Source organism: Plantactinospora sonchi (assembly GCF_036422035.1).
In the GTDB taxonomy this organism is placed as follows: Bacteria; Actinomycetota; Actinomycetes; order Mycobacteriales; family Micromonosporaceae; genus Plantactinospora; species Plantactinospora sonchi.
The window spans coordinates 1-90699 of sequence record NZ_JAZGQK010000041.1 but is presented as its reverse complement, the minus strand read 5'-3'; the positions used below and the strand labels follow the sequence as shown (position 1 = coordinate 90699).

The window sequence follows — 90699 nt, the reverse complement described above, 5'->3', positions numbered from 1 at the left end:
CCGCCCTCCCGGGCAGGTCCGTGCTGTCCGGGGTCAGCTACGCCGGAAGGCGTAGCGGCGGGCCGAACCCGCCCCCTGGCCGCGTCCGACCCCGGAGAAGCCCGCGCCGCCGCGGGGAACCGGTCCGGTGGTCGGCGCGACCGGCCGGCCGGCGGTGGGCCTCGCCACGGCCGGCAGCTCCGACCCGTCAACGGTCGGACTGTCGGCCGTCACCGTGCCCTCGTCGGAGCCGGTCAGTTCCTTGCCGGCCAGTTCCCTGCCGGACGGCTTGCTGCCGGCGGCGGATTTCCGCCCACTCCTGGTCTTTCGCTTGGCAGCCATACGGCGCCTCCTCGTTGGTCAGGACCACCCTGCGGCGGTGCAACGACGGGAAAGGGGCCCCGGGAAGGTCCTGTGTCCAGAGGATGCCGAAACGGCAGGAATGCGGACGCCCGGAGCGCACAGACCACGCGCGGAGGCGCGGGTCCGGCTGGATGAAGGGGCGTCAGTTACGCATGCCACGACAGTAACCGGTCGGACCGGCCGGCGCAGCATATTTTCTCCGCGAACCGACCGGCTGTCTCCAGTCCGCCGACGACCGGGTCAGATCCGGGACGGCTCCGGGGCGACCGGGTTCGGCAGCGCGCCACCGAATCGACGGTCGCGCTGCGCGTACAACTCGCAGGCGTACCAGAGGTGCCGACGGTCGAAGTCGGGCCAGAGCGTGTCGAGGAAGATCAGCTCGGCGTACGCGCTCTGCCAGAGCATGAAGTTGGAGGTCCGCTGCTCGCCCGAGGGACGCAGGAACAGGTCGACCTCCGGCACCTCGGGGTGGTAGAGGTACCGGGCGATCATCTTCTCGTTCACCTTGCCCGGATCGACCCGGCCGGCGGCGACGTCCCGGGCGATCGCGGCGGCGGCGTCGGCGATCTCGGCCTGACCGCCGTAGTTCACGCAGAACTGGAGGGTCAGCGTCGAGTTGCCCTGGGACATCTCCTCAGCCGTCTGCAGCTCCGAGATCACGCTCTTCCAGAGCCGACCGGCCCGGCCGGACCAGACCACCCGTACCCCGAGGTCGACCAACTGGTCCCGGCGACGCCGGATGACGTCCCGGTTGAAGCCCATCAGGAAGCGGACCTCCTCTGGCGAGCGCCGCCAGTTCTCCGTGGAGAACGCGTACGCCGTCAGATAGGGGATGCCGAGTTCGATGGCGCCCTCGATGGTGTCGAAGAGCGAGTATTCACCCTGCTCGTGCCCCTTGGTCCGGGGCAGACCCCGCTCCTTGGCCCACCGGCCGTTGCCGTCCATCACGATGGCCACGTGTCGGGGCAGCGCCTCGGACGGCAGCGCGGGCGGGCGGGCACCGGACGGATGCGGAGTCGGTGGACTGGGTTGCCGACGTAATCCCCGGCTCATCGCTCGGTTCACTGTGCTTCCTTCGTTCCGTCCCGTGCACCGCTCGACCCTCTGTCGACCAGCGGCAAAGAGCGTAACCCCCGCTCCAGGTGCCACTGCAGGTGCGCCGCCACCAGACCACTGCACTCCCGGCGGTGCGCCGGCTCGGCGACGTCGGCGATCCGCCAGTCGCCGGACGTGAGCGCGGTCATCAGCTCGATCGTGGCGGGTGCCGGATGGGCGGCGCCGGGCGGTCGGCAGTCCGGGCAGACACACCCCCCGGCCGGTACGGAGAACGCGCCGTGCCGCCCCGGTGTGCCGCAGACGGCACAGGCGACCAGGGCCGGTGCCCAACCGGCCAGCGCCATCCCCCGCAACAGGTACGCGTCGAGCACCAGGGTGCTGGCGTGCTCCCCGTCGGCGAGTGCCCGCAGGCCGCCCAGGGTCAGCTGGAACAGCCGCAACGACGGCTCCCGCTCCACCGGGGTGAGGCGTTCGGCCGTCTCCACGATCGCGCTGGCCGCCGTGTAGCGCGGATAGTCGTCGACAAGACGCTTGCCGTACAGCTGGATGCCCTCGACCTGGCTGATGCTGTGCAGGGAACTGCCCTGCTCGCCCTTCGGGTCGCCGGCCAACTGCAGGTCGACGTGACCGAACGGCTCCAGCCTGGCGCCGAACCGCGACATGGTCCGCCGTACGCCCCGGGCGACCGCCCGGAGCCGGCCGTGCCGGCGGGTCAGCAGGGTGATGATCCGGTCCGACTCGCCGAGCTTCTGCGCGCGGAGCACCACCGCGTCGTCGCGGTAGAGCTGGCGGCGGTACCCGGGCATCCGACCATTGTTCCCTGCCCGCCCGACCGACTGTTCCCTACCCGGCCCGAGGTGCTGTTCGCTACCCGGCCCGACCGGCTGTTCCCTGCCCGGCCCGACCGTCGCGGCCGGTCACGGCCCGGTCGCGTTATCCGGGCCGGTGTCGGCCCACCCCGAGGCCGGATCAGGGTGCTACCCCGATCCGGATGGTGGGGCTTCCCGGATGTTTTCCAGGCCGGACCGGACATAGGTTGCTGGCATGCGACTTCTTCGGCCCCTCACCGGCGCCGCCGCGATTGTCCTGCTGGCAGGTCTGGTCGGATGTGAGCCGCTCGCCGAGCGACAGCTGGAGTTCAGCGACACCGAACGTGTCAAGATCACCGAGATCCGGGTCGCCCCGGGCTCCGGTGACCTGGTGGTCCGGACCGGCCCGGTCGCCGACGTCGAGGTCCGACGGGTGATCCGGTACCGCAGCGGAAACCCTGAGCAGCACACCTACCGGATCGAGGGCAGCACGCTGTTCATCGACATCGAGTGTGGTCGCGCCTGCAGCGTGTCGTACGACATCCTGGCCCCGGCCGGCGTGGCGGTACGCGGCGAGAACGGCTCCGGCGACGTCTCGTTGACCGACGTGGCGGTGGTCGACTTCACGGTCGGCTCCGGTGACGTGGCCGTCTCCGGGGCGACCGGGGCGGTCCGGGCCGAGACCGGGTCCGGCGACATCACCCTCGCCCGGCTGCCGGGAGCCGTGGCGGCGCGGGCCACGTCGGGCGACATCGAGGGACGCGAACTGGGGGCCGGGAAGGTGCAGGCGGAGACGGGCTCCGGAAACATCACGCTGACCCTGTCGACGGCCGCCTCGGTCGAGGCCCGGGCGTCGAGCGGGTCGGTCACGCTGTCCGTACCCGCTGGCGGCTACCAGGTCCGGACCGCCACCGGCTCGGGGAACGCCCACAGCGAGGTGCCGAACGCCCCGGACGCGACGGCGGTGCTCGACGCGAGCACCGGCAGCGGCGACATCACCATTCAGCAGCGCTGAGCGGACCGCCCGACGGACCGGCGGGGCGTGGTCAGCCGGCCAGCCGCTGCCGGACCTTCTCCCGCACACCCTCCGGCGCCTCCGGCACCTCCAGCAGTCGGGGCAGCAGTTCCGGTTCGAGCGTCCAGGCGCGGAAGCCCTCGGCGACACTCACCCCGTGGTCGGGGCGGTGCACCACGGTCACCTGGTCACCGGCCCGGACCTCGCCCGGCTCCACGACCCGCAGGTACGCTCCGGGCCGGGCCTCCCGGGTGAACCGCTTGATCCACTGCGGTTCGGCCATCTTGAGCTGGAACGTGGCACACGGGATCCGGGCGAACGTCACCTGCAGCAGCAGCTCGGCACCGATCCGCCACCGCTCGCCGATGAGCGCGCCGTTCACGTCGACCCCGGTCGTGGTCAGGTTCTCGCCGAAGATCCCGCCGGGCAGGTCGCGGCCGAGTTCCGCCTCCCACCAGTCGTAGTCCTCCCGGGCGTACGCGTACGCCGCCTGGTCGTCGCCGCCGTGGTGGGCCATGTCGAAGATCTGGTCCCCGACCAGGCCGCTGCCGAGACCGGTGGTCTTCGGGCCCGGCGCCCGGACCGGCACCGGCCCGTCGACCGGGCGCTTGTTGATGCCGGTGACGCCGACCGCCTTGGCGGTGTTCGGCTCCGGTACGGCGAGGTTGACCGACAGGATCCTGCTCATCCGCACGCTCCTCCCTGCCCCTGGCGGGACGGTACGCGGTTCAGTGCCGCTCGCCGAGCGAATATCTGCTGAACTGCGCCCCGAGCAGCCCGATCGTGCCCAGTTCCTCGGCCAGCGGCCGCGCCCGGTCGGCGTACGGCTCGGCGTCGTCGACCGGCTCGTACCCGATCTCGCGACCCTCGGCCAGCGACCACCACCGGCGGGTGTTCCGACTGACCCCCCAGAGCACCCGGAACCCGGTCGCGTCCGTACCCAGACAGGCGTCGACCAGCCGGGCGCAGTCGTCCGGGGAGAGCCAGCCGTCCAGTCCACGTAGTCCGGGCGGCTCCGGGAAGCAGGCACCGATCCGCAGTGCGAAGACCGTCATCCCGAACCGGTCCGCATAGAGGCTGCCGAGCGACTCGACCGCGGCCTTGGTCCAGCCGTAGTAGGAGTCCGGCCGGGGCGGCACCCCGGACGGCACCCCGTCTGGGCCGGTCGGCGCCGGCACCCCGGCCGGTTCCGGGCTGCTGCCGGGCTGGCGGTAGAAACCCGCGGCGTGGATCGAGGAGGCCAGCACGACCCGGCGTACCCCCGCCGCCCGGGCCGCCTCCAGCACGTTCCGGGTGCCGATCACGTTCACCGCCAGCAGCGTGTCCCAGGCGTCCTCGGTGGGGATCGCGGCGAGGTGCACCACCGCGTCCACTCCGGCACAGGCCGCCGCCAGCGCCGCCGGGTCGGCCAGGTCGGCCCGGACCAGCTCCACCCGCTCATCCGGACCGGCCGGCTCCTGGTCGACGACGTCGAGCAGGCGCAGGATCCGGTCCGCGGCGGCGAGCCGCGGCCGCAGATATCCGCCGATCCGGCCGCCCGACCCCGTGACCAACACCCGTTCCGGCACGTCAACCACCCTTCGCCCCGACGACGGCCCCACCCCGGTGGGCCACAAGGAGATTCTGACGGTCGGACGACTCAGAAGCCGAGCTTACGAAGCTGCTTCGGATCCCGCTGCCAGTCCTTCGCCACCCGCACATGCAGGTCGAGATAGATCCGACTGCCGAGCAGCTCCTCGATCTGCTGCCGGGCCCGGGTGCCGACATCCTTGAGCCGGGAACCCCGGGCACCGATCACGATGGCCTTCTGACTGCTCCGCTCGACGTACACGTCGGCGTAGATCTTGATCAGCCGGCCCTCGGAGATCATCTCCTCGACCACCACGGCGATCGAGTGTGGCAACTCGTCGCGGACGCCCTCCAGCGCCGCTTCCCGGATCAGCTCGGCGACCAGGACCTGTTCGGGCTCGTCGGTGAGCATGTCGTCCGGGTAGAGCTGCGGCGACGGCGGCAGATAGCCGGTCATCACCTCGACCAGGGTCTCGACCTGGTAGCCGGAGACCGCGCTGACCGGCACCACGTCGGCGAACTCCCCCAGCTCACTGACCGCGAGCAGCTGCTCGGCCAACCGCTTCCGGTCGACCAGGTCGGTCTTGGTCACCACCGCCAGCACCTTGGCCTTGAGTTCGGCGAGCTCGCCGGTGATGAACCGGTCACCACGGCCGATCGGCTCGTCGGCCGGGATGCAGAGACCGATCACGTCGACCTCGCTCCAGGTCTGCCGGACCAGGTCGTTGAGCCGCTCGCCGAGCAGCGTACGGGGACGGTGCAGGCCGGGTGTGTCCACCAGGACCAACTGCGAGTCGGGTCGGTGCAGGACGGCCCGGATCACGTGCCGGGTGGTCTGCGGCTTGTTGGAGGTGATGGCGATCTTCTGGCCGACGATGGCGTTGGTCAGCGTCGACTTCCCGGCGTTCGGACGGCCGACAAAACAGGCGAAGCCTGCCCGGTAGTCGTCGCCTGCCTGGCGGTTCGCCGTCACTCGACCACCGTGCCGAGCACGGTGCCGTCCGGGGCCGCCACGTGGATGGGGGCGTCGGTCGCCAGGTCACGGACGGCGGCGTGGCCGGCCCCGTCCAGCGTCGACGCCTCGGTGACCACCGCGCCGGCCTCCAGCCGGGTGGCACCGGCGGCGACCGCCGAGGCGACCGCCAACTGCAGCGCGGTGATGGTCAGCGACGGCAGCGACACGCTGGCCGCGGCATAGGTGCGCCCGTCCTGGTCGCGGACGGCCGCACCCTCGACCGCACCGATCCTGGCCCGGGCTCCCCTGGCCAGGATCACCAGTTTGTTGTCCTCGGCGCTCAGCTCGACGGCCACCGGGGCGGTCGGGGCGGCGGACGACTCAGGCATCAGCGGGTTGCCTCTCCTCAGACCGGGAGTGCTCCTCCCGGGTCGGCTGTGCGGCCCGGAAATCGGGGTCGGTACGGGTCGGGTGGTCCGGGTCGCCATTCCGCTCCCGGTCGCCGTCCCGCGCGCGGTCGTGGTCGCGGTCGTCGGTCCCGGTCACCCGGCGGACCAGTACGGAGTCGATGTGGTTGCGCCGGCCGGTGGTGCCCTCGGCGAGCAGCCGGAGTCCACCCACCTCCGCCTCGGCGCCGGGGATCGGCACCCGGCCGAGCGCCTGGGCGAGGAGTCCGCCGACGGTCTCCACCTCGTCGGCCGGCAGTTCGACGTCGAACAGCTCGCCGAGAGTCTCGACCGGCAGTCGGGCGGTGACCCGGACCTCGTTGTCGTCGAGCCGCTCGACCGGCGGCCGCTCGACGTCGTACTCGTCGGTGATCTCGCCGACGATCTCCTCCAGGATGTCCTCGATGGTGACCAGGCCCCCGGTGCCGCCGTACTCGTCGACGACGATCACCATGTGGGTCCGGGCCGCCTGCATCTCGGAGAGCAGGTCGTCGACCGGCTTCGACTCGGGTACGAAGGTCGCCGCGCGCATGACCTCGGCCACCGACCGCTCCTCGCCGTCCGGGTCGCCGCCCTGGGTCTGCCGGATCACGTCCTTGAGGTAGAGCACGCCGAGCACGTCGTCAACGCTGTCGCCGATCACCGGGATCCGGGAGAACCCGGACCGGAGGAAGAGCACCAGCGCCTGGGACAGCGTCTTGTTCGTCTCGATCCAGACCATCTCGGTACGCGGCACCATCACCTCGCGGACGATGGTGTCGCCGAGCGCGAAGACCGAGTGGATCATCTGTCGTTCGCCGTGCTCCACCACCCCACGCTGCTCGGCCAGGTCGACCAGTTCGCGCAGTTCCACCTGGGTGGCGAACGGACCCTCCCGGAACCCCCGGCCGGGGGTCACCGCGTTGCCGATCAGGATCAGCAGCGAGGCGAGCGGGTTCAGCACCCGCCCCAGCCAGCGGACCACCGGCGCGGTGGCCCGGCCGACCGCGTACGCGTGCTGCCTGCCGATGGTGCGCGGCGCGACACCGACCACCACGAAGCTGACCACGGTCATCGCGCCGGCGGTGACCAGCGCGGCCGTCACGCCAGCACCGAAGGTGTCGACCGCGACCAGCGCGACCAGCACGGTCGCGGTCAGCTCGCAGAGCAGACGCAGCAACAGCAGCAGGTTGATGTGCCGGGCCGCGTCGGCGGCGACGATCTGCAGGGTACGGGCCCCGCGTACGCCGTCCCGGGCGAGTTCACCGGCCTGGGCCGGGGAGACGGCGCCGAGTGCCGCGTCCGCCATCGCGAAGATCCCGGCGAGCACCACCAGGGCGGCGGCGAAGAAGATCAGTTGGAGGTCGGGCAGACCGGCCGCGGCAGAACCGGCCTCGGCCAGCGGGATGGACGGTACGCCCACCGCGTCGGCCAGGGTGGCTAAGTGACCGGGCATCAGTGCGCCCGGGTCGCGCGCCAGCCGTCGAGGAGGCGGGCCTGCAGTCCGAACATCTCCCGCTCCTCCTCCGGCTCGGCGTGGTCGTAGCCGAGCAGGTGCAGCACACCGTGCACGGTCAACAGGTGCAGTTCGTCGGCGGGCGAGTGCCCGGCGGTGGCGGCCTGCTTGGCGGCGACCTCCGGGCAGAGCACGATGTCGCCGAGCAGCGCCGGCTCACCGCCGTTCACCTCGCCCGGCCCGTGGTCGACGCTGCCCTCGTCCATGGGGAAGGCGAGTACGTCGGTGGGCCCGTCCCCACCCATCCAGCGGTGGTTGAGTTCGGTCATGTAGTCGACGTCGACGAGCAGCACCGACAGTTCGGCCAGGGAGTTCACCCCCATCTCGTCGAGGGCGTACCGGGCGACGGCGAGCACCGCGTCGGTGTCGACGGTCGTACCCGACTCATTGGCGATCTCGATGGACAACTGGTTCTTTCCTCTGCTGCGTCAGCGGCGGCGGCCGGCCCGGCCGCCGTGGGCGGTACGGCCCGGCACGGCGTGCACGCCCTGGCCCTGCTGAGACTCCCGCTCGGCGTCCCAGCGGGCGTACGCGTCCACGATCTCACTCACCAGCCGGTGCCGTACGACGTCGGAGCTGGAGAGCTGGGCGAAGTGCACGTCCTCGACGCCGTCCAGGATCTCCCGTACGGCGCGCAGCCCGCTGGTCGTCCCGCCGGGCAGGTCGACCTGGGTGACGTCACCGGTGACCACGATCTTGGAGCCGAAGCCCAGTCGGGTGAGGAACATCTTCATCTGCTCGGGCGTGGTGTTCTGCGCCTCGTCGAGGATGATGAACGCGTCGTTGAGCGTCCTGCCCCGCATGTACGCCAGCGGCGCGACCTCGATCGTCCCGGCGGCCATCAGCTTCGGGATCGACTCGGGGTCGAGCATGTCGTGCAGCGCGTCGTAGAGCGGCCGCAGGTACGGGTCGATCTTCTCGGACAGGGTGCCGGGCAGGAAGCCGAGCCGCTCGCCGGCCTCGACCGCCGGGCGGGTCAGGATGATCCGGTTGACCTGCTTGGCCTGCAGCGCCTGGACGGCCTTCGCCATCGCGAGGTACGTCTTGCCGGTACCGGCGGGGCCGATGCCGAAGATGATGGTGTTCTGGTCGATCGCGTCGACGTACCGCTTCTGGCCGAGGGTCTTGGGCCGGATGGTCCGTCCGCGCCGGGACAGGATGTTGAGCGTCAGCACCTCGGCCGGGCGCTCTGCGCCGCCCTGCTCGATCATGCCGAGGGTACGCCGCACGGCGTCGGTGGTCAGGGTCTCGCCTTTCTCGATCAGCTCGAGCAGCTCGGTGAAGAGGCGCTCCGCGAAGGCATTGTCGCCGGGGGCACCGGTGACGGTGATCTCGTTGCCCCGGACATGCACGTCACTGGTGATCGACCGCTCGATCAGTCGCAGGATCTCGTCGCCCGCGCCGAGCAGATTAACCATGATCTTGGGGTCAGGGACCGTGATCCTGGTCTGCACCCGGGGCTGCCCGGGGGGTGGGGTACCGGTCATGGGTCGGGCCCGCGGCCCTGTGCCACCTGCTCTCGATCTCGATGCCGCGCCCAGGCGGCGCGGCGTGCGGACGTTACCGTCATCGTATCTGTTCAACACCGCCGGCACGCCGCCCATTTCCGCCGGGGCGGTCAGCTGTGTCGGGTGTTAACAGGGGGCCCTTCCTACACCGAAAACGATAATAAGGGGCCCTTCCTTACACCTGGCGGAAGTCGAAACGGTCGAACGTCTCCTGGTGGCGGGTGAACCGGTAGGTCGCCCAGTGCATCAGGATCACATTCCCCTGGTCGTCGCGGGTGAGGCGGAGGAGTTCACCGACCTCCCGACCGGAGACCGTCCGCAGCACGTCGGGGCGGTCCGGGAGGGGTTCGAAGACCGCCGGCGGCCGGCCCGCCGGGTCGTCGGCGCCCCGGGCCCGCAGGGTGCCGTCCCGCCAGCTGAAGACGTACTCGAAACCCTCGCCCCACCAGCGGCCGAGCAGCCCCCGGTACGCCTCCGGCGCCGGCTCGCCCGGGGTCCACGGCGCGATGTCGGCCGGGTCGTCCTCGGCCGAGGCGGCGAGCAGCTGGTGGCTGAGTTCGTTGACCGCGGTGCCGGTGCCGGAGGAGCCGAAGACCGCGCAGCCCAGCGCCGCCGGGCTGCCGGCACCGCCGCGCCGGCCGTAGACGCTGGCCAGGAAGCCCGGCATCGCGCCGTCGTGCCCGACGTGGCTGATCCGCTCGCCGCCGGCCGAACGCGAACCGGTCGGCGCGCTCTGCGGCACCAGGATCAGGCCGAGCCCGAAACCGGCGGACCAGACCGCCTCGTCGGTGGTGGTCGCCGGCCAGCGCATCTCGTCGAGGGTGCCCGGGCCCAGCACCGTGCCGTCCGGGTCGACCGTCGCCGGGTCGGCCAGGAACGCCGCCCACCGCGCCATGTCCGAGGCGGTGCTCCAGAGCTGGGCCGCAGGCCCGAGCGCGCCGAGGTCGGTGTTCGGCTCCGGCCGGGCGTGGTCGGAGTACGCGTCGACCAGGAACCCGGTCGCCGCGGCCGGTGGCGGGGCGAGGCTGGTGTCGGCGAGTCCGAGTGGCCGCAGGATCCGGTCGGCGAGGACCTCGGCCCAGGTGCCGCCCCGCAACCGGGCGGCGGCCTGGCCGAGCAGGGCGACGCCGAGGTTGGAGTAGTGGAAGCGGCGGGCCGGCGGCAGGACCCGCTCGGCCCGGGCCAGGTCGGCGAGGAGTTCCGTCACGTCCGGGGTGTGCAGGGTGTCCCAGATGTCGCCGTACGGCTCACGTTGCACCCCGGAGGTGTGCGACAGCAGCCGACGTACGGTGAGTTCCCCGTGGGCGGGGACGTCCAGGTGTGCCGAGATCGGGTCGTCGAGGTCGAGCAGGCCGTGGTCGCGACACTGCAGGACGAGGACGGCGGTGAAGGTCTTGGTGACGGAGCCGATCCGGAAGGCGGTCCGCGCGCTCAGCGGGCTGTCGTTGCCGGTCGCGCCGACCGTGCAGGTCCAGAGCGGCCGGTCCGCCCGGTGCAGCGCGGCGGAGACCGCGGGTATCCGGGACTCCGCCTGTGCCTGCCGGACCATCCGCTCGTACCGCCGAGTCATCCCGGTCACGCACCGCCCCCTCACGCCAAGATCACTGATCGTACCGGTCACCCTCCCGACCTCGAAGAACTGGGTGTCGGCGGGTTCCGGTGACGTCGGGGTTCAGCGCGACCGCATCGGCCCCAGCGGCTCCCCGCCGAGCACGTGCGCGTGCGCGTGGAAGACCTCCTGGCCGCCGTACGGGCCGGTGTTGAAGATCATCCGGAAGCCGTCGGCGAGCAGGCCCTCGCTCTCCGCCACCACCGCCGCCGTGCCGAGCACCTCACCGGCCAGCGCCGGGTCGGCCTGGGCGAGCGTCGCCACGTCCGCGTAGTGCTCCTTCGGGATCACCAGCACGTGCACCGGCGCCTGCGGCCCGATGTCCCGGAAGGCCAGCGTGGTCTCGGTCTCCCGGACCACGGTCGCCGGGATCTCCCCGGCGACGATCCGGCAGAACAGGCAGTCGCTGTTGCTCTCCATGCCCCGCATCGTAGGGGTGCCGCCCCGGCCGCGCGGCGCGCCTCCCGCGCGTCCCGGCCGCGACCTGGTCCGACAACCGCGGGTACGGCCGCGCCGGTCGAACCAGTCCGAGCGAATTGGCTCTGTCCCGGCGCCGCCGACGCTCCGACCCTGGAGACCATGACCGTCTTCGCATCGAGCCCCATCACCGCCCTGGTCGACGTGCCGGTGCGGTACGACCTCGCCGAGAGCACATGTCCGCCGTTGACCACCGGTGCCCTCGCCGAGGCCGCCGCGCTCGCGGACCTGCCGCTCGGCTACGGCACCTCACGCGGTGACACCAAACTGCGCGAACTGATCGCCGCCGACGCCGGGGTGCGGCCGGACCAGGTGCTGGTCACGGTCGGCGGGATCGAGGCGATGTTCCTGCTGGCCCAGGCCACCTGCGGGCCCGGCGACCGGGTGCTGCTCGCGACACCCTGCTTCCCACCGGCCCGGACCGTGCCGGAGGGGCTCGGGGCGCGGGTGGAGGTGCTGCCACTGTCGTTCGACGACGGCTACCGACTGCCGCTGGACCGGCTGGCCCGTACCCTGACGCCGGACACCCGCCTGGTGTCCGTGGCGTCGCCGCAGAACCCGTCGGGTGTCCGCTTCACCGACGAGGAGCTGCGTACCCTGCTCGCCGTCGTCGCGGAACGGGCGCCCGACGCCGTGCTGCTGGTCGATGAGACCTACCGTGCCGCCACCTACGGTGACGCTCCGGTCCCATCCTCGGCCGCGACACTGTCGCCACGGATCGTGACCTGCTCCTCGATCTCCAAGGCACACGGTGCGCCGGGGCTGCGGATCGGCTGGCTGACCACGACGGACCCCGACCTGTACGAGCGGCTCCGGGAGGCCAAGTTCGTCACCACGATCGCCTGCTCCACCCTTGACGAGTACTTCGCCACCCGGGTCCTCCGACGGCAGGCCGAACTCCTCCGCCCCCGCGCGCGGCGGCTGCGGGACGCGCTCGACGAACTGGTGGACTGGACCCGGCACCACCGGTTGGAGATCGTCCTCCCGGACGGCGGCGCCATGTGCTGCCTGCGCCTGCCGGCCGACCGGTTCACCGACGACGCGGTCCCGGAGTTCCACGCCCGCCTCGCCGCGCGGGACACCCGGGTCGCACCCGGCTCCTGGTTCGGCGAGTCGGACCGGGTGTTCCGGCTCGGCTTCGGCCACCTTCCGCCCGACGAGTTCAGCGCGGCACTCGACCGCCTCGCCGATGCTCTTCCCCGGCAACGGAGCGCGGCACCGACTGCGGCATGATGATCAGATGGCGGGACGCGCGGTACTGGTGACGGGAGCCTCCAGGGGCATCGGACGGGCGGTGGCGATCGCGTTCGCCACCGGCGGGGACCGGGTGGCCGTACACCACCGGGACTCGACCCCGCTGGCCGAGGAACTCGTCGCGGCGCTGCCCGGCGACGGGCACGTGGTGGTCCGGGCCGACCTCGCCGACCCGGCCGAGGTGCGGACGATGGTGGACGAGGCGGCGGACCGGCTCGGCGGACTCGACGTACTGGTCAACAACGCCGGGGTGTTCGGCGGGGCGGACGACCCGCATCCGGTCTTCGAAACCTCCTACGAGCAGTGGCAGCAGCAGTGGCGGCGGATCCTCGACGTCAACCTGCTCGGCGCCGCCAACGCCATCTGGTGCGCCGCCCCCCACCTGCGACAGCGGCGTGGCCGGATCGTCAACGTCTCGTCCCGGGGCGCCTTCCGGGGCGAGCCGACCCAACCGGCGTACGGCGCCAGCAAGGCCGCGCTGAACTCGCTCGGCCAGTCGCTGGCGGTGGCCCTCGCCCCGTACGGCATCGCGGTCGCCACGGTCGCGCCCGGCTTCGTCGAGACCGACATGACCAACGAGCACCTCAAGGCCCCGCGCGGTGACGCGATCCGGGCGCAGAGCCCGTTCAACCGGGTCGCCCGCCCGGAGGAGGTCGCCTCGGCCGTGTACTGGCTCGCCTCCCCCGAGGCGGAGTGGGCCTCCGGCACCATCGTCGACCTGAACGGCGCCTCGTACCTGCGGACCTGACGGCGACTCTCCCCTGCCCCGTCCCGGTCCAGTCCGGTCAGCGGTCCCAGTCGTGCAGCACCGCCTGCGCGTAGGCGACCCGGTGGTCCAGCCGCCGGGGGGCGAGGTGGAAGACCTTGTTGAGGCCGCGGTACTCCAGTGCCGTGCCGTGTCCCGGCGCACGCCAGCGGGTGCGGGTCGGGCCGTCCGGCACCATGTCGTCGCCCCCGGTCCCGGTGACCGCCGAATACAGCCCGATGATGACCAGGAACGGCACCCACAGCGGCGCGAACACGACGTACGCCAGCCAGGTGTACCAACTGCCGACCCGGCCGGTGAACGTCGTCGGACCGGCGCCGGGCGTCACGGTCCATCGGATCCGGCGCGGCCACGGCCAGAACCGACCGGGCCGGCGGGTGATCGTGGCCAGTGCCGAACCGTCGGCCGCACACACCTCGTAGCTCTCCGCTCCGGTCGGCCGGACCGTACAGAGGACTTCGCCGTCGGGCCGGCTGCGGATCGTGAACGGTGACCGGGGCAGGACGACCGCCTTCTTCGCGTTACGCGGTGCCGAGACCCGGGCGAGGTCGACGTTGTGCCGACCGGCACCCCAGGTCCGGATGTCGCCGTTGCCGCCGGACACCGCGACCCCGAACGACCAGCGGGACGGCGACACGGCCTCCGACACGAGCGGCGGCACACTCTGCGCCGGTCGCGGATCAGTCGAGTCCATGCTCATGAACCCGGAGTCACGCAACGCCGGAGTCGGGCAGCACACCGGCGTAGGGCGCCCGCCGCCACGCGATCTTGTTCACGTCGTGGATGGTTCCACTGATCAACTCGTCGGTCAACGCAGGTCCCCACCGCCGCCGGGTCACCCGGTGGCCGCAGGCGGTGGTGCGGCGTACAGCGACGTCATCAGCAGCACCATGACCGAGGCCCCGCACCCCGATCCCCGGCTATGCCCCATCGCCTAATCTGGAGGGTGGCCGAGCGTACGAGCGACAGCACTCCGACTGTATGTCGCGCTGGCACGGAGGTTGTCATGGCACTCACCCCCCGCTTCCGGCCGGGCGCCTCCCGCCGGCCGTTCGTCGACCGTGAGCCGGTGCTCGTCGCGTTCCAGGACCTACTGGCGGGGTACGAGAACAACACCCGGGTGGTGAACCTGACCGGGATCGGCGGGATCGGAAAGTCCCGCCTTCTCGTCGAGTTGCGCAACCGGGTCCCGGCCAGCCGCCCGACCGCCGTACTGGATCTCCAGGTGCCGGCGCAGCGGGAACACCAGGACGCGCTGGCCGTGCTCCGGACCCAGTTCGGTCAGCAGGGGGTGAAGTTCCACCGGTTCGACATCGCGTACGCGGTGCTGTGGCAACGACTCCATCCCCGGCTCAGCCTCGGTCGGGAGGGTCGTGCTCTGGTCGAGAACAGCGAGGTGCTGACCGGGCTACTCGACCAGATCACCGCGGTCCCGGTGTTCGGCACCGCGGTCAAGTTGATCGACCTGGCCGACCGTAACGTACGCCGATGGCACCATGTACGTAACGACGAGACCCTGCGCGAGCTGGACCAGTTGCCACTTCCACAGCTCATGGACGCGGTGACGTACCTGTTCGCGGCCGACCTGCGGGACGGCGGGCGGGCGCCGCAAGTCCTGTTCGTCGACGCGTACGAGGCGTTGATCGGCGGTGCCGCCCGGGCCGGCCGGACCGCCGCCGTGGACTCCTGGCTGCGTGACCTGGTGGCCCAGGTCGACGACGGTCTCACCGTGATCGCCAGTCGGGAGCCGATCGACTGGCACCGCTACGACCCGGCGTGGGCGGAGCTGACCCACACCATCCCGATCGGCGGCCTGCCGGTTCCCGCGCGGCTGGAGTTGCTGGCGGCGATCGGGGTGGAGGATCCCGAACTGGCCGGGTCGATCGCCCACGGCAGTGAGGGCGTGCCGTTCTTCCTCCACCTCGCCACGGACGCCGGCACCACCGCCACGGATGGTTCGGTCGTTTCGCCGGACGCGATCCTGGAACGGTTCCTCCAGCACGTCGACCCGGTGGACGTACGGATGCTGGAACTGCTGAGCCCGGCCCGGCTCTTCGACAGCGAGGTGTTCCGGGCGGTCGCGGACGCGTACGCCCTGCCGTCACACACTCTGGCCTGGGAGTCGCTGATCGGCTACTCCTTCGTGCAGCCCGCCGGTGACTTCGGGCTGCAACTGCACCAGCTCATGGCGTCGACCATGCGACGCCGGCTCAGCGTACCCAGCCGGGTCGCCCTGCACCGCCTGCTGCACCGGATCTGGCGGGACCGGGCCGACCGGGCCGGAGTGGCACCGGCGGAGATGGTGGTGGCGCTGCGGGAGGCGGCCCACCACGGACTCTGCGGCGACGACCTGTCGCCGACCATCTTCCTCGACTACAGCGACCGGGTACGCACGGCGTCGGCGACATCCGGGGTGGAGGGCATGCTGGCGGACCTGGAGGACTACCTGGTCGAGGCGGATGCCAGCCACCTGGAGCACCTGGTCACCTGCCTGCGCGCGGAGACGCTGGTCATGCACGGCGATGCCGCCGCTGCGGCGGAGCTGACCGCAGCGCTACCGATCGAGCCACCGGCCGACCAGGTCTGGGCCCGCCTCGCGGTGGCGGCGGCGCACGCCCGCCGCATCCTCGGCGACACGGCCGACGCGCTGCACCGGTACGAGATGGTGTGGCAGAGCTACGACGGGCCGGCCAGGTTGGACGCCGGTCTGTGGGCGGGTGACCTGCACATGGCGCAGGGACGCTTCGTCGACGCGATCGACGCGGCGACCGAGATCGAGCGGATGCTGCCGGCCCACTGTCACGAGGAGCGGGGCAACGTAGAACGGTTGCTCCACCTGGGCTACCGGTTCGCCTTCGACTATCCGGCCTCGGCCGACTACCTCGCGCGGGCCCAGGCGAGTTACACCACCGCGCGCAGCGCGATCGGCCTGGCGGACATCATGACCAATCGTGCCGAGTTGCTGGCGGTCACCGATCCTCGGGCGGCGGTGCCGGTGGCGCACGCCGCCCTCACCCGGCAACGCGAGATCGGCGCGGACCACGAGATCGGCAAGGCGTACTGTGCGCTGGGTCTGGCCCACACCGCCCTGGGTGAGCTCGGCGCGGCCGAGCACGCCCTCGGCGAGGCGGTCGCGGCGTTCGAACGTTCGGCGTACCGCTCCGGCCGAGCCCGGGCGGAGCTCTACCGGGCCGCCCTGTCGGCCCGGCTCGGCCGCCGTACCGAGGCGCTCGCCTCGGTCCGCTGGGCGATCGCCGAGTTGGAGGCGGCCGAGGTCTACCCGACCCTGGTGATCGCCGGGGTGCGGCTGGCGGAACGCCTCGGGGAGCCCGCGCCGGACCTCGACGCCGCGGTCGCCCGGGCGCGAGCCGCTCTGCGCCTGCCGGAGAGCGTGACCGACCTGGACCACCGGATCGGCAACGTGCTCGAGCTGCTCACCGGCGACGGGCTCTCCGCCCTGCACCGGGAAGCGCTGGGTCGGGACGACCACGCGGCCGGCTTCTACAACCACAACGTCCGGGTCGGGGACGACCTGGTACGCATCCCGATCCCGGACACCGACACGATGGACCTGGCGATCTGGCCCGAGCACCTGGTGCTGGCCGCCGTCGGGCGGCACGTGCCGGCCGTGCCGAAACTGCGTGCGGTGCACGCCGACCCCGCGTTCCAGGTGCACGAGTACGTCGAGGGCGTGGTGGTCGATTCGGTCGCGCCCAAGAACACCGCCGTCCCCGACGGCCTGGTCGAGCAGGTGGCGGAGTTCTTCGTGACCATGGGTCTGGTGCCGGCGGCCGAGCTTCCGCGGCCACCGGGCGACTGGCCACGTGACGGCGACACCGCCGGCTTCGCCAGCCAGCTCAGCAACGTCACCCGGGAGGTGCACCGGGAGAACCTGGAGCAGTTCGGCTGGCTCTGGAACGAACTGCGGTTCCCCGCCGACCCGTTCGCTCCGATCACCTGGTCGGAACTGAGCGCCCGCCCGTTCCGTCTGGTCCACGCGGACGTGCACCGCAAGAACATGATCCTCACGCCGGCCGGCCGGATCGTGATCATCGACTGGGAGTTCGCGCTATGGGGTGATCCGGTCTACGACCTCTGCAGCCATCTGCACAAGATGGCCTACCTGCCGGACGACGAGGCCGCGATGCGGGCCGCCTGGCAGGCCCGGCTGCCGGCGGAGGCGACCGTACGGTGGGAAGCCGACCTCGATCTGTACCTGTCCCACGAGCGGGTCAAGTCGGCGCTGGTCGACTCGGTGCGCTACTTCAAGGTGGTTTCCGACCCGGACGTCTCCCCGGACCGGGTGCGGGAGCTGGTGGAGAACCTGGCGCTCAAGGTTTCCCGGGCCAGGACGGTCTGGGGTACGCCCGGCGAGGTCGAGCCGGCGGAGATCACCCGGGCGTTACGGGTCACCAGCTGACCGGGCAACTCAGATCACCTCCATCTCGTCGAGTTCCGGTCCCGGCAGGCCGATGCCCTCCGGTTGGGCCGCGTACCACCAGGCGGTCGAGGCGACGTCGTCGCGCAGCGGCAGGTAACGCTCGCCGGACCGCCAGCCGAGCGCCTGCACCGTCATCCGGATGTCCCGCTCGAACCGGATCGGGTCCGGCAGATGCCACCGGTACATGCCGAACCGCTGCTGGCTGCGCGCCTGACCATCCTGCCGGACCACCTGGTGGAAACCGAGGTACGGGGTGGTGTAGGTGGTGTATCCCTGGCCGGGTACGTCGAAGCCCCAGGCGCCGCCGACGTAGTCCTCCGTACCGGTGCCGCAGATGGTCGGGAACTGGTCGTCGCCGTCGAGGTAACACTTCACTTCGCCCTCGCCCCACCACCCACCGCTGTTCGACCCCCAGGCCAGGTAGGTGCCGACGTAGTGTCCCGGTCCGGGTACCCCGGTCAGCAGCACGTGCTCCTCCAGCGCGGCCAGCGGATTGCTGCGTCGCCAGCAGGCGTGCAGGTACCCGGCCGCCGCTTCGACCTCCACCAGCTCGTAGTCGATCTGGTAGAACACCGTCACCGGCACCGGGCCGGGGTTTTCCAGCACGAGGCGGGCACGACGCCGGAAGGGCATCTCCCAGTAGCAGTTCAGGCCGCCGTACGGGTTCACCACCACCGGGATGGAGTTGACCGGGGCGTATTCGGCCCAACCCTGACAGAAGAAGTCGCCGAGCGGAACCGAGATGGCGGGCCGGGTGCTCTCCTCCCAGTATCCCCGCAGGACCAGCGTGCGCAGGTGGTCGGGGTGGACCGCGAACCAGATATGCCGGACCACAGCGGGACCCTCGACATCAGCCAGGACGGTGTGCTGTCCGGGTGGCACGACCACGCTCGGTGACACCTTCCAGCCCTGCCCCAGTTCCCGGGCCGCGTGGGCGCCGGTGCCGTCGACCGCCCTACCGCCCATTCCCTTGCCGCCGGTGGGGTTCTCCGGGCTCACCGACCGGGTACGGCCGGTGGTGATCCCGGACAGACCGGCAACGCCGTAGCTGTTCATCTCGCCTCCACGGATACAACGCTCAGGCTCTGACCCGGCCGTCCGGCAGCTCGCCGGTGCGCTCCCCGCTCATCGCCGCCCGGGCCGCACCAGCCACCACTGGGAAGAACGGCGACACCGCCGCCAGGTCGGAAAGGAGCTGGTCGGGAGCGGTGGCGGCCAGTTCCGCCGCCCCGCTCTTGCCCGTGGCCACCGCCACCACGGCCGCACCCGCCGTCCGGGCCGTCCGTACGTCCGCCGGGGTGTCGCCGACGATCACGGTCGCGGGTCCCGGAAAGTCCCGCCCGTACCGGTCGGCAGCGCGGGCGCGGGCGATGCCGACCAGGGCCGCCCGCTCCCGGTGGTCGGATCCATAGGCGCCCGCGTCCAGGTCCACCCAGCGGGTCAGGCCGAACGCGTCGAGTTTCACCGCCGCCACCCCGCGCAGGTTGCCGGTGAGCACGCTCTGCGCCACCTCGGGGTGTCCGGCGAGCTCGGCCAGCGTCCGCTCCACGCCGGGCAACATCCGACCCCGGGTACGCAGCAGGTCGATCCGCTCCTCGTGCAGGGCGGTCAATTCGTACGCGAACCGGGCGAAGATCTGTTCGGTGGGCGTCAGGTCGTGCAGCCGCAGCATACGGTGCAGCACGTCTGGTTCGGTGAGTCCGGGGATCTTGATCAGTTCTCGCATCGGCACGCCGGTCACCCGGGTGAACGCCTCGCCGAACAGGGCGGTGCCGACGCCCCGGGTCTCAATCAACGTATGGTCGACGTCCCACAGAACCAGGTATCTCGGTGACACGCGGTTGCCCCCTGTCCGCGCCCGTGCGACGGACCGGCGGGAAGCCAGGCCCTCCGAATCATGGTGGCGGGCCCGTCACCGGTCCAGGATGCCGTACACAATCGACGGCACCCGCCACTCGTCACTGGAACACATTGACACAGACCAGTGCCGCGTGCCCTACTTGAAGGCTCGACTCGTGCGCTCGCTCGGCCGCCGCGTGAGCGCCACCTCACGCTGAACGACCGCCGCCTCCCATTGGATGGCCGCCGCACCGCACTGGACGACCGCCACCTCGTCTCGGAAAGGACGTCATGCCGGTTGCCACTCCCGCACTCTACCGAGAGATGCTGGACCGGGCGAAGCAACATCACTTCGCCTATCCTGCGGTAAATGTGCGCTCGTCGACTGAACTACATGGCGCGCTGAGCGGCTTCGCCGAGGCGGCGAGCGACGGGATCATCCAGGTGACCGTTCGGGGAGCTGAATTCTGGTCCGGCTCGACCGTCATGGACGGGGTACGCGGCGCAACCGCCTTCGCCGACTTCGCCCGCGCGGCGGCGGAGGGCTACCCGACCACGGTTGCCCTGCACACCGACCACTGCCCGTCAACCCGGTACGAGTCGTTCCTCCTGCCGCTGATCCACGCCTCCCAGCAGCGGGTCAGCGCCGGTGACCAGCCGTTGTTCCAGTCGTACATGTGGGACGGCTCCGCCCTCCCGTTGGCCCGGAACCTCGAACTGAGCCGGCAACTGCTCGACGAGTGCGCGAAGGCCGAGGCGGTTCTGGAGATCGAGATCGGGGTGATCGGCGAGGAACCGAGCAGCGACCCCCGGCTCTACTCCACGGTCGAGGACGCGTCACGGGTAGTCACCGCACTCGGTGACGGCGACAGGGGGCGTTACCTCGTCGCGGCCGCATTCGGCAATGTCCACGGCGTGTATCGACCGGCCGAGGTGAGGCTCCGTCCAGAACTGTTGGGAGAAATCCAACGGGCGGTCGGTTCCCGAATCGGCCGGGACCGACCATTCGATTTCGTCTTCCACGGTGGTTCCGGTGCCAGTCAGACGGACGTCGCGACCGCCGTTTCGCACGGTGTGGTGAAGATGAATCTGGACACCGACACGCAGTACGCGTTCACGCGGGCGATCGCCGACTACCTGTTCCGCCGATACGACAGGGTGCTGCGGATAGACGGGGACCTCGGTGACAAGTCGGTCTACGGCTCTCGTGGATATCTGGAGAAAGCGGAAGGGGCGATGGCCGCCCGGGTACGCCAGGCCTGCGTGGAGACCGGATCCGCCGGCACCCGGCCAGCCCCTTGAACCTCAGCGAGCGTCTCGGCGTGCCGGCCTCCGCCGATCCGCACCTGGCCCAACTGGACACGGACGAGCGGTGGCGAGCCCTGACCACCCTGCCGGCGAAACTCTCCCTCTACCGGGACGAGGTCTCGTTCCGGGAGAGTTGGCGGATCGCCCAGGAGGTGCTCGGCACCCAGGTCCTGACCGTGCTGCAACAGACCACCCTGCTCACCCTCCGCCCCGAGGCCATCCTGGCCCGCAAGGCCGATGACTGTCTGGAGTTCCTCCGCCGACACGACTTCGCCGCCATCCACGCGGAGCGGCTGCGCTACGACCGGAACAGCATCCGGGACCTGTGGCGCTACCAGTGGAACGTGGCCCAACTGGACAGCATCGAGGTCAGCGACCTGGTGCACTACCGGGCACCGGCGCTGATGCTGGTCCTGCGCGACCTCCACCCGGCGCCGGGCACCCCGGCGAGCCTCCGGCTGACCGCCGTCAAGGGAACCTCCGACCCGACCGGCCGCACCCCCCGGCATCTCCGGTCCGTACTCGGCGCGCCGAACCGGGTGCTGGTCGTGATACACGCCCCCGACGAGCCGCTGGACGTCGTACGTGAACTCGGCGTGCTGTTCGACCGCGCGGCGCTGCGCCGGGTCTACGCCACGATGTGTCAGGAGGGCGCGGACACCACGCCGCGATCGGAGATCGACGACCTGTACCGGTCGACCGAGAGGTACAGCCTCCGGGTGGACAAGGCGATCGACGCGCTCCGCCGGGAACTACGGGTACGCGCCTCCATCGCCGACCCAGGGAGGCTGGCCCTGCTCGGACGGGTGGACGACCGGCTGTCGGAGGCCGAGCACGGCGGTCACCTGGACTGGCGTGGCTGGGTCGAGGACTTGGACAACTGCGGCCTGGCGTACGACTCCTGGCCCAGCACGGTGGTGGCGTCGCACCACGTCGAACACACTCTGCCCGGCGTCCGACCGCTGATCCCGGAGACAGGCCGTCGCGGTTGGTTGGCCGGCGACGGGCTGCTCCTCCCCCGCCAGGTGATCCGGTGAGCCCCGCCGGGCGCGTGGGTGCGGTGGACCGGCTCAGCCGTTCGCCCGTGGCCGCACCGGCCGACTCCTGCTCACCGCTGGTCGCGGGCGTCATCTGACGCCTCCCGTTGACCGGCGGATCGACCGTCCCCACCACTCCCAGCATCGACCGGAGCTAATCTCGAACCCACGCCGGGTTCTGAGAGTAGGACCCTTACAGCGCCGACGACAGGGGCGGGGATGACGACCGGGCGACGGGACGAGGCCGCGATCGAGCGGGCCCTGTCCGCACTGGACCTGGAAACGAAGGTACGCCTCCTCTCCGGCCAGGATTTCTGGACACTGCCCGCCGTACCGGAGATCGGCCTCGGCTCGCTGGTGATGTCGGACGGCCCGATCGGCGTACGCGGGGTCCGCTGGAGTCCCGACGACCCGTCGGTTGCCCTGCCCAGTCCGACGGCGCTCGCCGCCAGCTGGGATCCGACGCTGGCCCGGCGCGCCGGGCGACTGCTCGCCGCCGAGTGTCGGCGCCGGGGCATCCACCTGCTGCTCGCCCCGACCGTCAACCTGCACCGCAGCCCGCTCGGCGGCCGGCACTTCGAGTGCTACTCGGAGGATCCGCTGCTCACCGCCGAGATCGGCGTCGGCTACGTGACCGGACTGCAGGAGTGCGGCGTCGGTGCCACGGTGAAGCACTTCGTCGCGAACGACTCGGAGACCGAGCGGATGACGGTCGACGTCCGGGTCTCCGAACGGGCCTTGCGGGAGCTCTACCTCGCCCCGTTCGAACGGATCGTCGGGGCCGGCGTCTGGGCGGTGATGGCGGCGTACAACGGGGTCAACGGCGCCACCATGACCGAGCACCGACCGCTCCTGCACGACCTGCTGAAACGGGAGTGGGGGTTCGACGGCGTCGTCGTCTCCGACTGGACCGCCGCGCGGAGCACGGTGGCCAGCGCCGACGCCGGGCTCGACGTGGTGATGCCGGCCGCCGGCGACCCGTGGGGCGCTGCGCTGGTCGCCGCGGTCCGCGCCGGCACCGTCGCCGAGACCCTCGTCGACGACAAGGTACGTCGGGTGCTCCGGCTCGCCGCAAGAGTCGGCCTGCTCGACGGCGGCGCCCCGTCGGTGCCACCTCCCGGCCCGGCGACGCCGACCGGGGTACCCGCGCCGCCGGACGGCGCCGCCCTGGCCCGGGAGGTGGCGACCCGCTCGATGGTGCTGGCCCGCAACACCGGTGACCTGCTGCCGCTGCACGCAGGGCGGCTGCGCCGGGTCGCGGTCCTCGGCGCGCTCGCCGAGGACGCCCGCATCCAGGGAGGCGGCAGCGCCCAGGTCTCGCCCCCGCACGTGGTCTCCCCGCTGGCCGGGCTGGCCACCGCCCTGCCCGACGTCGTCCTCGACCACGCGGTCGGCGCCGACCCCCGACCCCGGCTGCGGCCAGCGGGCGGCAACGGCTGGAGCCCGGTCATCGCGACCCTGCGGGCCGCCGACGGTCGTGAGCTGTACCGGGCGGAACTCGACCGTGCGACGGTGCGCTGGATGGGTGACCTCCCCGACGGGCTACGCCCTGCCGAGGTGGCCCGGGTGGAACTCGCCGCCCGGTACACGCCGACGCGGGGCGGCCGGCACCGGTTCGCCCTGCACGGCTTCGGGGAGTTTGTCCTCTCGGTCGGGGGTTCGGAACTCTTCGCCGGCCCGCTCTTCGACGAGAGGGACGACCCGGGGACGGTCTTCCTGTCCACCGTGGAGCGACGGTTCGACGTACCGCTGACCGCCGGCGAGCCGGTCGACGTGCTGCTGAGCCGGACACTGTCGGAGGAACGGAGCGGTTTCGTGTCAGCCAGCCTCGGCCATGCCGAGCCGGCCGAGCCGATCCCCGGGCCGGCAGGCGGGAATACGGACCCGGGAGACCGGCCGGCAGGCGGGGACGCGGACCCGGCAGGCGACGAGGCGGAGGCGTTGCTGGCCGAGGCGGTCCGGGTGGCGTCCGACGCCGACCTGGCGGTGGTGGTGGTCGGCACCACCGAGGAGGTGGAGTCGGAGGGCTTCGACCGGAGCACCCTGGCCCTGCCCGGCCGGCAGGACGAACTGGTCCGCCGGGTGGCGGCGGTCAACCCCCGGACGGTCGTCGTGGTGAACGCCGGCTCCCCGGTCCTGATGCCCTGGGTCGACGAGGTGGCGGCCGTCCTGCTCACCTGGTTTCCCGGCCAGGAGGCGGGACACGCCCTCGCCGACGTCCTGCTCGGCCGGGCGGAACCCGGCGGACGACTGCCCACCACCTGGCCGCGTCGCCCCGAGGACTGCCCGGGCCTCAACGTCACCCCGGTCGACGGCGTACTCGACTATCCCGACGACGTACTCGTCGGCTACCGGGGATGGCGGGCGGAGCCGCTCTTCCCGTTCGGGCACGGGCTCGGCTACACCGACTGGGACTACCAGGCACTGTCGGTCGAGGACGGTCCGGCCGGGCCGGTCGCGGTGGCCACCGTAAGCAACGCGGGTGGCCGACCGGGCGCCGAGGTGGTGCAGTTGTACGTCGGCCCCGAGCACACCGAGCCGGACCGACCGGTACGGTGGCTCGCCGGTTTCGCCCGGGTGGAGGCCGCCCCCGGTGAGGCGGTGACCGTACGGGTGCCACTGCCGGCACGTGGCTTCCAGGTCTGGACCGGGCACGGGTGGCGTACCCGGCCCGGCCGGTACCGGCTCGAAGCGGCCCGCAGCGTCGCCGACCGCCGGCTCACCGTCCTGTTCGACGTCTGACCGTTCGATGGCCGGAGAACCCGGGCCGGCCGCCCGTCACCACCGGCCGAGCCGGGTGCTGAGTACGGCCAGCGCGGCGACTCCGGCGGTCGAGGTTCGCAGCACCTCGGCACCGAGCCGGACCGGTGTCCCGCCGGCCGTGGTCAGCGTGGTCAACTCCTCCGGGGCGATGCCACCCTCCGGGCCGACCACCAGCACGATCTCGCCGCTGGCCGGCAGCGCCACGGTGGTGAGCCGGTGTTCCGCCTCCTCGTGCAGGACAAGAGCGGTGGCGCCGACGAACCGGTCGGTCACCGTAGCCAGTGACGCGGCCGGCACCGACGACGATCCGCCGACAACCGGCAGCCAGGACCGACGTGCCTGCTTGGCCGCCTCACGGACGGTCGACACCCAGCGGTCCCGGGCCCGGACACCCCGCTCGGCCCGCCACTGCGCGACCGAGCGCGCCGCCGCCCAGGGCACGATCTCGTCCACCCCGACCTCGGTCATCGCCTGTACGGCCAGTTCGGCCCGCTCCCCCTTTGGAATGCCCTGTACGACGACAAGCCGCGGGTCGGGCGGGTCGACGTACCGCCGGGTGGTGACGGAGGCGGTCAGGGTGCCCCGGCCGACGGCGGTGACGACGGCGGTGGCCGTGCCGCCCCGCCCGTCGGCGAGCAGCAGCTCCTCGCCGGTCCGCAGCCGTTGCACGGTCGCGGCGTGGTGACCTTCGGGTCCGTCGAGTGTGACGACGTCTCCCGACGGCAGCGACTCGACCAGGAACAACGGAGCGCTCACGCCGAGCAGGTTAACCGACCGGCGACCGGGGTCCGGCCGCGCGCCGGCAATTGCCCGGGGCGACCGGCCCGGTGAGCACCGGCAACCGGATCAGCGCCCGGGGGCCAGCCCGGCGAGGGGCTGGCAGCCGGACCAACGCCGTGGCGGGACAGCCCAACCGAGCCGGCAACCGGACCAACGCCGGGACGGGACAGCCCGGTCGGGTCAGCCGTGGCCGTTGAAGGCGTCGCGCATCCGGGAGAAGAAGCCGCCCTGCTTGCTGAGTTCGGCGACCTCCTCGCCCCGGGTCTTGGCGAACTCGCGCAACATCCGCTCCTGCTCGGCGTCGAGCTTGGTCGGCGTCCGGACGTCGAGGTGGACGTAGAGGTCACCCCGGCCGGTGCCACGCAGGTGCGGAACACCCCGGGCCCGCAGCCGCAGCGTCGACCCGGGCTGGGTGCCCGGCTTCACGTCGACCGGTTCCTCGCTGTCCAGCGTCTTGATGGTCAGCCGGGTGCCGAGCGCCGCCGCGGTCATCGGCACGGTGACCCGGCAGTGCAGGTCGTCGCCCTTGCGGGAGTAGACGTCGTGCGGACGCTCGTGGATCTCGACGTACAGGTCGCCGGCGGTGCCGCCACCGGGGCCGACCTCACCCTGCTGGGCGAGCCGGATCCGCATGCCGTCCTCGACACCGGCCGGGATCTTGACGGTCAGCGACCGACGGGTCCGGACCCGGCCGTCGCCGGCGCAGGTGGGGCAGGCGTGCGGGATGATCGTGCCGTAGCCCTGGCAGACGGTGCAGGGCCGGGACGAGACGACCTGGCCAAGGAAGGTCCGCTGCACCGACTGGACCTCGCCGCGCCCGCCACACGCCTCGCAGGTGGCGAGGTGGGTGCCGGGTGCGGTGCCGGCGCCGGAGCAGGTGGTGCAGAGCACGGCGGTGTCGACGGTGATCGGCGCCTCCACCCCGAACGCGGTCTCGTGCAGGTCGAGTTCCAGCCGGAGGATGGCGTCGGCACCCGGCCGGGTACGGGGTCGCGGCCCCCGGGAGCCGCCGGCGGCCCCGAAGAACGCGTCCATGATGTCCTGGAAGCCGACGAACGGCCCGCCGGGACCGCCCGGTCCGCCCGGGGCACCGCCACCGCCGGGCGCGAGCGGGTCACCGCCGAGGTCGACGATCTGCCGCTTCTGGTCGTCGGAGAGGACCTCGTACGCGGCGTTGATCTCCTTGAACTTCTCGTGTGCCTCCGGGTCCGGATTCACATCCGGGTGGTACTGCCGTGCCAGCTTGCGGTAGGCACGCTTGATCTCGTCGTCGGAGGCGTCCCGGCTGATGCCGAGAATCCCGTAGTAGTCCCTGGCCACTGCGTTCCGTGTCCTCATGTCTGTCTCGCGTTACCGTCCGCCGGTCGTCAGATGAGCCTTGGTGGTCAGTTCTGCGCAAGGTGTGGGTGGGTCAGTTCTGCGCCAGCACGTCGCCGACGTAGCGTGCCACGGCCCGCACCGTGGCGATGGTGCCCGGGTAGTCCATCCTGGTCGGCCCCAACACGCCGAGACCACCGACGATGGTGGCCCCTGGCCCGTAGCCGGTGCTGACCACCGAGGTGGCCCGCAGGTTGTCGATCTCGTTCTCGTCGCCGATGCGTACCTGGAGGGTGTTCGGTTCGACCTCGCCGATCAGCTTGAGCAGGATGACCTCCTCCTCCAGCGCCTCCAGGATCGGACGCAGCGAGCCCTGGAAGTCCAGCAGCCCACCCCGGGCGAGGTTGGCGGTGCCGGCCAGGGCGATCCGCTCCTCGTGTCGTTCGACGAGCGTCTCGAGCAGGACGGTGGCGAGGGTGGCCATCGCGGAACCCAGCGCCGGTGGCGCCTCCTCGACCAACGCCTGGACCAGGGGCGGGGTGTCGACGAGCCGCTTGCCGCCGAGCCGCTCGTTGACCAGGCGCCGCATGTCGATCACGTCGTCCGCGCTGGCCGGCGCGGGCAGTTCGACGAGGCGCTGCTCCACCCGACCGGTGTCGGCGATCATGACGAGCATCAGGCGGGTGGTGGAGATCGGTACGAGTTCGAGGTGCCGTACCGAGGACCGGGCCAGGCTCGGGTACTGCACGACGGCGACCTGCCGGGTCAACTGGGCGAGCAGACGTACGGTGCGGTGCACCACGTCGTCGAGGTCGACCGCGCCGACCAGGAACCGCTCGATCGCCCGACGCTCGGCCGGTGTGAGCGGCTTCACCCGGGAGAGCCGGTCGACGAAGAGCCGGTAACCCCGGTCGGTGGGCACCCGTCCGGCGCTGGTGTGCGGCTGCCGGATGTAGCCCTCCTCCTCCAGCACGGCCATGTCGTTGCGCACGGTGGCCGGTGACACTCCCAGCTGGTGGCGCTCGACCAGGGCCTTGCTGCCGACCGGCTCCTGGGTGGCGACGTAGTCCTCCACGATCGCGCGCAGCACGTCGAGCTTGCGGTCGTCGAGACCCATCCTCACCTCCCTGCGACGTCCCGGCCCCGGTTGCCGACACGACCGGGGCGACCACGACGGTCGGGCCACGGATACACCTTGGCACTCGACCGTATCGAGTGCCAGTCTACGACCACGGCGCAGGAGACGCGATGATCGACTGGATGGGCTCTCCAATCCGGGACACCCGCGCCTGCCGATCCCGGACCACCTGCTTGTTCGCACACCCTACCTCGGCGGGGCCAGCCGGTCCGGTCGACTATTGTCCAGTTTCAATCGCCAGGGGGTGTCTGGCGCCGTTTGATCGGTGCACCTACCGTGACCCCATGACTGAACCACCTCGCCCTCCCGGAGAGTACGGCTCGCACAATCCGTACGACGCGCCGGGCACTCCTCCGCCCACCTCCGGCGGCGGCGCCTACCCGCCGCCGACCTCCGGCGGCGGGGCCTATCCCCCGCCGACCTCCGGCGCCGGTGGCTATCCGCCGCCCGGGGGTTACCCACCGCCGGGCGGCTACCCGCCCCCCGGTGGCTACCCACCGCCTGGGGGTTACCCACCGCCGGGCGGCTACCCGCCGCCCGGGGGCTACCCGCCGGGCGCGCCGTACGGGGCTGCCGCTCCGGCCGGCTACGCCAACAGCGACGAGAAGACCTGGGCGCTGATCGCGCACTTCGGTGGCGCTCTGGTCGGGTTCATCGCCGGGCTCGTCGCGATGCTGGCCAAGGGGAACGAGTCCCCGACGGTCCGGGCTCACGCGGTGGAGGCGCTCAACTTCCAGATCACCTGGGGCATCGCCTCGATCATCGCGGTGATCATCGCGACCTGCACCCTCGGCATCCTGTTCTTCCTGCCGTTCATCACGCTGATCATCCAGGTCGTCTTCGCGATCCTCGGCGGCATGAAGGCCAACGAGGGCGTGCTGTACCGCTACCCGATGAGCATCCGGATGGTCAAGTAGTCCCGACCGGACCGGACACGGCCCGTGCCGGGGTCGCCGACGCCACCGCGCGCCCGCCGGCCCCCGCGCACGGGCCACCGGACCTGCACCGTCACCGGTCGGGACGCCGCACCAGCGGCGTCCACCCGGGCCGGGTCACCGCCGGCCGCGTGCCGTCGCCGGACCGGAACCACCGACCATGACCGTCCCCGGCGCTCCGGACGGTCAAGGCAACAGGTCACGGACGACCGCGTCGGCGAGCAGCCGTCCGCGCAGGGTCAGCACCGCCCGCCCCGCCGCGTACCCGGAACGGCTCAGCAACCCGGCGGCGAGCGCCTCGGCCGCCCCCGCCCGCCCCGCATCGTCGAGGACCGCCAGCGGCAGGCCGGTGGCGAGCCGGAGCCGCAGCATCACGTCCTCCACCCGCCGGTCCGCCGTCGACAACAACTCCCGCCCCTGTCCGGGCGACTCACCCGCGCCGAGCCGGGCGGCGTACGTCGTGGGGTGCTTGACGTTCCACCAGCGGACCCCGCCGACGTGGCTGTGTGCTCCCGGGCCGAGGCCCCACCAGTCGCCGCCGGTCCAGTAGAGCAGGTTGTGCCGACACCGCGCCTGGGCTGAGGTGGCCCAGTTGGAGACCTCGTACCAGGAGAAACCGGCACCGGAGAGGCGGGCCTCCGCCGCCAGGTAACGGTCCGCGGCCGTGTCGTCGTCCGGGTACGGCAGCTCGCCACGGCGCATCCGGGCGGCCAGCCGGGTGCCGTCCTCCACGATCAGGGCGTACGCGCTCACATGATCGACGCCCGCGTCGACCACGGCGTCCAGCGATGCCGCGAAGTCGTCCGCGCTCTCCCCCGGCGTCCCGTAGATCAGGTCGAGATTGACGTGGTCGAAGCCGACTTCCCGGGCCTCCTCGGCGGCGGCGGTGGCCCGGCCGGCACTGTGCCGGCGGTCCAGCACCGCCAGCACCCCGGCGGCCGCCGACTGCATGCCCAACGAGATCCGGGTGTAGCCGGCCGCCCGCAGCGCCTTCAACGACTCACGGGTCACCGACTCCGGATTCGCCTCGGTGGTGACCTCCACGTCGCCGGCCAGCCCCCAGAGCCGGTCGATGCCGTCCAGGATCCGGGCGAGGTCGTCGGCGGGGAGCAGGGTCGGGGTGCCACCGCCCACGAAGACCGTGTCGACCCGGGGTGGCGGGTTGTCCCCGAGCACCCGGCCGGCCAGCGTCAACTCGGCGAGGACCTGGTCGGCGTAGCCGTCCCGGCCGGCGCCGCCGCCCAGCTCGCTCGCCGTGTACGTGTTGAAGTCGCAGTAGCCGCAGCGGCTGGCGCAGAACGGCACGTGCACGTAGACCCCGAAGCCGCGCGTCCCCACCTCCACCCGGGCGGAGTCGGGCAGCGTCCCGTCGACGGGGACGGGTTCACCTGCGGGGAGGGTTCCGGGCATACGACTAGTGTGCCGGCATGACCTCAGCCCCCGACCCGCTCGTCCGGGTCTCGACCGCGCACGGGGTGACGACTCTCACCCTGGACAGCCCGCACAACCGGAACGCGCTCTCCACGCCGCTGATGACCCAGCTGCTCGACGCGCTGGCCACGGCGGTGGCCGACGACGCCGTACGGGTGGTCGTGCTTTCCCACACCGGCCCGGTCTTCAGCTCCGGCGCGGACCTCAAGGAGACCGCGGCGGCGTACGAGAACGGCACCGTGCCGGTGGCGAAGCTCGGTGACGTGCTGGCGGCGATCCGGGAGTGCCCGAAGCCGGTGGTGGCCCGGATTGGCGGGCCGGCGCGGGCCGGCGGCCTCGGCCTGATCGCGGCGGCGGACATCGCGATCTGCGTACCGGACGCCACCTTCGCCTTCACCGAGGTACGCCTCGGCGTGGTCCCGGCGGTGATCTCGGCGACGGTACTGCCCCGGTTGCAGCCCCGGGCGGCGGCGGAGCTCTACCTGACCGGGGACGTCTTCGACGGGCGCCGGGCAGCCGAGATCGGCCTGGTCACCACGGTCACTCCCGCCGAGGCGCTGGACGAGGCGGTGGCCTCCTACTGCCTGGCCCTGGTACGCGGTGCGCCGGCCGCGCTGGCCGGGGCGAAGGAGCTGCTGCACCGCCCGCCGGCGGCCGACCTCCGGACCGACCTGGCCGAGCTGCGTGAGCTGTCGGTGCGGTACTTCCACTCGGCGGAGGGGCGGGAAGGCGTCGCGGCGTTCCGGGAGAAACGGCCCGCCCGGTGGGTACCCGGGGTCTGAACTGACCGGGCGGCGGGGCCGGGACTGACCGGCAGGAAAGCGCGACCGGGGCCGGTAAGGGGCATTTCGTCACAGCTCTGCCGGGAACTTGGGCTGCCATCGTAGGCTGTGCCCACTATCGATCAGGGGGTGGCGGTGCGGACTCAGGCGGTGGTGGCGGCGGGAGTGGCGCTTGCGGCGGTCGCCGGCTTCGGCATCTACCTGGGGGCCCGCGAGTTCGGGCACAAGCTGCCGGTGCCCCGTCCGGCGAGCGGCTGCGTCGTCGACGCGGACGGTCGGGTCAGTCTCAACGCCGAGCAGATGGCGAACGCGGCCACCATCGCGGCGGTCGGGATCCGGCGGAAGATGCCGGAACGGGCCGTGGTGGTGGCGCTGGCCACCGCCTTCCAGGAGTCACGCCTGCGCAACCTGGCCGGCGGCGACCGCGACTCGGTGGGGCTGTTCCAGCAGCGGCCGAGTCAGGGTTGGGGCACACCGGATCGGATCCGGGACCCCCGCTACGCAGCCACCAAGTTCTACGACGCGCTGCGCAGGGTACGCGGCTGGGAACAGATGGAGATCACCGACGCGGCCCAGAAGGTGCAGCGTTCCGCCTTCCCCCGGGCGTACCAGCAGTGGGCCGACGAGTCGGAGGTGTTGACCCGGGCCCTGCTCGGCAACGCCACGGGCGCGGTGGCCTGCACGGTCGGCCGGGACCCGGTCATCCGGGGATCGGCGGCGGCGGCCGCGCTGACCGCGGGGCTGACCCTCGACTGGGGTCGGCTGGACACGGTCTCCCCCGCCGAGCTGACCGGTCTGGCGGTACCCACCTCGGACGTGCAGGCGGGCTGGCGGTACGCGCACTGGCTGGTGTCGCACGCCGGGGATCACGGGGTGAAGCGGGTCCGCTTCGCCAACCTGCAGTGGACCGCTGACGGCGGCAGGTGGTCGCCGGTCAAGGACGATGCCACCTCCGACCAGGTCATCGCCGAGGTCTTCACGGACTGAGAGCCGGTCACCGTCGCCCGCGCGGACCACCGGCGGTCCGGATGGTCCGCTGCCGGGCCGCACCCACCTGCCGCTCCGGATGGTCCATTGCCGGGCCGCACCCACCGCCCGCCGGGGTACCACCGGCGATCCGGGCACGACCCCGGTCCCGCTGTGGACGCCGCACCGTCACGAAACCCTGCATCCAATAACCCGCAGTGATTGCACAAACGGTCATTCGGCAATTTTCTTCGCGAACGTTTCCGACAGCAACAACCCTCCGTCAGGTCGCCACTTCTGTCCGTGCCAGCTTCCCGTACTCCACCGATACCCGCCGATGCGCCCGACCCGCGTGCTGCTGCGGGCGTTGCGTGCCGCGTTACGATCGGCAGCCTGTGTGCCCAGAACAAGTTTCACTCAGGGGAGGGGATGGACGCGGTGTTCGACTACGGCGGCCGGACCGGATACGAGCCGATCAGTGACACGGACCGCAAGGAGTTCCACGAGCAGGGTTTCCTGCTGCTCCGCAACGTCCTGACCGAGGACCACCGCGCGGCCCTGGAAGAGGCGGTCGACCGGGTCTACGCGGAGGAGAAGGCAGCCGGCCGGACGACCAAGGACGGCACCCTGCACCTGCTGGGCTTCCTGGAGCGGGACGAGCTCTTCGGCGAGCTGCTCACCCACCCGATCGCGTTCCCGTACATGTGGGGCCTGGCGGGCTGGAACATCTACACGCACCACAACCACCTGGACGTCACGCCGCCGGCGCTGGAGCCGGAGAAGCCCTACTGGGGCTGGCACCAGGACGGGTACCGGCAGAACTCCGACCCGGAGACGATGGACCCGAACCTGCCGCGGCCGATGTTCTCGCTGAAGGTCGCGTACGTGCTCTCCGACCTCTCGGAGAAGGGCCGGGGCGCCACCAAGGTCATCCCGGGCAGCCACCTGTGGAACTCGCTGCCCCGCCCGGCGGACCTGACGGTGCACAACCCGGACCCGGAGGGCACGGTGGAGATCACCGCCAACCCCGGTGACGCCTTCATCTTCGACCGCCGGCAGTGGCACTCGCGGTCGACCAACCTGTCCAACATCACGCGGAAGATGCTCTTCGTCGGCTACACCTACCGGTGGATCCGCCCGCTCGACGAGCTGCACCCGGACAAGAACGGGCCGTGGTACCAGAACCGCACGCCGGTGCAGCGCCAGCTGCTCGGCGAGGGTACGCACACCGCCAACTACTGGGGCATCAACTGGGACGGTTACATCGACGACGAGATCCCGCTGCGCAAGGAGCTCAAGGAGCGCGGTCTGCTGGACCGCAGCATCCCCTGGCTCCGCTGACGCGTCATCTCGGCGGGTAGCTCTGCACCGGCCCTGTCCGACCATCCGGTCGGCGGGGCCGGTTCCCGTTCCGGGGTCCACTCCCCGGGGGTTGATCCTCCTGTCAGGACGGCATCCGCACACGATCTCCTGGCCGGGCGGAAGGTGCCGCCGTCCCCGCACAGCATGGGGCGGCGGCCCCCCCGCCCGGGCCCCCCAGACGCGGGGGGGGGGTAAAACTAGCGCCCGTCAAGGCGCCCGCCCCGGAGGGGGGGGGGGGGGGTTCGGGGCCCCCGCCCCCCCCCGGGGGGGGGCCCCCCCCCCACGGCCGGCGCCCCAGATCTGCGGGGGGGGTGAATCAGTAGCGACTGACTCGGCGACGTCGACCGACACCGGCCACCAGGGCCACCGCGACAGCGGCCAGTGCGACCTGGATCAGCAACTCCATCCAGTCGATGCCGCCCGTCTCGGTCGCGATGCCGGCGGCTCGCGCGATCACGGTACCGAGTAGTGCGGCACCCACACCGATGAGCATGGTCAGCCAGATCGGCATGTCCTGACGGCCCGGTACGACCAGCCGACCGAGTGCGCCGATGATGAGACCGACGATGAGCGCGGTGATGATGCCCCAGACGGTGAGTTCCACGGCCGTCCTCCTTCAGTTGCGGTCACACGGTGTTGTGATGACAGCTAGATTCCCGAAGGCGCAAAAACTCAAACCGCCCTAGCGGAACAGACGTCGCGCTGCGGTCCGAATGGCCGCATCCATCGTGCCGAAAGCCAGCGGAGGCGGCGTCAGCAGCGGAAACCAGGTCGCCTCGGTGGCCTCGTCCCGGTTGAGGTCGATCACCTGATCACCCAACGTGGCCAGGAAGAAGACATCGAGTACGGGAAGCTCTTCGCCCTGGTACTCGTAACTGCCGACGTACATGCCGAGGTAATCACCGAGCGTCAGATCGACGCCCAGCTCTTCACGGGCCTCCCGGACCGCCGCGTCGGCCGGGTGCTCCCAGCCGTCGCAGAATCCGCCCGGGGTCTCCCAGCGACCGATCATCGGTGCCGCCGCCCGACGCAGAGCCAGGAAACGGGGGCCGTCGGTCTCCACACCCGATCCGGGAGTCACGGCCTCCTGCGGCACATCGACCCCCGCCGGACGCCGTACCACGGCCCCCGAGTCTCGATCCGGTACGGCCAGCGGCCGGTCGAGAATGACAAGTCCGGCGGTGGGCCGGGCGTTGACGAAGAGCTGGTAGCCGCATCCGGTGCAGGCGGTCGGGGCGGGACCGGGCAGCGCGGCGGCACACCGGGGGCAGAACGCGGCGCTGGGCCCGTACCCCCGGGGGGTCACTTCTTGCCGCCCGCCTTGCCGCCGCCGTCGCCGGAGTCACCGGTGGAGAGCGCGGCGATGAAGGCCTCCTGCGGGACCTCGACGCGGCCCACCATCTTCATCCGCTTCTTGCCTTCCTTCTGCTTCTCCAGCAGCTTGCGCTTCCGGGTGATGTCGCCGCCGTAGCACTTCGCGAGCACGTCCTTGCGGATCGCCCGGATGGTCTCCCGGGCGATCACCCGGTTGCCGATCGCCGCCTGGATCGGCACCTCGAACTGCTGCCGGGGGATCAGCTTCTGCAGCTTCGCCGCGATAGTGACGCCGTAGTTGTACGCCTTGTCCTTGTGCACGATGGCGCTGAACGCGTCGACCGGCTCCCCGTTGAGCAGGATGTCCACCTTGACCAGGTCGGACTGCTGCTCGCCGGAGGGCTCGTAGTCGAGCGAGGCGTAACCCTTGGTACGGCTCTTGAGCTGGTCGAAGAAGTCGAAAATGATCTCGGCGAGGGGCAGCGTGTAGCGCAGCTCGACCCGGTCGGCGGAGAGGTAGTCCATGCCCTTCAGCGACCCGCGCCGCCCCTGGCACAGCTCCATCACCGCGCCGACGTAGTCGTTCGGGGTCAGCACGGTGGCCCGGACCACCGGCTCGAACACCTCGGCCACCTTGCCGGTCGGGTACTCGCTCGGGTTGGTCACCGTCACCTCGGTGCCGTCCTCCAGGCGTACCTGGTAGACCACGTTCGGGGCGGTCGAGATCAGGTCGAGCCCGAACTCGCGCTCCAACCGCTCCCCGATGATCTCCAGGTGGAGCAGACCCAGGAAGCCGCAGCGGAAACCGAACCCGAGGGCGGCCGACGTCTCCGGCTCGTAGCTCAGCGCGGCGTCGTTCAGCTTGAGTTTGTCGAGCGCGTCCCGCAGCGCGGGGTAGTCCGAGCCGTCGATCGGATAGAGCCCGGAGTAGACCATCGGCTTCGGGTCCTTGTAACCGCCGAGTGCCTCGGACGCCGGCCGGGCGTTGATGGTGACGGTGTCACCCACCCGGGACTGCCGGACGTCCTTCACCCCGGTGATCAGATAGCCCACCTCGCCGACCCCGAGCGCGCCGGCCTTCACCATCTCCGGCGAGATCACACCGATTTCGAGCAGCTCGTGCACCGCGCCGGTGGACATCATCTTGATCTTGTCGCGGGCCTCGATCCGGCCGTCGATCACCCGGACGTACGTCACCACGCCCCGGTACACGTCGTAGACCGAGTCGAAGATCATCGCCCGGGCCGGTGCGTCGGCCTCCCCGACCGGCGGGGTGAACTGTCGGACGATCTCGTCGAGCAGGTGCGACACGCCCTCGCCGGTCTTGCCGGAGACCCGGATGCAGTCCGCCGGGTCGCCACCGATCAGGTGCGCCAGCTCCTCGGCGTACTTGTCGGGCTGGGCGGCCGGCAGGTCGATCTTGTTGAGCACCGGGATGATGTGGAGATCGTTCTCCAGCGCCAGATAGAGGTTGGCCAGGGTCTGGGCCTCGATCCCCTGCGCGGCGTCGACCAGCAGGATCGCACCCTCGCAGGCGGCGAGCGACCGGGACACCTCATAGGTGAAGTCGACGTGCCCCGGGGTGTCGATCATGTTGAGCACGGCCTGCTCGCCCTGCCGGTCGCCCTCGCGGATGGTCCACGGCATGCGGACCGCCTGGCTCTTGATCGTGATGCCGCGTTCCCGCTCGATGTCCATCCGGTCGAGGTACTGGGCGCGCATCTGCCGGGGATCGACCACACCGGTGAGCTGCAACATCCGGTCGGCCAACGTCGACTTGCCGTGGTCGATGTGGGCGATGATGCAGAAGTTCCTGATGCGACCAGGCTCGGTGGCACCAGGGAGGTTCGCGCCGGAGTCGGGCGTCGGTGGCACGGCGATCCGTTCTGCTGGGCTGACAACTGTCGGGCCCTCTATGTTCCCATGCCGCCCCGGAGCGCCCGGTCGAGCCCGTCGGATCTTCCCGACGCCACCCGAACCTGATCTTCGCCCGGAGCGTCGCCGTACCCGCCCGACGCGACGCGGCCGGTGCGGCGAGGGATCCGGGTACGCCGGTCGGACCAGGGCAGACTTGGGAGCATGGCAGTCATCTCGGTGCCCCCGCGACCGTACGACACCACCGCCGTACGACCCGGCTGGGCCGATCTTCCGGCCGAACTCCGGGCCGCGATCAGCGCCCGGCTGGGTTCCCGGGTCAACTGGGCCGGTACGGCCGGTGGCGGTTTCACCCGAGGCTTCGCGGGTGTCCTGCAGACCGTGGCCGGGGACCGGGTCTTCGTCAAGGCCGCCTCCCTGGTCGACCAGCGGCACCTGAGCGACTGGTACGCCCGGGAGGTCGCGGTCACCGCCGCGCTCCCGGCCGGGCTGGCCGTCGCCCGGCCCCGCTGGACGCTCACCGCCGGCGGGTACTACGCGGTCTGCCTGGACGCCATCGAGGGACGGATGCCGGGACTCCCCTGGTCGCGGGCCGATCTGGAGGCGACCCTCGGGGCGTACGCGACGGTTGCCGACGCGCTGCGGGAACCACCGGTCGAACTCGTCGCCCTCGGTACGCCCCGCCTCGCCGACCTGGTCCGCGCCGACCTCGCCTGGTGGGGCGAACTGGCCGCCGGACGCGAGACGCTGCCGAACCCCCCGGCCGTGGCCCGGCACCGGCTGCCCGACCTCGCCGCCCTGGAGGCCCGCCTGCCCGGGTACGCCGAGAGCACGTCGATGATCCACGGCGACCTGCGGGTCGACAACGTGCTGATCGACGCCACCGGTGCCGCCTGGCTCTGCGACTGGACCTGGCTGTGTCTCGGGCCGGCCTGGTTCGATCTGGCCGGCCTGCTGGTCACCGCGTACGCCAGCGGCCTACCCGCCGACGACCTGTTCGCCGCCCACCCCGCGGCCCGGAACGCGCCGGACGACGGCCTGGACGCGGCGCTGGCCGCGCTCGCCGGTTACTGGCTCGTCCGGGCGGCGGCCGGGCCGAGTACCGGTTCCCCGCACATCCGTGGTCATCAGCAGTGGAGCGGCGAGATAGCCTTGTCCTGGCTCGCCGCCCGTCAGGGCTGGCAGTGATCCCCGGGTCCGGCAGCGCCGCTGGGGATGCGTCATTTTGGCCTTGGACGTGAGCACCTGGTAACGTGGGTTTTCGCGCGTGCCGACACGGCCGCATTCGACGTGCGTCGTCGCCCGCGCGCATCAGGCAAACGGAAACCCTAGCTACCAGGCTGAGCTAGCTACCAGGACGAGGCTGTCGCGTGGCGAACATCAAGTCCCAGATCAAGCGCAACCGGCAGAACGAGAAGCGCCGGTTGCGTAACAAGTCGGTCAAGTCGTCGCTGAAGACCGCCATCCGCAAGTTCCACGAGGCGACCGAGAGTGGAGACAGCGCCAAGGCCAGCGAGCTGATGCGGGACGCCTCGCGCAAGCTCGACAAGGCGGTCAGCAAGGGCGTGATCCACCAGAACCAGGCGGCGAACCGCAAGTCGGCGATCGCCAAGCGCCTGCAGTCGCTCTCCGCCTGACGCGCTCCGCAGATATCTGACGGTGGCCCCGAGCCGGTCGGCTCGGGGCCACCGTGCTGTGCCCGGCGGTGGAACGGGTTGTCCACGGCGACGCCCGGGGCCTGGATGTGGCCCGTGCGCGGCGACGTCCGGGGACACCACGGCCATCCGGCGTGTGGCCGTGTGTACGGCACCAGCCGGGTCGCCACCGGCCCGGATGCGGCGCGTCCAGGCGATGCCGGGGGAGCTACCGGCCCCGGATCGACTGCTCGCGCCTGCCACGGGTCGGCCGACGCACGCGTGGCCGACATTCACTCGTAACGGCGTCGGGCCGACTGACGGGTCCACTGTCGGGCGCTGTCGACCGGATCCAGCCGGACCAACCACCGCCGGGTCGATCGGTCGACCACCCGATCGTTTCGGGGGCGACCACCGGCTGATCCGGATCCGGACACCCCGGTCTGCCGGCTCGGCAACTCCGCGGACCGTGCCCAGGTGGCGAGCGCGTCCCGCCTCATCGGCGCTTCGCCGCCGGCCTGACCGGGGGCGATCCGGTCTGCCACAGGCCCGGTCCGGTCTCCGGTCGGCGGGGCGACCGTCAACGGCGAAAGGCCCGGCACACCGGCCCGGAGGCGCTCCATGACGTCGCGGTCGGGTCGGGGCTCCCAGTCGGGCTCAGATCGGGGCCGGGCGCCGAGTTCCAGCCGGGCCCGGACCATGGAGGTCATGCTCAACGGGCGTCCGGTCGGGACGAGCCGGGCGACCAGGCGACTGCCGACGTCCCGTACGCCGGGGGCGAAGCCGCAGTCGCGGGACGGGCCGGCGATCCGCTCCACGTCCACCGCACGCTCCCTGGCGGCTCGCGCCCCGGGAACTCCCAGCCCGGAGATCGCGAGCGCGCCGGACGCGGCGGCTCCGCCCAGGGCGTCCGTGCCCGGGTCCGGCCCGGAATCCATCAGCGACGGGCCGGGCACGCTGGCACGGCCGATCGCCGGCTGCAGCTCACGGCGGAAGCGCTCGCGCTCCTGTGCGGGGACCCGGGCGGCGGTCCGGGCCACCGCCGCGGCCACGAGATCGTTGGCCTTCACCATCGCCGCCACGGACACCGGCAGCAGGAACACACCCCACCAACTCACCAACTCGGCCAACGCGAGCAGCAGACCGAGCGACACCATGCCCTCGAAGTAGACGAAGCACAGCACCCCACCCGGATCGACGTGACGCAGCCGGAGCAGGCGGGCGTACAGCGGCCGTAACCGCTCCTCCTCCTCGGCCGACAGCGCCATCGCCCAGGTCATCGTTGGCCGCTCACCCCGCGCGCCGTCGCGACGGCGACCACGGCACGTTCCAGGGCGTAGCCCCGGTCCTCGGCGCCGCCCTTGACCGCGGCGTTGCACTCGGCGGCGGCGTACATCGCGTCGGCGATTCCCTCCGGGGTCCAGCCGCGCCCCACCCGCTGGGCCTTCTCGATCTTCCAGGCGGGCATCCCGAGACTGCTCGCCAACTGGTACGGGTTTCCCCGCCCCGCCGAGCTGACCCGGGCCACCGTGCGCACCCCGTCGGCAATCGCGTCGGCGATCGGGACCGGGTCGACCCCGACGTGCAGCGCCCAGCGCAACGCCTCCAACGCACCGGGAACGTCCCCGGCCATCGCGGCGTCGGCCACCGTGAAGCCGCTCACCTCGGCCCGCCCCCGGTAGTACCGGGCGACCGTGTCGACGCCGATCCGCCCGTCGGTGTCGGCAAGCAACTGTGCACAGGCGGACGCGAGTTCCCGCAGGTCGTTGCCGACCGCCGCGATCAGCGCCTCGGCCGCGTCGTCGGTGCACCGACCGCCGCCGCGCCTCACCTCGTCGCGGACGAAGGCGACCCGCTCGCGGTGCCCCTTGAGCTTCGTCGCCGGTACGACCTCCGCGCCCGCCGCCCGCAGGCCGTCGGCGAACGCCTTGCCCTTCGCCCCGCCGGCGTGCGCCACCACCAGGTGCACCTCCGGGTCGGGATGCTTCGCGTACGCCAGCAACTCGGCCACCAGGTCCTTGCGGGCGTCCTGTCCAGCTCGGACGATCAACACCCGCCGGCCGCCGAACAGGGACGGGCCGAGCAGTTCGGCGATCTCTCCCGGGTTCAGCGCCCCCGCCTCGTGGTCGTGTACGTCGACACCGGGATCGGCGGCCCGGGCCGCCTCGACGGCACCGGCGACCGCCCGGGTGACGAGCAGTTCCTCGTCGCCGAGGACCAGGAGAACGGGAGCGAGGTTCGCGGGGGTCACGGGGTCATCGTCGCACGCGGTGCCGGCCGGTCGAGCCTGGTCACCCGGCTACCTACGGCTGACCCCGCACTTAGCGCAAATCCAGACATTTATCTTAACTCAGTCATTTCGTGTACCCTCCGCCGTCCGCTCGTCCCGGCGTACCCCGGGTCACCGCCTGCCGTCCTCGCCCGGGGCCAGTCCGCGTACCGCCACCGCGAGCCGGCCCTCGTCGGTACGCACCACCGCCAGGTCGCCGTCCTGGTCGGTGCGGAGCACGCGTACCCCGGACCGGGCCAGCCGGTCCAGCAGACCGGGGTGGGGGTGGCCGTACCCGTTGTCGGTGCCCACCGGCACCAGCGCCACCACCGGGTCCACCGCGTCCAGGAAGGACCACTCCTGGTACGCCGATCCGTGGTGGGGCACCTTCAGCACGTCGGCGTGCAGCGATCCGGCCGGTACCCGGTCGAGTAGCGCCCGCTGCTCCTCGGTCTCCGCGTCCCCGGTGAGCAGTACGTCGACACCGGCGACCTCGGCACGCAGCACCAGCGAGTTGTTGTTCGGGTCCGAGCGGGTGCCCCGGATCGGATAGGGCGGACCGAGCGCGGTCAGTGTCACGGCGCCGCCCAGGTAGCTCCAGCCGGCCCCGATCTCGCCGACCGCCACGTTCCGCGCGTCGGCCGCACGCTGCACGGCGGCCCGCGCCTCGGCCGGTTCCGGCCACGGCGGAACAGCGACGGCGCCGACCGCCCGGCCCCGGAGGACGCCGTCCAGACCACCCACGTGGTCGGCATGGAAGTGGCTGATCACCAGCAACGGCACCGTCCGGACCCGGAGCCGGCGCAGGCAGCGGTCGACCGGGGTGGGGTCGGGTCCCGCGTCCACCACCACCGCCCGCCCCGGACCGACCGGTAGCACCAGGCTGTCCCCCTGACCGACCGCACACGCGACCACCACCCAGCCGACGGGCGGCCAGCCGGTCGCGATCAGCCGTACCGGCAAGGTCCCGACGACCACGGCGGCGGTGACCACCGCGACGAGCCGGCGGACCAGCGGCCGGCGTACGGCGACCAGCAGGGCGACCGCCAGCGCCGCGAGCAGCAGCCCGCCGACCGCCCCGTCCAGCCAGGGCAGCGTTCCGGCGGGCAGCCGGGCACCGTACCGGGCCACCAGGACCAGCCACCAGGCCGGCCAGTGACCGAGCCAGGCCAGGACCTCGGCGCCCGCCGGCCAGAGCGGGGACAGCACCGCGGCGGTCACGCCAAGCACGGTGGCCGGGGCGACCGCCGGTACCGCCAGGAGATTCGCCGGCACCGCCACCAGGCTGACCGTGCCGGAGAGGCCGGCGATGACCGGGGCGCAGGCGAGCTGGGCGGCGGCCGGGATCGCCAACGCCTCGGCGAGTCCGCCCGGCACGTGCCGGCGGCGCAGGGCGTCCCGCCAGCGCGGGGCGAGCAGCAGCAGACCGCCGGTGGCCAGTACGGAGAGCGCGAACCCGGCGTCACCGGCCAACTCCGGGTCGGCGACGACAAGTACCGTCACCGCTCCCGCCAACGCCGGGAGCGCCGCCCGGGGCCGACCGGCGGCCAGTCCGATCAGGCCGATCGCCCCCATCGTCCCGGCCCGGACCACGCTCGGCGACGGCCGGGCCAGGATGACGAAGCCGACCAGCGCCGCTCCGCAGCACAGGGCGGCGAGCCACGGCCCGGCCCGCGCCCAGCGGGTCAGCAACAGCACGGCGCCGATGACGATCGCCACATTGGATCCCGACACAGCCGTCAAATGCGTCATTCCGGTCGTCTGGAAGTTGTCCTCGACGGCCGGTTCCAGGCGGCTGGTGTCCCCGACGACCAGGCCGGGAAGCAGCCCGCCCGGCTCCGCTGGCAGCGGTGCGCAGGCCCGCTGCAGCCCGGCGCGAAGCGTCCCCGCCAACCGTTGCGCCCAGGACGACCGCCCCCGCAACACCGGTGGGGTCCCCACCGAGAGAACGGCAGCGGTGAGGTCACCGCCGCGCGGCGTGCCGAGGCGGCCGGTGGCGGTCAACCGCTGCCCGGGCAGCAGGTGCCGCCAGTTGGGGTCGCTGGCCAGCACCAGGATCCGTGCCGGCAGGCGCAGCCTGGCTCCCGCCGAATCCTCCAGCCACCGGAGTCGGGCCGAGAGCAGGTACGTCGCCGGCCGACCGGCCGGCCCGGCCACGCTTCGCGGATCGTCCCGGACCACCAGTTCGGCGGTGACCCGGGCCCGTGCCTCGGCCAGTTCGCGGAGCGGTTCGGTGTCCCGTACGCCGAGTCGGGCGGCGGTGGCCACACTGCCGCACAGCACCCCCAACAGCACCGTGACGACAACCCAGCCGTGCCGTTCCAGGACCCGGACCGGCCGGTGGATCAACCGGTGTCCGAGCGCGAGCGTGGCCGCCACGGCGAGCAGCGCGATCAGCACCGTCACGCCGGTCGACAGCCGGAGACCGGCCAACGCGGCGAGCCAGGCACCGACGGCGAGACCGGCCAGGCGGAGATCCGGAGGTTGTCGACTCCCGGCGTCCGGGCCGACGGGATCGCTTGTCACACCGTCACCAGATCCTTCAGGTCCTCGTACCGGGCGTCGCCGATCCCGGTCACCTGACGCAGGTCACCCACCGACCGGAAGCCACCGCTGCGCTCACGGTGGTCGACGATCCGTTGGGCCAGCACCGGCCCCACCCCGGGCAGGGCGTCGAGCTGCGCGACGGTGGCGGTGTTGAGGTTGACCTTCCCGCCACCCGGACCGGCTCCGCTGCCCACGGACGGTCCGTCTCCGGCCTGTCCGGCCGCACCCGGTGGTGGTGTGACACCGACCAGGATCAGTTCGCCGTCGGCCACCTTGCGGGCCAGGTTGAGCAGCGCCACGTCGACCCCGGGCTGCGCCCCGCCCGCGGCGGCGACGGCGTCCGCGACCCGTGCTCCGACGGGCAGGCGGACCAGTCCGGGTCGGCGTACCTTGCCGGCGACCGCGACCACCAGCTCGGCGGGGCTCGCGCCGACACCGCCGGCGTGGGGTGAGCCGGAGGCGAAGGGTGCCGCCTCGGCCGGCACCTCCGGGACCGGCTCGCTGTGCGGACGCGACAACCAGGCCCAGACCGCCGCGCCGAGCACCACCACGGCGGCCAGTACGGCAAGGGCCCGGACGCCGCGCCGGCCCGGGTCGAACGCGCCCGGCCCGGTCAGCCGGCGCGGCGCCGTGCCGTCCGGGCCGGCGTCCTCACCACCGGCGGCCGCGCGGGCCTTTCCATCGGCGGTCACGCCGCCCGGCGGGGGCTGCACGGCGGAGGACCGAGCCGCTTCCGCCCCGGCGGTCGCTTCGGCCGTCGAGGCGTTCTCCCACCCGGAGAACCCAGGCTCCGGCGCGGTGGTCGCCCGCCTTGGGACATCACCCCGCGGGTCGGTGGCCGGCCATGCCGGGCGCACCCCAGGATCGGGGCCGAAGAGCCGGTCCAGGCGCTCCCGCACGATCGTCTCGTCGTCGTCGGACACCGGGCGAAGTTAGCTCCGGCCTCGGCCCTCCGGCCGTCCGATCGTCCGCCGCTGTGGACAACCAGCCACACTGTGGACAACGCCCTGATCATGGACAGATCTGCTATGCGGCGCCAGCCCGCCGGCCGTCCTCGGCAACCGATCCCCGCCCGTCACCGCCGGAGAGCGGTCGCGCGTTCGGATCTCCGGCCGTACCGGTTCATCTCCCGTTCCGGTCCCCGTTATCTCCGACCGATAGGACTTTGCTTCCGTCATCGAGGGCAGCAAACGGGGGCCACACATGGATCTGGTACTGGCGTGGTTCGCCAACCGCACGCTCTCCGACGGTGCCCGCCGTACCGCCCGGAGACGGTTCGAGAAGGCGGTCAACGGGCTGGTACCGAAGACCTACCAGCGGTACGAGGCCGGCGGTGACGACTGGGGCGTGACCGTGCTGCACCCCGCCGACCGGGGCGCGTACCGGTGGCCGGCGGTCGCCGTCGAGGGACCGGTCACCGCCGTGTCGCTCGGGCTGCCGGTGGGGCCGGAGCTGGCCGGAGGTCCGGTCGACCTGGCCCGGGACCTGCTCACCGGCGCTGACGTGCACCGGGAGGTCGTGCCGCCGTTCGGCCTGCTCGCCCTGGACAGCACGGGTCGGTTCGCCGTCCAGCAGGACTGGCTCGGCATGTGCCGGCTCTTCGTCGGCGAGGCCGACGGTGTCACCGCCCTGGCCAACCGTCCCAGCCCGCTGGCCAGCTTTCTGACCGGCAGGGTCACGCCGGACCTCGACGGATGGACGTCGTACGCCCTCTGTGGACACTTCGGGGGCGAGCTGTCGCCGATCCACGGCACCCGGCTGCTGCGCCCCGGCGAGCGGATCACCGGCGAACGTCGCGGCGGCGGTGGCTGGACGGTGACCTCGCAACGCCGGTACGCGGCCGACGACATCGTGCTGGCCGGTATCGAGGCCCGGGGACGCCCGCTGGAGGAGTCGCTGGACCGGGCCGCCCACGCGCTCACCACCAGCACCGACAGCTTCTACCGGCTGTACGACGGCGAGATGACCATGGGTCTCTCCGGCGGCAAGGACTCCCGACTCATCGCCGCCGCGGTCATCGCCAGCGGTCGGCTGCCCCGGTTCTACACCCACGAGGACACCAGGGCCGAGGGTGAGGTCGCCCGGCGCCTCGTCCAACTGCTCCAGGACAAGCGCGGCCTGCGGCCGGAGCACGAACTGGGGCTCGCCGGCGCCCCCGCCGCCGTCCTCGACGTGGGCCTGCGCGAGCGCATCCGCCGGCTGCAACGGCAGTACGACTACCAGTACCCCTCGTCGTACGCCGTCCGGCCGGCCGTGCCGGTGCGGCTGCCGGAGTCCCTCCCTCCGGCCACCCTCAGCGGTGCGGCCGGGGAACTCGCCATCGACTTCTGGTATCCGAAGGAGGGGGCCGACGGTCGGTCGACCCCGGCGGAGGCGGCCGCGGCGCGGGTGATGGGTGCGCTGCCGGTCACGTTCGTCGCCCCGGACGCCGTCGCCCGGGAGCAGGCCCGGGTCGCCGACCTGCTGGCCCACGCCGACGACCTCGGCATCCAGGGCCTGGCGCTGGCCGACTACCTCTACCTGACCGAGCGGATGCGCCGGTGGAGCAGTGCGGCGTACACGGTGGGGCTGATCGCGCCGTGCCTCTCCCCCGCGTTCGTCGCCGCCTCGTTCACCCTCACCCTCGAGCAGAAGCGCGACCGGACCATGCACCGGCGGCTGACCGGCCGGCTGGTTCCGGAGTGGGCCGAGGTGCCGTACGTCAGCGCCTCGACCGGGCCGTCCACCGCGACCCGGATCTGGGACGGTGACGGGATACCCGCCATCTGCGACCTGCTGGACACCGCGCAGGGCCCGATCAGCCAACTGATCCAGCGGCCGCGGGTGGTACGCACGCTCGCCCGGCACGTCCAGGGCACCGGGCCGGCCAACCACAAGCTCCTGCAGCACTTCGCCTACCTCGCGGTCGCCTCGCACCAACTGGAACCCGGGACGGCCCGCAGGTCCTCCTCGGTCACGTACGCCCGGATCACCGGCACCCCGGTGCCCCGGCCGCCGCACCGCCGCGCCCTGTCCCGGCTGGCCCGGGTGAGCGGGGTCCGGGCCGGGCGCCGGATCTGGACCGGTATCCGCCGTCGCGCGGCCGACGATCAGCGATGAACAGGCCCGGGTCGACGCGACCTCGGCAGGTCGTGTCGGCCCGGGCCGGCCGTGCCCGGCTCAGTACGGGTTGCTGGCGTGGGTCAGCGTCTCCCACGCGACGAAGAGGTAGTTCGTGCCGGCCGGACGCTGCTGCTCGGTGAGCTGCTGGGTACGGGTCATCGGCACGCCGCGCCGGAAGTTCAGCGCGTTGAACGCGACCTCGGTGACCGGGCCGAGGCCGAGGGTCAGCGAGCCGCCGCAGATCGAGGACGGCACCGGGTCACCCAACTCGTAGCGGGCGTGCAGGCCGAGCGCGTGCCGGAGCCGGTCCTGGATCTCGGGATAGATGTCCTGGCCCTGGTGCCGGAGCGTCTCCGCGACGTGGGAGATCGCCGAGATGCCGTACCCGGTGTGGGTGAAGTCCCGGCAGGTCTCCTGGGACAGGCCGTCGACGAACGTCGCCTGGTCGTGCCAGTACGACACCACCTCGGCCCGGGTGTCGATGTGGCTGCCGACCGGTCCCCGGGGGTAGGCGCCGTCGGTGGTCAGGTAGAGGAAGGCGGGCAGCCGGTCGCGGAACTTGGCGAGCGCCCGGTCGTAGACACCCCGGTCCTCCAGGAAGACCGAGATGCCGAGGGCGGCCTCCATCATGCTCAGTTCCCAGTTGCCGTTGCTCGTCATGTTGCCGTTGACGATCTCCGGCAGGTAGACGTTGCGGAGCATGGTGGCGAACCGGTTGACGCCGGTCGAGGACCAGCCGCCGTACGTGTAACGGATGATCTCCGCAGCCCGGGGCCAGCTCGATCCGGCCCAGGCGGTCTGCAGCGGAGCGTTGCTGTTGGTGTGGTCCTGGATCACCGCCGACCAGGCGTCCATGATCTGGATGGCCTTCTCGGCGTACCGGCTGTCCTGGGTGATGTACCAGGCCAGCGCGAGGGTGTACGCGGCGAGCGCGTCCTGCCGTTCGTCGGTGCAGCCGTTGTTGGGGTTCGAGTACGACCCGCACTCGACGACCGCCCGCGGCTTCGGGGTACGCGACAGCGAGGCGAAGTTGCTCGCCATCATCTGGTCGTAGGCGCCGCGCCAGGGTTGTGCGCCGGCGTTGACCCGGGACCGGATGAAGTCGAGTTGCGGGCGGCTGACCAGCACCCCGGGGTGGGTGAAGGTGGCCGGCGCGGCCTGGGCCGGCGACGAGGTGCCGGGAGCGGCGTACGGGACCACCACCGCCGTCGCGGCCAGCAGTGCGCCGAGGGCGATCAGGCGGGGGATCCTGCCCCGGAGACGTGACCTGGACACAGCACTTCCTCCTGCTCGGAACACGGAGGCGCCGCCGACCGGGCGACGACTCTTAGGAAGGTTTCTTATCCAATGCGATCACGCGAATCGACCACAGTCAACCCGTTGCGGGGCCAGGTGTTAGGAAGGGGCCCTTCCTATACAAAAAGCGATAACAGGGGGCCCTTCCTTACACCCGGTGCACCACGACACAGGCCAGGCCCGGCCCGACGTGCGCGCCGACCACCGCGCCCGCCTCGGTCACGTACCGGGTGCGCAGCCGGGGGCCGAGCCGGGAGGCGAGCGCCTCGGCGAGTTCGGCGGCCCGCCCCGGGGCGGCGAGATGGTGGACGGCGACGTCGACATCACCCGGCCCGGCCTCCTCGACGGCCAGGTCGACCAGCCGGGCCAGCCCCCGCCCGGCGGTACGGACCCGGTCCCGCAGCGCGATCGTGCCGTTGACGACGTGCAGGATCGGCTTGACCGACAACGCCGTGCCGAGCAGCGCCCCGGCGGCGTTGATCCGGCCACCGCGCCGGAGGAGTTCCAGGGTGTCGAGATAGAAGAGGGTGCTGGTCCGGTCGATGGTGTCGAGCGCGGCCTGCCGTACCTCCGCCAGCGGCGCGCCCCGGTCGGCGGTCTCGCCGGCGGCGACGGCCGGAAAACCCAGGCCCATCCCGGTCGATCGGGCGTCGACCACGGCGACCCGGTCACCGACCTCGGCGGCGGCGAGCCGGGCCGCCTCGACCGTGCCGGAGAGTTCCGCCGACAGGTGTACCGAGACCACGCCGGTGGCCCCGTCCCCGAGCAGTCGGCGGTACGTCCGGACGAACTGTTCCGGGGCCGGACGGGAGGTGGTCATCGTGCTCCGCCGCGCACTCAACGCCCGGGCGGCGTCGGCCGGGGTGACGTCGACGCCCTCCAGCCCGGCCACCCCGTCCGCGACGACGGTGAGCGGCACGACGGTGAGCCGGTACCGGTCGGCGAGTTCCGGCGGGAGGTAGGCGGTGGAGTCGGTGACAACCGCGACGGGCATTCCGGCACGGTAGCCGATCATCCGGGGAAAGAGAGAGTGCGTGGCCGCCGGGTCTGACCGGACGGGGCGCGACTCGGCGTCCGTCCGGCGAGGCCGACCACCAACGAGGCCGACCGCTGACGGGGCGTCGACCCGACGCCCGTCGACGGGGCCGACCGCCGGCGGGACGTGACCCGACGCCCGTCGGCGGGGCCCGACGCGGAGCGCGGCCGGGCGGGGGTCAGATGGCGGCCGGTGTCGGTCCCTGGGCGATCAGCCCGACGTTGTGGCCGCGCAGCTGCCAACCGCGGACCTCGTCGTGCCGGAGTTCGGTCCAGTGGCAGTTGTTCAGCGAGCCGACGGCGCGGAGCACCAGGGAGTCCCAGCCGAGCAGGTAACCGCAGCCCTGCCGGGCACCGCCGCCGTGCGTGGCAACCACGACGGTGCCGCCCGGTGTCGCGTCGGCCGCGTCCTGCAACGCGGTGCCGACCCGCTTGCCGAGCTCGTCGAGGCTCTCCACCTCGCAGCCGGGATCCGGCTCGCCGGCGCGCCAGCGGGTGTGCTCGACGGGGAACCGTTGGGCGACCTCGGTCATGGTGAGCCCCTGCCACTGCCCGTAGAACCGTTCCCGCAGCCGGGGGTCGGTCCGGACCGGCAGGCCGGTCACCGCGACCAGGGCGGCGGCGGTGTCGGCGGCCCGGCTCAGGTCGCTGGCGACGATGGCGTCGGGCCGGAGCGCGGCCAGCAGCGGTGCGGCGGCGGCGGCCTGTTCCCGGCCGAGGTCGTTGAGCGGTACGTCGAGCTGTCCCTGCACCCGGTTGACGGCGTTCCAGTCGGTGTTGCCGTGCCGCCAGACGATCAGCCGGGTCATTCGGCGGCGCCCGCCTCGGCCTCCACCAGGTCCCGGTCCACGAACGGGACGGTCGGGCAGTCCTTCCAGAGCCGGTCGAGAGCGTAGAACTCGCGCTCCTCGGTGTGCTGGACGTGCACCACCAGGTCGACGTAGTCGAGCAGCACCCAGCGGCCCGCCCGTTCGCCCTCCCGTCGCACCGGCTTGGCCTTCTCCGGCAGGCCGGCCAGCCGTTCCTCGATCGCGTCCACGATCGCGGTCACCTGGCGCTCGTTGGGCGCGGAGGCGAGCAGGAACGCGTCGGTGATCACCAGCTGGTCCGACACGTCGATGATGACGATGTCCTGCGCCTTCTTGTCGGCGGCGGCCTGCGCGGCGGCCGTTGCCAGCTCATGGGCGCGTTCGGAAGCTGTCACCATTCTCCTTCGATCAACCGTAGGGCCCTTCTAGCCTCTCACACGAGGGCGTCGTACGGCCCGGCGGTTATCAGAACGACAAGGCACGTACCGGGCGAAATCACCCCTGGTACAGCCGTCGTTTCGCGATGTACTGCACCACACCGTCCGGCAGCAGGTACCAGACCGGGCCACCGGCGGCCACCCGGCGGCGGCAGTCGGTCGAGGAGATGGCCATCGCCGGGACCTCCACCAGACTCACCGTGTCGGCCGGCAGGTGCGCGTCGGACAGTTCGAAGCCGGGACGGGTCACCCCGATGAAGTGCGCCAGCTCGAACATCTGGTCGAGATCCTTCCAGGAGAGGATCTTCTCCAGCGCGTCGGCTCCGGTGATGAAGAACAGCTGCACCTTCGGGCCGTACTGGTCGTGCAGGTCACGCAGAGTGTCGACGGTGTAGGTCGGCCCGCCCCGGTCGATGTCGACCCGGCTGACCTGGAACCGCGGGTTCGAGGCGGTGGCGATCACGGTCATCAGGTAGCGGTCCTCGGCCGGGCTGACCGGCTCGTCCGCCTTCTGCCAGGGCTGCCCGGTGGGTACGAACAGCACCTCGTCCAACTCGAACCGGTCGGCCACCTCGTTCGCGGCGACCAGGTGCCCGTGATGGATCGGGTCGAACGTGCCCCCCATGATCCCTATCCGTCGGATCTTCTCCTCCACGTGGTGATCGTAGGCCGGCCGCCCCGCCGGACGGCCCCGGCATGGGACAGATCGCAGTGCCGGGGCGACCGGCGGCAGGCGGGGCGGTTCGGCGGGACGGCGGTTCGGCGGGACGGCTCAGCGGGTGCGGGCGAGCAGGGCCCGGCGCAGGTCGTCGTCGGCGTCGGTGATCACCCGACGCAGCCCGCGCGGCAGGTCAGGCCGGGCCAGCAGCGCCGCCGCCAGCTCCCGGGTCCGCGTCGAGACGGCGTAGCGCGGATAGCCGGCGGCCGCGACCCGGTCGGCCACCCACTGGGTACGCCGACCGGCCGCCTCGCCGATCTCGGCGAAGTACCGCTCCACGTAGGACGCGGTCAGCTCGGTCTGCTCGGGTTGCCAGAAACCCGTCGCGTTGGCCAGCACCAGCCGGTTGGAGAGGTCGGTGTCCGCCATGACGACCTGCCAGGCCCGTTGCTTGGCGCCCCGGTCCGGTCGCGCCGCCCGGCACTCCGCCGCCCGCTCCGCCCCGGTGGCGCTGGGGTCGGCGACCTGCTCGGCGGCGATCTCCGACTCCCCCACCGCACCGAGTACGGCGAGCCGGCGCAACACCGTCCAGCGCAGGTCGGTGTCGACGGCGAGCCCGGCAGGTACGTCCCCACCGGCGAGCCAGCCGGTGAGCCGGCCGACGTCCCGGGTCGATGCGATCAGTCCCCGGGCGGCGGTGAGCTGCATGGAGTCGCCGGCCTTCGCCTCGGTCAGCAACCTGTCGCAGGCCGCCGCCACCCCGGCCAGCGCCGCCTCCCGCGCGTCCGGGTCCAGGTAGCGGTCGATCAGTGGCCGCACCATGGTCAACACGTCCTGAACGACGATGACCTCGGTCTCGGCCGGCAGGGCCGAGGTGATCATCTCCACCAGGTCGGTGACAGGTCGGTCCGCGTCGGTGGCCGCGTCGATCATCCCGCCCCAGAGCACCGCCCGGGCCAGCGGGTCGGCCAGTCCGGGCAGCACCTCCGGCACGGCGGCGGCGGAGGCCGGATCAAGACGGATCTTGGCGAAGGTCAGGTCGCCGTCGTTCGGCAGCAGCACCCGGGCCGCCGGTTCGCCGGCCAGCCCGGCGAGCACCGTACGGCCCTGGTCGTGCGCCGGGTCGAGATCCACCTCGAACCGGCGGCGCAGCCGGACGTCCGGGTCGGCTGTCCCCCCAGGCCCGGTCGGTACCGTCCCCGTCGAGGCGGCGTCGTAGAGCCCGACCCCGATCCGGTGCGGACGCAGCACCGGGTACGCCGTCGGCGCGCTCTGCACGATGGCGACCTCGGCGTAGCGCCCGTCCCCGGTCAGCCGTACCTCGGTCCGCAGCGTGTTCACCTGCGGTTGGCGCAGCCACACCTCGGCCCAGCCGCCCAGGTCCCGACCGCTGCTGGCGGAGAGCGCGGCGAGCAGGTCGGCGAGGGTGGCGTTGCCGAACCGGTGGGCGGCGAAGAAGGCCCGCAGCCCGGCCAGGAACGCCTCGTCACCGAGCCAGGCGACGAGCTGGCGGAGCACCGCGGCACCCTTGGCGTACGAGATCCCGTCGAGGTTGGAGAGCCCCTGCGCGGCGTCGGTCACCTCCGGCGGCGCCACCGGATGGGTGGACGGGCGCTGGTCGGCCGTGTATCCCCAGGCCTTGCGGCGCAGCCCGAACGTGGTCCAGGCCCGGTCGAACCGGGTCGCCTCGGCGATCACCCGGGTGCCGAAGTACTCGGCGAACGACTCGTTCAGCCACAGGTCGTCCCACCAGCGCAGGGTGACCAGGTCACCGAACCACATGTGCGCCATCTCGTGCGCCACGACGTTGGCCCGCGACTCGCGCTCGTCGTCGGTGACCGCGGACCGGAAGACCAGGTCGTCGCGGAAGGTCACCAGGCCCGGGTTCTCCATCGCCCCCATGTTGAACTCCGGGACGAATGCCTGGTCGTACTTGCCGAACGGGTAGCGCACCTCGAACAGTTCGTGCAGCCGGTCCAGGCACTGACGGGTGACCGTGAAGATCTCCTCGGCCTCCCGGTCGAGGTGCCCGGCGAGCGACCGGCGGCAGTAGAGGCCCAGCGGGATCCCGTCATGCTCCGCCCGGACCACGTGGTACGGCCCCGCGACGACGGTCACGAAGTACGTGGCCAGCGGCGGGGTCGGCGCGAACTCCCACCGGCCCGGGGCCGGGGTGCCGGCGAGTTCACCGTTACCGGCCACGGTCCACTCCGGCGGCGCGGTGACGGTCAGGGTCACCGGCGCCTTCAGGTCGGGCTGGTCGAAGCAGGCGAAAATCCGCTGCGCGTTGTCCATACCGGACATGGCGTAGAGGTAGCAGGCGCCGTCGGCGGGGTCCACGAACCGGTGCAGCCCCTCCCCGCTGTTCGAGTACGCCATCTCCGCCTCGACGGTGAGCACGTTCTCGGCACCCAGCCCGGTCAGCGGGTACTGGTTGTCCGCCAGCGCCTCCGGGTCCAGGTCGACGCCGTTGAGGCGTACCCGGAGCAGTTGCGCGGGTCGGACCTCGACGAAGGTGGTGGCACCCGGCGTCGTACACCGGAAGTGGACGGTGGTGGTGGACCGGAAGGTCCGCTCGTCGCCGGTCAGGTCCAGGTCGATGGCGTAGGACTCGGCGGCGAGCAGGGCGGCGCGCTCGGCGGCCGCTACCCGGGTCAGGCTCGACATCCGCATATCCTGCACCATGGGATCCCGCAGGCGGCGGATCCGGCGACCCGTTGATGGAGGAACCGACGATGGCGCAGCATCCGAAGGGCGATTTCGACCTGTCGCGCGCCGTGTGGCAACGTGCCGAGGGAGACGATTCGGAGGGCGCGGTCGAGATCGCCTTCGTCGACGACCTGATCGGCATGCGGAACTCCGCCGAGCCGGACGGTCCCGTGCTGGTCTTCACCCAGGCGGAGTGGGACGCCTTCGTGGCCGGCGCCCAGGACGGCGAGTTCGACCTCGAGTGAACCGGGTCGGCCGTCGGCCCTGGTCAACGCAGGTAGTCCCCGAGTAGGGCCGGCGTCAGTCCGGCCTCGTGCATCGCGGTCAGCGCGGCGGTGAAGTCGTCGACGAACCGGTCCCGGAAGTGCATCAGGATGATGTCCCCGGCGTGCACCCGGTGTTCCGCGGTCTGGTAGCGGACCTTGCCCTTGTCCACGGTCTCCGTCCAGAAGAAGGCCGCCTTCAGGCCGCAGTCCCGGGTCGCCCGCAGCGTGGTGTCGTCCCTGCTGCCGCCCGGCGGGCGGAACAGGAGCGGGCGGCGGCCGTACCAAGCGGCCAACCGGTCGGCGGATCCGCAGATCTCGCGCCGCTGGGTCCGGTACGACTTGCCCCGCAGCACCTGGTGGGTGACGGTGTGCGCCTCGATGGCCACGTTGTCCGGCAGGCCGCGGAAGAAGTCGGGGTCGTCCTTGACCGCGTTGGTGGTGAGGAAGAGCGTCACCGGCACGTGCGCGTCGACGAGCAGTTGGCGCGCCTCCGGCTTCCTGATCCAGCCGTCGTCGATGGTCAGGAACGCCACCGGCTGTTCGGTGGGGATCCGGCTGTACCAACCGGCCAGCGGGCCGTCGGGCACGGTCACCGGTTCCGGCACCGGCGCCGCCGGGAAGCGCGGCAGCCGGGCCGCGTACGGACCGGTCGGGACGGGGGTCGGGTTGCCGGGTCCGCCGTCCGCCGGGGACCGGCCCGCCCCGCCGGCCGCCGGGGACCGGTCCCCGGCCGGTCCGGTTCCACAGCCGCCCAGGCCGGACAGCGCAGCGGCGAACACCACGGCGAGCACCGGTACGGCCAGCGCCCGGCGCCGGCCACCGCCCCGTGCCGCCGACGAGCGTGCTGCCCGGACCGCCGCGACAGCAAGGTGAATCCGGTTCGCGCCCATCCGCCGACCCTAGGACGACAGACACCCCTCGCCAAGTGATGATCTTCATCGGGATCCGGAGCAAACTTCCTGGTCAGTCGGTCGTCCAGGACGGCCGCGGCGGTAATCAGCTTGCCGGCCCGAAACCGCCGCACCTACTCTGATCTTGACCTCGCGGCTGCTGAACCGACGAGCACAACCGGATACCGGCGGCACCGTCCGCCCGCCCGCACGCGTCCCGCGCGTGCCGATGGCCCACATCCACCTCCTGGCAGCCCCGAAAGGTTTCGCGTGCCCTCCTCAACTCCCACCGGACGAAGCTCAGCTCCGACCAGACGACCCGACCCCCGACCGGTCCGGATCGACGACTCCTGGCTCCACCTGCCCAACCCGTACGACGTTCCGGTCGAGATCTGCGCCCGAGCAGACGTACCTGTCGAATCCGTGGCGATCGACGAACTGCTCACCGTGCTGGAGACCGCCGACACGCTGCGGCGGCTCGGGCACGCCGTACCCGGGCTCGACACCGAGCCGCGCCTCGACCGGGTCGTCTGCACCCCCGACTTCCACAAGGGTGCCGGCATCCCGATCGGCACGGTGCTGCGTACCGTCGGCGCGCTGATCCCGCAGGCGGTCGGCAACGACATCAACTGCGGAATGCGGGTCGAGGCCACCTCGCTGACCGTGGAGCAGGTCCGGCCGCACCTCGACCGCCTGGAACGACGGCTACGACACCTGTTCTTCGAGGGGGGCCGCCGAATAGGGCTGACCCCCCGACAACGCGAGGGACTGCTCCGGGAGGGACTGCCGGGGCTGCTCGCCGACGGCGTACCCGGTGGGCCGGCCGCTCGGGCCGACGCCGGCGCCTGGCGGCAGGTCGGCCCGGACGACCTCGGCGACCTGGACGGCCGACTGCACTCGGTCGGCTTCCCGGTCTCCTCCGCCGACGACTTCCAGGACTGGATCACCAGCGGCGGCGGGACGAGTTACGACAGCATCATCGGCAGTGTCGGCGGCGGCAACCACTTCGCCGAACTGCAGTACGTCTCCCGGGTGCACGACGGCGCGACCGCGTACGCCTGGGGTCTGACCCCCGGTCAGGTGGTGCTGATGGTGCACAGCGGTTCGCTCTCGCTCGGCCACCAGGCCAACGCGACCGGCCGCGACCAGGCGAAGGCGGCCTGGCCGCGCACGGTGCCGATGCCCCGCAACCGGATCCTGCCGATGCTGCTCGACGAACGGACGGCGACCGGACGGCAGCGTTACCTGACCGCGTTCGCCAACGCGGCGAACTTCGCCATCGGCAACCGGTTCTTCCTGGCGCTGATGATGCGGGCCGGGCTCGCTGACATCAGCGCCGGAGAACTCCGGTCACGACTGGTCTACGACGCACCGCACAACCTGCTCTGGCCGGAACCGGACGGCGCCGTCCTGCACCGCAAAGGCGCCACCCCGGCGGGCGGGGCGGACGGCACCGGTCGGGACGGTGGCCGGGCCTGGGGTGAGCCGGTGCTGGTCCCGGGCTCGATGGGCGCACCGAGCCACCTGCTCCGCGGGCTCGGCAATCCCCGGTCGCTGGGCAGCGCCTGCCACGGCGCGGGGCGCAGCGTGCCCCGGGGTGCGGCAGCCCGGGGCAGCGACGACCAACTGGACGCGTTCCTGCGGGAGTTCCGGGTGGTCACCCCGCTCGACCCCGGCGATCCGACGGTGGCCGGCCGGCGGGACATCGTGGACGCCTGGCGGCGTGACCTGAAGCAGGAGGCGCCCTGGGTGTACAAGGAGGTCGGCCCGGTGGTGGAGAGCCTGCGCACCGCCGGGGTGGCTGAGCCGGTGGTGGAACTGCGGCCGATCCTGACAGTGAAGGGATGATCTCCCGGCCGCCGGTCGTGGTGGCCGCCGGGAAGCGACACCTCCGGCCGTCAAGGGGGTGACCCGAGGTCGGGCCGGTCGGGCGGAGTAGTTTCGCCCGACCGGCCCCGACCCGCTCCGATGATCCGTGGAGGCGGTGCGTCGGGGTCCGGGCGACAACATCCCATTGACGAACGTCGCGAGTTTGGCCCGTAGTCCCGGGATGCTCACTCCGGGCGCGGCGAGGCTGCCCACTCCGGCGTGTCCCCCTAGCGTGACAGGTCCTTTGTCCACTTGGAGCTGCGCCAAGTTGGGGAGCATGCATGCCGTCACCCGCGCAACCGTCATCAACCGCCCGTCTGCTCCGCACCGGCCTCACGGTCGCCCTGATCGCCGCGCTGGCCGCACCGGTCACCGGCGGCACGGCACCGGCCGCCGCGGTGGTGCTGCCCACCGGTTTCCAGGAGCAGGTCGTCTTCACCGGCCTCAACCAGCCGACCAATCTGGAGTTCGCTCCGGACGGCCGGATCTTCGTCGCCGAGAAGGGCGGCCGGATCAAGGTGTACGACGACCTCGCGGACACCACGGCGAGCGTCTTCGCCGACCTGTCGGCGAACGTGCACAACCAGCACGACCGAGGGCTGCTCGGCCTCACCCTGCACCCGGACTTCCCGACCCAGCCGTACGTGTACGTGCTGTACGCGTACGACGCGCCACCCGGGCAGACCGCGCCGTACTGGAACGACAACTGTGCCTCGGTCGGCGGCACCAACGGCGGCCGGTGCGTGGTGACCGGTCGACTCTCCCGGTTGACCGCCAGCGGCGACACCATGACCGGCACCGAGCAGGTCTTCGTGCAGGACTGGTGCCAGCAGTACGCCAGCCACGCCACCGGTGACCTGGCCTTCGGCGCCGACGGCATGCTCTACGTCAGCGCGGGCGACGGAGCCAGCTACGACCTGGTCGACTACGGCCAGCTCGGCAACCCGCACAACCCCTGCGCCGACCCGCCCGGCGGGGCGATGACCCCGCCGACCGCCGAGGGCGGCGCGCTGCGCGCCCAGGACCTGCGGACCCCGGCCGACCCGACCAGCCTGGACGGCACGGTGCTCCGGCTGGACCCGCTGACCGGCGCCGCCGCCCCGGGCAACCCGCTCGCGGCCAGCGCCGACCCGAACACCCGACGGATCGTCGCCCAGGGCCTGCGCAACCCGTACCGGTTCACCGTCCGGCCCGGCACCAGCGAGGTCTGGCTCGGTGACGTCGGCTGGACTCGGTGGGAGGAGGTCAACCGGGTGGCCAACCCGACGTCCGGGGTGACCAACTTCGGCTGGCCCTGCTACGAGGGCACCGGGCGGCAGAGCGGATACGACGGCGCCAACCTCGACCTCTGCGAGAACCTCTACACCGGTGACGGCCAGACCGCGCCGTTCTACACGTACGACCACGCGGCCCGGGTCGTCACCGGGGAGGCGTGCCCGACCGGCAGCTCGTCGGTCTCCGGAGCCGCCTTCTACCCGGCGGCCGGTGGCAGCTACCCGACCGAGTACGCCGGTGCGCTCTTCTTCTCCGACTACTCCCGGGACTGCATCTGGGCGATGCTGCCCGACGCGCCAGGCGGGCTGCCGGGGGCGGCGAACCGCCGTACCTTCGGCAGCGCCGCGGCCAACCCGGTCGACCTCGAGATGGGCCCCGGTGGCGACCTCTACTACGTCGACCACGCCGGTTCGGTACGCCGGGTCCGCTACTTCCCCGGCAACCAGCCGCCGGTCGCCTCGATCAGCGCCACGCCGACCTCCGGCACGGCCCCGCTGACCGTCACCTTCGACGGCACCGGATCCTCCGACGCCGACCCGGCCGACGTGGGCCGGCTCCGCTTCGAGTGGGACTTCACCAACGACGGCACCGTCGACGCGACCACCCCGACGGCGACGTACACCTACCCGGCCGGCGGACCGTACACCGCCCGGCTGACCGTGTACGACACGTTGAACGCCTCGGCCACCCAGACGGTGCCGATCCAGACCGGCAACAGCATGCCCACCGCGGTGATCGACACCCCGGACGCGGGCTTCACCTGGGCGGTCAACGACACGATCAGCTTCACCGGCCACGCCACCGACCCCGACCAGGGCACCCTGCCGGCCAGCGCCCTGCAGTGGCGGATGCTGCTGCACCACTGCTACACGCTGGACAACTGCCACACCCACACGCTGCAGGACTTCACCGGGGCCAGCGGCAGTCTGTTCGGGCCCGACCACGAGTACCCGTCCTACCTGGAACTGGTCCTGACCGCCACCGACAGCGGCGGGCTGGCCCACAGCACCAGCGTCCGGCTCGACCCGAAGACCGTCGACCTGACCTTCGACACCAGCCCGACCGGGCTGCGGCTGGTCGTCGGCGCCACCGAACAGGCGACGCCGTTCACCCGTACCGTCATCCAGGGGTCGAGCAACACGGTCAGCGCGGTCACCCCGCAGACCGTGGGCGGCGTCCCGTACGTCTTCGGCAGTTGGTCCGACGGCGGCGGCCAGTCACACGTGATCACGGCGCCGGCCACGCCGACCAGCTACACCGCGACGTACGCGCCGCAGTCCGGCAGTGTCCGGCTGCCGCAGTCGCAGTGGTCGGTGGCCGGGGCGGACAGTCAGGAGACCCTGCTGGTCAACGGCCGTCCCAACAATGTCCGGGACGGCAGTTCCTCGTCGATCTGGCACACCCAGCGGCTGCTGAGCAGTCCGAACCACCCGCACTGGATCGACCTGGACCTGGGCTCGACCCGGACCGTGAACCGGCTCTACTACCTGCCCCGGCAGGGTTCCACCGCCGGCCGGATCACCGGCTACGAGGTGTACGTCTCGAACAGCCGGAGCAGTTGGGGCACTCCGGTAGCGACCGGCACCTTCCCGAACAGCGCGGCGGAGCAGACCGTGACCATCCCGCCGACCAGCGGCCGGTACATCCGGTTGCGTACCCTCGGCGCCGTCGACGGCAGCCGGTGGGCGACCGTCGCCGAACTCAACGTCGGCGTACCCGGCTGAAAGGAAGGGCCCCTTCTTATCGCTCTTTGTAGAGGAAGGGGCCCTTCCTTTCACCTCCGCACCGGCAAGTGGGGGGTGCCGGCCCGGCCGCCCTGCTACCGTTGACGGCGTGCGGATGACAACGACCAGTTGGTGGGCGCCCTGACGGGCGGCCCTCGCATCCGCGTACCCGAAACAGCCAACGGCCGCCCCTCCCGGGCGGCCGTTTCGTTTGCGCTCCCCCGGGCGGTGGCGGCCCCCGTACCGGCAAGGAGTTACCGACCATGACCCCGACCGCGTCCCTCACCACGCCCACCGCGCACCCGCGGCCGACCCCCGGGGTACGCCGGATCACCGGCCTCAAACCCACCGGGCACCTGCACCTGGGCAACCTGCTCGGTGCGATCCGGCCGATCGTGACCGGCCAGTACCGCGCGGAGACCATCGTCTTCCTCGCCGACCTGCACGCGCTCACCGTGACGCACCAGCCGAACGAGGTACGGGCGAACACCCTGGAACAGGCGACCACGCTGCTCGCCGCCGGGCTCGACCCGGACCGGGTGACCCTCTACGTGCAGTCCCAGGTGCCGCAGCACACCGAGCTGCACTACCTGCTGGAGTGCACCACCGGCTACGGGGAGGCACAGCGCATGATCCAGTTCAGGGAGAAGTCCGTCACCCAGCCGAATGTCCGGCTGAGCCTGCTCAGCTATCCGGTGCTGATGGCCGCCGACATCCTGCTGCACGACGTGCACGAGGTGCCGGTCGGCGCCGACCAGAGCCAGCACCTGGAACTCACCCGGGCGGTCGCCAACCGGTTCAACACCCGCTACGGCGACACGTTCGTGGTGCCCCGCGCGGTCCTCCCGACCGTCTCGGCCAGGGTGATGGACCTGGCCGACCCGACCAGGAAGATGGGCAAGACCGCCGAGACCGACGCGGGAATCATCTTCCTGCTCGACCCGCCGGAGGTGATCCGCCGCAAGGTGACGCGCGCGGTGACCGATCCCGGCCGTACCGTCGAGTACGACCCGCAGTCCCGCCCCGGGTTGGCGAACCTGCTGGACATCCTCGCCGCCGCCGTAGGTGACCCACCCACCGCGCTGACCGCCGGCTACCGGTCGTACGCCCAGCTCAAGACGGCGGTGGTGGAGGCCGTCGACGGGTTGCTGCGGCCGATCCGGCTCCGGCACGCCGAACTCGCCCGCGATCCCGGGTACGTCCGGCAGGTGCTGGTCGAGGGAGCGGAACGTGCCCGGGACAGCGCGGCCGACACGGTGTACCGGGCCAAGCGGGCAATCGGCCTGCTGACCTGAAGCGACCACCGGTCCCGGCCGAGCGGACGCCTCCCCGGCTCACCGACCGACCCGACGCCCCGGCGGCCAGGTCGGCCCCGGTCAGCCGAGCCGACGCCCGACGCCACGCCAGCCGAGCCGCCGGCGGAAAGCACGGCCTCGGTCAGCCGAACCGACGCCGGCGCGACGACGGTCGGCCTGGCGGGGCGGCGGGTGTCAGGCCGGGACCGGGAGTCGCTTCTCGAAACAGACGCTCTGCGGGTTGTCGACGTACTCGCCGTAGACCGCGATCTCGGCGTAGCCGGCGGAGACGTACAGCCCGATCGCGCGGACGAGCTGGCGACCGGTCTCCAGCCGCAGCACGCTGTGCCCACTCCAGAGCGCCAGCTCCTCCAGGGCGCCGAGCAGTTGCCGGCCCAGACCCCGGCCCCGGTGCGCGGGGCGGACGTACATCCGGGTGATCTCGGCCGTCTCCCGGTCCACCGAGCGGATCGCCCCGCAGGCGACGGCCCGGCCGGCCTGCACGCCGACCAGGTGACGTACGTCGTCGTACGGCGAGAAAGCCCGCCGGTCGACCCGTCCGGTCTCCCGGAGTTCGCGCTGCTGCGCCACGACCAGGGCGGCCAGCTCCGGGTCCGACGACGGACGCGACTCGATCAGCACCCTGTCGACGTTAACCAGGAGGCGTTTCGACAAGGTTTCGCCCGGGTGGCCCGAATCCGGAGGTTGGTGAACTAATCCGCGTCCCCGTCGACGGTACCGGGGCGACCCGGCGCCCTCGTCCCCTCGTCGTCCGCGGTGTTCGCCGAGCTCCCGGCGCTGCCACTCGGGTCCGGCTGCGCCGAGGTCCCGGCGCTGTCAGCCGGATCCGGCTCCACCGTCCCGGCGTCATCGGCCACACCGTTCGCCAACGTTCCGACCTCACCGGCGGCCACGGCCGTCGCCGGCCCCTCGGCGGCCAACTCGTCCGCCGGACGCTGCCGACGGGCCTTGCGGGCCGCGAGCCGTTCCGCCGCCGTCGCCCGGGTCTGCTTCTCCTCCAGCCGCCTGTCGGTTCCCCTGGCGGTCGGCGTGTACTCCTCACCGGCGTACAGCGTCGGCTGCCAGTCGAACTCCCGCTCGCCGATCCGGACCAGGTCACCCGGCTCGGCACCGGCCTTGGCGAGCTGCTCCTCGACGCCCAACCGGGCGAGCCGGTCGGCCAGGTAGCCGACCGCCTCGTCGTTGTCGAAGTTCGTCTGCCGGACCCAACGCTCCGGCCTCGGACCCTTCACCACGTACGCCCCGTCGGGCGCCTGCTCGATGACAAAACCGGCGTCGTCGACGGCCGGCGGTCGGATGACGATCCGGGTCGGCTCCAGCACCGGCGCCGCCGCCCGGAACCGCTCGACCAGGTCGGCCATCGCGAAGGTCAGCTCCCGCAGCCCCTCCCGGGTGACCGCGGAGACCTCGAAGACCCGCAGGCCGCGCGCCTCGATGTCGGGCCGGACGATCTCGGCCAGGTCACGGCCGTCCGGTACGTCGATCTTGTTGAGTACGACGATCCGCGGCCGGTCGGCCAGCCCGCCGTACTCGGCCAACTCGGCCTCGATCGCGTCGATGTCGGCCAGCGGGTCGCGCCCCGGCTCCAGGGTGGCCGCGTCGACGACGTGGGCCAGCACGGCACAGCGCTCGATGTGCCGCAGGAACTCCAGGCCCAGTCCCTTGCCGGTGGCCGCCCCCGGGATCAGCCCCGGTACGTCGGCGACGGTGAAGGTGTGATCGTCCACCCGGACCACGCCGAGGTTCGGCACCAGGGTGGTGAACGGGTAGTCCGCGATCTTCGGCTTGGCCGCCGACAGGACCGAGATCAGCGACGACTTGCCGGCGGACGGGAAGCCGACCAGCCCGATGTCCGCCACGCTCTTGAGTTCGAGGACCGCGTCGAGCCGGTCGCCCGGCTCGCCCAGTTCGGCGAATCCGGGGGCCTTGCGTCGACTGCTGGCCAGCGCCGCGTTGCCCCGGCCACCCCGACCGCCACGGGCCACCTCGAACGTCGTACCGGCGCCGATCAGGTCGGCGAGGACGGTGCCGTCCATGCCGTACACGACCGTACCGTCCGGCACCTTGAGCACCAGGTCGGCGCCGTTGGCCCCGTCCCGGTTGGAACCCGAACCGCCACGGCCGTTCTCGGCCTTGACGTGCGGCCGGAAGTGGAAGTCGAGGAGGGTGTGCACCTGCGGGTCGACGACCAGGGAGACGCTGCCGCCGTGTCCGCCGTTACCGCCGTCGGGACCGCCGAACGGCTTGAACTTCTCCCGGTGGATCGACACGCACCCGTGCCCGCCGTCACCGGCCTGCAGGTGCAGCACGACCCGGTCAACGAACATCGTCACGTTGTCAATCCTTTCATCGGCGCCGGCACAGCGGCGGCGCAACCGTCGCCCGGATCACCGGCACGTACGGCGTCGTGCGGTGGCGCGGGACAGCGCTCCACACGTGAAACGGCGGAGCGGGCCGGGGACACCAGGTCCGCGGCCCGCTCCGCCGGAAAACTGAACGTTACCGCTCGGTCGGCACGATGCTGACGACCTTGCGGCCGCGCTTGGTACCGAACTGGACCGCGCCGTGGGCCAGAGCGAAGAGCGTGTCGTCGCTGCCACGGCCGACCAGGTCACCGGGGTGGAACTTCGTGCCCCGCTGCCGGATCAGGATCTCGCCGGCGTTGACCAGCTGACCACCGAACCGCTTGACGCCGAGCCGCTGCGCCGCGGAGTCGCGGCCGTTACGCGAGCTGGACGCACCCTTTTTGTGAGCCATCTGAGGACGACCTGTCTTTCCGCTGGACGCTTACTTACCGTTGGTGATCCCGGTCACCTTGACCTGGGTCAACGGCTGACGGTGACCCTGACGCTTGTGGTAACCGGTCTTGTTCTTGAACTTGTGGATCCGGATCTTCGGACCCTTGGTGTGCGCGGCGATCTCACCGGACACCGCGACGTTGGCCAACCGCGCCGCGTCGGTCACCAGGTCGTCGCCGTCGACGAGCAGCACGGCGGTGAACTTGACCGCGTCACCGGGCTGCCCGGTCAGCTTCTCAACCTCGATCACGTCGCCCTCGGCGACCTTGTACTGCTTGCCGCCGGTCTTGACGATCGCGTACATCGGAGGCGGACTCCCTGTCATTGAGGCTGCGGATGGTGTTTTCGTGTCGCCCACTCCACCGCACCAGGTGCGGGGCGGGCGCGCGAGAACGTAGCACGTAAATCGCGCCGCAGGCCAGCGTACGCCATGACCGCTCCGACCCCCAAACCGGCCCCTTGACCAGGCACCCGCCCGAGACGCCGGCCGGGGCCGGCGATCGCTCCCGCCGACGGCCGATCCGGCTCCGGGCCCGCCGTGCGGCGACCCGGTCCCCGGCTCACCGGCAGCCGACCGGCGCAGGCGTCAGGTCCCGCAGAGCTGGTCCAGCCGCTGCTGCAACTGGTCGAGCTTGGTCTCGTCGACGGACTCGACGCTGGCCTTCATCGAGCCCACCTCGGTGCCGATCTCGGCCAGCACCGCCTTGAGCCGGGCGTCGGTGGCCTTGGCGGACTGTTCACGCATGGCACTGCCCCAGTTCCGCAGCGCCTCCTCGGCCTTGCGCTGCGCGGCCTCGGCACCGGCGGTGTCGTTGGCGCCGGTCGCCTGCAACGACTTGCCCAGCTCCTCGATGAAGGTCCGGACCGAGTCGGCACTGGCCTTGGTGGCCGCGTCACAGACCTCGCTGGCGTTGCCGCCGGCCGGGGCGGCGTCCACGCCGGGTGACCCGGTCGGGCCCGAGCCGGGCGCCCCGGTCCCGGGCACCCCGCTTCCCGGCGCGCCCGGGGAAGGCGTACCGGTCGACGAGCCGACGCCGGGCGACGGGGAGCCGCCCGTCGCACCGTTCCGCTCGCCCGAACAGGCGGCGGACGTGAGCAGTACGGCGGCGATGGCGGCGGTCACCAGCAGGCGTCGCATGTTCGTCTCCTCGACAGCGGGATGGCCGATCCCCCGGACGACCCGGCCGACGGAGCCGACGGCCAATTGAAGATCGCGAAGGATGCGCTCAGCCTAGCCACATCCTCCGCAATCATCCCAGTCAGCGCCGCGCACCGCTCGGCGAACCGGCGTCCCACCGAACCCCTGGGGCCACCTCGGAGCCGGTGCCCACAGCCGCGGCCGCAGGCACCGGAGGCACCACCGTCAGGGCCGGGTACGCCGCCGGGCACCGCCCCGCCGGACCCGCCGCCGACCGCCGGACTCCGTGCTCTCGGCCTCGGCGTCCAGGTCACCGCCGTCCTCGAGGGCGTCGGGGTCACCCGCGCCGGCCAGCCGCATCGACTCCGTCGGCTGGGTGTCGGCGACGTCCGCCGTCGAGGGCGTGTCGATCTCGTACCGGGACAGGTCGTAACCCATGGTGTCCTCGTACTCGGACACCTCGACGACCACCCGCTCCGGCGCGGCCTTGCGGCCACGGCGCCGGGTCGAGGTGGCCGGCGGCTCGACCGCCGGGGCCGCCGGCGTGGTGCCGGTGCTCGCCGACGCGACCGCCTTGACCTTGTCGCCCGCACCCGGCCGGGACTTCTCCGGCACCGGCTCGGTGTGGATGATCACACCGCGACCCTTGCAGCAGTCGCAGGTCTCGCTGAACGCCTCCAGCAGCCCGGCGCCGATCCGCTTCCGGGTCATCTGCACCAGACCGAGCGAGGTGATCTCGGTGACCTGGTGCTTGGTCCGGTCCCGGCCCAGGCACTCGGTCAGCCGACGCAGCACCAGGTCGCGGTTCGACTCCAGGACCATGTCGATGAAGTCGATCACGACGATGCCGCCGAGGTCGCGCAGCCGGAGCTGGCGGACGATCTCCTCGGCCGCCTCGAGGTTGTTGCGGGTGACCGTCTCCTCCAGGTTGCCCCCGGCACCGGTGTACTTACCGGTGTTGACGTCGATCACCGTCATCGCCTCGGTACGGTCGATCACCAGGTGTCCGCCGGAGGGCAGGAAGACCTTGCGGTCCAGCCCCTTGAGGATCTGCTCGTCGATCCGCCGCTCGGCGAAGACGTCCGCCGTCCCGGTGTGCCGGCGCAGCCGGGGCACCAGGTCCGGCGAGACGTGCGAGAGGTACGACTCGACCATGTCGTACGACTCGTCGCCCTGCACCACCAGCTCGCGGAAGTCCTCGTTGAACAGGTCCCGGACCACCCGGATCACCAGGTCGGGCTCCTCGTAGAGCAGCACCGGGGCACCACCCTCGGTGGCCTTGGCCTGGATGTCCTCCCACTGCGCCTGCAGCCGCTTGACGTCCCGGGCCAACTCGTCCTCGCTGGCGCCCTCGGCGGCGGTCCGGACGATCACGCCGGCACCGTCCGGCACCAGCTTCTTGAGGATGTCCCGCAGCCGCTTGCGCTCGGTGTCCGGCAGCTTGCGGCTGATCCCGGAGGCGTTGCCGTGCGGTACGTACACCAGGTGCCGGCCGGAGAGGGCGATGTGGCTGGTCAGCCGCGCCCCCTTGTGCCCGATCGGGTCCTTGGTCACCTGCACCAGCACCGAGTCGCCGGAGCGCAGCGCCTGCTCGATCGAGCGGGCCCGCCCCTCCAGGCCGGTGGTGTCCCAGTTGACCTCACCCGCGTAGAGCACCGCGTTGCGCCCGCGCCCGACGTCGACGAAGGCCGCCTCCATGCTGGGCAGCACGTTCTGCACCTTGCCGAGGTAGACGTTGCCCGCCATCGTGCCGGACGAGGCGCGGGTGACGTAGTGCTCGACGAGCACCCCGTCCTCCAGTACGCCGATCTGGGTCCGGTCGCCGCGCTGGCGGACCACCATCACCCGGTCGACCGCCTCCCGGCGGGCCAGGAACTCCGACTCGCTCAGGATCGGCGGTCGGGTACGCCGTTGTTCGCGGCCGTCCCGTCGACGCTGCCGCTTGGCCTCCAGCCGGGTCGAACCGGAGACGCCCTGCACCTCGTCGACGGTCTTGCGGGGCTCACGGATCTTGATGACGGTGGGTACGCCGTCGTCGGCGGTGCCGTCGGTGTCGCCGGCGCCCTTGCGGCGGCGACGACGGCGACGACGGGTGACCCCGTCGGCGGCCTCGGCTTCCTCGTCCTCGTCCTCGTCCGCCTCGGCGTCGGCCTCCTCGACCTGGCCGACCGGTTCCTCGTCCTCGACGTCGTCACCGTCGTCGGCGGTGCCCTTGCCCCGGCCACGCCCTCGGCGCCCACGGCGACGCCGCCGCCGGGCGGCCGCCGTCTCGTCGTCCTCGTCCCCCGCCTCGTCGAGGGGCTCCTCGTCCGCGGTGCCCTCCACCTCGGTCTCGGCCTCGGGACCGGCCTCGGTCGCCAGCGGTTCGGCGGAGCGGCGTCCACGGCGGCGTCGCCGGCCCGTCTCGACCGGTTCGTCCGCCTCCACCTCCACCTCGACCGTCTCGACCGGGGCCGGCGCCAGCTCGGGCTGCGCGGCGGGGCGGACGATCGGGGTCTCCGGTTCGGGCGCCATGAAGAGCACGGTCGGCGCGGAGAGCGCGGCCCGGCGGCGCCGACGCGGCGGCTCCTCCTCGGCCTCAGCCTCGGCCTCCTCGGCCTCGACGGTCACCGGCGGCGTCTCCGGGGTCACCCCGGCGGCACCGCTCGGGTCGGTACCGACCACCACGGCGCCCGGCTCGCCCACCGCACCGCCCGGGCCGGCCTCGACCACGGTCTCCCCGCCTGCCGGCGCCGCTGGTGGAACCGCCTTCTTCCGCCGGGTACGGGTCACCTTGACCGGAGGAACCGGTTCGTCGGCGGCCGTCTCGTCGGCGCCGCCAGCCACCCCGGTCGGACCGGCCTCCGTCGGGTCGGTGTCGGCGGGCCGCCCGGCCGCGACATCGGGACCGTCGGTGGCGGTCGGTTCCGCCGAGCCGGCTCCGGCGCTGTCCTTCTTGTCGGCGGTGGTGGCCTTACGGCGGCGCCGTGGGGCTTTTGTGGTGCTTTCCGTGTCGCCCCGCACCGGGGCCAGCACCTCCATGTCGCCCGCTTCGCCACTGGTCGAGCGGACCGACGTCGGCGCCTCGACCGGTACGCCGGTCGGCGCCGGTTCACTCGGCGTCGCGGAACTCCGCCGCCGGGTGGTACGGCCACGCCGCGCGGGCGCCGCCTCGGAGTTGTTGCTGTTCTCGACGGTGTCGTCGGCCGGCTCGGCGCCGGTCCGATCCCCGCCCTCGGGCTCGTTCTCGAGCATGGACGTTCTCCAGTTCTGGCTTCCCCGGGCGCGGGTGAGCGCTGCCACGCAGGGTTGCCGCAAAGTATTTCCGGCGACGCGTCAAGTTGACCGGACCGCCGAAGTCTGCCTGCCTGCCCGCCGACCGGACTTCCGGCTAGCGTTCGCCGATGGCTGTCCTGTCGCGATCCGCCTCCAACGGATCCACGATCTCCCCCTGCGCGGTCACCGTGCCCTGCGCCAGCCGGGTCGCCCGAGGCGGCACCGGCGGCTCCAGGTCGGCCACCACGCGGAGGCCGGAAAGGACGTCATCGGGCCGTACGGACGGGGTGACCTGCCGCACGACCATTTCGAGTATCGCACACGGTACGCCCGCGACCTCGGAAGGTGCCCCGGTCCGCTCGATCACATCGATCCCGGTCACCGCGTGTCGGGCGTCGAAGACACGTCGTCCCTGCTTGGTCATCCGCTCCACGGACACCTCGGCGGCGGCCAGGAACGCCGAAACCGCGTCACGCAGGACAGCGGGTTCGACACCCGGCAACTCGACCCGCCACCGGGACGCGTCGATCCGGTCCGCGAGGCTGCCCGGACCGGCGACGACGGCGTCCAGCACGTCGAGCCCCGGCGACAACGCGGCGTCCAGGGCGGCCCGCAGCGCCGCCGGGTCCACCGGCTCCCGGAGGCCGATCTCCAGGTACTCCGCCTCGCTGGCCACCCCGGTCGGCGCCGCGCTGGCATAGGAGATCTTGGGATGCGGCGTGAAGCCCTGGGAGAACGCCACCGGTACGCCGGCCCGGCGTACCGCACGTTCGAAGGCGCGGGCGAAGTCCCGGTGGGAGGTGAACCGCAACGGTCCCCGTTTGGCGTACCTGATCCGGATCCGCTGTACGACCGGCGCCTGACCGCCCTCAGGCTGTGGTTTGCTACTGATCGCGCTGCTCCTCGGTGTACACGATGTTCCTGGCATCCTCGCCCAGCCCGGCGGCGGACGCCAACCCGGCCCCCGGCGTACGGCACGCGGCCGGCCGGGTGGGAACGGTCGCCGGCGGCCGCCGCCGGATGGCGCTGGTGACGGCCGGCCGGATCGAACGGTCAGTGGTGGGCGCCGGCCGGTGCCCGTAGCCCGTTGACCGGGGTCAGCGGCAGCAACTTCTTGCCGGTCGGCCCGATCTGGATCTCGGTGTCCATGGACGGGCAGACCCCGCAGTCGAAGCAGGGGGTCCACCGGCAGTCGTCCTGCTCGAACTCGGACATGGCGTCCTGCCAGTCCTGCCAGAGCCAGTCCTTGTCCAGGCCGGAGTCGAGGTGGTCCCAGGGCAGCACCTCGGTCTCCTCGCGCTCCCGGACGGTGTACCAGTCGAGGTCGACGCCGAACGTCGGCAGTACCTCGGCGGCGGCGTCCACCCAGCGCTGGAAGGAGAAGTGCTCGCTCCAGCCGTCGAACCGGCCGCCGTCCTCCCAGACCTTCCGGATCACCGCGCCGACCCGGCGGTCACCTCGGCTGAGCAGGCCCTCGATCAGCGACGGCTCGCCGTCGTGGTAGCGGAACCCGATCGCCCGGCCGAGTGACCGGTCGGCGTTGATCGCCTGCTTGAGCAGTTTGAGCCGGTTGTCGATCACCTCGGGACGTTCCATCGACGCCCACTGGAACGGGGTGTGCGGCTTCGGCACGAACCCGCCGATCGAGACCGTGCAGCGGATGTCCTTCGAGCCGGTCGCCGCCCGCCCCGCCTTGATCACCTCGTGCGCGAGCCGGGCGATCTGCAGTACGTCCTCGTCGGTCTCGGTCGGCAGACCGCACATGAAGTAGAGCTTCACCTGCCGCCAGCCGTTGGTGTAGGCGGTGACGACGGTGCGGATGAGGTCCTCCTCCGACACCATCTTGTTGATCACCCGACGGATCCGCTCCGAGCCGCCCTCCGGGGCGAAGGTCAGCCCGGTACGCCGCCCGTTGCGGCTCAGCTCCTGGGCCAGGTCGATGTTGAACGCGTCGACCCGGGTGGACGGCAGCGACAGCGAGACGTTGGTGCCCTCGTACTGCTGGGCCAGCCCGGAGCACATGTCACCGATCTCCGAGTGGTCGGCCGACGACAGCGACAGCAGACCCACCTCGTGGAAACCGGAGTACTCCAGCCCCTGCTGCACCATCTGCCCCACGGTGGTGATCGACCGCTCCCGGACCGGACGGGTGATCATGCCGGCCTGGCAGAACCGGCAGCCCCGGGTGCAACCCCGGAAGATCTCCACCGCGTACCGCTCGTGCACCGTCTCGGCCAGCGGCACGATCGGCTTCTTCGGGTACGGCCAGGCGTCCAGGTCCATCGTCGTGCGCTTGTGCACCCGGAACGGTACGTCCGGCCGGTTCGGCACCACCCGCTGGATCCGACCGTCGGGCAGGTAGTCGACGTCGTAGAAGCGCGGTACGTAGACGCTCTCCGTCCGGGCCAGCCGCAGCAGCAGCTCGTCCCGGCCTCCCGGGCAGCCCTCCTGCTTCCAGCCCCGGACGATCTCGGTGATCTCCAGGACGGCTTCCTCGCCGTCGCCGAGCACCGCCGCGTCGATGAAGTCGGCGATCGGCTCGGGGTTGAACGCGGCGTGACCGCCGGCCACGATCACCGGGTGCGCGTCGGTCCGGTCCGCGGCGAGCAGCGGGATCCCGGCCAGGTCGATGGCGGTGAGCAGGTTGGTGTAGCCCAGCTCGGTGGCGAACGAGATGCCGAACAGGTCGAACGCGCCGACCGGCCGGTGCGCCTCGACGGTGAACTGCGGCACGCCGTTGGCGCGCATCAGCCGTTCCAGGTCCGGCCAGACCGCGTACGTCCGCTCGGCCAGGACGTCAGGCAGCTCGTTGAGCACCTCGTAGAGGATCTGCACGCCCTGGTTGGGCAGGCCCACCTCGTACGCGTCGGGATACATCAGCGCCCACCGGACGACGGCCGACTCCCAGTCCTTCACCACCGCGCCCAGTTCACCGCCGACGTACTGGATCGGCTTGCTCACCTGGGGCAGCAGCGGTTCGAGCTGCGGCCAGACCGTCATCGCCGCAGACCTGCTCGCGGCGGCCGACGCGGCGCTCATGGAACCTCCCGGAACAACAACTCGCAGGGACCCGACCAACAATCCAGGGTACGCGTAGCTTCCGCGACCCGATCGGGTAGGAACTCTATCCCGAGCCGTCGTCGGCGCCGGTGCACTCGACCCACCTGGTTGTGCCCGGATCGACGCGGTCCGTCACGACACGGGGCGGACCGGCACAGCTCAGACGTCGACCGGACGAACTGGTACGCCGGTACTAACCTCGGACGGGCGCGAGAGGAGAGCCGCACGATGCGTCAGCCTCAGCCGGACGAGGGTCAGCCGGCAGGCCGAGCCACCGCACCCGGGCAGCCGGAGCCGGTCGAGCCGCCACCGGCCGGCGGTTCCGACGATCGGGACCGCACGGCGCCCCGGGTGGAGACCTCGCCGACCAGCGGCGCGGCGGACTCGGGCACCCCGGTCGACCCCACCACCGGTCCCGACCGGCCGGTGGGGGCCGGTGCCGACCCCGACCGTCCGCCCCCGGGCACGGACCCAGAGCCCGACCGGGCGCCGGACCCCACCGCACCGACCGACGCGGCGGGCCGGGACGACGACACCGACACACCGACCCGCCGGACCGAACCCGCCGCACAGCCGGACGACGGCACCGACGTACCGACCCGTCCGGCCACCGTCGACGCCGAGCCGGCGCGGACCGGACCGGCAGCCAACGCCGGGAGCGCGCCGCCGGACGGACCCGCGGGCGCCGACGCGGCGGACCCGTCGCCGGTCACCGGTGCGGCCGGGCCGGCACCGGAGCCGACCCGGGTCGCCGCGCCCCGCTGGACCGGTTCGGCGGCGGTACCGCCGCCACAGAACCGTCGCCGGCGCCGCTGGCTGGGCGGCGGCGACGAGCCGGCCGCACCGGCCGGACCGCCGGCATCGGCGACGCCGGGCCCGGACCGCCCGTCGACGGGGCCGCGCCGGCCGGACCCGACGCTGCGGATGCCGACCGTCGAGTCCGACGATGCCGAGATGCCGACCCCGGTGGATCCCTGGGCGGGTACCGCCGACGACCCCTGGTTGGCGTCACCCGCCTACCCGCCGGCCGGCGGCCAGCCGCTCCACCCGTCGACCGGGCACACCGCTGCGGCCGCCCACCCCACCAGGGTGGAGCCGGCCGCGCCGGTGAGCCCGCCCCCGCACCCGGTGAGCCCGCCGCCGCACCCGGTGAGCCCGCCGCCGCACCCGGTGAGCCCGCCGCGACAGTTGTCGCCCACCCGGGTCTTCCCCTCGCCCGCCGGGCCACCGCCACCGGCGCCCACACCGCACCCGCCCGGCGCACCGTCGGTTCCCCGACCACGGCAGACACCCGAGCCGACACCCCGCCGGAAACCAGCACGCCCGAAGGCGGCGCCCCCGCCACCCCCACCGGCACCGGTCGCGCCGCCCCAGCCGAGCCGACGGAAACGACGCAAGTCCACGGCCCCGCCCCAGGCGACACCGCCGGGTTGGAAGCCACCGCAGGGTTACGTCCCGATCCCGGTACGACGTCGCCGGCGCTGGCCCCGGGTCATGCTCGTACTGACCCTGCTCAGCGTCTTCTGCTGCTGCGGTGTGCCGGGCTACTACCTCTGGCCCGTCTGGGACCAGTACCCAGCCCAGCCGGCGGATCCCCTGCCGCAGCAGGTACGTGACCTGCGGCTGCAGGACGACGGGGACGGCGAGCGGGCGGTCGGGGACCTCAAGGCGGACCTGCGGGCCAGGAACTGGTTGGCCGAGGGGACGTTCGCGGCCGTCTACCGTGACGGATCCGGCAAGCGGGTGACGATCTTCGGCACCACGGGGTTCCGGCTGAACCCCGAGTCTGATGTGACGAAGGAGCAGGACGAGCTCCGCGAGCAGTACAACCTCGCCACGGCAGAACCGGTCAAGACCGACGTCCGGGGCGAGTACCGCAGCTGTACCACCGGCAAGGAGGACGGCGAGTCCGTTGTCCTCTGCACCACCGCGGACCACGGCAGCCTGGTCACCGGGCTGTTCACCCGGCGGAGCCTGGACGAGAGCGCGGAACTGCTGGCCGCGATGCGTACGGAGATCGTGCTACGGGAGTGAGGCCGGCCGGCGGTCCGGAGGTTCGACAACCGTCGTCAGGGCGCGACGCGGCTCAGCTCCCCACCGTCGGGATACCGTCGTCCCCGCCGGTACGCGCCGGGGCGTACCGGGGCACGTACTCCTGACCGGTCAGTTTCTGGATCTCCACCATGACCTCGTCGGTGATCTCACGCAGCGAACTCCGGTCCGTCGGCCGGCCGGTGAAGTCGAGCGGCTTGCCGAACCGCACCGTCACCTTCCCCGCGCCGAGCCGGGGCATCCGGGCCCCGATCGGCTGGACCTTCTCCGTACCGATCATCCCGACCGGGATCACCGGTACCTCGGCGGCCAGGGCCAGGCGGGCCACGCCGGTACGCCCCCGGTAGAGCCGCCCGTCCGGTGACCGGGTCCCCTCCGGGTAGAGCGCGACCAGGTCCCCCGCCCGCAGCACCGGCACGGCGCCGTCAAAGGCGGAGAGGGCGGCCCGGCCACCGCTGCGCTCGACCCGGATCGCGCCGAGCCCTTCCACAACCGACCTGGTCAGCCAGCCTCGGACTCCGGTGCCGGTGAAGTACTCCGCCTTCGCCCAGAAGGCGAGGTGCCGGGGAACCACCGCACCGAGGAAGAGTTCGTCGGCGACGGAGAGATGGTTGCCCGCGAAGATCGCACCGCCGGTCGCCGGAATGTTCTCCAGGCCTTCGACGGTGGGACGCCAGGCGAGCCGCAGGGCGGCGCCGACGGTGTGCTGGCCGATGGTGTAGAGCAGCGGCACGGGACCTCCGGCGGTCGGGGGTGGTCGGGCGCTGTCACGGTAGCCGACGCCCGGCCGACCGGTTCGGGTGACCGGCACACGTCGGGACTCCGTGCGCGCAGACATACGGGACGCGGTACGGGCGACATACCGGACGCGGTGCGGGCGATACGCCGGACGCGGTGCGGGCGATACGCCGGACGCGGTGCGGGCGATACGCCGGACGTGTCGCCCGCCCGCGCCGAGGTCACCGCTGGCGTACCACCACCGTCACCGGTTCGCCGTCGCCGACCTCACCGGCGAAGCCGGTGTCGCCGACCTGCTCCCGGTCGGTGAAGGCGATCGTCTCCGCCAGCACCTCCCGGGCCACGAAGTCCCGGTACGCCCCGACCGCCGAGGTCACCTCCTGCGGTGCCCCGACCAGCAGGTCGATCCGGTCCGACACGTCCAGACCGGCGTCCCGGCGGGCCTGCTGCACCACCCGGATCACGTCCCGGGCCAGCCCTTCGGCGGCCAGTTCGGGGGTGACCGTGGTGTCCAGCACCACCACGCCCTCGCCAGCGGGCAGCGGTGCGGAGTGCTCGGCGTCGGCCGCGACCAGCTTCAGCTCGTACTCGCCGGCCTCCAGCCGGATTCCGGCCGCCTCCGGTACGCCCTCGACCAGCGACCAGTCGCCGGCCTTGACCGCCTTGATCACGGCCTGGACCTGCTTGCCGACCCGGGGACCGAGCGCCCGGGGCACCACGGTCAGCACCTGCTGGCAGTAGTCGGTCAGCTCGTCGCTGAACTCGACCGTCTTGACGTTGACCTCGTCGGCGACCAGGTCGGCGAAGGGCCGCAGGGTCGCCGCGGCCGGGCTGGCCACGGTCAGCTTCGACAGCGGCAGCCGGACCCGCAGCCCCTTCGCCTTGCGCAGCGACAGGGCCGCCGAGGCGACGTTCCGGGTCGCGTCCATCGCGGCCACCAGGTCGTGGTCGGCCGGGAACTCGGTCGCGTCCGGCCAGTCGGTCAGGTGCACCGACCGGTCCCCGGTCAGCCCCCGCCAGACCTCCTCGGCGGTGAGCGGGGCCAGCGGGGCGAGCACCCGGCTCACCGTCTCCAGCACCGTGTGCAGGGTGTCGAAGGCGTCCCGGTCGCCGGACCAGAACCGGTCCCGGGACCGCCGGACGTACCAGTTGGTCAGCGCGTCCAGGAACGACCGGACCGAGCCGCAGGCAGCGGAGATGTCGTACGCGTCGAGCTGCGCCTGCACCGTGGAGACCAGTTCCCCGGTCTTGGCCAGGACGTACCGGTCGAGCAGGTGCGTCGAGTCGGTACGCCGGACCGCCGAGTACCCCTCCGCGTTCGCGTACAGGGTGAAGAAGTACCAGACGTTCCAGTACGGCAGCAGCACCTGGCGTACCGAGTCCCGGATCGCCGTCTCGCTGACCACCACGTCCCCGCCGCGCAGCACCGGTGACGCCATCAGCGTCCAGCGCATCGCGTCCGAGCCGTACCGGTCGAACATCTCGTAGACGTCCGGGTAGTTGCGCAGGCTCTTGGACATCTTGCGCCCGTCCTCGCCGAGCACGATGCCGTGCACCACCGCGTTGCGGAACGCCGGCCGGTCGAACAGCGCGGTGGCGACCACGTGCATGGTGTAGAACCAGCCCCGCACCTGCGGCAGGTACTCGACGATGAAGTCGCCCGGGTAGTGGTTCTCGAACCACTCCCGGTTCTCGAACGGGTAGTGCACCTGGGCGAACGGCATCGACCCGGACTCGAACCAGCAGTCCAGCACCTCCGGCACCCGACGCATGGTGGACTTCCCGGTCGGGTCGTCCGGGTTCGGCCGGGTCAGCTCGTCGATCACCGGGCGGTGCAGGTCGGTGACCTTCACCCCGAAGTCACGCTCCAGCTCTTCGAGGGAGCCGTAGACGTCGACCCGGGGATAGTTGGGGTCGTCGGACTTCCAGACCGGGATCGGTGAGCCCCAGAACCGGTTCCGGCTGATCGACCAGTCCCGGGCGTTCGCCAGCCACTTGCCGAACGAGCCGTCCTTGACGTGCCCCGGCGTCCAGTTGATCTGCTGGTTCAGCTCGACCATCCGGTCCTTGACCTTGGTGACCGCGACGAACCAGGAGGAGACCGCCTTGTACACCAGCGGGGTGTCGCAGCGCCAGCAGTGCGGGTACGCGTGGGTGTAGGTGTCCTGCCGGAGCACCACCCCGCGCTCCTTCAGCTCGCGGATCACCGACCTGTTGACGTCGAAGACCTGCTCCCCCTGGTACGGCGGAACCAGCGCGGTGAACCGGGTGTGGTCGTCGACGGTGACGATGGTCGGGATCCCGGCCGCGTTGCACGCCTTCTGGTCGTCCTCGCCGAAGGCGGGCGCCAGGTGCACCACCCCGGTGCCGTCCTCGGTGGTGACGAACTCCGCGCCGAGCACCTGGTACGCGTTCGGGCCGGCCGGCTCGACCAGGAAGTCGTAGAGCGGGGTGTAGCGGCGTCCGACCAGGTCCCGGCCGTACACCGTGCCGACCTGGGTGAAGCCCTCCAGCTCCTTGGCGTACGCCCCGAGCCGGGCCGCCCCGACGACGTACCGCTCCCCGTCCCGCTCCAGGACGGCGTACTCGATGTCCGGGCCGACGGCGAGCGCCAGGTTCGACGGCAGGGTCCACGGCGTGGTGGTCCAGACCCCGACCCTGACCGGCCCGCGCACCAGCTCCGGTGCGGTCCCGTCCGGGGTGAGGGTGAACCAGACGGTCAGCGTCGGGTCGTGTCGGTCCCGGTAGACGTCGTCCATCCGGGTCTCGGTGTTCGACAGCGGCGTCTCACAGCGCCAGCAGTACGCCAGCACGCTGAAGCCCTCGTAGACGAGGCCCTTCCCGTGCAGCTGCTTGAACGCCCACATGACGCTTTCCATGTAGTTGAGGTCCAGCGTCTTGTAGTCGTTGCCGAAGTCGACCCACCGGGCCTGGCGGTTGACGTACCGCTCCCACTCGTGAGTGTAGGCGAGCACCGACGTGCGGCAGGCGTCGTTGAACCGGGCCACCCCGAGATCGATGATCTCCGCCTTGGTGGTGATGCCGAGCTGCTTCTCCGCCTCCACCTCGGCCGGCAGACCGTGGCAGTCCCAGCCGAACCGGCGCTCCACCCGGCGGCCGCGCATCGTCTGGTAGCGCGGGATCACGTCCTTGGCGTAGCCGGTCAGCAGGTGGCCGTAGTGCGGCAGGCCGTTGGCGAACGGCGGGCCGTCGTAGAAGACGAACTCGTTGCCGCCGTCCGGTCCCGGATCGCGGGCCTCGACGCTGGCCTCGAAGGTCTTGTCCGCCGTCCACTCGTCGAGCACGCGGCGCTCGACCGCCGGCAGGTCGGGACTGGCCGGCACGCCCGTGCCGGCGGGGGCGTTCTTGGGGTACGCCATCGCGGGTCGTTTCTCCTCGGTGCAGCTCACTGGTCAGTGGTCTGCGAGGACGAGCCCTGGTACGCCGTGACCGGCGCCCGCGGACCCGCGGTACCACCCCGCTTGGTGGCCGGAATCGACCACCCGCTCGTTGGCCGGCTGTGACGGGCCGCTCCCGTCCGGTTCTACTGGGGCGTCGCCGACCGTTCCCGACCGGTGACGCCTGTTCTTCCGGAGGCTCGCCGGTGATGGCCGGGTCGACGCCTGTGACCCCCAACGATACTCGACCCCTCCGGCCGTCCCCAGCCGATATCCGTCCCGGCACCGACCGTGCGCCGCGAGTCGGCGACGGCGGCGGTGTCAGGGGACCGCGCGCCGGACCGGGGCGCCCTATCCTGGGTCGGCGCGCGGGGCCGAGGGGCCGGTGTCCACCGCGTCCGCAGGGAACGGGGGCCCGAGATGGAGTACGCCGCGCACCGGACACGTTCCGGGGCCTGGCGCCGGACGGCGCTCGTGGCCGTCCTGCTGACCGCCGGCTGCACCGGGCCGCAGCCCACGCCGGTCGTCCCGCCGTCGCCGCCCGGATCGGTTCCACCGTCGCCCGGATCGGTCACGCCGTCGCCCCGCGTGCCCGGGCCGCCGTACGACCCGGAGGCGCTCTTCCCGGTGCTCACCGCGATCGCCGGCGAACACGGCACCGTGCCGCCGCCGGAGGTGATGACGGACGAGCAGGAGCTCGACGGGCACGGCCACAATCCGTGCGGGCTGCTGACCGCCGAGGAGCGGCCCGGAGAGCCGTTCGCGCCGCCCACCCCGGTCTTCACCGGGCTGATCGAGGTCAATCCGACCGGCGCGTTCCAGGGGGTCGACGGGCCGACCACCGTGGTCGAGATCGAGGTGACCGGTTTCGCCAGCGACGGGATCGTCGAGGAGGTCATGGAGCGGGCCGGCCGGGCCCGCTGTGCCACCGACTTCACCGTCACCTACACGCCGATGCCCGCCCGACGGGCCGTCGGGACGGTCCGGCTCGGCGAGGTCCAGGCCAGGCTCAGCACCGGAACGGTACGACGGGTGCCGGCGGATCAGAACATCAGCCTGGTTCCGGGCGAGGCCCGGCTCGTCTTCGCCCACGGGCCGCTGCTGATCAGCGTCGACGTGCTCACGTTCCGGCCGGACAGCACCGGCCCGAAGGTCACCGGGCTGGCCCGGAAGACCGCCGTCGACCTGGCCACCGAGCTGCTCCGGGCGGTCGGGGGCGGCGACTAGGCTGCTGCCGTGATCCGCATCCAGTTGGACGAGCCGACGGTGGCGCGTACCCGGATCGCGATCAGCCCGCTGTGGGAGACGGTGTGCGGGCTCTACCTGCTGGCCCGCCACGGCGACGCACCGCCGCCGTGGCCGTACACCGCCTGGGGGCGGCGGGCCCGGCGGGTGCTCGCCGAGGTGCCGGCCGCCGCGCCGGTCCGGTTGTACCTGACGGCCGCCACCTGGTTGCCCGACTTCCTCTCCCCGGTGCCGCCCACCGCCTCCCCCAGCATCGAGGAGGAGTTGGCCGGGTTGCGGGCGACCGCCCCGGAGACGATCGAGGAGCAGCTCCGGCGACATCCGGCCGGCGAACCACCGCCGTGGCTGCGCCCGTTCCGGGACGACCCGTCCCGGGCCCTGGACCGGCTCGCCGACGGCCTCGCCGCGTACTGGGCGGCGGCGATGGCGCCGTTCTGGGGGCAGATGCGGGCCGCCCTGGACGAGGAGGTGCTGCACCGGGCCCGGGCCCTCGCCGCCGACGGGCCGGACGCGCTCCTGGCCGACCTGCACGAGCGGGTGCGCTGGCAGCGTCCCACCCTCACCCTGGTGAAGTCGCACGAGCAGAGCTTCCAGGCCGCCGACCAGCGTCTGCTGCTCATCCCGTTGATCTTCTCGCGCGGCGCCCTGGTCTGCTCCGCCGAGCATCCGGAGGTGGTCGCGGTCTCCTACCAGGCCCGGGGCGCCGCGGTACTGGCCGACGACGGGCCGGCCACGGCCCCGGAGACCGGCACCGACCGGCTCGCCGTCCTGGTCGGCCGGGGCCGGGCCGCCGTGCTGCGCGCACTGGGCCGGCCGGCCAGCACCGCCGGGCTCGCCGCGACCCTCGGCCTCGCCCCCAGCACCGTCTCCGAACACCTCGGCGCGCTGCTCGCGGCGGGCGTGGTCAACCGGCGCCGGGTCGGCCGCCGGGTGCTGTACGGCCTGGAACCGGCCGGGCTCGCACTGGTCACCCTGCTCGGTGTCGAACCGCTCGGCACCGGCGTCGCCGACCCGGCCGAATCCGATTCGGGCGCACCCCGCGCGTCCTGACCCCCACCCCGGCCGGGCCACCGGCGGCCCGGCCCCGCACATTCGGTGCACGCCGAATCGTTTCCGCCGGTCAGGGTCGGCTCCCTAGCGTCGCCGCCATGAGCGAGTACGCGATCGAGGCGGTCGGGCTGCACCGCACCTACCGCAGCCGTACCGGGTGGTTACGGCCCCGGCGTCGGGAGGTGGTGGCGGTACGCGGAGTCGACCTGGCCGTACGCCGGGGCGAGCTGTTCGGCCTGCTCGGCCCGAACGGCGCCGGCAAGACCACCACCATCAAGCTGCTGAACACCCTGCTCCTCCCGACCTCCGGCACCGCCCGGGTGGCCGGCTACGACGTGGTACGCCAGACCCGGGAGGTCCGGCGTCGGATCGGGTACGTCTTCGGCGGCGACCGGGGTCTCTACGACCGGCTCTCCGCCCGGGACAACCTGCGCTACTTCGCCGAACTCCACGGGGTCGCGCCCCGGGAGCAGCGGCACCGGATCGACGAACTGCTCGACCTGGTCGGGCTCACCGGGCGGGACAGCGAGCGGGTCGAGGGCTACTCCCGGGGCATGCGCCAGCGGTTGCACATCGCGCGCGGGCTGCTGCACCACCCCGAGGTCCTCTTCCTCGACGAGCCGTCGATCGGGGTGGACCCGGTCGCCGCCCGGGAACTGCGCCAGACCGTCGCCGACCTGGCGGCGAACGGCACGACGGTACTGCTGACCACGCACTACATGGCGGAAGCGGACGAACTCTGCGACCGGATCGCGGTCATCGCCGGTGGTCGGATCCGCGCCTCGGGTACGCCCGCCGACCTCAAGCGGCACGCCGAGGGCCGGCAGGTGCTGGAGGTCGAGGCGTACGGGGTGACCGACCGGCAACTCGCCGAGATCCACCAGCTGCCCGGCGTACGGGAGGCGAGCCTGCGGGTGCTCGGCGCCGTCCAGCTGCTCACCGTGCAGTCGGCGGCGGGCACCGACGTACAGGCCGAGGTGCTGCGGGTGTTGGCCGGGATCCGGTTGGGCCGGGTGCTGAGCCGCCAGCCCACCCTGGAGGACGCCTACGTGGCGATCGTCAGCGGTACGACAGCGGCCGACGCCCCCGAACCGGCCCTCAGCGGTACGGCGGTGCCGGTGTGAGGACGCTGCGGATGATCGCGCTCGGGGCCCTGCTGCACGTCAAGCACCAGAGCCGCTCCTCCCTGGAGATCACCATCGCGGTCCTGCTGCCGGTGGTCCAGGCGACCCTGGCGGTCTACCTGTTCCGGGCCGGCGGCCAGCCGGACCGGCTGCTGGAGGCGGCGGTCGGCGCCGGTCTGATGGGCATCTGGTCGTCGGTGCTGTTCGGCTCCGGCGGCGCGATCCAGAACCAACGCTGGCAGGGCACCCTGGAGATGCTCATCCTGGCACCCCGGTCGCCGGCGCTGGTCATCCTGCCGATCACCCTCGCCACCGCGCTCACCGGCACGTACGCCATGATCGCGACCCTGCTCTGGGGCCGCCTGCTGTACGGCATCCCGCTCGACTTCGCCGATCCGCTCGCCTTCGCGGTCGCGGTCCCCGGCTGTGTGCTCGCCCTGGGCATGTTCGGGCTGCTGCTGGCGGCCACGTTTGTCCTGCTGCGCAACGCGAACGCGCTGGCCAACCCGTTGGACTATCCGATCTGGCTGGTCTCCGGCATGCTCGTGCCGGTCACCGCGCTACCCGGCTGGACCACCCCGATCGGCGCCGTGCTCCCCACCACCTGGGGTGCCCGGGCGGTCCGCGAGGCGGCGACCGGCAGCGGACCCGTCTGGCCGTCGCTGGGGATCTGCCTGGCGATCAGCCTCGGCTGTCTCGCGCTCGGCGCGCTCGCCATGTCCCGGGTCGAACGTCGGGCCCGCGCCGCCGCCACCCTCGCCCTCGCCTGAGGAGGTCCGCTTCGATGACCAGCCTGTTCCGTCTCGTCGGCGTCGGCGGCGTGATCGCCTACCGCGCGCTGTTCAACTGGACGACCCCGTCGATGTTCGTCGGCACCCTGCTCGTCGGACCCCTGTTCCAGCTGCTCTTCTTCGCCTACCTCGGCCGTCAGCTCGGCGTCGCGGACGACACGTTCTACATCGTCGGCAACGCCGTACTGGCCGCCTCGTCCGCGTGCGTCTTCGGCGGCACGATGGCGGTCTCCAACGAACGCCGGTTCGGCACCCTCGGCCACGTACTGCTCTCCCCGCGCAGCCGTACCGCCGTCTTCCTCGGGCGGGCCCTCCCGTACGCCGGCAACGGGCTGCTGATCGCGGCCTGCACGCTGGCCGGCGGCGCGTTGCTGCTCGGTCTGCGGATTCCGCCGGAGGCGCTGCCCGGGCTGCTGCTCGTCCTCGCCGCCGCATCGCTGACGTGTGGCTTCTTCGGCTTGACGTTGGGCGCGATCGGTCTGCGGTTCCGCGACGTGTGGCTGGTGTCGAACGTGTCGGTGACACTGTTGCTGCTGCTCACCGGGGTGAACGTGCCGGCGGCGGAGCTGCCCGCCGGAATGCGGGCGGTCGGCGCGGTACTGCCGATCACCCACGCGGCCGAGGCGGCCCGCCGGCTGGTCGACGGCGACGGCCTGACCGCCGCCGCCGGCCCACTCGCCATCGAGGTGGCACTCGGCCTCGGGTACGCGGTACTCGCCGCCGTACTGCTCAAGGTCTTCGAGGCGGAGAGCCGCCGGCGAGCCTCCCTCGACACACTCTGAACCGGCGGTCGAATCGTCCCGGACACCGCGTGACGGGGGCCGCCCGGAAACCGGTCGCCTGCGCCGCCGTCGAGTGCTGACCGTCACAGCCCCGGCTGTCACGCCGGATCCCGCCGGCGGCGTCGTCCTGTCGTAACGGAACCCGAAGCGGGAGGTTGTCGTGAGTCGGATCAACATCGCGTCCGTGGCGCCGGAGGCCTACCAGGCGGTGATGGGTCTGGAGAAGTACGCCCGGGCGAACCTGGACCACACCGTGCTCGAACTGGTGAAAGTGCGGGCCTCGATGATCAACGGCTGCACGTTCTGCGTGGACATGCACAGTCGGGAGGCGCTCGCCGCGGGCGAGTCCAGCCGGCGGCTGTTCGCGGTGGCCGCGTGGCGCGAGGCACCCTTCTTCGACGAGCGGGAGCGGACCGCGTTGGCGCTGACCGACGCCGTCACCCGGCTCGGCGAGCACGGGGTGCCGAACGACGTGTGGGAGGCCGCCGCCAAGGTGTGGTCGGAAAAGGAACTGGCGGACCTGGTGGTCGCGATCGCCACAATCAACGTGTGGAACCGGATCGCGATCACCAGCCGGACAGCGCCGCCGACGGAGGGATGACGGCCGAGGAGGCGGTGCAGGCGGCCGGTGCGCTCGAGGCGCACCGGCCGATGCTGCTCGGGCTCGCGTACCGCCTCCTCGGCAGCCTGCACGACGCGGAGGACGTGCTGCAGGAGACGTACCTGCGCTGGCTCGGCGTCGACCGGGCTTCGGTGGTCGAGCCCCGCCGGTACCTGTCCCGGGTGGTGACCCGGCTGGCCCTGGACCGGCTGCGGGCCCGCCAGGCGGCGCGGGAGACGTACGTCGGCCCGTGGCTGCCGGAGCCGGTGCCCACCGCGTCGTCGCCGTTCGGCCCGCTGGACAGCGCCGAACTGCGGGACTCCCTCTCTCTCGCCCTGCTGCACGTCCTCGAACGGCTCACCCCGCCGGAGCGCGCCGTCTACGTACTGCACACCGCCTTCGAACTGCCGTACGCCGAGATCGCGGAGATCCTCGACCGGTCGGTGGCGGACTGCCGGCAACTGCACCACCGGGCGGCCGCCCGGGTCGCCGCCGACCGGCCCCGGTTCACCGCCACCGCCGCCGAGCAACGACGGCTGCTCGACGCGTTCCTGGCCGCGGCCCGCGACGGCGACCTGGACCGGCTGACCAGCCTGGTGGCAGCCGAGGCCATCGCCTGGTCCGACGGCGGCGGCCGGGTCCGGGCGGCTCTCCGGCCGGTGTACGGCGCGGAGCGGATCGCCCGGTTCTTCGCCGGCATCCACGGGCGCCGGCCGTTGGTCGAAGAGGCGCCGGTCGAGCTGAACGGCGGACCGGGGGCGCTGCTCCGCTGGCCCACCGGAATCCGCTACACGATCACCGTCGTCGCGGCGGAGGGCCGGATCACCGGGCTCTATCTGGTCGGAAACCCGGAAAAGCTGTCCCGGCTGCCGGAATGACGGTTCGGGCGGCGGGTGGGGGTGACGAGCCAGGCGGCGGCGCGGCCGAGCGAGCCCGTCTCCGGTCGTTCCATTCCCGCCGGATCCGGCCTAGCCTGGCCTTAGCTAGGGAGGTCCACTGTGGCAGATGGTCGGCGGCGCCAGGTCGCGCCGGTACGCAAGCTCGTCGCCGCGGTGCTGGGCACCCTCGCCACCTTTGTCATGCTGTTCGGCCTGGGGATGCGCAGCTGGGCGATCGTCATGCTGGGGGTGGCGCTGCTCGCCCTCGCCATCGGTCTGGTCGCGTTCACCGCTGTCCGCAGTGGTCCCCGGGCCTGGGTCACCGGCATCGGGCACGTGCACAGTGTGACCGAGCCACCGGCATCGTCCGCCTTCGGCCGGTGTGAGCTGCAGATCGTGATCGACGCGCCGGGGGTGCCGGCCCGCTCGGTGAAGATCCGGGACCCTCGGGTGCCGGTGTCGAAGTGGCCGGACCCGGGCGCCACCCTGCCGATCATGGTCGCCATCGACGATCAGCGGCACGTCCGGATCCTCTGGGACGAGGTGCTGACCCACGCCGAGGCCGCGGCGGGTGCCGACCTGCCGCCGCCGTTCGAGGGCCTGGACCCGCTCGGCGACGAGATCCTGATCGAGCAGGAGACTCCGCCGTGGGCGCGGGGCGGTCGGGACGACCCGTACCCGGACGCGCCGCTGGACGATCCACTCGTCGACCTTCCTGACGAGGGCCTCGGTCGGCCGTTCCACGACGAGGGCCTCGGTCGGCCGTTCCACGACGAGGACCTCGGCAGGCCGTTCCACGACGACCAACTGCCCCGGCATGACGACCGGCGTCCGGTGGTCGAGGACCCCGACCCGCTCGACGACAACCCTCCGCCACTCCGCGACGACCTCGGCACACACCGCGACGAACCGGTGGTGGTACGCCAGACACCGGGCGGGACGATCGTGCTGGAGGGGACCCTGGTCGAGCCGCCGCCGCCGACCACCACGCCGCTGCCGCGCCGCCCCCGCCCGGGCCCGAACGGCGAGTCCCGCCGGCCGAGTCCCGGCCCGACCGTGGAGACCGCTGGTACGACCTACTCGGCGGCGACGGTGCCCGGTTCGGTCGACCCGGACGGTCCCACCTTCCAGTCGCCGGCACCGGAGCAGACGCCGCGGACGGCCGACGCCGCACCGCCACCGTTCACCCCACCGTCCGGCACCCCGGCGGCCGCCCCCGGCCCGGCGTCGACGGCAACCAGGTCCGGCCCGGCGTCCACCGCGTCCGCCTCCGCCCCGGCGTCCACCGGTGTCCCGTCCACGGCCACCGTCCGGCCCACGGGTCCGTCCCCGGCGCCGGGCCAGCGGTCCGGCGGTCCGGCGGAGGACATCGAGATCGACATCGACCTGGACGACCCCGGCCCGGGCTCGGCCGCCGGCGCCGCGCAGCCTGACCCGGTGGCCGGGCACGGTACCGCCGGTTCCGGCCCGGCCGCACCCTCCGGGGACGACGAGGCGATTCTGGAAGACCTGATCGCCACCCCGCCGCCCGCCCGGCTCGGCGAGTCGGGCTCGATCGCCGGCGTCGGGATCACCCTGCTCGTCACCGACCTCGAACGCTCGATCTCGTTCTACCGGGACCTCCTCGGTTTCTTCGAGATCGACGGCGGCGACGGCAACGCGATCCTCGCCTCCGGCGGGACCCGGCTGGTGCTCCGGGCCATCCGCGAGGTGGCGCCGATCAACCGCCGCCTGGTCCACCTCAACCTCGAGGTCAACGACGTGCACGCGGTCCACGACGAGCTGGTCGGCAAGGGCGTGAAGTTCACCTACGCCCCTCGGGCGGTCAACCGGGGCGCGAAACTCGAACTCTGGGCCGCCGCGTTCCGGGATCCGGACGGGCACGGTATCGCGCTCACCCAGTGGCGCGACCGGGCCACCGGCTGACGGACGCCTGACCGGTCAGCCGAGGATGACCCGGCGTACGTGCAGTACGTACACCCAGACGGCGGCGAAGATGAGCCCCAGTACGCCGAGCGACCAGTGCAGGAAGCCGGAGAGCAGCAGCACCGCCTGCAGTACGGTGCCGGCGTGCCAGGCCCAGGACCGCCGCAGGCATCCGGCGAGGACTACCCCGAGCACCGCGAGCCCGACGACAACCCCGATGGCGACACCCCCCAGGTCGCCACCGAGCAGCCGGATCGGCTGGATGGCGAGGAGCAGGACGACGGTCTCGACGCTCAACGTCAGGGCGCCCAGGCCACGTACCGCCCGTTCCGGGTTACGTAGTCCGGACGGCCGCCCGCCCGGGCCGCCGACCCGCGCCGCCCCGTCGACCGGCGTCGTCCCCTCGTCGGGGGCCGCTTGGTCGTCAGGGGCCGCGTGCTCGGCCGGGGCCGTCCGCTCGACCTGCGTCGCTCCGTCGCCACGGGCCGCCTGCCCGACCGGGGGCGCCGCCCCCTCGGGTCCCTCGGCGGACTGCCGCCCGCTCATCGCTTCAACAGTCGTCGCGCGTCGGCGACGGTGACCACCGAGCCCGTGACCAGCACACCCACTCTGCTCAGCTCCCCCACCACGTCCGTTTCCGCCAGGCCCACCGCCGCCTCGATCGCGTCCGGCAGTTCCGAGGCCACCTCGACCCGGTCCTCTCCGAAGATCTCGGCGGCGAGCCGGCCCAGCTCGGCGGCGGGCATCGCCCGCGGCGAGCTGTTCTCAGTGACGACCACGGCGTCCACCACCGGCTCCAGCAGTTCCAGCAGGCTCGCCGCGTCCTTGTCGGCGAGCACCCCGACCAGGGCGATCAGCCGGCTGAACGCGAACTCCTCCTGCAGCGCGGTCACCGTCGCCGCCATCCCGGCCGGGTTGTGCGCGCCGTCGAGCAGGATCGTCGGCGCGGACCGGACCCGTTCCAGCCGCCCGGGTGAGTCGGCGCTGGCGAAGCCCTGGCGCACCGTCTCGACGTCGAGCTGACGGGCCGCACCGGCGCCGAGGAAGGCCTCGACGGCGGCGAGCGCCATCGCCGCGTTCTGCGCCTGGTGCGCGCCGTGCAACGGGATGAAAACCTCGTCGTAGACGCCGCCGAGCCCCTGCAGCGACAGCACCTGCCCGCCGACCGCCACGGCCCGCCGCAGTACGCCGAACTCGCTGCCCTCGCGGGCGATGGTGGCGTCCACCTCGACACAGCGCTCCAGCAGCGGACGGACCGCCTCCTCCGGCTGGGTCGCCGAGATCACCGTGGCGCCCTTGTGGATGATGCCGGACTTGGCCAGTGCGATGTCCTCCACGGTGTCGCCGAGCCACTCGGTGTGGTCCAGCCCGATCGGGGTGATCACGCACACCCCCGCGCTCAGTACGTTGGTGGAGTCCTCCGCTCCGCCGAGGCCGACCTCGACGACCGCCACGTCCACCGGCGCGTCGGCGAAGGTCGCGAAGGCGAGTGCCGTGGTCATGTCGAAGTACGTCAGCGGCTCGGCGGCACGCTCGTCGACGAGCCGGGCCAGCGGCGCCACCTCGCGGTAGACCGAGACGAATCGTTCCTCGCTGACCGGTTCGCCGTCCAGGCTGATCCGCTCCCGGACGGTCTCCAGGTGCGGACTGGTGTAGCGGCCGGTGTGCAGCCCGAACGCCCGGAGCAGCGAGTCGATCATGCGAGCGGTCGAGGTCTTGCCATTCGTCCCGGTCAGGTGGATCGACGGGTACGCCCGCTGCGGGCTGCCCAGTACGTCGAGCAGTTCCTCGATCCGCCCCAGGTCGAAGACCATCCGGGTGAACCCCCGGTCGGCCAGCTCCGCCTCGACGGCGCCGAAATCGGTCGACCGTCCGCCCCGCTCACTCACTGCGTTCCCCCGTCGTTCCGGACACCGTCACGCCAACACCGCCAGGGCGGCGTTGATCCGTTCGAGGTCCGCCTCGGCCACGGCCAGCCGCTCCCGGATCTTGTCGACGACCGGCGCCGGGGCCTTGTCGACAAACGCGGGATTGGCCAGCTTCCCCCGGGCCTGGGCGACCTCCTTCTCGGCCGCCGCCCGGTCCTTCTCCAGCCGGGCGCGTTCGGCGGCGACGTCGATCGAGCCGCGGGTGTCCAGCGCGACCGTCACCACGCCGGTGACCGCGAGCGTGGCACTGGCCTGGAAGTCCGCCCCGGCCGCGTCGAGCCGGACGAGCGACCGGATCAGCCCCTCGTGTGCGGCGATGCCGGCGGCGGGCAGCCCGTCGAGTCGGGCCGCCACCCGCTGCGCCGGACGCAGCCCCTGGTCGGAGCGGAACCGGCGGATCTCGGTGACGACCCGCTGGAGTTCGGCCACCTCGCGTTCCGCCGCCTCGTCGATCAGCGCCGGCACGGCCGACGGCCAGGCCGCCACCATCACCGAGGCGTCCGCGGACTCCGCACCGTTGAGTGCGGTCCAGAGCTCGTCGGTCACGAACGGCACCACCGGGTGCAGCAGTCGCAGCAACTGGTCGAGGACGTGGCCCAGCACCCGCCGGGTCGCCTCGGCCGGTTCGCCCCCGGCGGCCAGCACCGGCTTGGCCAGTTCGACGTACCAGTCGCAGACGTCGTCCCAGGCGAAGTGGTAGAGCACGTCGCAGACCTTGGCGAACTCGTACGCCTCGAACTGCCGGTCGACCTCGGCGGTGACCTGCTGCAACCGGGACAGGATCCACCGGTCCACGGTCGACAGCCGGTCCGGCTCGGGCAGGTCGCCGGTGACGTGGGCGCCGTTCATCAGGGCGAACCGGGTGGCGTTCCAGAGCTTGTTGCAGAAGTTGCGGGAACCCTGGCACCACTCGTCGCTGACCGGCACGTCCTGACCGGGGTTGGCACCCCGGGCCAGGGTGAACCGGGTCGCGTCGGCGCCGTAGCGGTCGATCCAGTCCAGCGGGTCAACCACGTTGCCGAACGACTTCGACATCTTCTTGCCGAACTGGTCGCGCACCATGCCGTGCAGCGCGATCACGTCGAACGGCTGCCGCCCGTCCATCGCGTACAGGCCGAACATCATCATCCGGGCGACCCAGAAGAAGAGGATGTCGTAACCGGTCACCAGGACGCTGGTCGGATAGAACTTGGCCAGGTCCGGGGTCTGGTCGGGCCAGCCGAGGGTGGAGAACGGCCACAGCCCGCTGGAGAACCAGGTGTCGAGGACGTCGGTGTCCTGGTGCCAGCCCTCGCCGGTCGGCGGTTCCTCGTCGGGGCCGACGCAGCGGACCTCGCCGTCGGGGCCGTACCAGATCGGGATCCGGTGGCCCCACCACAGCTGCCGGGAGATGCACCAGTCGTGCATGTTGTCGACCCAGGCAAAGTAGCGCTTGGCCAGGTCGGCCGGTTCGATCTTCACCCGACCGTCCCTGACCGCGTCGCCGGCCGCCCGGGCCAGCGGTGCGGTGTTCACGAACCACTGCAGCGACAGCCGGGGCTCGACGGTCGTACGGCACCGCGAGCAGTGCCCGACCGCGTGCGTGTACGGCCGCTTCTCCGCGACGATCCGGCCCTGCTCCCGTAGGGCGGCGACGATCGCCGGCCGGGCCTCGTACCGGTCCAGTCCCTCGAACGGGCCGGGGGCGGTGATCACCCCCCGCTCGTCCATGATCGTCAGCGACGGCAGGCCGTGCCGCTGCCCGATCTCGAAGTCGTTCGGGTCGTGCGCCGGGGTCACCTTGACCATGCCGGTGCCGAAGCTGGGGTCGACGTGCTCGTCACCGACGATCGGGATCCGCCGACCGGTGAGCGGCAGCTCCACCTCGGTGCCGATCAGGTGCTTGTACCGCTCGTCGTCCGGGTGCACCGCGACCGCGGTGTCGCCGAGCATGGTCTCGGCCCGGGTGGTGGCGACCACCACCTCGTCGCTGTACCGGATGGAGACGAGTTCGCCGTCGTCGTCGGTGTGCTCCACCTCGATGTCCGACAGCGCGGTCAGGCAGCGCGGGCACCAGTTGATGATCCGCTCGGCGCGGTAGATCAGGCCGTCGTCGTACAACTTCTTGAAGATCGTCTGGACGGCCCGGGACAGGCCCTCGTCCATGGTGAAACGCTCGCGGTCCCAGTCCACCGAGTCACCGAGCCGGCGCATCTGCCCGAGGATCTTGCCGCCGGACTCGGCCTTCCACTGCCAGACCCGTTCGACGAACGCCTCCCGCCCGAGGTCGTGCCGGGAGAGCCCGTCACTCGCGAGCTGACGCTCGACCAGATTCTGGGTGGCGATCCCGGCGTGGTCCATGCCGGGCAACCAGAGCGCCTCGTACCCCTGCATCCGACGACGCCGGGTGAGCGCGTCCATCAGGGTGTGCTCGAACGCGTGGCCCATGTGCAGCGAGCCGGTCACGTTCGGCGGCGGGATCACGATGGTGAACGGGGGCTTGTCACTGTCGGCCGAGGCCCGGAAGTGCCCCGCCGCTACCCACGCCTCGTACCGCCGGCTCTCTACCTCGCCCGGCTGGTACTGGGCGGACAGGGTCGGGGTCGGCGTGCGGTGGGGGTCCAGAGTCTCGGTCACCCACAAAGTCTACGGAGCGCCGCCGGGTCCGTCGTGCGCCACCTCCCCCTTCGCGTACGGTGGCGGTCATGTCCGATGCCCACCTCTCCGATCGGCGTCCATCGGTCGATCCGGGTCCCATCGAGATGACGTCGGAACCGGTCGTACTGGACCAGACGGCCACACCCGGCGACGACCCACTCGACTCCGACGGGGGTACCGGAGAGTCGCCGGCTCCGGTCGGGATGTCCCGGCGCCGACGGATCGTTCTCGGCTCGGTCCTGGCGCTGACGGTGCTCGGTGCCGCCGGGCTGAGCAGCGTCGGTTGGCGGATCGCCCAGGAGAAGGACGCGACGCTCAGCACTCCGGCCGAGGTCGCGGGACTCCGCCTGGATGACAGCGAACAGGCCCGTACGACCGCCGACTACCTGCGGACCGGGTTTACCGCGGACATCGTCGACGCCGAGCAGAGCATCGGTGCCGTGTACGCCGATCCGGCCGCACCGGACCGCAGCGTGCTGCTGTTCGGCGGCACCGCCCTGGTCTGGCAGCCCGAGCGCAACCTCGACCGGCTCTTCGACCTGGTCTCCGAGGGCGAGGGTGCGGTCAACGGCGTACGTGACGTGGACGCCGGACAGCTGGGCGGAGTCATGAAGTGCGGTACGAGCAGGGGCGAGGGCGGCGACTTCGCGATCTGCGGCTGGGCCGACCATGGCAGCGTGGTGATGGCGATGTTCCCGGGGCGGACCGTCGACGAGTCCGCCGGGCTGCTGCGGGACATCCGGGCCGCCGTGCAGCGCCGCGACTGAGCGGTCGCCTGATTAGCCCGGGGGCGGACACCCGTTCCTGCCCCCGGAGAAGAACAGGGAGAGGCACAGAGCCGGAAAACAAGTGTGGGGCCGACCCTCAAGGGTC

General features: G+C 72.1%; 73 protein-coding genes and 1 pseudogene. 28 read left to right on the top strand and 46 right to left on the bottom strand.

Annotation, left to right across the window (positions count from 1 at the left end; translation table 11 throughout):
* Window positions 1-33: 33 nt before the first annotated feature.
* From V1633_RS35020 to recO, 3 genes are all read right to left on the bottom strand, one after another.
* Window positions 34-321 carry a hypothetical protein gene (locus V1633_RS35020; RefSeq protein ID WP_331218304.1) on the bottom strand — a complete coding sequence of 96 codons (288 nt, stop codon included), beginning with the start codon at window positions 319-321 and terminating at the stop codon, window positions 34-36.
* Window positions 322-582: 261 nt separating this feature from the next.
* Window positions 583-1395: an isoprenyl transferase gene (locus tag V1633_RS35015; RefSeq protein ID WP_331218368.1), complete on the bottom strand. Its 813-nt coding sequence runs from the start codon at window positions 1393-1395 to the stop codon at window positions 583-585.
* Between the two features lie 8 nt (window positions 1396-1403).
* On the bottom strand, window positions 1404-2204 hold the full coding sequence (recO, locus tag V1633_RS35010) for a DNA repair protein RecO (protein WP_331218305.1): 801 nt from the start codon (window positions 2202-2204) through the stop codon (window positions 1404-1406).
* 238 nt (window positions 2205-2442) lie between these two features.
* Here recO and V1633_RS35005 point away from each other — a divergent pair, with 238 nt between their 5' ends.
* Window positions 2443-3222, top strand: coding sequence for a DUF4097 family beta strand repeat-containing protein (locus V1633_RS35005; protein ID WP_331218306.1), 780 nt, complete (start codon window positions 2443-2445; stop codon window positions 3220-3222).
* Between the two features lie 31 nt (window positions 3223-3253).
* On the opposite strand, the gene V1633_RS35000 is transcribed toward V1633_RS35005, so the two are convergent.
* From V1633_RS35000 to V1633_RS34960, 9 genes are all read right to left on the bottom strand, one after another.
* Complete coding sequence (locus V1633_RS35000) at window positions 3254-3910, bottom strand: MOSC domain-containing protein (RefSeq protein WP_331218307.1); 657 nt, start codon at window positions 3908-3910, stop codon at window positions 3254-3256.
* A 40-nt stretch (window positions 3911-3950) separates the two neighbouring features.
* A complete protein-coding gene (locus tag V1633_RS34995; RefSeq protein ID WP_331218308.1) occupies window positions 3951-4790 on the bottom strand; it encodes an NAD-dependent epimerase/dehydratase family protein in 840 nt (279 codons plus the stop codon).
* Window positions 4791-4861: 71 nt separating this feature from the next.
* Window positions 4862-5764, bottom strand: a complete 903-nt coding sequence (gene era / locus V1633_RS34990; protein ID WP_331218309.1) for a GTPase Era — start codon at window positions 5762-5764, stop codon at window positions 4862-4864.
* Window positions 5761-6135: a cytidine deaminase gene (locus V1633_RS34985; protein ID WP_331218310.1), complete on the bottom strand. Its 375-nt coding sequence runs from the start codon at window positions 6133-6135 to the stop codon at window positions 5761-5763. Before V1633_RS34985 ends, era begins: the two co-directional genes overlap by 4 nt.
* Entirely contained in the window at window positions 6128-7627 is a 1500-nt protein-coding gene (locus V1633_RS34980) for a hemolysin family protein (RefSeq protein ID WP_331218311.1), read from the bottom strand. Before V1633_RS34980 ends, V1633_RS34985 begins: the two co-directional genes overlap by 8 nt.
* Complete coding sequence (ybeY, locus tag V1633_RS34975) at window positions 7627-8094, bottom strand: rRNA maturation RNase YbeY (protein WP_331218312.1); 468 nt, start codon at window positions 8092-8094, stop codon at window positions 7627-7629. The genes V1633_RS34980 and ybeY overlap by 1 nt, the downstream gene beginning before the upstream one ends.
* Window positions 8095-8115: 21 nt before the next feature.
* Complete coding sequence (locus V1633_RS34970) at window positions 8116-9174, bottom strand: PhoH family protein (protein WP_331218313.1); 1059 nt, start codon at window positions 9172-9174, stop codon at window positions 8116-8118.
* A 196-nt stretch (window positions 9175-9370) separates the two neighbouring features.
* Entirely contained in the window at window positions 9371-10765 is a 1395-nt protein-coding gene (locus V1633_RS34965) for a serine hydrolase domain-containing protein (protein WP_407952156.1), read from the bottom strand.
* A 102-nt stretch (window positions 10766-10867) separates the two neighbouring features.
* Entirely contained in the window at window positions 10868-11224 is a 357-nt protein-coding gene (locus V1633_RS34960) for a histidine triad nucleotide-binding protein (RefSeq protein ID WP_331218315.1), read from the bottom strand.
* A gap of 159 nt (window positions 11225-11383) precedes the next feature.
* Between V1633_RS34960 and V1633_RS34955 the strand changes: the two genes are divergently transcribed.
* Window positions 11384-12514, top strand: coding sequence for a pyridoxal phosphate-dependent aminotransferase (locus tag V1633_RS34955; protein WP_331218316.1), 1131 nt, complete (start codon window positions 11384-11386; stop codon window positions 12512-12514).
* A 7-nt stretch (window positions 12515-12521) separates the two neighbouring features.
* A complete protein-coding gene (locus V1633_RS34950; protein WP_331218317.1) occupies window positions 12522-13283 on the top strand; it encodes an SDR family NAD(P)-dependent oxidoreductase in 762 nt (253 codons plus the stop codon).
* Window positions 13284-13320: 37 nt separating this feature from the next.
* Here V1633_RS34950 and V1633_RS34945 read toward each other — a convergent pair whose 3' ends face one another.
* Window positions 13321-13995 (bottom strand): hypothetical protein, encoded by a 675-nt coding sequence (locus V1633_RS34945; protein ID WP_331218318.1) that lies wholly within the window; start codon window positions 13993-13995, stop codon window positions 13321-13323.
* Window positions 13996-14307: 312 nt separating this feature from the next.
* On the opposite strand from V1633_RS34945, the gene V1633_RS34940 reads away from it, so the two are divergent.
* A complete protein-coding gene (locus V1633_RS34940) occupies window positions 14308-17721 on the top strand; it encodes a phosphotransferase (protein ID WP_331218319.1) in 3414 nt (1137 codons plus the stop codon).
* A gap of 9 nt (window positions 17722-17730) precedes the next feature.
* Here the strand turns inward: V1633_RS34940 and V1633_RS34935 are convergent, their stop codons facing one another.
* Window positions 17731-18798 (bottom strand): glycoside hydrolase family 172 protein, encoded by a 1068-nt coding sequence (locus V1633_RS34935; RefSeq protein ID WP_331218320.1) that lies wholly within the window; start codon window positions 18796-18798, stop codon window positions 17731-17733.
* A 22-nt stretch (window positions 18799-18820) separates the two neighbouring features.
* Window positions 18821-19579 (bottom strand): HAD family hydrolase, encoded by a 759-nt coding sequence (locus V1633_RS34930; protein WP_331218321.1) that lies wholly within the window; start codon window positions 19577-19579, stop codon window positions 18821-18823.
* Window positions 19580-19872: 293 nt separating this feature from the next.
* On the opposite strand from V1633_RS34930, the gene fbaA reads away from it, so the two are divergent.
* The 3 genes from fbaA (at window position 19873) to V1633_RS34915 (ending at window position 24668) form a co-directional block, all read left to right on the top strand.
* Window positions 19873-20883, top strand: a complete 1011-nt coding sequence (gene fbaA, locus V1633_RS34925; protein ID WP_331218322.1) for a class II fructose-bisphosphate aldolase — start codon at window positions 19873-19875, stop codon at window positions 20881-20883.
* Between the two features lie 20 nt (window positions 20884-20903).
* Window positions 20904-21926 carry a hypothetical protein gene (locus V1633_RS34920; RefSeq protein ID WP_331218323.1) on the top strand — a complete coding sequence of 341 codons (1023 nt, stop codon included), beginning with the start codon at window positions 20904-20906 and terminating at the stop codon, window positions 21924-21926.
* A gap of 219 nt (window positions 21927-22145) precedes the next feature.
* Complete coding sequence (locus tag V1633_RS34915) at window positions 22146-24668, top strand: beta-glucosidase family protein (protein WP_331218324.1); 2523 nt, start codon at window positions 22146-22148, stop codon at window positions 24666-24668.
* 36 nt (window positions 24669-24704) lie between these two features.
* On the opposite strand, the gene V1633_RS34910 is transcribed toward V1633_RS34915, so the two are convergent.
* From V1633_RS34910 to hrcA, 3 genes are all read right to left on the bottom strand, one after another.
* Window positions 24705-25445 (bottom strand): 16S rRNA (uracil(1498)-N(3))-methyltransferase, encoded by a 741-nt coding sequence (locus V1633_RS34910; RefSeq protein ID WP_331218325.1) that lies wholly within the window; start codon window positions 25443-25445, stop codon window positions 24705-24707.
* Window positions 25446-25649: 204 nt separating this feature from the next.
* Window positions 25650-26789, bottom strand: coding sequence for a molecular chaperone DnaJ (dnaJ, locus tag V1633_RS34905; protein ID WP_331218369.1), 1140 nt, complete (start codon window positions 26787-26789; stop codon window positions 25650-25652).
* Window positions 26790-26880: 91 nt separating this feature from the next.
* Window positions 26881-27903 (bottom strand): heat-inducible transcriptional repressor HrcA, encoded by a 1023-nt coding sequence (hrcA, locus tag V1633_RS34900; protein WP_331218326.1) that lies wholly within the window; start codon window positions 27901-27903, stop codon window positions 26881-26883.
* Between the two features lie 305 nt (window positions 27904-28208).
* Between hrcA and V1633_RS34895 the strand changes: the two genes are divergently transcribed.
* The gene (locus V1633_RS34895; protein ID WP_331218327.1) at window positions 28209-28841 is read left to right on the top strand and encodes a DUF4870 domain-containing protein; all 633 of its coding nucleotides are present in this window, start codon (window positions 28209-28211) and stop codon (window positions 28839-28841) included.
* 204 nt (window positions 28842-29045) lie between these two features.
* Here the strand turns inward: V1633_RS34895 and hemW are convergent, their stop codons facing one another.
* A complete protein-coding gene (gene hemW, locus V1633_RS34890; protein ID WP_331218328.1) occupies window positions 29046-30269 on the bottom strand; it encodes a radical SAM family heme chaperone HemW in 1224 nt (407 codons plus the stop codon).
* A gap of 17 nt (window positions 30270-30286) precedes the next feature.
* Between hemW and V1633_RS34885 the strand changes: the two genes are divergently transcribed.
* From V1633_RS34885 to V1633_RS34875, 3 genes are all read left to right on the top strand, one after another.
* Window positions 30287-31072, top strand: a complete 786-nt coding sequence (locus V1633_RS34885) for an enoyl-CoA hydratase-related protein (protein ID WP_331218329.1) — start codon at window positions 30287-30289, stop codon at window positions 31070-31072.
* Between the two features lie 129 nt (window positions 31073-31201).
* Window positions 31202-32059 (top strand): hypothetical protein, encoded by an 858-nt coding sequence (locus V1633_RS34880; protein WP_331218330.1) that lies wholly within the window; start codon window positions 31202-31204, stop codon window positions 32057-32059.
* A gap of 408 nt (window positions 32060-32467) precedes the next feature.
* The gene (locus V1633_RS34875; protein WP_331218331.1) at window positions 32468-33379 is read left to right on the top strand and encodes a phytanoyl-CoA dioxygenase family protein; all 912 of its coding nucleotides are present in this window, start codon (window positions 32468-32470) and stop codon (window positions 33377-33379) included.
* A gap of 337 nt (window positions 33380-33716) precedes the next feature.
* Here V1633_RS34875 and V1633_RS34870 read toward each other — a convergent pair whose 3' ends face one another.
* From V1633_RS34870 to lepA, 3 genes are all read right to left on the bottom strand, one after another.
* Window positions 33717-34004 (bottom strand): GlsB/YeaQ/YmgE family stress response membrane protein, encoded by a 288-nt coding sequence (locus V1633_RS34870; protein ID WP_331218332.1) that lies wholly within the window; start codon window positions 34002-34004, stop codon window positions 33717-33719.
* A 78-nt stretch (window positions 34005-34082) separates the two neighbouring features.
* Entirely contained in the window at window positions 34083-34706 is a 624-nt protein-coding gene (locus V1633_RS34865) for an NUDIX domain-containing protein (RefSeq protein WP_331218333.1), read from the bottom strand.
* Window positions 34703-36589: a translation elongation factor 4 gene (gene lepA / locus V1633_RS34860; protein ID WP_331218334.1), complete on the bottom strand. Its 1887-nt coding sequence runs from the start codon at window positions 36587-36589 to the stop codon at window positions 34703-34705. Before lepA ends, V1633_RS34865 begins: the two co-directional genes overlap by 4 nt.
* A gap of 204 nt (window positions 36590-36793) precedes the next feature.
* Between lepA and V1633_RS34855 the strand changes: the two genes are divergently transcribed.
* A complete protein-coding gene (locus tag V1633_RS34855) occupies window positions 36794-37777 on the top strand; it encodes a phosphotransferase family protein (RefSeq protein ID WP_331218335.1) in 984 nt (327 codons plus the stop codon).
* Window positions 37778-37959: 182 nt separating this feature from the next.
* Window positions 37960-38226 (top strand): 30S ribosomal protein S20, encoded by a 267-nt coding sequence (gene rpsT, locus V1633_RS34850; RefSeq protein ID WP_331218336.1) that lies wholly within the window; start codon window positions 37960-37962, stop codon window positions 38224-38226.
* Window positions 38227-38516: 290 nt separating this feature from the next.
* On the opposite strand, the gene V1633_RS37115 is transcribed toward rpsT, so the two are convergent.
* The 4 genes from V1633_RS37115 to V1633_RS34830 form a co-directional block, all read right to left on the bottom strand.
* Entirely contained in the window at window positions 38517-39503 is a 987-nt protein-coding gene (locus V1633_RS37115; RefSeq protein WP_407952155.1) for a hypothetical protein, read from the bottom strand.
* Window positions 39500-40474 (bottom strand): DNA polymerase III subunit delta, encoded by a 975-nt coding sequence (gene holA / locus V1633_RS34840; protein ID WP_331218337.1) that lies wholly within the window; start codon window positions 40472-40474, stop codon window positions 39500-39502. The genes V1633_RS37115 and holA overlap by 4 nt, the downstream gene beginning before the upstream one ends.
* A 150-nt stretch (window positions 40475-40624) precedes the next feature.
* Window positions 40625-43018 (bottom strand): ComEC/Rec2 family competence protein, encoded by a 2394-nt coding sequence (locus tag V1633_RS34835; RefSeq protein WP_331218338.1) that lies wholly within the window; start codon window positions 43016-43018, stop codon window positions 40625-40627.
* The gene (locus tag V1633_RS34830) at window positions 43015-43962 is read right to left on the bottom strand and encodes a ComEA family DNA-binding protein (protein ID WP_331218339.1); all 948 of its coding nucleotides are present in this window, start codon (window positions 43960-43962) and stop codon (window positions 43015-43017) included. The genes V1633_RS34835 and V1633_RS34830 overlap by 4 nt, the downstream gene beginning before the upstream one ends.
* Before the next feature lie 280 nt (window positions 43963-44242).
* On the opposite strand from V1633_RS34830, the gene V1633_RS34825 reads away from it, so the two are divergent.
* Window positions 44243-46138, top strand: coding sequence for a hypothetical protein (locus V1633_RS34825; protein ID WP_331218340.1), 1896 nt, complete (start codon window positions 44243-44245; stop codon window positions 46136-46138).
* A gap of 60 nt (window positions 46139-46198) precedes the next feature.
* Here the strand turns inward: V1633_RS34825 and V1633_RS34820 are convergent, their stop codons facing one another.
* The 6 genes from V1633_RS34820 to pepN all read right to left on the bottom strand — a co-directional run bounded on the left by V1633_RS34820 (window position 46199) and on the right by pepN (window position 53043).
* On the bottom strand, window positions 46199-47416 hold the full coding sequence (locus V1633_RS34820; RefSeq protein WP_331218341.1) for an alginate lyase family protein: 1218 nt from the start codon (window positions 47414-47416) through the stop codon (window positions 46199-46201).
* Between the two features lie 169 nt (window positions 47417-47585).
* Entirely contained in the window at window positions 47586-48431 is an 846-nt protein-coding gene (locus V1633_RS34815) for a DegV family protein (RefSeq protein WP_331218342.1), read from the bottom strand.
* Between the two features lie 220 nt (window positions 48432-48651).
* Window positions 48652-49281, bottom strand: coding sequence for a histidine phosphatase family protein (locus tag V1633_RS34810; RefSeq protein ID WP_331218343.1), 630 nt, complete (start codon window positions 49279-49281; stop codon window positions 48652-48654).
* Window positions 49278-49676 carry a ribosome silencing factor gene (rsfS, locus tag V1633_RS34805; RefSeq protein ID WP_331218344.1) on the bottom strand — a complete coding sequence of 133 codons (399 nt, stop codon included), beginning with the start codon at window positions 49674-49676 and terminating at the stop codon, window positions 49278-49280. Before rsfS ends, V1633_RS34810 begins: the two co-directional genes overlap by 4 nt.
* Before the next feature lie 100 nt (window positions 49677-49776).
* Window positions 49777-50373: a nicotinate-nucleotide adenylyltransferase gene (nadD, locus tag V1633_RS34800; protein WP_331218345.1), complete on the bottom strand. Its 597-nt coding sequence runs from the start codon at window positions 50371-50373 to the stop codon at window positions 49777-49779.
* Between the two features lie 117 nt (window positions 50374-50490).
* Window positions 50491-53043, bottom strand: coding sequence for an aminopeptidase N (pepN, locus tag V1633_RS34795; RefSeq protein WP_331218346.1), 2553 nt, complete (start codon window positions 53041-53043; stop codon window positions 50491-50493).
* Window positions 53044-53111: 68 nt separating this feature from the next.
* Between pepN and V1633_RS34790 the strand changes: the two genes are divergently transcribed.
* Window positions 53112-53330 carry a DUF397 domain-containing protein gene (locus V1633_RS34790; RefSeq protein ID WP_331218347.1) on the top strand — a complete coding sequence of 73 codons (219 nt, stop codon included), beginning with the start codon at window positions 53112-53114 and terminating at the stop codon, window positions 53328-53330.
* 23 nt (window positions 53331-53353) lie between these two features.
* Here the strand turns inward: V1633_RS34790 and V1633_RS34785 are convergent, their stop codons facing one another.
* Window positions 53354-54241 (bottom strand): polysaccharide deacetylase family protein, encoded by an 888-nt coding sequence (locus tag V1633_RS34785; protein WP_331218348.1) that lies wholly within the window; start codon window positions 54239-54241, stop codon window positions 53354-53356.
* 270 nt (window positions 54242-54511) lie between these two features.
* On the opposite strand from V1633_RS34785, the gene V1633_RS34780 reads away from it, so the two are divergent.
* The 3 genes from V1633_RS34780 (at window position 54512) to trpS (ending at window position 60404) form a co-directional block, all read left to right on the top strand.
* Window positions 54512-56089, top strand: a complete 1578-nt coding sequence (locus V1633_RS34780; RefSeq protein ID WP_331218349.1) for an RtcB family protein — start codon at window positions 54512-54514, stop codon at window positions 56087-56089.
* Window positions 56090-56391: 302 nt separating this feature from the next.
* Window positions 56392-59109 (top strand): PQQ-dependent sugar dehydrogenase, encoded by a 2718-nt coding sequence (locus tag V1633_RS34775; RefSeq protein WP_331218350.1) that lies wholly within the window; start codon window positions 56392-56394, stop codon window positions 59107-59109.
* 263 nt (window positions 59110-59372) lie between these two features.
* Complete coding sequence (gene trpS / locus V1633_RS34770) at window positions 59373-60404, top strand: tryptophan--tRNA ligase (RefSeq protein WP_331218351.1); 1032 nt, start codon at window positions 59373-59375, stop codon at window positions 60402-60404.
* Window positions 60405-60599: 195 nt separating this feature from the next.
* Here trpS and V1633_RS34765 read toward each other — a convergent pair whose 3' ends face one another.
* The 8 genes and pseudogenes from V1633_RS34765 to V1633_RS34730 form a co-directional block, all read right to left on the bottom strand.
* A complete protein-coding gene (locus V1633_RS34765; RefSeq protein ID WP_331218352.1) occupies window positions 60600-61046 on the bottom strand; it encodes a GNAT family N-acetyltransferase in 447 nt (148 codons plus the stop codon).
* Between the two features lie 281 nt (window positions 61047-61327).
* Window positions 61328-62758, bottom strand: a pseudogene (obgE, locus tag V1633_RS34760) (GTPase ObgE); the annotation flags it as partial.
* A 166-nt stretch (window positions 62759-62924) separates the two neighbouring features.
* A complete protein-coding gene (rpmA, locus tag V1633_RS34755; RefSeq protein WP_331218353.1) occupies window positions 62925-63182 on the bottom strand; it encodes a 50S ribosomal protein L27 in 258 nt (85 codons plus the stop codon).
* Window positions 63183-63212: 30 nt separating this feature from the next.
* Entirely contained in the window at window positions 63213-63527 is a 315-nt protein-coding gene (rplU, locus tag V1633_RS34750; RefSeq protein WP_331218354.1) for a 50S ribosomal protein L21, read from the bottom strand.
* A gap of 282 nt (window positions 63528-63809) precedes the next feature.
* Window positions 63810-64361 (bottom strand): hypothetical protein, encoded by a 552-nt coding sequence (locus V1633_RS34745; RefSeq protein WP_331218355.1) that lies wholly within the window; start codon window positions 64359-64361, stop codon window positions 63810-63812.
* A 225-nt stretch (window positions 64362-64586) separates the two neighbouring features.
* Entirely contained in the window at window positions 64587-67595 is a 3009-nt protein-coding gene (locus V1633_RS34740; RefSeq protein ID WP_331218356.1) for an Rne/Rng family ribonuclease, read from the bottom strand.
* Between the two features lie 136 nt (window positions 67596-67731).
* Window positions 67732-68544, bottom strand: coding sequence for a TIGR03936 family radical SAM-associated protein (locus V1633_RS34735; RefSeq protein ID WP_331218357.1), 813 nt, complete (start codon window positions 68542-68544; stop codon window positions 67732-67734).
* Window positions 68545-68669: 125 nt separating this feature from the next.
* Window positions 68670-70655, bottom strand: coding sequence for a TIGR03960 family B12-binding radical SAM protein (locus V1633_RS34730; protein WP_331218358.1), 1986 nt, complete (start codon window positions 70653-70655; stop codon window positions 68670-68672).
* 249 nt (window positions 70656-70904) lie between these two features.
* Here V1633_RS34730 and V1633_RS34725 point away from each other — a divergent pair, with 249 nt between their 5' ends.
* Window positions 70905-72710: a hypothetical protein gene (locus V1633_RS34725; protein ID WP_331218359.1), complete on the top strand. Its 1806-nt coding sequence runs from the start codon at window positions 70905-70907 to the stop codon at window positions 72708-72710.
* A gap of 52 nt (window positions 72711-72762) precedes the next feature.
* Here V1633_RS34725 and V1633_RS34720 read toward each other — a convergent pair whose 3' ends face one another.
* Together V1633_RS34720 and ileS are read right to left on the bottom strand one after the other, a co-directional pair.
* On the bottom strand, window positions 72763-73461 hold the full coding sequence (locus V1633_RS34720; protein WP_331218360.1) for a lysophospholipid acyltransferase family protein: 699 nt from the start codon (window positions 73459-73461) through the stop codon (window positions 72763-72765).
* Window positions 73462-73687: 226 nt separating this feature from the next.
* The gene (gene ileS, locus V1633_RS34715) at window positions 73688-76846 is read right to left on the bottom strand and encodes an isoleucine--tRNA ligase (protein ID WP_331218361.1); all 3159 of its coding nucleotides are present in this window, start codon (window positions 76844-76846) and stop codon (window positions 73688-73690) included.
* A 438-nt stretch (window positions 76847-77284) separates the two neighbouring features.
* Here ileS and V1633_RS34710 point away from each other — a divergent pair, with 438 nt between their 5' ends.
* From V1633_RS34710 to V1633_RS34675, 8 genes are all read left to right on the top strand, one after another.
* Window positions 77285-78091 carry a hypothetical protein gene (locus V1633_RS34710; RefSeq protein ID WP_331218362.1) on the top strand — a complete coding sequence of 269 codons (807 nt, stop codon included), beginning with the start codon at window positions 77285-77287 and terminating at the stop codon, window positions 78089-78091.
* A gap of 9 nt (window positions 78092-78100) precedes the next feature.
* Window positions 78101-79159: a helix-turn-helix domain-containing protein gene (locus V1633_RS34705; protein WP_331218363.1), complete on the top strand. Its 1059-nt coding sequence runs from the start codon at window positions 78101-78103 to the stop codon at window positions 79157-79159.
* Window positions 79160-79257: 98 nt separating this feature from the next.
* On the top strand, window positions 79258-80283 hold the full coding sequence (locus V1633_RS34700) for an ABC transporter ATP-binding protein (RefSeq protein ID WP_331218364.1): 1026 nt from the start codon (window positions 79258-79260) through the stop codon (window positions 80281-80283).
* A gap of 11 nt (window positions 80284-80294) precedes the next feature.
* Window positions 80295-81053 carry an ABC transporter permease gene (locus V1633_RS34695; protein WP_331218365.1) on the top strand — a complete coding sequence of 253 codons (759 nt, stop codon included), beginning with the start codon at window positions 80295-80297 and terminating at the stop codon, window positions 81051-81053.
* A 14-nt stretch (window positions 81054-81067) separates the two neighbouring features.
* A complete protein-coding gene (locus V1633_RS34690; RefSeq protein ID WP_331218366.1) occupies window positions 81068-81856 on the top strand; it encodes an ABC transporter permease in 789 nt (262 codons plus the stop codon).
* 160 nt (window positions 81857-82016) lie between these two features.
* A complete protein-coding gene (locus V1633_RS34685) occupies window positions 82017-82457 on the top strand; it encodes a carboxymuconolactone decarboxylase family protein (protein ID WP_331218367.1) in 441 nt (146 codons plus the stop codon).
* Window positions 82406-83335: an RNA polymerase sigma factor SigJ gene (sigJ, locus tag V1633_RS34680; protein ID WP_331218518.1), complete on the top strand. Its 930-nt coding sequence runs from the start codon at window positions 82406-82408 to the stop codon at window positions 83333-83335. Before V1633_RS34685 ends, sigJ begins: the two co-directional genes overlap by 52 nt.
* A 120-nt stretch (window positions 83336-83455) precedes the next feature.
* Entirely contained in the window at window positions 83456-85261 is a 1806-nt protein-coding gene (locus V1633_RS34675) for a VOC family protein (protein WP_331218517.1), read from the top strand.
* A 15-nt stretch (window positions 85262-85276) separates the two neighbouring features.
* On the opposite strand, the gene V1633_RS34670 is transcribed toward V1633_RS34675, so the two are convergent.
* The 3 genes from V1633_RS34670 to V1633_RS34660 all read right to left on the bottom strand — a co-directional run bounded on the left by V1633_RS34670 (window position 85277) and on the right by V1633_RS34660 (window position 89805).
* Window positions 85277-85807 (bottom strand): DUF4233 domain-containing protein, encoded by a 531-nt coding sequence (locus tag V1633_RS34670; protein WP_331218516.1) that lies wholly within the window; start codon window positions 85805-85807, stop codon window positions 85277-85279.
* The gene (locus V1633_RS34665) at window positions 85804-87075 is read right to left on the bottom strand and encodes a bifunctional folylpolyglutamate synthase/dihydrofolate synthase (RefSeq protein WP_331218519.1); all 1272 of its coding nucleotides are present in this window, start codon (window positions 87073-87075) and stop codon (window positions 85804-85806) included. Before V1633_RS34665 ends, V1633_RS34670 begins: the two co-directional genes overlap by 4 nt.
* 102 nt (window positions 87076-87177) lie before the next feature.
* Window positions 87178-89805 carry a valine--tRNA ligase gene (locus V1633_RS34660; RefSeq protein ID WP_331218515.1) on the bottom strand — a complete coding sequence of 876 codons (2628 nt, stop codon included), beginning with the start codon at window positions 89803-89805 and terminating at the stop codon, window positions 87178-87180.
* Between the two features lie 68 nt (window positions 89806-89873).
* On the opposite strand from V1633_RS34660, the gene V1633_RS34655 reads away from it, so the two are divergent.
* Complete coding sequence (locus V1633_RS34655; RefSeq protein ID WP_331218514.1) at window positions 89874-90593, top strand: hypothetical protein; 720 nt, start codon at window positions 89874-89876, stop codon at window positions 90591-90593.
* Window positions 90594-90699 lie beyond the last annotated feature (106 nt).

Excerpts from the sequence above, each read along its gene's own strand:
- fbaA (WP_331218322.1), top strand. The coding sequence starts at position 19,873 with ATGCCGGTTGCCACTCCCGCACTCTACCGAGAGATGCTGGACCGGGCG.
- V1633_RS34700 (WP_331218364.1), top strand. The coding sequence starts at position 79,258 with ATGAGCGAGTACGCGATCGAGGCGGTCGGGCTGCACCGCACCTACCGC.
- V1633_RS34915 (WP_331218324.1), top strand. The coding sequence starts at position 22,146 with ATGACGACCGGGCGACGGGACGAGGCCGCGATCGAGCGGGCCCTGTCC.
- V1633_RS34730 (WP_331218358.1), bottom strand. The coding sequence starts at position 70,655 with ATGAGCGCCGCGTCGGCCGCCGCGAGCAGGTCTGCGGCGATGACGGTC.
- V1633_RS34950 (WP_331218317.1), top strand. The coding sequence starts at position 12,522 with ATGGCGGGACGCGCGGTACTGGTGACGGGAGCCTCCAGGGGCATCGGA.
- V1633_RS34945 (WP_331218318.1), bottom strand. The coding sequence starts at position 13,995 with ATGGACTCGACTGATCCGCGACCGGCGCAGAGTGTGCCGCCGCTCGTG.
- V1633_RS34790 (WP_331218347.1), top strand. The coding sequence starts at position 53,112 with ATGGCGCAGCATCCGAAGGGCGATTTCGACCTGTCGCGCGCCGTGTGG.
- V1633_RS35000 (WP_331218307.1), bottom strand. The coding sequence starts at position 3,910 with ATGAGCAGGATCCTGTCGGTCAACCTCGCCGTACCGGAGCCGAACACC.
- rpmA (WP_331218353.1), bottom strand. The coding sequence starts at position 63,182 with ATGGCTCACAAAAAGGGTGCGTCCAGCTCGCGTAACGGCCGCGACTCC.
- V1633_RS35020 (WP_331218304.1), bottom strand. The coding sequence starts at position 321 with ATGGCTGCCAAGCGAAAGACCAGGAGTGGGCGGAAATCCGCCGCCGGC.
- rplU (WP_331218354.1), bottom strand. The coding sequence starts at position 63,527 with ATGTACGCGATCGTCAAGACCGGCGGCAAGCAGTACAAGGTCGCCGAG.
- pepN (WP_331218346.1), bottom strand. The coding sequence starts at position 53,043 with ATGTCGAGCCTGACCCGGGTAGCGGCCGCCGAGCGCGCCGCCCTGCTC.
- V1633_RS34855 (WP_331218335.1), top strand. The coding sequence starts at position 36,794 with ATGGCAGTCATCTCGGTGCCCCCGCGACCGTACGACACCACCGCCGTA.
- V1633_RS34935 (WP_331218320.1), bottom strand. The coding sequence starts at position 18,798 with ATGAACAGCTACGGCGTTGCCGGTCTGTCCGGGATCACCACCGGCCGT.
- V1633_RS34655 (WP_331218514.1), top strand. The coding sequence starts at position 89,874 with ATGTCCGATGCCCACCTCTCCGATCGGCGTCCATCGGTCGATCCGGGT.
- V1633_RS34735 (WP_331218357.1), bottom strand. The coding sequence starts at position 68,544 with ATGCCAGGAACATCGTGTACACCGAGGAGCAGCGCGATCAGTAGCAAA.
- V1633_RS34885 (WP_331218329.1), top strand. The coding sequence starts at position 30,287 with ATGACCTCAGCCCCCGACCCGCTCGTCCGGGTCTCGACCGCGCACGGG.
- V1633_RS34710 (WP_331218362.1), top strand. The coding sequence starts at position 77,285 with ATGGAGTACGCCGCGCACCGGACACGTTCCGGGGCCTGGCGCCGGACG.
- V1633_RS35005 (WP_331218306.1), top strand. The coding sequence starts at position 2,443 with ATGCGACTTCTTCGGCCCCTCACCGGCGCCGCCGCGATTGTCCTGCTG.
- V1633_RS34895 (WP_331218327.1), top strand. The coding sequence starts at position 28,209 with ATGACTGAACCACCTCGCCCTCCCGGAGAGTACGGCTCGCACAATCCG.
- V1633_RS34980 (WP_331218311.1), bottom strand. The coding sequence starts at position 7,627 with ATGCCCGGTCACTTAGCCACCCTGGCCGACGCGGTGGGCGTACCGTCC.
- V1633_RS34745 (WP_331218355.1), bottom strand. The coding sequence starts at position 64,361 with ATGCGACGCCTGCTGGTGACCGCCGCCATCGCCGCCGTACTGCTCACG.
- V1633_RS34695 (WP_331218365.1), top strand. The coding sequence starts at position 80,295 with ATGATCGCGCTCGGGGCCCTGCTGCACGTCAAGCACCAGAGCCGCTCC.
- V1633_RS34810 (WP_331218343.1), bottom strand. The coding sequence starts at position 49,281 with ATGACCCGGCTGATCGTCTGGCGGCACGGCAACACCGACTGGAACGCC.
- V1633_RS34785 (WP_331218348.1), bottom strand. The coding sequence starts at position 54,241 with ATGGGCGCGAACCGGATTCACCTTGCTGTCGCGGCGGTCCGGGCAGCA.
- ileS (WP_331218361.1), bottom strand. The coding sequence starts at position 76,846 with ATGGCGTACCCCAAGAACGCCCCCGCCGGCACGGGCGTGCCGGCCAGT.
- V1633_RS34960 (WP_331218315.1), bottom strand. The coding sequence starts at position 11,224 with ATGGAGAGCAACAGCGACTGCCTGTTCTGCCGGATCGTCGCCGGGGAG.
- V1633_RS34740 (WP_331218356.1), bottom strand. The coding sequence starts at position 67,595 with ATGCTCGAGAACGAGCCCGAGGGCGGGGATCGGACCGGCGCCGAGCCG.
- V1633_RS34725 (WP_331218359.1), top strand. The coding sequence starts at position 70,905 with ATGCGTCAGCCTCAGCCGGACGAGGGTCAGCCGGCAGGCCGAGCCACC.
- V1633_RS34670 (WP_331218516.1), bottom strand. The coding sequence starts at position 85,807 with ATGAGCGGGCGGCAGTCCGCCGAGGGACCCGAGGGGGCGGCGCCCCCG.
- V1633_RS34875 (WP_331218331.1), top strand. The coding sequence starts at position 32,468 with ATGGACGCGGTGTTCGACTACGGCGGCCGGACCGGATACGAGCCGATC.
- V1633_RS34665 (WP_331218519.1), bottom strand. The coding sequence starts at position 87,075 with ATGGTCTTCGACCTGGGGCGGATCGAGGAACTGCTCGACGTACTGGGC.
- V1633_RS34970 (WP_331218313.1), bottom strand. The coding sequence starts at position 9,174 with ATGACCGGTACCCCACCCCCCGGGCAGCCCCGGGTGCAGACCAGGATC.
- V1633_RS37115 (WP_407952155.1), bottom strand. The coding sequence starts at position 39,503 with ATGACCTGGGCGATGGCGCTGTCGGCCGAGGAGGAGGAGCGGTTACGG.
- recO (WP_331218305.1), bottom strand. The coding sequence starts at position 2,204 with ATGCCCGGGTACCGCCGCCAGCTCTACCGCGACGACGCGGTGGTGCTC.
- V1633_RS35015 (WP_331218368.1), bottom strand. The coding sequence starts at position 1,395 with ATGAGCCGGGGATTACGTCGGCAACCCAGTCCACCGACTCCGCATCCG.
- trpS (WP_331218351.1), top strand. The coding sequence starts at position 59,373 with ATGACCCCGACCGCGTCCCTCACCACGCCCACCGCGCACCCGCGGCCG.
- V1633_RS34940 (WP_331218319.1), top strand. The coding sequence starts at position 14,308 with ATGGCACTCACCCCCCGCTTCCGGCCGGGCGCCTCCCGCCGGCCGTTC.
- V1633_RS34965 (WP_407952156.1), bottom strand. The coding sequence starts at position 10,765 with ATGACTCGGCGGTACGAGCGGATGGTCCGGCAGGCACAGGCGGAGTCC.
- V1633_RS34985 (WP_331218310.1), bottom strand. The coding sequence starts at position 6,135 with ATGCCTGAGTCGTCCGCCGCCCCGACCGCCCCGGTGGCCGTCGAGCTG.
- V1633_RS34690 (WP_331218366.1), top strand. The coding sequence starts at position 81,068 with ATGACCAGCCTGTTCCGTCTCGTCGGCGTCGGCGGCGTGATCGCCTAC.
- V1633_RS34775 (WP_331218350.1), top strand. The coding sequence starts at position 56,392 with ATGCCGTCACCCGCGCAACCGTCATCAACCGCCCGTCTGCTCCGCACC.
- V1633_RS34815 (WP_331218342.1), bottom strand. The coding sequence starts at position 48,431 with ATGCCCGTCGCGGTTGTCACCGACTCCACCGCCTACCTCCCGCCGGAA.
- hemW (WP_331218328.1), bottom strand. The coding sequence starts at position 30,269 with ATGCCCGGAACCCTCCCCGCAGGTGAACCCGTCCCCGTCGACGGGACG.
- V1633_RS34955 (WP_331218316.1), top strand. The coding sequence starts at position 11,384 with ATGACCGTCTTCGCATCGAGCCCCATCACCGCCCTGGTCGACGTGCCG.
- hrcA (WP_331218326.1), bottom strand. The coding sequence starts at position 27,903 with ATGGGTCTCGACGACCGCAAGCTCGACGTGCTGCGCGCGATCGTGGAG.
- V1633_RS34825 (WP_331218340.1), top strand. The coding sequence starts at position 44,243 with ATGGATCTGGTACTGGCGTGGTTCGCCAACCGCACGCTCTCCGACGGT.